This window comes from Candidatus Villigracilis sp. (assembly GCF_057083605.1).
On record NZ_JBXMTI010000100.1, the window covers coordinates 1 to 115343 of the forward strand.

109 protein-coding genes (1 of these 109 running past the window's edge) are annotated in these 115343 nt (G+C 48.3%); 29 read left to right on the forward strand and 80 right to left on the reverse strand.

Annotation, left to right across the window (positions count from 1 at the left end; translation table 11 throughout):
• Nucleotides 1–173: 173 nt before the first annotated feature.
• From AC14M5_RS14185 to rdgB, 7 genes are all read left to right on the forward strand, one after another.
• Nucleotides 174–1292, forward strand: coding sequence for an NBR1-Ig-like domain-containing protein (locus AC14M5_RS14185; protein WP_484030329.1), 1119 nt, complete (start codon nucleotides 174–176; stop codon nucleotides 1290–1292).
• Between the two features lie 97 nt (nucleotides 1293–1389).
• Nucleotides 1390–2340, forward strand: coding sequence for an NBR1-Ig-like domain-containing protein (locus AC14M5_RS14190; protein ID WP_484030330.1), 951 nt, complete (start codon nucleotides 1390–1392; stop codon nucleotides 2338–2340).
• Between the two features lie 109 nt (nucleotides 2341–2449).
• Nucleotides 2450–3679: an NBR1-Ig-like domain-containing protein gene (locus AC14M5_RS14195; protein ID WP_484030331.1), complete on the forward strand. Its 1230-nt coding sequence runs from the start codon at nucleotides 2450–2452 to the stop codon at nucleotides 3677–3679.
• A 41-nt stretch (nucleotides 3680–3720) separates the two neighbouring features.
• Nucleotides 3721–4440 (forward strand): NBR1-Ig-like domain-containing protein, encoded by a 720-nt coding sequence (locus AC14M5_RS14200; RefSeq protein ID WP_484030332.1) that lies wholly within the window; start codon nucleotides 3721–3723, stop codon nucleotides 4438–4440.
• A gap of 38 nt (nucleotides 4441–4478) precedes the next feature.
• Nucleotides 4479–5114, forward strand: a complete 636-nt coding sequence (locus tag AC14M5_RS14205; RefSeq protein ID WP_484030333.1) for an NBR1-Ig-like domain-containing protein — start codon at nucleotides 4479–4481, stop codon at nucleotides 5112–5114.
• A 4-nt stretch (nucleotides 5115–5118) separates the two neighbouring features.
• Nucleotides 5119–6180: a tRNA epoxyqueuosine(34) reductase QueG gene (gene queG / locus AC14M5_RS14210; RefSeq protein ID WP_484030334.1), complete on the forward strand. Its 1062-nt coding sequence runs from the start codon at nucleotides 5119–5121 to the stop codon at nucleotides 6178–6180.
• A 116-nt stretch (nucleotides 6181–6296) separates the two neighbouring features.
• Nucleotides 6297–6896 (forward strand): RdgB/HAM1 family non-canonical purine NTP pyrophosphatase, encoded by a 600-nt coding sequence (gene rdgB, locus AC14M5_RS14215; RefSeq protein WP_484030335.1) that lies wholly within the window; start codon nucleotides 6297–6299, stop codon nucleotides 6894–6896.
• A gap of 7 nt (nucleotides 6897–6903) precedes the next feature.
• Here the strand turns inward: rdgB and AC14M5_RS14220 are convergent, their stop codons facing one another.
• The 10 genes from AC14M5_RS14220 to AC14M5_RS14265 form a co-directional block, all read right to left on the reverse strand.
• Nucleotides 6904–7686: an alpha/beta fold hydrolase gene (locus AC14M5_RS14220; RefSeq protein WP_484030336.1), complete on the reverse strand. Its 783-nt coding sequence runs from the start codon at nucleotides 7684–7686 to the stop codon at nucleotides 6904–6906.
• Nucleotides 7686–9443 (reverse strand): GAF domain-containing sensor histidine kinase, encoded by a 1758-nt coding sequence (locus AC14M5_RS14225; protein ID WP_484030337.1) that lies wholly within the window; start codon nucleotides 9441–9443, stop codon nucleotides 7686–7688. The genes AC14M5_RS14220 and AC14M5_RS14225 overlap by 1 nt, the downstream gene beginning before the upstream one ends.
• 66 nt (nucleotides 9444–9509) lie before the next feature.
• Nucleotides 9510–10241 carry a sulfotransferase domain-containing protein gene (locus tag AC14M5_RS14230; RefSeq protein ID WP_484030338.1) on the reverse strand — a complete coding sequence of 244 codons (732 nt, stop codon included), beginning with the start codon at nucleotides 10239–10241 and terminating at the stop codon, nucleotides 9510–9512.
• Entirely contained in the window at nucleotides 10238–11725 is a 1488-nt protein-coding gene (locus AC14M5_RS14235; protein ID WP_484030339.1) for an O-antigen ligase family protein, read from the reverse strand. Before AC14M5_RS14235 ends, AC14M5_RS14230 begins: the two co-directional genes overlap by 4 nt.
• A gap of 17 nt (nucleotides 11726–11742) precedes the next feature.
• Complete coding sequence (locus AC14M5_RS14240; protein WP_484030340.1) at nucleotides 11743–12366, reverse strand: YveK family protein; 624 nt, start codon at nucleotides 12364–12366, stop codon at nucleotides 11743–11745.
• Nucleotides 12367–12432: 66 nt separating this feature from the next.
• A complete protein-coding gene (locus tag AC14M5_RS14245) occupies nucleotides 12433–13203 on the reverse strand; it encodes a glycosyltransferase family 2 protein (RefSeq protein ID WP_484030341.1) in 771 nt (256 codons plus the stop codon).
• 70 nt (nucleotides 13204–13273) lie between these two features.
• Nucleotides 13274–14197 (reverse strand): sulfotransferase, encoded by a 924-nt coding sequence (locus AC14M5_RS14250; protein ID WP_484030342.1) that lies wholly within the window; start codon nucleotides 14195–14197, stop codon nucleotides 13274–13276.
• The gene (locus tag AC14M5_RS14255; protein ID WP_484030343.1) at nucleotides 14187–15668 is read right to left on the reverse strand and encodes a DUF6056 family protein; all 1482 of its coding nucleotides are present in this window, start codon (nucleotides 15666–15668) and stop codon (nucleotides 14187–14189) included. The genes AC14M5_RS14250 and AC14M5_RS14255 overlap by 11 nt, the downstream gene beginning before the upstream one ends.
• A gap of 113 nt (nucleotides 15669–15781) precedes the next feature.
• Nucleotides 15782–17332 (reverse strand): sulfatase family protein, encoded by a 1551-nt coding sequence (locus AC14M5_RS14260; RefSeq protein WP_484030344.1) that lies wholly within the window; start codon nucleotides 17330–17332, stop codon nucleotides 15782–15784.
• Nucleotides 17333–17401: 69 nt separating this feature from the next.
• Complete coding sequence (locus tag AC14M5_RS14265) at nucleotides 17402–19012, reverse strand: ArnT family glycosyltransferase (protein ID WP_484030345.1); 1611 nt, start codon at nucleotides 19010–19012, stop codon at nucleotides 17402–17404.
• A 211-nt stretch (nucleotides 19013–19223) separates the two neighbouring features.
• Between AC14M5_RS14265 and AC14M5_RS14270 the strand changes: the two genes are divergently transcribed.
• The 9 genes from AC14M5_RS14270 to AC14M5_RS14310 all read left to right on the forward strand — a co-directional run bounded on the left by AC14M5_RS14270 (nucleotide 19224) and on the right by AC14M5_RS14310 (nucleotide 25156).
• On the forward strand, nucleotides 19224–20258 hold the full coding sequence (locus AC14M5_RS14270) for a hypothetical protein (RefSeq protein WP_484030346.1): 1035 nt from the start codon (nucleotides 19224–19226) through the stop codon (nucleotides 20256–20258).
• 131 nt (nucleotides 20259–20389) lie between these two features.
• Nucleotides 20390–20890, forward strand: coding sequence for a hypothetical protein (locus AC14M5_RS14275; protein WP_484030347.1), 501 nt, complete (start codon nucleotides 20390–20392; stop codon nucleotides 20888–20890).
• A 43-nt stretch (nucleotides 20891–20933) separates the two neighbouring features.
• On the forward strand, nucleotides 20934–21362 hold the full coding sequence (locus AC14M5_RS14280) for a DUF1801 domain-containing protein (protein ID WP_484030348.1): 429 nt from the start codon (nucleotides 20934–20936) through the stop codon (nucleotides 21360–21362).
• A gap of 118 nt (nucleotides 21363–21480) precedes the next feature.
• The gene (locus AC14M5_RS14285) at nucleotides 21481–22020 is read left to right on the forward strand and encodes a GNAT family N-acetyltransferase (RefSeq protein ID WP_484030349.1); all 540 of its coding nucleotides are present in this window, start codon (nucleotides 21481–21483) and stop codon (nucleotides 22018–22020) included.
• A gap of 80 nt (nucleotides 22021–22100) precedes the next feature.
• Nucleotides 22101–22730: a hypothetical protein gene (locus AC14M5_RS14290; protein ID WP_484030350.1), complete on the forward strand. Its 630-nt coding sequence runs from the start codon at nucleotides 22101–22103 to the stop codon at nucleotides 22728–22730.
• Nucleotides 22731–22756: 26 nt separating this feature from the next.
• On the forward strand, nucleotides 22757–23401 hold the full coding sequence (locus AC14M5_RS14295) for a M15 family metallopeptidase (RefSeq protein WP_484030351.1): 645 nt from the start codon (nucleotides 22757–22759) through the stop codon (nucleotides 23399–23401).
• A gap of 172 nt (nucleotides 23402–23573) precedes the next feature.
• Nucleotides 23574–24056, forward strand: coding sequence for a DUF5680 domain-containing protein (locus AC14M5_RS14300; protein ID WP_484030352.1), 483 nt, complete (start codon nucleotides 23574–23576; stop codon nucleotides 24054–24056).
• Nucleotides 24057–24084: 28 nt separating this feature from the next.
• Nucleotides 24085–24840 (forward strand): nucleotidyltransferase domain-containing protein, encoded by a 756-nt coding sequence (locus AC14M5_RS14305; RefSeq protein ID WP_484030353.1) that lies wholly within the window; start codon nucleotides 24085–24087, stop codon nucleotides 24838–24840.
• A gap of 22 nt (nucleotides 24841–24862) precedes the next feature.
• The gene (locus AC14M5_RS14310) at nucleotides 24863–25156 is read left to right on the forward strand and encodes a hypothetical protein (protein ID WP_484030354.1); all 294 of its coding nucleotides are present in this window, start codon (nucleotides 24863–24865) and stop codon (nucleotides 25154–25156) included.
• Between the two features lie 212 nt (nucleotides 25157–25368).
• On the opposite strand, the gene AC14M5_RS14315 is transcribed toward AC14M5_RS14310, so the two are convergent.
• From AC14M5_RS14315 to AC14M5_RS14400, 18 genes are all read right to left on the reverse strand, one after another.
• Nucleotides 25369–26334, reverse strand: coding sequence for a glycosyltransferase family 2 protein (locus tag AC14M5_RS14315; RefSeq protein ID WP_484030355.1), 966 nt, complete (start codon nucleotides 26332–26334; stop codon nucleotides 25369–25371).
• 38 nt (nucleotides 26335–26372) lie between these two features.
• A complete protein-coding gene (locus AC14M5_RS14320; protein WP_484030356.1) occupies nucleotides 26373–26792 on the reverse strand; it encodes a GxxExxY protein in 420 nt (139 codons plus the stop codon).
• Nucleotides 26793–26825: 33 nt separating this feature from the next.
• Nucleotides 26826–28382: an ArnT family glycosyltransferase gene (locus AC14M5_RS14325; RefSeq protein WP_484030357.1), complete on the reverse strand. Its 1557-nt coding sequence runs from the start codon at nucleotides 28380–28382 to the stop codon at nucleotides 26826–26828.
• A 38-nt stretch (nucleotides 28383–28420) separates the two neighbouring features.
• Entirely contained in the window at nucleotides 28421–29239 is an 819-nt protein-coding gene (locus AC14M5_RS14330; protein WP_484030358.1) for a 6-hydroxymethylpterin diphosphokinase MptE-like protein, read from the reverse strand.
• The gene (locus tag AC14M5_RS14335; RefSeq protein ID WP_484030359.1) at nucleotides 29236–29589 is read right to left on the reverse strand and encodes a hypothetical protein; all 354 of its coding nucleotides are present in this window, start codon (nucleotides 29587–29589) and stop codon (nucleotides 29236–29238) included. The genes AC14M5_RS14330 and AC14M5_RS14335 overlap by 4 nt, the downstream gene beginning before the upstream one ends.
• A 4-nt stretch (nucleotides 29590–29593) precedes the next feature.
• Nucleotides 29594–30349: an SDR family NAD(P)-dependent oxidoreductase gene (locus tag AC14M5_RS14340; RefSeq protein ID WP_484030360.1), complete on the reverse strand. Its 756-nt coding sequence runs from the start codon at nucleotides 30347–30349 to the stop codon at nucleotides 29594–29596.
• A 36-nt stretch (nucleotides 30350–30385) separates the two neighbouring features.
• Complete coding sequence (locus tag AC14M5_RS14345; RefSeq protein ID WP_484030361.1) at nucleotides 30386–31969, reverse strand: ArnT family glycosyltransferase; 1584 nt, start codon at nucleotides 31967–31969, stop codon at nucleotides 30386–30388.
• The gene (locus AC14M5_RS14350; RefSeq protein ID WP_484030362.1) at nucleotides 31959–32924 is read right to left on the reverse strand and encodes a phosphoglycerate dehydrogenase; all 966 of its coding nucleotides are present in this window, start codon (nucleotides 32922–32924) and stop codon (nucleotides 31959–31961) included. Before AC14M5_RS14350 ends, AC14M5_RS14345 begins: the two co-directional genes overlap by 11 nt.
• Entirely contained in the window at nucleotides 32925–34457 is a 1533-nt protein-coding gene (locus tag AC14M5_RS14355; RefSeq protein WP_484030363.1) for an alkaline phosphatase family protein, read from the reverse strand.
• 29 nt (nucleotides 34458–34486) lie between these two features.
• A complete protein-coding gene (locus AC14M5_RS14360; RefSeq protein ID WP_484030364.1) occupies nucleotides 34487–36496 on the reverse strand; it encodes a hypothetical protein in 2010 nt (669 codons plus the stop codon).
• A gap of 2 nt (nucleotides 36497–36498) precedes the next feature.
• Nucleotides 36499–37173: an acylneuraminate cytidylyltransferase family protein gene (locus AC14M5_RS14365; RefSeq protein ID WP_484030365.1), complete on the reverse strand. Its 675-nt coding sequence runs from the start codon at nucleotides 37171–37173 to the stop codon at nucleotides 36499–36501.
• An 80-nt stretch (nucleotides 37174–37253) separates the two neighbouring features.
• Complete coding sequence (locus tag AC14M5_RS14370; RefSeq protein ID WP_484030366.1) at nucleotides 37254–38081, reverse strand: GNAT family N-acetyltransferase; 828 nt, start codon at nucleotides 38079–38081, stop codon at nucleotides 37254–37256.
• Nucleotides 38082–38091: 10 nt separating this feature from the next.
• Nucleotides 38092–38556, reverse strand: coding sequence for a GNAT family N-acetyltransferase (locus tag AC14M5_RS14375; RefSeq protein WP_484030367.1), 465 nt, complete (start codon nucleotides 38554–38556; stop codon nucleotides 38092–38094).
• 63 nt (nucleotides 38557–38619) lie between these two features.
• On the reverse strand, nucleotides 38620–39390 hold the full coding sequence (locus AC14M5_RS14380) for an alpha/beta hydrolase (RefSeq protein WP_484030368.1): 771 nt from the start codon (nucleotides 39388–39390) through the stop codon (nucleotides 38620–38622).
• 43 nt (nucleotides 39391–39433) lie between these two features.
• Nucleotides 39434–40222 carry a DUF6602 domain-containing protein gene (locus tag AC14M5_RS14385; protein WP_484030369.1) on the reverse strand — a complete coding sequence of 263 codons (789 nt, stop codon included), beginning with the start codon at nucleotides 40220–40222 and terminating at the stop codon, nucleotides 39434–39436.
• Between the two features lies 1 nt (nucleotide 40223).
• The gene (locus tag AC14M5_RS14390; protein WP_484030370.1) at nucleotides 40224–41156 is read right to left on the reverse strand and encodes a glycosyltransferase family 2 protein; all 933 of its coding nucleotides are present in this window, start codon (nucleotides 41154–41156) and stop codon (nucleotides 40224–40226) included.
• Complete coding sequence (locus AC14M5_RS14395) at nucleotides 41153–42664, reverse strand: glycosyltransferase family 39 protein (protein ID WP_484030371.1); 1512 nt, start codon at nucleotides 42662–42664, stop codon at nucleotides 41153–41155. Before AC14M5_RS14395 ends, AC14M5_RS14390 begins: the two co-directional genes overlap by 4 nt.
• A 102-nt stretch (nucleotides 42665–42766) precedes the next feature.
• A complete protein-coding gene (locus tag AC14M5_RS14400; protein ID WP_484030372.1) occupies nucleotides 42767–43624 on the reverse strand; it encodes a sulfotransferase domain-containing protein in 858 nt (285 codons plus the stop codon).
• Between the two features lie 74 nt (nucleotides 43625–43698).
• Here AC14M5_RS14400 and AC14M5_RS14405 point away from each other — a divergent pair, with 74 nt between their 5' ends.
• The 3 genes from AC14M5_RS14405 to AC14M5_RS14415 all read left to right on the forward strand — a co-directional run bounded on the left by AC14M5_RS14405 (nucleotide 43699) and on the right by AC14M5_RS14415 (nucleotide 46679).
• Nucleotides 43699–44292, forward strand: coding sequence for a lysophospholipid acyltransferase family protein (locus AC14M5_RS14405; protein WP_484030373.1), 594 nt, complete (start codon nucleotides 43699–43701; stop codon nucleotides 44290–44292).
• Between the two features lie 114 nt (nucleotides 44293–44406).
• Nucleotides 44407–45267, forward strand: a complete 861-nt coding sequence (locus tag AC14M5_RS14410; RefSeq protein WP_484030374.1) for a hypothetical protein — start codon at nucleotides 44407–44409, stop codon at nucleotides 45265–45267.
• Between the two features lie 11 nt (nucleotides 45268–45278).
• Entirely contained in the window at nucleotides 45279–46679 is a 1401-nt protein-coding gene (locus AC14M5_RS14415) for a methyltransferase (protein ID WP_484030375.1), read from the forward strand.
• Here the strand turns inward: AC14M5_RS14415 and AC14M5_RS14420 are convergent.
• Nucleotides 46660–47226 carry a hypothetical protein gene (locus tag AC14M5_RS14420; protein WP_484030376.1) on the reverse strand — a complete coding sequence of 189 codons (567 nt, stop codon included), beginning with the start codon at nucleotides 47224–47226 and terminating at the stop codon, nucleotides 46660–46662. The genes AC14M5_RS14415 and AC14M5_RS14420 overlap by 20 nt on opposite strands.
• Between AC14M5_RS14420 and AC14M5_RS14425 the strand changes: the two genes are divergently transcribed.
• Entirely contained in the window at nucleotides 47225–47737 is a 513-nt protein-coding gene (locus tag AC14M5_RS14425) for a hypothetical protein (RefSeq protein ID WP_484030377.1), read from the forward strand. The two genes, AC14M5_RS14420 and AC14M5_RS14425, sit on opposite strands and share 2 nt — an antisense overlap.
• A 267-nt stretch (nucleotides 47738–48004) precedes the next feature.
• Nucleotides 48005–51631, forward strand: a complete 3627-nt coding sequence (locus AC14M5_RS14430; protein ID WP_484030378.1) for an NBR1-Ig-like domain-containing protein — start codon at nucleotides 48005–48007, stop codon at nucleotides 51629–51631.
• Between the two features lie 160 nt (nucleotides 51632–51791).
• On the opposite strand, the gene AC14M5_RS14435 is transcribed toward AC14M5_RS14430, so the two are convergent.
• On the reverse strand, nucleotides 51792–53414 hold the full coding sequence (locus tag AC14M5_RS14435) for a capsular polysaccharide export protein, LipB/KpsS family (protein WP_484030379.1): 1623 nt from the start codon (nucleotides 53412–53414) through the stop codon (nucleotides 51792–51794).
• An 87-nt stretch (nucleotides 53415–53501) separates the two neighbouring features.
• Between AC14M5_RS14435 and AC14M5_RS14440 the strand changes: the two genes are divergently transcribed.
• Nucleotides 53502–54263, forward strand: a complete 762-nt coding sequence (locus AC14M5_RS14440; RefSeq protein ID WP_484030380.1) for a hypothetical protein — start codon at nucleotides 53502–53504, stop codon at nucleotides 54261–54263.
• Nucleotides 54264–54600: 337 nt separating this feature from the next.
• Entirely contained in the window at nucleotides 54601–55098 is a 498-nt protein-coding gene (locus AC14M5_RS14445; RefSeq protein ID WP_484030381.1) for a hypothetical protein, read from the forward strand.
• 149 nt (nucleotides 55099–55247) lie between these two features.
• On the opposite strand, the gene AC14M5_RS14450 is transcribed toward AC14M5_RS14445, so the two are convergent.
• The 6 genes from AC14M5_RS14450 to AC14M5_RS14475 all read right to left on the reverse strand — a co-directional run bounded on the left by AC14M5_RS14450 (nucleotide 55248) and on the right by AC14M5_RS14475 (nucleotide 62639).
• Entirely contained in the window at nucleotides 55248–56114 is an 867-nt protein-coding gene (locus tag AC14M5_RS14450) for a sulfotransferase domain-containing protein (protein WP_484030382.1), read from the reverse strand.
• 77 nt (nucleotides 56115–56191) lie between these two features.
• Nucleotides 56192–57073, reverse strand: a complete 882-nt coding sequence (locus tag AC14M5_RS14455) for an N-acetylneuraminate synthase family protein (protein WP_484030383.1) — start codon at nucleotides 57071–57073, stop codon at nucleotides 56192–56194.
• Nucleotides 57074–57128: 55 nt separating this feature from the next.
• Nucleotides 57129–58349, reverse strand: a complete 1221-nt coding sequence (locus tag AC14M5_RS14460; RefSeq protein WP_484030384.1) for a cytidylyltransferase domain-containing protein — start codon at nucleotides 58347–58349, stop codon at nucleotides 57129–57131.
• A 76-nt stretch (nucleotides 58350–58425) separates the two neighbouring features.
• Nucleotides 58426–59253 carry an SDR family oxidoreductase gene (locus tag AC14M5_RS14465; RefSeq protein WP_484030385.1) on the reverse strand — a complete coding sequence of 276 codons (828 nt, stop codon included), beginning with the start codon at nucleotides 59251–59253 and terminating at the stop codon, nucleotides 58426–58428.
• A gap of 8 nt (nucleotides 59254–59261) precedes the next feature.
• Nucleotides 59262–60872 carry a phospholipid carrier-dependent glycosyltransferase gene (locus AC14M5_RS14470; protein ID WP_484030386.1) on the reverse strand — a complete coding sequence of 537 codons (1611 nt, stop codon included), beginning with the start codon at nucleotides 60870–60872 and terminating at the stop codon, nucleotides 59262–59264.
• A gap of 39 nt (nucleotides 60873–60911) precedes the next feature.
• On the reverse strand, nucleotides 60912–62639 hold the full coding sequence (locus AC14M5_RS14475) for a bifunctional sulfate adenylyltransferase/adenylylsulfate kinase (RefSeq protein WP_484030387.1): 1728 nt from the start codon (nucleotides 62637–62639) through the stop codon (nucleotides 60912–60914).
• Nucleotides 62640–62802: 163 nt separating this feature from the next.
• Here AC14M5_RS14475 and AC14M5_RS14480 point away from each other — a divergent pair, with 163 nt between their 5' ends.
• Entirely contained in the window at nucleotides 62803–64389 is a 1587-nt protein-coding gene (locus AC14M5_RS14480; protein ID WP_484030388.1) for a hypothetical protein, read from the forward strand.
• A 27-nt stretch (nucleotides 64390–64416) separates the two neighbouring features.
• Here the strand turns inward: AC14M5_RS14480 and AC14M5_RS14485 are convergent, their stop codons facing one another.
• The 10 genes from AC14M5_RS14485 to AC14M5_RS14530 all read right to left on the reverse strand — a co-directional run bounded on the left by AC14M5_RS14485 (nucleotide 64417) and on the right by AC14M5_RS14530 (nucleotide 73694).
• Nucleotides 64417–65448, reverse strand: coding sequence for a Gfo/Idh/MocA family protein (locus tag AC14M5_RS14485; RefSeq protein ID WP_484030389.1), 1032 nt, complete (start codon nucleotides 65446–65448; stop codon nucleotides 64417–64419).
• Between the two features lie 15 nt (nucleotides 65449–65463).
• Nucleotides 65464–66978 carry a sulfatase family protein gene (locus AC14M5_RS14490; protein WP_484030390.1) on the reverse strand — a complete coding sequence of 505 codons (1515 nt, stop codon included), beginning with the start codon at nucleotides 66976–66978 and terminating at the stop codon, nucleotides 65464–65466.
• A 24-nt stretch (nucleotides 66979–67002) separates the two neighbouring features.
• A complete protein-coding gene (locus tag AC14M5_RS14495) occupies nucleotides 67003–67536 on the reverse strand; it encodes a hypothetical protein (protein WP_484030391.1) in 534 nt (177 codons plus the stop codon).
• Nucleotides 67537–67674: 138 nt separating this feature from the next.
• Entirely contained in the window at nucleotides 67675–68712 is a 1038-nt protein-coding gene (locus AC14M5_RS14500; RefSeq protein ID WP_484030392.1) for a sulfotransferase family protein, read from the reverse strand.
• The gene (locus AC14M5_RS14505) at nucleotides 68709–69401 is read right to left on the reverse strand and encodes a hypothetical protein (protein ID WP_484030393.1); all 693 of its coding nucleotides are present in this window, start codon (nucleotides 69399–69401) and stop codon (nucleotides 68709–68711) included. The genes AC14M5_RS14500 and AC14M5_RS14505 overlap by 4 nt, the downstream gene beginning before the upstream one ends.
• The gene (locus AC14M5_RS14510; RefSeq protein WP_484030394.1) at nucleotides 69335–69784 is read right to left on the reverse strand and encodes a hypothetical protein; all 450 of its coding nucleotides are present in this window, start codon (nucleotides 69782–69784) and stop codon (nucleotides 69335–69337) included. Before AC14M5_RS14510 ends, AC14M5_RS14505 begins: the two co-directional genes overlap by 67 nt.
• 58 nt (nucleotides 69785–69842) lie before the next feature.
• A complete protein-coding gene (locus tag AC14M5_RS14515) occupies nucleotides 69843–70442 on the reverse strand; it encodes a hypothetical protein (RefSeq protein WP_484030395.1) in 600 nt (199 codons plus the stop codon).
• Between the two features lie 110 nt (nucleotides 70443–70552).
• Nucleotides 70553–72007, reverse strand: coding sequence for a hypothetical protein (locus AC14M5_RS14520; protein WP_484030396.1), 1455 nt, complete (start codon nucleotides 72005–72007; stop codon nucleotides 70553–70555).
• A 179-nt stretch (nucleotides 72008–72186) separates the two neighbouring features.
• Nucleotides 72187–73083, reverse strand: a complete 897-nt coding sequence (locus AC14M5_RS14525) for a bestrophin-like domain (RefSeq protein ID WP_484030397.1) — start codon at nucleotides 73081–73083, stop codon at nucleotides 72187–72189.
• Nucleotides 73083–73694 (reverse strand): hypothetical protein, encoded by a 612-nt coding sequence (locus AC14M5_RS14530; RefSeq protein WP_484030398.1) that lies wholly within the window; start codon nucleotides 73692–73694, stop codon nucleotides 73083–73085. Before AC14M5_RS14530 ends, AC14M5_RS14525 begins: the two co-directional genes overlap by 1 nt.
• A 324-nt stretch (nucleotides 73695–74018) precedes the next feature.
• Between AC14M5_RS14530 and AC14M5_RS14535 the strand changes: the two genes are divergently transcribed.
• The gene (locus tag AC14M5_RS14535) at nucleotides 74019–74690 is read left to right on the forward strand and encodes a GntR family transcriptional regulator (RefSeq protein WP_484030399.1); all 672 of its coding nucleotides are present in this window, start codon (nucleotides 74019–74021) and stop codon (nucleotides 74688–74690) included.
• A gap of 19 nt (nucleotides 74691–74709) precedes the next feature.
• Complete coding sequence (locus AC14M5_RS14540) at nucleotides 74710–76074, forward strand: serine hydroxymethyltransferase (protein ID WP_484030400.1); 1365 nt, start codon at nucleotides 74710–74712, stop codon at nucleotides 76072–76074.
• Between the two features lie 169 nt (nucleotides 76075–76243).
• Here the strand turns inward: AC14M5_RS14540 and AC14M5_RS14545 are convergent, their stop codons facing one another.
• The 21 genes from AC14M5_RS14545 to AC14M5_RS14645 form a co-directional block, all read right to left on the reverse strand.
• A complete protein-coding gene (locus AC14M5_RS14545; RefSeq protein WP_484030401.1) occupies nucleotides 76244–76813 on the reverse strand; it encodes a hypothetical protein in 570 nt (189 codons plus the stop codon).
• Nucleotides 76814–76904: 91 nt separating this feature from the next.
• The gene (locus AC14M5_RS14550) at nucleotides 76905–77621 is read right to left on the reverse strand and encodes a hypothetical protein (protein ID WP_484030402.1); all 717 of its coding nucleotides are present in this window, start codon (nucleotides 77619–77621) and stop codon (nucleotides 76905–76907) included.
• 171 nt (nucleotides 77622–77792) lie between these two features.
• Entirely contained in the window at nucleotides 77793–78746 is a 954-nt protein-coding gene (locus AC14M5_RS14555) for a glycosyltransferase family A protein (protein WP_484030403.1), read from the reverse strand.
• A 74-nt stretch (nucleotides 78747–78820) separates the two neighbouring features.
• Entirely contained in the window at nucleotides 78821–79732 is a 912-nt protein-coding gene (locus tag AC14M5_RS14560) for a glycosyltransferase family 2 protein (protein ID WP_484030404.1), read from the reverse strand.
• Between the two features lie 130 nt (nucleotides 79733–79862).
• On the reverse strand, nucleotides 79863–80681 hold the full coding sequence (locus AC14M5_RS14565) for a cytidylyltransferase domain-containing protein (RefSeq protein ID WP_484030405.1): 819 nt from the start codon (nucleotides 80679–80681) through the stop codon (nucleotides 79863–79865).
• Between the two features lie 9 nt (nucleotides 80682–80690).
• Nucleotides 80691–81008 (reverse strand): LapA family protein, encoded by a 318-nt coding sequence (locus tag AC14M5_RS14570; RefSeq protein ID WP_484030406.1) that lies wholly within the window; start codon nucleotides 81006–81008, stop codon nucleotides 80691–80693.
• A 34-nt stretch (nucleotides 81009–81042) separates the two neighbouring features.
• Nucleotides 81043–82368, reverse strand: a complete 1326-nt coding sequence (locus AC14M5_RS14575) for a DUF4910 domain-containing protein (protein WP_484030407.1) — start codon at nucleotides 82366–82368, stop codon at nucleotides 81043–81045.
• A 71-nt stretch (nucleotides 82369–82439) separates the two neighbouring features.
• Nucleotides 82440–83210 carry an AAC(3) family N-acetyltransferase gene (locus tag AC14M5_RS14580; protein WP_484030408.1) on the reverse strand — a complete coding sequence of 257 codons (771 nt, stop codon included), beginning with the start codon at nucleotides 83208–83210 and terminating at the stop codon, nucleotides 82440–82442.
• A 101-nt stretch (nucleotides 83211–83311) separates the two neighbouring features.
• Entirely contained in the window at nucleotides 83312–84415 is a 1104-nt protein-coding gene (locus AC14M5_RS14585; RefSeq protein ID WP_484030409.1) for a glycosyltransferase family 4 protein, read from the reverse strand.
• Nucleotides 84416–84484: 69 nt separating this feature from the next.
• Nucleotides 84485–85555: an N-acetylneuraminate synthase family protein gene (locus AC14M5_RS14590; protein WP_484030410.1), complete on the reverse strand. Its 1071-nt coding sequence runs from the start codon at nucleotides 85553–85555 to the stop codon at nucleotides 84485–84487.
• A gap of 137 nt (nucleotides 85556–85692) precedes the next feature.
• Nucleotides 85693–86613, reverse strand: a complete 921-nt coding sequence (locus AC14M5_RS14595; protein WP_484030411.1) for an SDR family oxidoreductase — start codon at nucleotides 86611–86613, stop codon at nucleotides 85693–85695.
• A gap of 3 nt (nucleotides 86614–86616) precedes the next feature.
• The gene (gene pseB / locus AC14M5_RS14600) at nucleotides 86617–87627 is read right to left on the reverse strand and encodes a UDP-N-acetylglucosamine 4,6-dehydratase (inverting) (RefSeq protein ID WP_484030412.1); all 1011 of its coding nucleotides are present in this window, start codon (nucleotides 87625–87627) and stop codon (nucleotides 86617–86619) included.
• A gap of 109 nt (nucleotides 87628–87736) precedes the next feature.
• Nucleotides 87737–88534 (reverse strand): class I SAM-dependent methyltransferase, encoded by a 798-nt coding sequence (locus tag AC14M5_RS14605; protein ID WP_484030413.1) that lies wholly within the window; start codon nucleotides 88532–88534, stop codon nucleotides 87737–87739.
• Nucleotide 88535: 1 nt separating this feature from the next.
• A complete protein-coding gene (locus tag AC14M5_RS14610; RefSeq protein ID WP_484030414.1) occupies nucleotides 88536–90566 on the reverse strand; it encodes a hypothetical protein in 2031 nt (676 codons plus the stop codon).
• A 1-nt stretch (nucleotide 90567) separates the two neighbouring features.
• Nucleotides 90568–91389, reverse strand: coding sequence for a class I SAM-dependent methyltransferase (locus AC14M5_RS14615; protein WP_484030415.1), 822 nt, complete (start codon nucleotides 91387–91389; stop codon nucleotides 90568–90570).
• A gap of 155 nt (nucleotides 91390–91544) precedes the next feature.
• The gene (locus AC14M5_RS14620; RefSeq protein ID WP_484030416.1) at nucleotides 91545–93146 is read right to left on the reverse strand and encodes a capsular polysaccharide export protein, LipB/KpsS family; all 1602 of its coding nucleotides are present in this window, start codon (nucleotides 93144–93146) and stop codon (nucleotides 91545–91547) included.
• An 85-nt stretch (nucleotides 93147–93231) separates the two neighbouring features.
• Entirely contained in the window at nucleotides 93232–94521 is a 1290-nt protein-coding gene (locus AC14M5_RS14625; protein ID WP_484030417.1) for an ABC transporter ATP-binding protein, read from the reverse strand.
• On the reverse strand, nucleotides 94521–95366 hold the full coding sequence (locus AC14M5_RS14630; RefSeq protein ID WP_484030418.1) for an ABC transporter permease: 846 nt from the start codon (nucleotides 95364–95366) through the stop codon (nucleotides 94521–94523). The genes AC14M5_RS14625 and AC14M5_RS14630 overlap by 1 nt, the downstream gene beginning before the upstream one ends.
• 1 nt (nucleotide 95367) lies before the next feature.
• Nucleotides 95368–96339, reverse strand: a complete 972-nt coding sequence (locus tag AC14M5_RS14635) for a GDP-L-fucose synthase family protein (RefSeq protein WP_484030419.1) — start codon at nucleotides 96337–96339, stop codon at nucleotides 95368–95370.
• An 82-nt stretch (nucleotides 96340–96421) separates the two neighbouring features.
• Nucleotides 96422–97432, reverse strand: coding sequence for an NAD-dependent epimerase/dehydratase family protein (locus AC14M5_RS14640; RefSeq protein WP_484030420.1), 1011 nt, complete (start codon nucleotides 97430–97432; stop codon nucleotides 96422–96424).
• A complete protein-coding gene (locus AC14M5_RS14645) occupies nucleotides 97429–97905 on the reverse strand; it encodes a winged helix-turn-helix transcriptional regulator (protein WP_484030422.1) in 477 nt (158 codons plus the stop codon). The genes AC14M5_RS14640 and AC14M5_RS14645 overlap by 4 nt, the downstream gene beginning before the upstream one ends.
• 122 nt (nucleotides 97906–98027) lie before the next feature.
• Here AC14M5_RS14645 and AC14M5_RS14650 point away from each other — a divergent pair, with 122 nt between their 5' ends.
• From AC14M5_RS14650 to AC14M5_RS14660, 3 genes are all read left to right on the forward strand, one after another.
• A complete protein-coding gene (locus AC14M5_RS14650) occupies nucleotides 98028–99461 on the forward strand; it encodes a glycosyltransferase (protein ID WP_484030423.1) in 1434 nt (477 codons plus the stop codon).
• A 52-nt stretch (nucleotides 99462–99513) separates the two neighbouring features.
• Complete coding sequence (locus AC14M5_RS14655) at nucleotides 99514–100167, forward strand: class I SAM-dependent methyltransferase (RefSeq protein ID WP_484030424.1); 654 nt, start codon at nucleotides 99514–99516, stop codon at nucleotides 100165–100167.
• 80 nt (nucleotides 100168–100247) lie between these two features.
• The gene (locus tag AC14M5_RS14660) at nucleotides 100248–100907 is read left to right on the forward strand and encodes a methyltransferase domain-containing protein (RefSeq protein WP_484030425.1); all 660 of its coding nucleotides are present in this window, start codon (nucleotides 100248–100250) and stop codon (nucleotides 100905–100907) included.
• Nucleotides 100908–100981: 74 nt separating this feature from the next.
• Here the strand turns inward: AC14M5_RS14660 and AC14M5_RS14665 are convergent, their stop codons facing one another.
• The 13 genes in view from AC14M5_RS14665 to AC14M5_RS14725 are tightly spaced (at most 20 nt apart) and all read right to left on the reverse strand, a layout consistent with a single transcriptional unit that may run on beyond the window.
• The gene (locus AC14M5_RS14665; RefSeq protein ID WP_484030426.1) at nucleotides 100982–102628 is read right to left on the reverse strand and encodes an ArnT family glycosyltransferase; all 1647 of its coding nucleotides are present in this window, start codon (nucleotides 102626–102628) and stop codon (nucleotides 100982–100984) included.
• Nucleotides 102629–102648: 20 nt separating this feature from the next.
• Nucleotides 102649–104742, reverse strand: coding sequence for a hypothetical protein (locus AC14M5_RS14670; protein ID WP_484030427.1), 2094 nt, complete (start codon nucleotides 104740–104742; stop codon nucleotides 102649–102651).
• On the reverse strand, nucleotides 104739–105881 hold the full coding sequence (locus AC14M5_RS14675; protein WP_484030428.1) for a glycosyltransferase family 4 protein: 1143 nt from the start codon (nucleotides 105879–105881) through the stop codon (nucleotides 104739–104741). Before AC14M5_RS14675 ends, AC14M5_RS14670 begins: the two co-directional genes overlap by 4 nt.
• A complete protein-coding gene (locus AC14M5_RS14680; protein ID WP_484030429.1) occupies nucleotides 105878–106972 on the reverse strand; it encodes a glycosyltransferase family 4 protein in 1095 nt (364 codons plus the stop codon). The genes AC14M5_RS14675 and AC14M5_RS14680 overlap by 4 nt, the downstream gene beginning before the upstream one ends.
• Complete coding sequence (locus tag AC14M5_RS14685) at nucleotides 106972–108096, reverse strand: N-acetyl sugar amidotransferase (protein WP_484030430.1); 1125 nt, start codon at nucleotides 108094–108096, stop codon at nucleotides 106972–106974. The genes AC14M5_RS14680 and AC14M5_RS14685 overlap by 1 nt, the downstream gene beginning before the upstream one ends.
• A gap of 8 nt (nucleotides 108097–108104) precedes the next feature.
• Nucleotides 108105–108866, reverse strand: coding sequence for an AglZ/HisF2 family acetamidino modification protein (locus AC14M5_RS14690; protein WP_484030431.1), 762 nt, complete (start codon nucleotides 108864–108866; stop codon nucleotides 108105–108107).
• Nucleotides 108863–109483, reverse strand: a complete 621-nt coding sequence (hisH, locus tag AC14M5_RS14695) for an imidazole glycerol phosphate synthase subunit HisH (protein WP_484030432.1) — start codon at nucleotides 109481–109483, stop codon at nucleotides 108863–108865. Before hisH ends, AC14M5_RS14690 begins: the two co-directional genes overlap by 4 nt.
• Nucleotides 109480–111366, reverse strand: a complete 1887-nt coding sequence (asnB, locus tag AC14M5_RS14700; RefSeq protein ID WP_484030433.1) for an asparagine synthase (glutamine-hydrolyzing) — start codon at nucleotides 111364–111366, stop codon at nucleotides 109480–109482. Before asnB ends, hisH begins: the two co-directional genes overlap by 4 nt.
• A 4-nt stretch (nucleotides 111367–111370) precedes the next feature.
• Nucleotides 111371–112612 carry a glycosyltransferase gene (locus AC14M5_RS14705; protein WP_484030434.1) on the reverse strand — a complete coding sequence of 414 codons (1242 nt, stop codon included), beginning with the start codon at nucleotides 112610–112612 and terminating at the stop codon, nucleotides 111371–111373.
• Between the two features lie 11 nt (nucleotides 112613–112623).
• Nucleotides 112624–113340: a nucleotidyltransferase family protein gene (locus AC14M5_RS14710; RefSeq protein ID WP_484030435.1), complete on the reverse strand. Its 717-nt coding sequence runs from the start codon at nucleotides 113338–113340 to the stop codon at nucleotides 112624–112626.
• 5 nt (nucleotides 113341–113345) lie between these two features.
• Entirely contained in the window at nucleotides 113346–114335 is a 990-nt protein-coding gene (locus AC14M5_RS14715) for an SDR family NAD(P)-dependent oxidoreductase (protein ID WP_484030436.1), read from the reverse strand.
• Nucleotides 114332–115255: a GDP-mannose 4,6-dehydratase gene (locus AC14M5_RS14720; RefSeq protein ID WP_484030437.1), complete on the reverse strand. Its 924-nt coding sequence runs from the start codon at nucleotides 115253–115255 to the stop codon at nucleotides 114332–114334. The genes AC14M5_RS14715 and AC14M5_RS14720 overlap by 4 nt, the downstream gene beginning before the upstream one ends.
• Nucleotides 115252–115343 carry the final stretch of a glycosyltransferase family 2 protein gene (locus tag AC14M5_RS14725; protein WP_484030438.1) on the reverse strand. The gene runs 814 nt beyond the window's last position, so only the last 92 of its 906 coding nucleotides appear in the window; its start codon lies off the right edge, out of view — the gene reads right to left on this strand; the stop codon is at nucleotides 115252–115254. Before AC14M5_RS14725 ends, AC14M5_RS14720 begins: the two co-directional genes overlap by 4 nt.

The window sequence follows — 115343 nt, forward strand, 5'->3', positions numbered from 1 at the left end:
AAGTCGCCAAGGCGCAAAGATTCTATTGTTTTTTCCCCTTGCAACTCTACGTCTTTGCGTTAAAACTTACGAAAATTCCACAAGGTAGCAACTTGGATTAAGTAGGAAACATGGCAGGTAGGGTCAAACATGTTCTTGCGGTAAAATATTCCAGTATTAAGGAGAAAAGAATCATGAACAACAAAAAACGCCTGTTCAACCTGCTGATCATTGCTACCTTGTTTCTGGGTGCATGTAACCTGCCCTCAGATTCTCAAGGCGAAGGATTAAGCCTCACTGCTGCCGCGCAAACTGTAGAAGCATTATTGAGCGCTACCCCGGCCATAACAAATACGAATACACCACTGCCAGCCCTGGCTACGCTTACACCCATCCCCCTGCCTGTTCTTACAAACACGCCGGTGGCAAGTGCTACATCAAATTGCAATGTGGCCCAATTCGTCACAGATGTCACCATTCCAGATGGGACGGTCATGACACCCGGACAGGCGTTTACAAAAAAATGGCGAATCAAGAACATTGGCTCCTGCGCCTGGAATGGTTACTCCCTCGTATTTGACAACGGCGACTCGATGGGTGGCCCCGCCTCCAAACCAATTGCAGCACTCAACCCCGGGCAGGAGGTAGACCTTGAAGTCAACCTGACAGCGCCCGGTTCAGCCGGTGATTATCGCGGGTACTGGCGCATCACCACAAACGGAAATGTGCTGGTGCCAGTAGTAAATGGCTATCAGGGTAAATCCTTCTATGTGGACATCAAAGTACAAGTCGTGGCACCGTTGCCTCCAGCCATCGCCCAGGTTGTTCTGACCAATATATATGCCGAGGGTGGGCAAGCCCGCTCTGATGGAACGGTTCTTGGCCCGCCAAATGCTGGTGATACAGAATCGAATGTAGTAGCAGAAGCATTTGTCAGCTTTGATATGACCGGCATCCCTGGCGGTGCAAGCATCGTCAAGGTTGTTGTGGATTTCAGCAGTGGGTACGACACTCTCGGCAATCCGTGGTCACTTGCAGATGGTTGTTTACGTGCATATTCTCAAAATTACGGCACACTGGATGCCGGGGATTTCGTAGGCGGTGATCCACTTGGCGCACTGGTTAAATGGTGTGGCACTGGAGAACTCAGTTCATCTTTTGAAAGCACTGATATGAAGAGCGCAGTGCAAAGTGCTGTTGGAAGTTCCCGCTTGCAATTGCGCGTCCAATTCCGCGCCCCAACCACCAACAACAACGGAGTTGCAGATATGGTTCGCCTCGGCACAATGAAATTGATCGTAACTTATCAATAAATTTTTACTCTCATAAAAAATTAACAAAAGAGCATCCGGAGTTAATCCGGGTGCTCTTTTAACAGTATAATAATTTCCTGTATATGAAAGGAAAAAAATGTTCAAATCAATACAATACTTGCTCTTCACTATAATCGTCACTTTATCTCTGCTCATCACAGCCTGCGGCGCAGATACAACACAGGAGTCCGTCATCCAAACTTCTGTTGCGCAGACTGTTGCTGCACAAAATACGGTTGAAGTCCCAAATACCGAAACACTCTCTGCACCCGTCGCCCCTACCAAGACACCTTTCCAATTATTGACACCGCTCGCACCGCTTGCATCCGCTACACCGGCACTGCCTGCCAGTTCAGCTAAACTTGAATGTGCAAAAGCAAGCCTGGTCAGTGAAACGATTGTGGATGGCACAATCTTCAAACCCGGCGAACAATTCACAAAGACTTGGGAGGTCACTAATACCAGCACCTGCGTTTGGGACACATCCTACAAGATCGTCTTTTGGGATGGTGACATCATGGGGGGTGGTTATGTATACAACCTTCCACAGGTGACCGGTCCCGGTCAGACCGTGCCGATTTCGCTGGTATTAACAGCCCCCACAACAGATGGAACCTACCGCTCCGAGTGGAAACTCCAGACACCGGATAAAATTAATTATGGCGTTGGCTATTTAAATGCAGCATTCTATACGGAGATCGAAGTTTCCTCCTCTGATAAACCAAATTACGGGGTGACAAAAGTGGAAATAAATATAGACCGTGAACCGGATTTCGGCTGCGCACCGGCGAACATGGTTTATACGGCATACGCCACTTTTACAACTAATGGCCCATATGAATTCCAATACAAATGGCTTCAACAGGATGGACACAACTCCAATCCGGTAACGATCGAAATGAAGGAGGCTGGAACCAAAACAATTTCACGTGTATGGAAATTAGGGCGCGCCGCATCACAAAATGATAATCGCTGGTTCGCCATCGTGATCGTAGATCCCGTTTATAAAGAATACCCTCCAGTAGGTTTCGGTTTCCATTGTCCGTAACTCGATAACAAAAAGGGAGGCCAGTGATCACTGGCCTCCCTTTTTGTTTGGGAACTATTTCCATCGTTCATTCGTCTTTAACTTTCGAAAAAGATTAAACGGAGGAACCATGTTGTCAAAAAAATCACCCATCATCCTTTCAATTATCATACTATGGATTGCCCAGTTTGCCTGCAACGCGTCGGGGAATTCGGCAACACCAGATACATTCGCCACGTTAAATGGGCTATACACCGCCTCAGCCCAGACTCTTGAAGCATCAGGCTTTACCGTCACTCCCGGCCTACCGCTGCCAACCTCCACGGGCGGGTCGGCCTCAGGCACGAATACGCCCATTCCGCAGGCACCAGCTCCGGCGTCCAGATGTGATGCGGCGCAATTCCTGGCTGATGTCACCTACCCGGATGGAAGCTTGGTGGCGCGCAATAGCACCTTCGTCAAGATATGGCGCATCAAAAATGTGGGAACCTGCTCATGGACAACATCCTACTCAATCGTTTTTAACAGCGGCGATTCCTTGAGCGGACCTTCATCCGTTGCACTTGCCGGGAGTGTGAACCCTGGACAATATATCGAAATCCCGGTCACGCTGACCGCGCCCAACAAAGATGGAAGTTATCGCGGCTATTGGAAACTACGTAACGCCTCCGGGGCTTTATTCGGCATCGGTGCGCAGGCTGATACCGCTTTTTGGGTGGATATTAGAGTTAAAGGGCCATCCTACGTTGCCTATGATTTTGCTGGAAACTACTGCAAGGCAGATTGGGAAAATGCAGGTAATGCGCTTCCCTGCCCGGGAAATGAAGGCGCCGCAAAAGGTTTTGTGATCAAACTAAATGCTCCCAAAATGGAAGATGGCTCAACCGAGGATGAACCCGGCCTGCTCACCGTACCGCAGGATAAGGATAATGGAATCATCAGTGGGCAATACCCTGCCTTCACTGTGCAAGCTGGTGACCGCTTTCGTACACTCGTGAATTGCCAGTTCAATGCCAAAAAATGTAACGTGATCTTCCGCCTTGATTACAGAAATAATGGGCAAGTTAAAACTCTGGCAAGCTGGCATGAGGTGTACGAGGGCAAGTTCTATCCTGTTGACCTGGATTTGAGCGGCCTCGCAGGCCAAACAGTAAAATTCATACTTGTCGTGAGCGCGAATGGTGAAAATAATGAAGATTATGCCATCTGGCTAAACCCGCATATTATTCGTCAGGGCGTATTGCCTCCCACGCAAACTCCATCCATAACTCCAACTTTTACTTTAACCCCGACTGCAACTTTTACACCCACAGCTACATTTACAGAGACGCCCACACCGACCAATACGGCCACTCCGTAGGTGCGTTATAATAAAGTTAACCATTTTCGGAGGTTATACACATGAAATTTCGTAAGTTAATTTGGCTGGCAGGTACAACTTTACTGGCCATCCTACTGAGCGCCTGCAATTTGGGCGCAACCCCTGCTGCGACTGAAGATCCAGGTGCGATCCAGACGCAGGCTTATAACATTGTGAGCACACAAGCCGCATCCCAGCAGACACAGACAGCGCAAGCAGCTCCACCTACATCATCACCAACCAATACACCTCTCACCACCCCCACCGTGGGAGGACTTCCTACGTTCGTGTCCGTTGGCGGTACAAATACTCCCTTTGCTTTCAACACACAACAACCCGGATTGACTCCGCTGGCTTCTGCCATTCCAACAGTAGGGATAGCCGCCACCATTACCACAAAGAACGGGTGTAATGATGGCCGATATATGGGCGAAACAGGATATGTAGATGGAACAGCCATCGAGGCAGGTAAAGAAATCAAAAAAGCCTGGACAATCGACAACATTGGAGAATGCACCTGGGATGAAGGTTATGCTTTTGTATTCCTGAAGGAACTTTCCACTCCCGGGCTCAATGGCTATAATATAGTCTTACCGAAGAACAAACCTGAGGATTATACAAAGCCCGGCTACGGCCAGACATTCGTCATAAAATTTGCCGCGCCAAAGGAACCAGGTGAATATAAAGGATATTGGAAATTGAGGGACGATGCTGGTAACTACTTTGGCCCCCTCGTATGGATGACTGTCCTCGTCAAATAATGATGGAAGAAAGGCGACACATAGCAAGGAGATATCCCATGAAAACGAAACTGCCAATGATTCTGTTAACCAGCGTCCTCATTTTGGCCGCTTGCGCGCCCGCCACACCCGTTGAACCTACAGCAGATGTCAATGCGATCCGCACCTCTGCGGCAAAGACAGTAGTGGCGGAATTCACGCTGACAGCGGCAGCCTTCACCCCAACACAGCAGCCGCCGACAGAGACGCCCACGCCGGGAACTCCGACAGAAACCCCAACCACTGCTTTTGCCATAGACCCCACTCAAATAGCACTTGGCACACCCGCCGCATTGTGTGACGATTACGATTGGAATATAAACACCCTGGACGTTACCATCATAGATGGCACTGTGATGACACCCGGCCAGGAGTTTGTTAAAACCTGGAAAATCAGAAACACCGGCATTTGCACCTGGGATGATGGATATCAAGTGATCTTTTCATATGGGTCTCCGACCAATGAAGACATGGATGGCGAACCCATTCCGCTCAGTTCCCTCGTCGCGCCGGGGCAGGAAGTGGATGTGTCTGTTAATCTTAAAGCCCCCACGCTGCCGGGAGAATATACCGCCTATTGGCAGATGGTAAATTCAAAAGGCATTCCTTTTGGTAAAAAAGACTTCATCATGTCCGTAAAAATTGTCGTCCAATAAAGTTTTGAACGAAAACCTTAAACAAGCCATCAAAGAAAAAGCACGCCAGCTGGGATTCATCCTGGCTGGCGTTACTTCTTCTGAGCCGCCTGCGCACTACAATATCTTTGAAAAATGGCTCAACCAAAACATGCACGGCACAATGGATTATCTTGCGGAAGAACGGAGCCGCGTCCGCCGCGCCGACCCAAAACAAATTCTTCCTGAATGTAAATCAATTCTTGTACTGGCAATTCCATATAGTTCCCCTCTACCTAAGGGAGAAGAGATGGTGAGAGTTGCATCCTATGCACTTGGTGATGATTACCACAACATCCTCCCTCAAAAATTAAAAGCCATAGTTACATTTATCGAAGAACAACTGGGCCATTCAATTCCCAATCGATATTACACAGACACTGGCCCCATCCTTGAGCGCGAACTCGCTCAACGCGCGGGCCTGGGTTGGGTTGGCAAAAACTCCATGCTGATCAACCCGAAGGCGGGTTCCACTTTTTTTCTGGCAGAGATCCTGCTTGGCATCGATCTTGAGCCTGACGAACCATTCGCAACCGACCACTGCGGCACATGCACGCGCTGCATCACAGCTTGCCCCACCCACTGCATTCTGCCAGATCGCATCGTTGATGCACGCCGCTGCATTTCCTATCTCACCATCGAAAAAAAGGATGACATCCCCGAAGACTTGCGCCCGCAAATGGGCAACTGGATTTTCGGATGCGACGTCTGCCAAAAGGTCTGCCCGTGGAATCGATTCTCACAACCAACTGACCCAGCCTTTGAGCCGAAAATCCCGCTTCCTGTTCTGACCGAAGACCTGCTCCTGTCATCCGTTGAGTTTAATCAACGCTTCAAGAAAAGCCCCATCAAGCGCGCCAAGCGGCGAGGCTACTTGCGGAACTTATCAGTCGCTATTGGAAATAATGGCGACGAAAAAGATATTCCCATTCTTGAACAAGCAGCACAAGATGAAGAGCCTTTGATCAAAGCCCATGCAAAGTGGGCAATCCAAAAAATCCATGACACCCCTACGGGGTTGAAAACACATACATCTGATAATCTATAATCATTTCACTCCTTCGGAGTTTTCATTCAAAAATTCTCCACAGTCAATCCCAGAGAGATGGTAGGATTATAGAATTGAAAGAATCTAAAACAAATCCCGAAGGGATGAAATAGAACTTGACCAAACTTCTCATTGCCACCAATAACCATGGAAAAGTTGAAGAATTACAGGAGCTGTTGAAAGATTTGGGGATTGTTATCGTCACACCCTCACAGATCAATTTAGACCTTGAAGTAGAGGAAGATGGCAAAAATTACGCAGAGAACGCCAGCAAGAAAGCCATCGCCTTCGCCCAAGCCAGCGGATTGATCTCCCTCGCAGATGACTCTGGCCTCGAAGTCGATGTACTTGATGGCGCGCCCGGCCTACACTCTGCACGTTATTCACCGATCCCTGGTGCAAAGGACACAAATCGCCGTGAATTTCTGCTACAGAATTTAAAAGACAAACCCCGCCCATGGAAGGCTCATTTCCATGCCACGATTGCGATTACAAGACCGTCTGGTGAAATAGAGTTGGCCGAGGGCAATTGCTTCGGTGAGATCATCCCCGAAGAACGCGGCAGCGGCGGCTTTGGTTATGACCCGATATTTTTCATCCCTGAATTAAACAAAACCATGGCTGAATTGGACATGGAACAAAAGAACCGCCTTAGCCATCGCGCGCTGGCGGTGATGAATGCAACGCCAATCTTGAAGAAAATGTTTGGGATATAGAAGCAGGCTAGGGCGTGGAACGAAGCGGTAATTCATCCACAAATTTTTTAAACAGTTTTGCGACCACGTCAGGCTGTTCAAGCATGATCATGTGTCCCACATTTTCCACTACAAGGAGATGGGAATTGGCAATACCCTCATGCAAAGATTGTGAATATTTTTGGGGCATCATCTTATCCTCTGTACCGCAAAGGATAAGCGTGGGAATATTTATTTTCTCCAGTTGATCGGTTACATCAAATTCATTACAGGCAAGGAAGTCGCCCAGCAAAACAGGCGGGCGTATTTTCATCATATTTTGTTTTGAAAGCTGAACCAGACTTTGCGGAGCATCTGCGCTGAAGCAATTCGCATTGATCATTTCCACGGTGGATTCAAATGTGTTTGAATCCCCTGCCGTTTCAAGGATATTGGAAGCCACACGCATTTTTGAGCCGCCACTCAGCAGAGCCAGCCCAATAATTTTTTTCGGATATTTCAAAGCAAGCGTAAGCGCGATGGCACTGCCCATTGAAATACCCGCCATCACTGCCGCATGAATATTTAGTTCCTTCATAAAAGAAAGTACATTCTCTGCATACTCATGGATCGTCTGCCTGCCAGCCCCTTCAGATTGCCCATGACCGGGCAGATCGAGTGCATATACTTTTTCACCAGCCAGCCGCCTGATCTGCGGAGGCCAGGTTAAATAATTACCGCCCGCTCCGTGAATCAGGATCACGGGCGGGCGTTTGGGATCTTGGTCTTTTGCCTCATGGGCAAAATAATGTAACCCTGCGGCAGTGGGCATTATTTAACTTTTTTACGCGGATGATGTATACGATCTGCTGCATCCTCAGTGAGAGGAATATATACCTGAACTTTTGTGCCCTGCCCCGGAGTGGAATCGACTTGCAGGAGACCGTTCACAAGTTCGGCGCGCTCGCGCAGGTTGACCATGCCAAGGCTGCTGTTGACGCGTTTATCATAAGCCTTAGACATGGTTTCCACATCAAAACCCACGCCGTTATCGAGGATTTCCAAAAGCGCAATACCTGTCTCCATTTGCCGCAGACGCACCGAAATGGACTCAGCCGAGGCATGTTTGCGCGCATTATTGACCGCTTCTTCAATGATGTAAAAGATCACGCCCTGCTTCCCCATCTCCAGTTGAGTTGTGACTCGTTCGTCGATGTTCACTACCACTTTTTGGGTATAGGTTTCCATCATCTTATCCGCCATGGCCTGTACTGCCGCAGCCAGCCCCTGAGACTCAAGAATGAGCGGGCGCAGGGTGAAAAGCATATGGCGGATTTCCTTGGTTGTGCGGTGCGCCAACTCTTCCAATTTATCTATCTCTTCCGATGCAGATTTGACATCTTTCGTCATCATACGCTTTGTGATATTCAACCGCATCGCCATAGCCGCAATGGATTGGGTGGGGCCATCGTGCAGGTCGCGCGCCAGTTTCTTGCGCGCCTCTTCATGCACCTCAACCATGCGTTCCTTTTCTTCCACAAGGTCCTGATACAAACGCGCATTTTGAATGGCGATCACTGCCTGCCTGCCAATGATATCGAGCAGCTTCAAGCGTTCTGGATTAAAGTAATCGGGTTCGGGGTGGGCAAATAACAAAACACCATAAACATTGAACCCGCTTCGCAAAGGGAAACAATATCCACTGACGCAGTTCCTGAGCGCGATCACGTGCCCAAGTTCGGGGTCATACCCAATATCCTTGAAAGTGATTGGCTCGCCTTCATCCAGTGCTTTTTTCAATACGCCTTCTGCGCCGTCAAAGACTGCACGCATATCTGCGCTTGTAAATCGCCGCGCAGAACCGATCCGCAATTTGCCGCCGTTAAATAACAGCACAGCACCCACAAGCGGATCACTGATCAATTGTTCAGGGTCAGGGTTCAGGGCAGTCGCACTCATATCCAAAGCGGAATCAAGCACACGCTTGTAACTGAGCGTGGATGACAGAGTCGACGTCAGCTCATAAATCGCACGCATCCGCTCGTTTTGAATGGCGCGTTTCTTTTCTTCGGCATCCGTCCACAGGGCACGGTTTTTCCTCATGTGCATCATCATGCGGCGCCCGAGCAAACCAAATAGAAGGCTCAACGCGGCCATGATCCCTATGATAAGCAGTGTGAGAGAGAAATCTTCCTGGGTTTGGATGCCTGTATAAAATACAAGGCTGGAGATAAGAAAAGCAGTGATGACCGCCCCCCAAAGTTCAAAGTAGATCGAGCCCGTCAGGATCGGCAACAAACCTGTCCAAAAAGCGGGGCCGCGCATACCGCCTTGAACCAGGAAGAACGCGCCTGCCAAAATCAGATCTACTAAAATGCTGATTCTACGATGATAGGTTATACGCACGTTCAAACTTGCAAGCGCGGTCATCGCGAGATTCCAAATGATCATAATACCTAAAGGCCACATGGAAACAACGTCAATTTTTTGAGCCAGCCCAAGTGATACGATCAGACCCACCAGCATGATCCAGCGTAATGAAATGGCAAACCAATCTGCCATGTAGGGGGTGTCAAATTTTCGCATCATATCTTGCCTATCATATCGAAGAATCCAAAGGACGGCAACTCAAGGACGTTACAGCTAGATTACATCTTATTCAACATCGTATCCCATGCGGGGCAGATAGCTGGCTAAATTCTCTTTCAAGACCTGCTTTTGCGCGTCATTATAAACTTCGCGGAATCTACCGATCTTGCCCTTGAAGAAATGCAGACCTTGCTGCCCATCATTTGCACCTGGACGATATTGCTCGATCACTGTACGGACCTCGGGCCTGCTCCCGTCTAATTTGAGATAGTTCGCCAGCCTGGCAGATTCCTCATCATAATTCGTCAACAGGTCTTCGTAGCGGGCGGTGAGTACTTTTTTCTCGTTCATCCACTTTTCCCAAATGTGGACGTATTGCATCATGAATTCCACACATTTTTCAAAATCAGAAAGATATGAAAAAGCATTAGGCTGTCCCTTTGCAAGCGCGCGTTGACCAAAATCATATGCGGAGAGCATGGCGTCGCGCGGGTCACGGTAAATGTATGTGATGCGCAGCAGGCCCAAAGTCGAAAGAAGGCGCGAGGCGGTTGTCGGCCCGGCATGAGCTTTGATAACGAAAGTATTGCCCATCAAGGCAGGCAGGGTCACCATCCCAAGCCTGCGCACAGACAACACACCGATATTGCAATTGACTTCGGTGAGTATATTTTGCAGGCGATACTTCTCGCGGATGTCTTGCGCATCGGCACAGCCTGTTGTTTTCATCAGATCATGGATGAGATTATAGTGCCAGCCCGAACCTGCGCGCGGCATACCAACGGAGAGAACGATCATTTAATTTCCTTATGCAATGAAGTAGCAGATAGCCCAACCAGTATGCCTGAGACCAGCCAGATATTTGGCGTCGTGAGCGAATCCTGGGTGAAATTATAAAAGGTGATTGCCAGCCATGCAAATACTCCGGCGGTGGCGGCAAAATGCGCCCAGGGTTCGTTGCGGCGCAAAAGAGACAGCATATCACCCAACACATTGAACTGAAAGGCAACGAACAAAAAGAATCCGATCAAACCTGTTTCGGCCAGCAGACGTATATAAAGATTTTTCGGGTTGGGATACAAATTACTTTCAGGGTTCAATTGCCGCGCAATCTCTGGCACAGTGGTCAATGACCAATCTGGTAAATTCTGATAAATATAAAATCCGCTTGAGCCCAGGCCCACGCCAGTAAGCGGGTATTTTTCAAAGGCTGCAAATGCCGCGGTTGAATATGCGCCGCGTGCACCCACGCTGATATTCACCATGTATTCGCTCAAGTTTTCTGCGTCAAATTCCCACAAGCGGCTGAAATACTCTTTTTGATTTAGGAAAAGAAATGCACCAACTAAAACGCCGAGGATAGTAGCAACCATACCAATACGAAACAGAATATTGAAAACACCTCGACGAAAGCCATTGATAAACCAAGTCCACATTGAGTGAATGATGTTACGCCCTAGAAATAAGAATGTTAATCCTGCCGCGGCAACTGTGGTCAATAGCCCACCGCGTGAATAGGTGGCTAAAAGCACCAGCAGAGATAATGTCAATAGAACGGGCTCCAGCCACTTCATGCGCGTGAGGCGAAAATTCGTGACCACTGCGGCAAATAAAAATGGGATGAAGATGGTGGCAAGCTGCCCCGCCAGCCACGCAGGCTCATACGCCAGCCCGGAGATGCGATTGGTGCGCACCAGTTCGCGCATCGAAAATGCAAGCTGCCAGTGCGTCACCATTTCTTTTTCAAGCAGGTTGGTGTAGAACGTAACTGCTTGCAGACCACTCCATACAAGGTCGAGACATAAACCAGCTAATATCCATTTGACGGTAAAACGAAAATCGGTTTCATCTTTATTCATCCACGCCGCGCTGACAAAGAATGCAAGCCCGATGAAAAGAGTCGCCAGCGCGCGGATCGTCCGCCCGAAATATGTTTGCCCGCGCAGAGGGATCGGGTCGATCACAACCCCAAAGCTGGTTGCAAAAACTACAAAGAGGATAAATGCCCCAAGCGCAATGAATGCGCCTGCCCAATATAGATTTATCTTTTTACGAAATGCTTGAATTAACAAAAGCGGCAGAAGCAATGCCAGCGGATACAACGCCAGCGGGCGGACAAGTGCGCTTTCACCCAAAAATGGAAACCAGCGAAAACTAGTGACGGGTAAAGTTAGCAGAGCCGCAGCCCAAAGAAAGCGAATGAATTTATTTATGGAGTCCGAAGTCTTATCATCCCCTTTGGGGGCCGGACTTCGGTTTTTCAAGTGGGGTTTAGCTTCCATAAAATTCCACTCCAACGTCAGGAGACGTTGGAGTCCTTCGACCTTACAAATAACAAAATAAAAACAGCAAGCGTGAGAAAGCCAACTGAGCCTGCGAGTAAATATGCGCTCAAAGGTGTGCGGCGCCCTGTGGGCAGGTCGGCAGATTGAGTCACTTCAAGTTTTATGAATTCGTTGAAATTCCCTGCTTCTATTTCGGCCTGCGTTCTCTCAACAAATGCATTGGCCCAAGCAGAAGCAAGAGCCTCGGCGACTTTGGGATCATCGTCATCCGCATAAAAGTGCCAGCCTGCTTCGGCGGGTTGACTAAGCTGAAGCTTGCCTCCCCTCAACTCTTCAACTGGAATCGCATACAGCAATGATAACGGGCTAATGATCTCATCATGCCAGGCAAGCTCTTCCAACTTACGGGCTTCGCGTTCGAGATAATAGAACTGCTGGCGGTCTGTATCCTGCGGCCAAGCTTGTTCGAGGTTGAAATCTACATTGACAGTGGCGCGCGCGCGATACGGAGGCGGGGCAATAAAATAAAGCGCCACGCCGATCAATCCGCCAAGCACTGCACCCAGAACCCAAAAACGCCATGCGCGGAGTAGGCGGATGAGGTCATCGAGGGAGGGGGACGAGAGGAGGAATTTCATGGTTGAGTTCTTCTTGATCCGTGATCCGTGATGCGTAAGTGCAGATTATGAATCACGTGCTACGCATTACGGATTTCGTATCCGCCATTTCCAAAGCGGGCCGATGATTTTTCTAAGATAGTATTTTGCCACAATCAAAGAGAAAGGACTACCACCATCGCGATAATGCACACGCAGCATTTCCTGCCAGCCGCGCTCGTCCCCAACATTGGTCTTGCTGGTGGTATGAATGCGAAAATTCGCCCAGACTTTCCCAGCTAAATATTTGATAGGCGCGTGTGCGGCGATGCGAGTCCACAAATCGTAATCCATGGCGAAATAAAAGGATGGGTCAAGTGGGCCCAGTTCCTGCCAGTATTTGGCGCGGAAGAACATAGTCTGCTGCGGGATGTGGACATAGCCTTGGCGTAGGCGGCGATAATCTGTTTGCGCGGCGTTGAACTTGCCTATCACCCTCCCCTCTTCATTGATGAAATTACAGTCCGCATACACCATCCCAGCTTCTGGATTTTCGACCAGGTATTTTGCCGCCTCGCCAACCGCACTTGGGTTGTAGGTATCGTCCGAATTGATCCATGCAAGGATATTCCCTTTTGCGCGATTGAATCCTTTATTGATCGCATCGGTCTGACCCTTATCCTGTTCGCTGACCCACCAGGCGACTTTACCCGCATATTTTTTAATGACATCCACACTGCCGTCGGTCGAGCCGCCATCCACAATGATGTATTCAATATGCGGATAATCCTGCCCGAGTACAGATTGAATCGTCTGCTCAAGGAATTGGGCCTGATTAAAGGACGGAGTGATGATGGAGACGAGGGGTAGAGAAGTCATTAGTTATCAGTAGATGCCCTTCGACTATGCCGCAAAGAACACGCGGCTTCGCTCAGGGCGAAGGGCAACTTTACCATTCGTTATCTGAGTAGAAGAGAGACGAAACCGATTCAGTGATCTTGCGGATGCGTGTTACTTCTTCTGCCGTAAGTATTCTCTTCCAGTTATCGAGGCTGGCGCGGCTATCGAGTTTCACGGAATAGGTCTTGTTCTTTGCAAGCTTGGCTGGGTTTTCGGAACTGCTGGAATTGAGAATTATTTTTTTGATTCTTTCGTTAAAGGTTAAGCCGAGAGAGTCATACAATGTTTTATATCCCGCAATAGGGTCGAGAGAAAGGCCTTCGTGGCGGACAATGTTGAAGTGCGGGAACAGGTTTCGGGCGGAATGAACGAAGCGAAATATCATCCGCCAGAGCAATGCGGCCTGGCCGATGATGTCATCGGGTTGAATCGCTTCCATGTCGGCGCGGTCGGCTTCCAAATGATCACGCATGAGCAGGGGTTGATCGAGCAGATCATGAAATTTAAAGGGCCAATTCAAACGTTTGAGGCTGCTGGCAAACGCGGCAGGATGACGAACCGTGATCACAACTTGACAATTCAACTTTTGCGCAAACCAGGGGGCCGAAAAAACTGCGAATGGATCTTTGAGCAGAACGCGCTGCCCGTGCATGCTGCCAATGAAGAAGGTGTGAAAGTCACGCCCCATGCGGAGAAAATCCTTACGCGAGCGAATGGATTTAATTTCAAGCAAAGTATGATATTGAAAATTGAGCAGTTCACGAAATGCAAGGAGATATTCTGCTTCGTTCTCCTCATTGATATAGGTGTACCAATGCTTGACAGGGACGCGAAAGACGCCGGGACGATGCAAGACATTCAGCGGCTCGCTGATATAAGCGGTATCGGCATCGGCGGCCAGCATTTTGCCAACCCAGGTTGTGCCGCTGCGATGCGCACCTGTGACAAGGATGGGACTGAAATCAGTTGCCATAATATTCCTCGATTGCGTCAGCACCGTGCATGGTGACCGCGCTGATGGAATTAACCCCATAATACCTTGCAGCACAGCGATTTACCCAATGCATGGGGTTGTTGTCCAATTCCTTTATGCCGTATACACCGTCAAACTGAGGAACGATCAAATCGGTTTGGCCCTGTGCACGCAGTTTGTAGATGTGTGCATCTCGCCTGTCCCAGGCTTGTTCGCGAGCGCTGTACGAAGGGACTTCTTGAATGACCCGCAAACCTGCCCTAAAAGGATAGATAGCCAGCAAAAGCAAGATCAAGACGGGCATGTATGAAAAGTAAAGATTATCAAATAATTTCCACTTGATCTGTGAAAGCCAGATCCCTAGTAGCACACCTTCGAATACAAGCATGATCGTCATCAAGTAATGAGCGAAAAAACGAGCACGTTCCACAGGAAAGGTTTGACCATAAGCACTGGTGGAAAATCCAGCTGCGATGAGGAGGATTAACATCAACGGCAATATCAGTGCAAGGTTACGGTTGGTCAGTAGATTGACATTAATCGAATCTCCCCTTTCACGATAGATCACAAAGACCAGTATGGCGGGGCAAACGATGCTGAGTAGGATCGGGAGCGGCAATGTCTTAAAAGTATCAATCATGAAAAAATGAGTGTATTGCACTGTTTTTTGGATCCACTCAACAAAGGATGTTGCGTCATCACCTAGTTTCGATACGGCAGGAGAGAGGGCCATTACTGCCAGCGCAGAAACTGCCCCAGCCAGGATAGAACCCGTCAACAAAAGCAGGGAGTGGCGTAGTTTATTATTCTTCACAAAAAACCAGCTATAGGTAAAACCCAAACCTGAGCCAACGATCATCACTGTCACAGGTGGTTCGGAAAATCCACCGATCATGAATGATGCAAAAAATAACATAATGGTGAACCATATAGGTGGCGACGTTTCGCGGCTTGAACGGATCATGGAAAACATGGAGGCAACGACGAAATTAAGAAAGACCAAAGGTGTGAAGTGAGTATCCATACTAGATCGCCAATAAAAAGTCTGATAACGATTGGGAGCCTCTAGTATAGAGATGAAAGCCAGCGTAGTTCCCAAAAAAATATCCATCAGAATATGCCACTCAATGCCTGCCACCCGGCGAACTTGCCGCACGAGATGAACAAGGCCAATTGTCCAGAGTATTATCAATGCAGCCGGCACGATCTCGATATTTCGTGAACCCAGTAGGGACTCCATCAAACCTACAAAAAGAAGGTTGGAGTAGCGGTTTGCGGCGCGCCAACTCCCTTCTTCATAACGGTTGATGACAGCCCCCAACGGCGAATAAGTTTGGGTAATATAAGATTCGCAATAGTCATCTGATATATAGCGGGTAAAGGTCCCAAGATAGGCAATTGCAGCCAAAAAGGCAAGCGACCCAACAATATACAAAAGAGCTATAAGTTGAAATGGTCTTTTCGGATTCATTTATGTTTACGATTCGTTTCTTTTTGAGCATGCCCAAAACAAGTGATAATCATTCAAGCTGCCTTCTTCGAGATAATTATTTACGCACTGTAGATGAGGTAACCTATTTCATATTAAGGTATTGTGTTCAACAATTTTTCTTCCACTCTCAGGCAATCTTTTCCACTGCACAAGGCAAGCTCATGCGACCATGTTGATAACCACTCAAGAATAGCCGGGTCTACAGAAGAAGCGAGATTTTCCAATTGATAGGGATCTATCGTCATATCATAAAGCTCTATAAAACCATCATGCTCAATATACGTATATTGAGCGGTTCGAAGCCCAATTGAACTTTGGGAAATTTTCTGAGCAGGCGACAGCTCAAAGACGGAATTAATAATCCTGCCCAGCAATGGGGCTTCAGTTGAATCTTCATTGATCGAAAAGCCATAAGTTTCGAGAAATAAAACCTGACGCCAATTGGTTTCAGGGATGGATTCACCAGCCAAAACCCCTGCCAGGGATCTCCCTTCCACAAACTCAGGAGGCGTTACGCCCGCCCATTCAGCAAAGGTAGGTGCAATATCCACATTTCCTGCAAACAAATCTGATATTTCACTACCTTCAGGAATTCCGGGACCCCTCACTATGAATGGAACTGCAATGTCCTCTTCATAAAAGGTACTTTTTCCATAATACAACCTGTGCTGCCCCAAGTGATATCCTTGATCAGATGTAAAAACAATATAGGTATTTTCAAGTTCACCCGTTTGCTCAAGGGTTGTTATCAGATCTAAAAGCATTTCATCAACTGCCTGCATGGATAAAACGCGTTGACGATACATCTCATCAATTTTTGATCCTTGCTCTTCAGTGAGCAATGGGTTGAAAGGCATATCTCCGGGCTTATCACTTACATCATCTTCATTGAATGACGGCGTACGAGGAGCAGTGATGGATGGAAATAGATCCAAATGACGTCTCGCAGCTGTTGCGGGTTCATGTGGTGCAAAAGGAGCGAGATAAAGAAAAAATGGAGTTTCATCCTGTGCAGCGCGCTCGATAAACTCAACTGCCTTACGATTCATCACATCTGTAAAGTAATTCTCTTCATCTGGGGAATATGGCACCAAAGCTCCATTTTCATTCAATACATAATCATAGCCGTCATATGCATTTTTTTGAGCAGGGCTGGCCCATTCCGACCAGCCCGCGGGGACGTAAGTACGGTCATCTCGAGATGGATATTCATTAAAGTATTTGCCAATAAGCGAGGTACGATATCCAGCCACCTGCAGCCAGACGGCTATTGTGGATCCTTCATTGCCTGTTTTATAGAATTTGGAAAACCCTCCATACGGCGCCTCGTTGTTATAAACTTGATGGCTATGTGTATATTGTCCTCGCAGAATGCTTGCACGCGAAGTGCAGCACATGGGGGTTGTCACAAAAAAATCGTTCAGGGTTGTTCCACGAGACACCAACAGCTCCTGCAGATTCCGCATATAGTCTATTGTCCCAAGTTTTAGATCCAGATCATCCGCGATGATAATTATGATATTGGGTCGTTTCTCTTTTGGCAGTACAACAACATCAACTTTGTCATTAGTGGCACCGCAGCCCACAACAAAAATATTCACGATCAATAGAGTAAATGCGACACGCGCAACGGAATACTTCACAGACAGACCTTCCTTTCAAAGTGACGCCCCCGCATCATAACGAAACATGGATCAAGGGACATGTTGCAATCACCGGCGAAGGTCGTAGATCACGTAGCCGTCGCCTTCTGCGAAAATGGGATACTCATCCAATTTTTGCTTGAGTAAGGGCTGGCGATTCAAGTCGTTGAAATCGGTGACTACGAAGAGGTCCTTCTTCGATGCGATCTCCGCGAATTGTTCCTCGAAATCCATTTGCGCGCCGCGCAGGTCGTCGTGATAGATCAAGTCGCCATAGGTGGGCCAGGAGGTGATATTGCGCCAGCCCCAATAGGCCATGCGCGAGCCGTAGTCCTGCGTGAGGCCTGCAAGATTATACCCGTCAACTTTTTGGCTGATCTCAGCCCACATCTCCGCTTCGGGGCGATAGTCTATGGCGTTCATTTGGTTGCGAGTGTTCCAGAGCGATGCAGACAAACCAGAAAGCAGAAGGCAGTAAGCCGCCACGCGGAGGGAGCGAGTTGCGGTGAGTTTTGTCAGTTGTGTGAAAAACATTTCTGCCAAAGGCGCGAGCGATAATGCCACGATGGGGATCAAGGGCAGGGAGTAGTAATCGTGGGTGGAGATGTGATAGTTAAAGTAAAGGCCGAAGAGGGCGTACCCAGCCCAAAGCGCGAACATGAAGCGACGTCTTTCATCATCAAAGAAAAACAATCCCAGCAATGCGATCATCAAAGGGATACTGCCGATGACCAGGTTAAGCATGCCGACCCAGCCAAGATAATAAGATGGACTCAGAAAATAGGAGGGGATGAAACGTCCGCCAAACTGTTGACCGAGATAACCCGCGATGAAGACGCCGTAGATGAAGTAGGCCGCGCCTGGCAGGATGCCCAAAACGCTCATGACGTAAACCTGAGGCTGCTTCAAAACATCAATCAGTGACCTGCGCCCGAGCAGCAGCGCACCCACCCCGCCGCCAATGACAAAGAAGGCTGCGACGAATTTTATGTAGATGGCAAAACCGCCGAAGAGACCTGCGAGGATGGCGAAAGCCCAACTTCTTTTTGAACCGCGAAGAGCGCTAAGATCGCTAAGGTTTACATCTTTTGAACTCTTCGCGACATCTCTGGCACCGCCCACCAGGGCAGGTGTAGCGAGCCTGGCGGTAAATAGTTCATCAGACCAATGATAAACCGCCCACCAAAAAATGATGATGAGCATGACCATCAATGGGTCGGGTTGGAAGCTGCGGCTGGCAGTGACTGCGTATGGGAGGAAAAGATAAAAGGCGGTGGTGACGAGCGCGCCGTCGGTTGAGGTTAATCTGCGCGCAAGCAAAAAGAGGAAGACCGCGCCGATGATCCAAAAGGCGGAGGAATACACGCGTGGAACCCAAAGCTCTTCGCCTGTGAATTGATAAGTGTATGCCACCACGCGTTCAAGGAATTCAGGCTCCACCGAAGCGCGGAACTTCCACTGCTGAATGGCAAACGCCCGTTCTTCGGCGGGAGCGTCGGTAAGGGTCTGATAATACATACCCCGCGCCTTCAGCGCCGAGAGCATCTGGCGTGTAGGATGAAAATCCAGCGGCAGGTCGGTGAGGTCATAAAGGCGAATCGCAAAGCCAAGCAAAAGAATGATAATCAATGCTGTGACCCATGCCCTTTGGGATGCAAAAAATGAGGGATTTTCTTTCATAGGGAGAGCTTATTGTAACGTAAAAGCATGGGGCTCGCTTGTGTACGCGAGGGCAGGGGCGTATAATCTGAATATCTGGATATAAGGTGCATATACAGCAAAATTGCTGTAAAGTCCCCTTGCGGGATAACACCCTAAATCGGGTGTTTATACAGCGTGCCGTATAAACCATAGTTAGGCGCTCATCACTCAATAATATTGTGGATTTGCGATGAATTCATCAGCAGTTGTATTCGGGCTAAATCATGAAAGATATCCGTATGTTTTCGATCGTTCGCGACTAAGATTAGGAGCAATGGTCTATGTAAGATTTAACAACGCAAATGCGCCAGAAGATTTTTATCCAGAATTTAGGCCGTCATGTAGTCCTTATTTTGTGATGTGGATTGCTCCATCAGAATGGTTTGTTCTTCTACAAGACAAATTCGACCTTGATAATTCTTTTCAAGAAAGGCTAATAAAAACTGTTGAAGGTTATCTTGACAAAGAAACTGTAATCAAAGCACTAAACATAGCGGCCAAAGATATTCGTCCTGAATATATGTTCAAAACTAGCGAACTGGACAGCAGTAGACTTGCCGTAATTTCTACGGTCGTAGAACGCCTAGACTTATGTTCAAAATTGACTCAAAAAACAACTGCAGAGCAATTATTTCATCACTATAGACCTTTAGTTGTCTATCTTCTGCTCACATGTTTCGACAGATTAGGACAACCAGCAGATTGGTTAGATTTTGGAAGTTGGCTAAATTCAAGCAGCAAAAAGCAAGAAAGAGAGAATGCCATAAATTGGGAAATCGAAGATCAAGTTGACATCGCGCTGGGATACTACAATGCATACAATAGAATATATGGCGTTAGCAGTTCATTTTATAGATTTCTTCATGAGATTATTCCTTCCCAAATTTATCAGGAATTGCTCGATAGCATACGATTTGAAATACTCGATAACCCACCCAATATCGGAAATCATAGAAGTAGTGACAACAGCACAAAAGAGAAATATTTATTTAGTTTACGAAACGATTACACACATAAAGCAAAGTTTGTCCCTGGAGTAACAAAGGATATATGGCCCGAGGGAGTAATCGGTAAAGACACTTGGGAAATGTTCCAACAATCTATTGAACAATCAACATGGAAAACCATTTCTGTAAGGAGTTGGCCCGAAATACTTGAAAAGGTTGTGAGAGTCGGGTTGGCCGTGTACATAAAAAGAATAATTCTAAGATCGACAAGCGCCTAACACAGCGTGCACTCTGTCTCGCTTCGCTCGCGGAGCGTGGCTTCGAGTTTTTCATGTTCCCAAGCAGAGTCCACACCCACCCCAGCTCCACAATGCCCAAGGGCAGTCCATCCAGCAAAATTAGAACGATAATGGTCAAACGTATCGGTATATTATTTTTGTTTTCAATTGTTGGAGCTAGTGTCATGTGGCTTTATTATTCCGCCTATTTAAATGGTATGTTTGTCAAATGGGAGCCAAGGGGATATCCGCCAAACAAGGTACACAAATTAATTGGACTTGGCTACATACAGACAGAAACAGGGGATGTTTATCAGTACACAACTACCCCCAATTGCACAGAAAACTGTTGGATTAAGTCTAACACTCCTGATCTCCATAATCAATTTCAAATTCCATTAGATGAGTGTGCCCACATGTTGCCACTGTTAAATAACTACATCGATTCGGTTGCAGTTTGTGAAATATGGGGTAACGGCAGTTCATTAACTATTGATGCCATTGATGCAGACGGTAAAGTCTACTCGTGGAAGCACAACTATATGGGAGGGCTTATTGATCCATTACTGCCTTATATTGGAGCAATAATTGGTTTATTGATGGGTGTTGTTTTTTCCAAATCAATAAGATAAGGTTATTTTGAAGGCGGATGATCATTAGAATCTGGAGGATGACATGGCAAAGAAGGTTGAATTAAAGACGAAGGTTAATGATGCAAGCGTGGAAGGTTTTCTCAATTCTGTTGCAGATGAACAACAGCGCGAAGATTGTTTTGAGATCCTCAAATTAATGAAACAAGTTACAAAAGAAACGCCCAAGATGTGGGGTTCAAGCATTGTCGGCTTTGGAAGCTACCACTACAAAGGCGCCAGCGGGCGCGAAGGTGACTGGATGTTGACAGGCTTCTCCCCTCGCAAACAAAACCTGACGCTATACATCATGGGAGGGTTTAATTTACATACAGATTTGCTGAAGAAGCTCGGCAAACATAAAACAAGCGTGGGATGTTTATATATCAAAAAACTGGATGATGTGGATAGAAAAGTTTTGAAAGAACTGGTGGCTGAGTCTGTAAGAACGATGAAGAAACTTCAAAGTAAATAAACTTTGTAAAGAGATCCTGAAGGCTCAGATTCATTTCCGTTTGGCGCATGCTCTTATCTGAAACATTTTAGAAGTAGAATTCCTTTAAACTTTCCAGTTCATAAGGAGTAGACCAGTCATGACGAATGAGACATTAACACATAGGCTTGCCCGACGTGATGACCTCGAAGCGCTTAAGGCATTGATGGATGCAGCAATATCTGAAAATCAGAAATCCTTTCTCGATGAAAGTCAGATTGCATCAAGTAGAGCGATTATGGGGTTGGATACTCAACTCATTGACGATAGAACGTATTTCATTATTGAAGCTAGCGGTCAATTGGCAGGCTGTGGTGGATGGAGTCGTCGTGCTACTATGTATGGCGGAGATCAAACGCCAGGACGAAGCTCTGCTCTCCTTGACCCGACGAAAGATGCAGCACGTATTCGCGCCATGTACACTCATCCCAATCACACTCGCAAAGGAATAGGTCGGCTGATCATCTCGTTGTGTGAAGAGGCTGCCAAAGCTGAAGGATTCACGAAGATGGAATTGGTTGCAACATTGTCAGGAGAACTACTGTACCGCGCCTGCGGATTTGAACCTTATGAAAAAATCGTTGATGATCGTGGCGGTGCAGGAGTTCCACTTTTACGAATGAGAAAAGTGTTAGCATAAATGCCGCCCAACACGATGTGCGGCAGCGGCGGTGCAAGTGTCTTGCGATATTATTGGTAAAAGTTATCAGGAGTATGAATATGGCTAAAACGACGGCGGTAAAAGATACCCCGCAATATGCCCTGCAATCTGCTGAACTGGAGCAGGTTCAACTGCAGAATGAAAAGCTGAGGCTTGAACTGGAAGGATTGAAGAGGAGGAAGCCCTGGTATGGCAGCCTGGTCCAGGTGGTGCCGATCATCACCACGCTTGTCGCGATCGCCGGGTTCTTGTGGGGCGTAATTCAATATCGCGACCAGCAAATCAAAAACCGAATTGCACAGGAGCAGCAGTCCCTCCGCGAAGAGGAGACGGCAGAGCGGGAATTCATGAAGCCCTGGCTGGAAAACCAGCGAAAAATCTATTTAGGAGCCTTATCCGCTGCCGCAACAATAGCGAACTCTGATGACCCTGAAAAGGTGAAGCAGGCCACGGAAGAGTTCTGGCAGTTGTATCAGGGGCAGATGATCCTAGTTGAAACGAAGAGTGTGTCGGGTGCCATGGTTCACTTCGGAGATTGCCTTGATGGTACTGAGACGTGCAGCAAAGCTGAGCTAAACTCCCGCTCTCGCGCCCTCGGGACAGCGATGGCAGAGTCTATGGCGGCTACAGCAAAGATGACCTACAAGGAATTTGCGGCCAATCAATTTCGATACACCTCTGGCCCCTAAATGATCGAACAGGAGATACATCATTGATGACAGAAAACAAGTTGCCCGAAAAACATGATGAAGCCTATTGGCTAGCCAAAGAAGAAGCCATCCTTCCTTTATTGGTGGGCCTGGCCGATTACGGCTTTGTGATCGATCATGACTGCCATCTCCAGGGCTGGACGGATGATCCACGCGTTCTTATCCGCCCGGCTTTGGCCGAGAGACTCCAGCAGGCACGTGACAAGCTCCAACCCGGGCAGAACTTTAGGGTATTGGATGGATGGCGGCCGTGGCCGGTACAGAAAGCTGCCGCGGAGGATGCCAGACGCCAAATCGTTGAAGCGCATCCGGGCTGGACTACGGAACAAGTTGATTCGCAGCTTCAAGTCATGGCGCCTCCCGCGAGAATCGTGCCGCTCTTTGGAAGTCACCGTTACGGCGGCGCATTCGATCTGACGATCATTGGCTCTGACGGTAATGACCTCGAAATGGGCGTGCCAGTGAATTATGTGATCGGACCCGAGGCGGCCCTACTCCACTATGAATTCCGCGAGGACCTGACAGAGCAGGAAAGATTGGGCAGTCAGAATCGCCGCATCCTCATCCGTGCCATGGAAGCCGCAGGGTTTGACCCCTACCTCCCTGAGTTCTGGCACTGGAGCTACACCGGCGATATCTCAGTGAGATAATGCAATTTGCTACCTGGATACAAAGAAAGCGTGTCACCCTGAGGGAGCGCGTTTTCCGCGACCGAAGGGTCTGGATTCATAGTGTCAGAGATGCTTCGGGGCAATGTGCGCCCCTCAGCAAGACACATCGAGAGTATGGTAGCAACTTGAGTTAATATAGGATGGAGCGCCAATGGAATTACCAGTCCCGCACGAGGCCTTTATCACTTTTCTGCTAAACGCCAAACGACATACTTATGCTACCCAGGGGGATGATGCAACGGTTCCGCCTCTGTTGCCGAATTCGCGTCAATTGGAATATCAAGATGGGACACTGCTTTATCGCGACATCTATTTTGGTCTAAGCCGTTTTGCGGGCCAGGAGGTTATCTTCCATGACTCTTCACCCATATGGGCCATGTCGTATAGTGGCGGGGTCGTTCCATCAACGTCTGCCTCTCTCAACATGACGCAGATCTATGCGTTTCTTCGAACGGCACTGTCCCTGGTGGAGCCAGAGCGTCCTTATCGTGGTCCAAATTTTTTTCAGGAAAAGGCCTACATTTATACAGACAAAAGTGAGGGCGATGTCGAATCCTTTTTTGGAATGGAGGCCATTGCTTACGATAACCGCCAGGTCTATGAACTTCACTATAATGGCGGCTTCATAAGTTGATGAGTAAACGTATGAGCCAGGTATCAATATGTTCAGCGTAAAAGACCGCGATAGCATTCGTGACCATGTTCTGGGACTGGCTGCATCTGACGCGCGAGTGGTGGCTGGCGCTGTGGTTGGTTCGCTCGCGCTCGGAGATGAGGATCGCTGGTCAGACCTTGACCTGACCTTCGCCGTCGCCGATGACTTCCCCATGCTTGACGTGCTTGAAGACTGGACCCGTGACATCGTCAAGGAATTCGATGCGACACAACTGTTTGACCTGCCAAGCGGCGCATCCATTTATCGCGTGTTCTTGCTCCCGGGCTGCCTGCAATTCGATCTCTCGTTCACACCCGCCTCCAAATTTGGGGCTACCGGCCCGAAGTTTAAATTACTCTTTGGCAGTTCCGTCGAAAAACCTTACCCGCAGCCAGCGTCCGCGCAGGGACTTTTTGGCTATGCAGTCCATCACGCGCTGCGTGCGCGCTTTTGCATCGAACATGGCCGCTACTGGCAGGCCGAGTATTGGATCAGCGGTGTTCGCGACTACACCCTTAGCCTAGCCTGTCGCCGCCGCGGACTTCCTACAAATCATGGAAGAGGCTTTGACGATCTTCCCCCCGAAGTTCGAGATGTTTTTAGGGGTGCATTGGTAGCTTCGCTAGAACGAGACGAACTACTGCGCGCGCTTGACCGTGTCATTGATGGATTATTACAGGAGGCAGGTCAGGTTCAGGAGTTAGCAAACAAAGTTGAGCCGCAGTTGCGTGAGTTAACTGTTGCATGGGATAGCCACCGCTGAAAGATTATTCCGGGAAGCAACTATGGATCAGGATGAATTTGTTATTTTTGCCGAGTTGGATCGAAAAAACTTTGAGCCAATCCTGGAAAAGTTGATGGGGCATTTTCAGAGTGTTCAATTTGGCAGGCAGGGGGATGATTGGATCTGGGTCAACTTCTCGAATGGAAAGATCGAGATCGATACTTTTTCTTCAATGAACTTGGAAGTCAAGGGTAGACGCAGTCAATATACAGTTTCTAGAGAAATTTTGAAGATAATGGAAAAGAAATGGATTATCGAAGAATTTGATCCGCCCAAGGTGGATTTGACCAGATAAATCTAATTGACTCAAGTTCTCACCATCGTCGTATCGTGTCATGCTGAGGGCGTTCTTCCCGAAGCATCTCTGTGCAGAATTTTCGTAAGTTTTAACGCAAAGACGTAGAGTCGCAAGAAAAAACAATAGAATCTTTGCGCCTTGGCGACTTTGCGTTAAGAACCTCGATTAAAATCAGATCAAGAAGTAAAGATAGCAACTCACGCTAAATATCACTTCTTATATCGCGCTTCTCTGCCTTTCAAGATTGCATCCCTTAATTTCCCCAACCCCAACAAGCTCAAAATAGCGGAAACAAAAATATTTATCCGTGCCAATGCAGTAAGAGGATGAATGAATAACGCTCGCATCCATGCAGAGAGGGCTTTTGCTGGCTGGCCGCCATCGAGAAGGTAACGCGAATCCACGCGGTGGGCGGAGGCGCGGGCACGGCGATTTACCTTGGCGAGGATGGGCGCAAGATAATCATCTTGCGCTACGACTTCCAGGATACGGAAGGCTTCGTGACCAAACTCGGTAGCTTTGGCGCGGTTCTTGGCTTCGGCATGGTATCGCGCGGCAGACCAGGTTTGGTCCACGTGTAGGATTTTTCCGCGTTTGGCGATTTGTATCCACAAGAGATGGTCGAGTAGAAAGTGGAAAGTAGTGTTGAGTCCCTCTGTTTTTTGCAGAGCAGAACGGCGCATGAACACGGCTGGCTGACCGATGATCTGAAAGCACAACAAATCTTCCAAGGTCAATTGTTTGTAATTCAAGGTGTTGAAAGTCTTGCCGTGTTCGTCCACGGCGAGCATGTTCCCATATACCAGCACCACATCAGGATTCTCTTCAAAGACTTTCACCGCCGCGCTGATTGTGCGTTGCAAATAATAATCATCAGAGTTGAGCCAGGCAATGATGTCTCCTGTCGCACGGGCAAATCCCTTATTGATCGCATCCGCCTGTCCGCGATCTTTTTCTGAAACCCAGTAATTAATGGCGTGATTACCAAAACCCGATAGCAAGCTGTCGGACTCCAGAGTATATTTTTTTATTATCTCCACACTGCCATCTGTGGATGCGCCATCCACAACGATATATTCGATGCGCGGATAGTCCTGATTCAAAACAGACAGGATCGTCTGCTCGAGGTAGGCTGCCTGATTGTAGGAGGGGGTGATGATTGAAACGAGGGTCATATTAATGGGACGCGGATAAACGCGGAATACGCGGATTTTTATTTCTGCTCCCACGTGGGAGTCTTGCGGAAGTTATCGTAGGCTTTACGACGAAAGTCAGGCTTCGGGCCAAAATTTAATAAAAGCCCCACCTCGTACGGCGTCGCACGTAAATAATTTAACAATTGCGCTTCGTGCTCATTCAAAAGACGAGAGACTGCTTTCAGTTCAACAATCACGAGATCATTGATTAATAAATCAGCAAAATACTCGCCAACAACCTGCCCCTGAAAATGGACAACGATCTTCACCTGTTGTTGCACTTTGAGTCCCAAAGCAGTCAACGCAATGAACATTGAATTTTCGTAAACTTTTTCCAAAAATCCATACCCCAATTGCGGATAAACAATCTTGAAAAAAGCATGCAAAATCTTATCGGTTATATTTCTGTGCTTGAGTTCAACCTGGCTATTTAACAACAATCCTCCGCGTCATCCGCGCTCGTCCGCGTCCTATTTAATTTTTAGGTCATACAACACATACCCATCGCCTTCAGCAGTAATGGGATATGTATCCAGAATATTTTTCAGATCGGGCTGCTTATCCAGTTGGCCAAACGCGGTCACCAGAAAATAATCCATGCCATCGGTCAGCTCTGCAAATTGCTCGGCATTATTTTTATCGGGGTTGCGCGCCTCGCTCAGGCCTGTCGCCAGCGGCCACAGGCTTACCCTGCGCCAGCCATACATCATCAAACGATAGCCATAATCCTGGGTCAGCGCCATCACATTTCCATCGGATGGAATCGCCTCGCCCACTTCACCCCAAAATGCAGGCTCATGACGAAAATCTTCGGCGACTAAAACGGAGCGTGCTACATAAGCTTGATACCCGATGACAGCCACAATCAAGGCGATGAAACCCACGCGTCCTACTCCGCCGGTAACTGCCACACTTTCAACCAGCGGATTCAACACGACGGCCAATCCCAGCGCAATGATGGGAATCAGTTGAATATGATAATAACTATGCGTATACATTTGAAAAGGCAGCGTAAGTCCGTACAATAGATAACCGATCCACAAGCTAACCAATAACCATCTCATACGCGGACTGGCGATCAACGCGCCCGCCATGCTCAGGAAGATGATCGTCAGTCCGAAGATGGTTCCGAGGAAAGCCAGCCACTTGGTATAAAAATCTGTGCTGGTGATGAGGTTGATGAGAGCCACTGTCCACGAGAAGAAATATTCCGTGGAGCGGCTTTGGTTGAGGAAAACATAATAAATCAGCGCAGGAACGACCATAATGGCCGCCATCACCCACACCTGTTTTGATTTCCAGAAATCCTTTTTGAGGGTGAACAACACCATCGCAATTGCGGCTGAACCCACGAAGAAGGCAATGACGATCTTTACAAAGGTTGCGATCCCGAGAAAGACGCCAGCCAGAATGGCCCACTTCCATGTCTTTTTTCTGGAGTCGGACAGCTTGCTGTCCGATGCAGGAGCAAGCTCCTGCACTCCAGAGTCTTCGCTCCAACGATAAAAAAAATAAACACCGATCACAAAAGCGGAGGTCATCAATGGGTCGGGCTGGAAGGAACGGCTGGCCTGCACCGAAAACGGGAGTACGAGGTAATATGCCAGTGCGATCAACGCAGCCCAGGGAGAGGTTGCACAGCGCATCAAGTCAAACAAGGCCATGCCTGCTGCAAGCCAGAAAAGAGTCAACCACACTCGCGCCACAGCAATATTCTCGCCTGTGATGAGATAGGTATACGCCACAATAGACTCGATAACGGGCGGCTCGTACTTCCCAACCGAGCGGGCGAAGGATGCTGCCAGTTCACGTTGTTCAGTGGTTGCTGAAGGAAGGATGGAATAATAAATATCCCGCGCAACCAATGAGTTGCGAAGTTGGCGCGAAGGGTGAAAATCCAATGGAGGATCAGTGATATCGAGCAGACGGAGGAGTCCACCCAGGGCGAGGAGAATGATGAGGACGATGAACCAGTTGCGAGATTGGGGAGGAAGCGACATGGAGGAAGGTTGAAGGTTAAAAGTCAAAAGTCGAAGATCAATCGCAAATCAAAAATCGTTAATCGTTAATCAAAGAGGGAATTGTAGTCGACTTTAGGGAAGACAGTTAATTTGCCGTCGATGGTTGCATCCACGATTTCACGGCCTGCTTTGCGATAAGCTTCGCGCGCCATGATGTAACCAATCTCGGACGTATCAAGGTCAGGCAGTTGCCATCTGACGCCCTTGCCAAAATAATTGGGCGAAACATGATTAGGATCGTCGCCCTCGGAGACCACAACTTTATTGGCATCGCCTTTCGATGTGAAATTATGATCCACACCGATTAGGATGATCTTTTCAAAGCCCATGTGAAAGGCAAGCTGAAGCGCAAAGGTTGTGACGGTAGCTCCCTCCCAAACACGGCCTGTTACATCCTGAGCAAAACGTGGGCCGGTGTAGGAGGTGTAGATGAAAGTTGGAATGTTTGAAAGTTGTAAGGTTGGCGGGAAATGACGAGCCGAGCGCCATGCTAAAAATTTCGGCATGGGTAATGCGAGGATATCGTTTGCGAATTGTTCGATAACGAGATCGTTGATGGAACAAAAATAGGTTGTGGTAAAACCGAGCTCAGGGAAAAGCAAATAAATGCGATTCATGCCAAACGTAAATTCATTTCTTAGTTTGGAGAGGTCAGTTTGTTTAAGGCTGGGACCATTCCCAATGATGAAGGCACGCTTGCCCTTGTGAATGTCTCTGAGTGCCGCAAGGCGGCGAATACTCTCGCGCCGCCAGGGATGCAGGTATGCATCAGGCAGTTCGGGAATACGTTTGATCGAGTCGTAGGTGTTGCGGGTGAATTGCCAAACAGGCTGGGGGAAAATCTTTTTGAGGGTTTGTTTCATGCGGGGAGGAATTCCTTGCGCGCGATGAAGAGGACGATCAAGGCGGTTAGATTGAGAAGCACGAAGAGCAGATCAGCAAAACCGAACTGGTCAAAGATCGTCGAGAGAATATTGATCGCAAGGACGATGACGGCAAGCCTGAATATTTTCAGTTTTCTACGCTGCAATTGAAAAGCGCAAAATAATACGACTGCGCCATCCACAAACATCAAAAATGCATAGAAGGCATATAGGCCAGCCTGGCCTGGGTTATCACCAATGCGCGTGAATGAACCAATTCCAAAAATGACCAGGACTGCGGCCAACAGCAAAAATAAATAACGTGAAAGTTGAGAAGGGGATGCTTTCATGTCATTACTCCGTGCTTAATCTGGCAGTTGCACCGCCATCCACGATCATGGCCTGACCAGTCATAAAGGATGATTGCTCATTATCAGCAAGGAAATAAATGGCGCGTGCGATTTCTTCCGGCGTACCCACCCGCCCGTTGACAGTTTTCCGCGCGAGGTTATCCAACCGTTCCTGCATGTCACCCTGCCCAACGTGCCCGCGTCCCAAACCCGCGCGAAGCATAGGTGTATCCACTGCACCCGGCAGAATGGCATTGACACGGATGTTATCAGGCGCGAACTCGATTGCCATGGCGCGAGTCAACGCAAGCAAACCGCCTTTGGATGCGGCATATGCGGCGATGTTCGCAGAGGTCTGCACAGCATGGACAGAGGACACGTTCACCACTGCGCCACCCTTATCGGCTTTCAAAAGAGGGTATGCCAGTTTTACCCCCAGAAACGCTGAGCGCAGATTTGCGGCCATGACCGCATCCCACTCTTCCACTGTTGTTTGGATCAACGGCTTGGCAACCTGCAAGGCCGCATTATTGACCACCGCATCCAGTGAAGTTGTGAAGGCATGGGCTTTTTCAAAGATGGCTTCCATATCTTCGGCGCGCGAAACATCAGCCTGGATGAAGAGGCCATTTTTTGGGAATGTGTCGCCAAATTCAGCCCTGTCCACGCCGATGACGTGCCAGCCTTTTTCAGTGAAGAGTTTTACGGTTGCGCGGCCAATTCCACCCGCCGCGCCAGTGATGAGGATTGTTTTTGTCATAGGGTTATCTTTTTTGTACACGGAATGACACGGATTTCATGGAGCATTCAAACGAAATACAAGACAGTCTTCAACAGTAGTTTCAGTGTGATAGTTTTCAGATACAAAGGAAAATATTTGTTCCATGCCGGGTTGGATGTACATTTTACGTTTGAGACCAGGCGTTGAATACTGTTCTTCACGAGTAACGGAGTCTAATGAAGGGATGGCGTCCACTGAGCGGGAGCAATCCAAGATCAACTTCGGGCGATTGGAAGTCAAGTCTGTGATGTACGATGATTCGATTTCTTCAGTTAACGAATCCTCAAGGAAGAGCGGATAATACAAATACTTGACGGGTGACCTCCGCCCTGCTATGAAACTAATACCCATATCGGGGTACCATGTCAGAACAAGATCATCAGGCTGGGTATTTTCTTGAACATAGGCTGAGAGCGGGTCAACATATTCCATTTCATGTGCGCCATCGAATAATTGACCGATGGTTTCTCCGTAGCGTGCCCCTGAAGATGGGAAGACGACAAATAACATAACAATGAACCCCAACGAAACAAACTCGCCTAGCCAGTCACTCCACCCCTCCAGGGAGGGTATCTTGAACGTAACCTGCCAGAACTCTGCAAAGACAAATGCACAATAGACCGCAACAGCTAAAGTCCAACTGATGTAATAATGTGTGAAACCCCTGCCTGAGAGGTTGCTCAACAGGATTTCAATCGGGAACCAGATGAGCAGGAAGGATTCCAAGACCGACAATTTCCTCTGCATAAAACTGATTAACGCGCGAAAGACAAGGATGAACCACGCGAACAATGTAAACCAGCCATACCAGGACATTCCATAACGGCCGAAACCGCCGAATAAATCCAACCATTCCCTGTCCTTTGCGGAAGCATAGGAGAAATTGAAGATGAGGGAGGCATAGATCATGTCTCCTGCTGCACCAAACAGTGCGAAGTAAATGATCCACAACAAAAGCGGAACTGCAAATCCAGCCAGAGTTGCAAGAACAGTCTTTATTGCTTGCGCAAAATTTCTTTTGAACGCATCAAATAGGAAGACTGCGATCAATATCGCAAACAACCCGCCGATGTTATTGGCGCGAAATGTAAAGCTCAACCCAAACAGCGCGCCGATCCAAAAATATTTCCAATAATTTCTTTCGGCATCCACCATCGAAAGGAAGAGATACAGTCCCGCCGCATTAAAAAGAAGCGCAAACTCTTCGGTGTAATTTCCGTACCCCAACGCCACGCGCAGACCAAGTGCAGCCATGGTCATGCCGAACAAAGCCGCGCCCAGCCCCCATCGCTTTGACAGAGTGCGATATAAAAGCAGTAGCGTTCCAAAGACGCAAATAAACTCTACGATCCAAACTCCCCAGCGCGCCCCGCCGCCCAGCCATAATCCCAGGGCGTTGATATAGAAAATTGCAGGGCCTTTTGAGTCCCAAAAATCCTGATAGGGAATTTTCCCATCTAATATCTGGCTGCCAGCATACAGAAAAAATCCGCCGTCGCGGGCAGGTTTATCGAACAGCGGATTCGCCAAGTCCAGCACAAGTGCCGCCAGAACCAACAAAAAAATATATGGAAGCGCAGAACGAATTTTAAATATCATGTTTCAAATCTTTTGAATCGATCCCCAGCCCATCCAGCAAATTCCTAATCGTGTTCCAATGGATGCGCTCCCAGGCAGTGGGGCTGGAATTTGAGTTATGCGGAGCTAGCATGACCTTATCCATTTTCAACAATGGACTATCTTTTGGAAGCGGCTCAAACTCAAAGACATCCAAAGCCGCGCCTCCCACCTGACCTGAGCTGAGTGCGGCGACAAGGGCCTTTTCCTCCACGATTGGCCCGCGGGCAGTGTTAATAAGGAGGGCGGATGGTTTCATCATTGCAAGGGTTTTGGAGTTAATAAGATGATGCGAAGTTGGATTTAAATCACAATGGATCGAGATGAAGTCGGAGTTGGAAAGAAGAAAGTGGAGGTCAGTCATTTCGATTCCAGACTCAGTAATGAATACGTGGTCAATATCTATAATGTCTGTGCCAAAAACTTTCATACCGAAGGCACGCGCGCGGCGGGTCACAGCTTTTCCGATGTTGCCAACGCCTATCACGCCCAACACACATTCGCTTAACGCTTTGCCTGGAATTTTTTCCCACTTTCCACTTTTCATCTCTCTATCCATCCACGGGCCTCTTCTTGCGAATGCAAGCATGTAGCCAAGGACAGTATCCGCGACGGGAGTGGTGAAGGCATTTGGCGTTCGGGCGAGAATGATATCGAAACGGGAGCAGGCTGAGGCGTCGATTGAATCGATCCCCGTCCCCCATTTGGAAATAACTTTCAAACGCGGAGAACAAGCTTCCAGCACGCGCGCTGTGTAACGGTCATCCCCGCAGATCGCACCATCAAATTGACCCGCATATTTAAGCAAGTCATCTTCTTCCATTCTTTCCTGCACATCAGGCAAGATCAGGTCGAGTTCATACTTCGCGAAGATGGGTTGGAAACGTTCCAGGATCGGAAGCATGTAAGGAGCAGTGAGAAGGACTGTGTATTTCATTTAGTTATTTGGGGCATTGCAAGGATACGGCATCTTTGAAAAATCATACAAATTGGGAACAGGCGAGAAATAACTTACATCTTCGAGCATATCATAATTCCCGCCGAAATATGTATTGAACACGAGCCGAAAAATATTAACAGGTGAAATAGTTGAATAAACTTTATCTTTATTGCCAGGGAAGTAAATGGCAGTAAAAATCCGCATCCTTTTATCTTTAGGCTGTAACCAGGGGCCGTGGTCACCTTGAACAATGATGATCGGCGGCGTTTCGGAATTCGCCACGATGGTATCAATAGCATCCAGCATTTTCTTGTTCAAGAATTGCAATTGATTCAAATAACCCTTCTGATACAAATTGGCTGGGTATTGACGCTGGTCATTCCAAAAATCTGGCGGATAGGTCGGGTTGCCCTCAGGGTCAAATACGAATGGTGGATGCGGCGAAATGAGATGGATGTATGAATAAGTGGGCTGCTGTATTTTGGCAACGTCGTCAATATGATCAAATATATTATTGAAGCGATCACGAAAACCAACTCCCAGAAGATAATCGGGGTCCACCCAGCCCAGATCCTGCACATAACGCGCAAGAGTCGTTCGCAGGAACAACCCTTCAAACTCGGTCATCCCCGAGGAAACGGGCGGCGGGCTTATGAAATGATCGGAATCATTAATATCAAGCCATGCAAAGCCTGTTGCGAAATTCACCGTTTCATAGCCCATGCTTTCAAAGTTATAACGCACGGCGCTATGCTTCAATGAATCCCATAATAAACGGCGCGCTGTACTGTCTGGTGCATAGGTATCACTGAGTTCCTGCAAGTATTGCATGTTAAGCGACGAGCCAAGTGAAATCTCGGTCCTCACGTAATTGCTTTGGCTGCACTTGGCTACAAAAAAATCACGCGACTCTAATTCATTGACGAATTCGCTGTTATCAAATCCATAAGCCTGTTTGAGTAGATCGGCACGGCCATATGAATCCAAAAGGAAGAAATATACATCTGGCGGACTTTCTGGAACCACGAGATCTGAATCAACAGGAGCATTCTCCAACGCCAAAGCATGGACGCTGCGCGGCCCATCCGCGAGGCTGATCTGCCCCAAAGACATGATCAATAGCGCTAGGGCAATCGTATTGAAGGTAGAAGTTGAAGCGGCAAAGGTCGATCTCGAACGCAGCATCCAGAGCAGTGCAAGGATAAATAAGACGATCCACCCGATGGCAAGCCAAAGCGTGTAATTTGCATCAGGGTATTTTTCATCAATGGCGATATAGGCATGACCGAAAGTAAAAAATAATGCCAGCCACAGCGTTGTAAGAAAAGCGGATTTGTATACCTGCCGCAGAAAGACCCAAATCAGAAAATATAATATCCCGCCGAAGAGGACAGAAACGAGCAGCGGACGAACTACTGCCGAAAGTTGAACCTGCCCTGTATTAGCAGAGAGTAGAGCCAGCACAGGATAAGCGCTGATCGCAATTGGGTACCAGGGGGTATTAAAAATATTTGTAAATACCTTTTTCATAAAAAACTTTGTTCCTTATTTTTAAAATGTCACTCACAAATTTTCTTCTCGATAAAATCATCAACCGCGGCATCCAACGATTCTTTATTCATGAAGTCCGTCATGATGCCGCAGGCCTGCAAGCGTAGGAACTTATCTGAAATAATCAACTTGGTGGTTGAGCGCATTTTCTCCACATCGCCTTCCACGGCGCTTGCTTGCAGAAAGGGCATCCACTCCAAACCATCTTCGGGATAATAGCCTTTATCCAAAGCTTCTTTCAATAAAGCGGAGATCTGTTCCCAGTCGCCGCGCTGGCGTGCAAGGTCAGCTTTTTGATAATAGTAGCACCAGCCTTGCTCAGGCTCCTCACCAAAAACCTCGGCAGGTGGGGTGTGAAGCTCCCCTTCTGTGACTACATTCTCAAGATGTGAATATGGGGCAACCAGTAATAATCTCTGCTGATCGTATGGGGATAACTCAGGCACATCGCCATTCATAAATCGCACACAGCTATTGGAAGAGGTCTGGATCATCACCAACACATTTCCAAAATCACGCTCCAAATAATTACCTCGGCGCAGCGGCGTTTCCATCGCACCGTCCGTGATGATCTTTAAGACAACTTCATCCGCCAAAACTGCGGCGGGCAATCTCACCCTCAATGGAGTTGTGTTTTGCGGTTCAGGATAATAGATCAGGTTTGCGGGGCCCCAAATAAAATAATCCTCACTCAATGAGCTGCCAGGATAAGAAGCAATCAAAGTGGTGCTTTCTTTAATTTGCGGCGCACGCCAGGCCACCTGCCACCAAAAATTGCGCGTGGCTTCCGTCTCATTTGCAAGCGGGACGGAAGTTCCATAATGCGTCAACACGGCGATCATTACAAAGAAACCTGTTACTGCGATCTTCAAAGAACGCAAAGAGATATGGTCAATGACGACGGAAAAAAGAATTGCAACACCAGCCGAGGCCGCCAATGTATAACGTGAATAATCAGGCAGGATCACATGTCGGTTGACCAGGATAGCGGGAACCAGACTCGCAAAGATGGTGACCAGCGCCACCCAAACCTGCTCGCGCATCACACCAGGACTGTTACCTGCTCCTGTTTCATCTTCATGATCCACGCCCCAGCGAAACCCAGCCGCCACGACCAGCACCGCCAGTATAGCGAGGCCAAAGCCAATATAAGTCTCTCCTAAGCGCAATGAAAAAGCGAAATTATTCAACGGCACAGCCCAAGCCACAATCACAACCTTGAAAAAGTCCTGTATCAAATAATTCAACCACCACAAACCAGTCAACGGAGAGGTGAACAAGGAGGAAAGTTGCAGGCTTACATCAGTTGCCTTTCGCTCGGCTTCAAAGAAAAATATTCGCCAGACTAAAAAACCAGCCACGCTCGCCATAAAAGGGATATATGCTTTTAGGGCAGAAGAAAGCCGCGCAGAAATTGTCTTTTCAGGATCACGCCAGAAAAGCACAGCGACTGAAATTAACCGAAGGGCTTCAAAGCCGATGAAGTATTCCACCAGACCCAGATATAACCACCCCAGCAAAATGGACAATATCGTATATCCCCAACGCTCCACAGGTTTTTCTGCGCGAATGGCTTTTATGGTCAATGCTACTGAAAACATGCCACAGGCCAGGCTGAAAATTTGAGATTGATAATCAATGGGATTGAATTGCGAAAGGAAACCAGGGTAGATCAGAAACAGGATTGCGATCAAAAGATTATTGCCCTCGCGCTTCGGCCAGAGTTGATTGCACAACCATAACAACCCAACTCCGCTTAACACGCGAAAGACGAAGGCGCTCAAGTGGTAGTTAAGGGGATTCATACCAAAAAGCGAAAAAGCCGCTTGCATCAAATATCCGCGCATGGGACGGTCTACGCTGAAGACTTGGTGGAAGAAATCCGCGCCGCCTACATAGCCATCGTACATCAAGTACCAGTCATCATTAACGTAGCCAATTTTTGAGACCAGAGGCAAATATGCAATGGCCGCGATCAATACAAGCGCCAACACACCCAACCAATTCTTTTTCTGCATTCCTATTTCTCCGTTGAGTGCTTGCGCTTCATCAAAAAATCTGTGATCTCAAAATCAAGTTCTTCGTCTATATCCCAGGCTTCGTCTGATTCAATCTCGAACATCAGGGGGCTATCGCCAATGCGGTGACGCTTGCGCGCCAAATTTTCGCGGGTGAAAAGATACATGCAGGAATTCTCTTCATACACGGGCGGCAGATCCTGAGTCTGTATCAGTTCAAGAGGATTGTGGTTGATGGCACGCCCATCTTGAAAATACAATCGGGTTTGCAAACGGGTGACTGAAAATAAAGAATCGTATTTGGGGTATTCAGTAAAAAAACTTTTAATGCCTCGTGAAATGGTTTCCGCCTTCAACAATGGATTGGTGCTGTGCGTTTGCAAATAAAATTCTGCGTCCACCTGTGCGGTATCATGCAGGAGAATGTCGTTCATGGGCACATCGTCAGCGCGGAGAGGCTCGGGGCGTTCGATCAGCTTCACGCTAGGAAAGAAGCGGCGCACTCCATCCATCACAGGCTCGGAATCGGTATCCACCATCACCGTTTCAATTTCTGGCACGGCAAGCAGAGTCTCGATGATGTGATGAAAAAGGGGTTTGCCCGCGAGCGGACGATAATTTTTGCCAGGCACACGCTGGCTATGATGGCGCATGGGGACAAGGGCGGCGAGTTTCATGCCCCAATTTTACTCGTAAGTCGGATTGCCAACACCTGCATGATTTGCTAAGCAAATCACGTGCGGCGCAAGTGTCCGACTTACAGTGCAAGCGACATTTGCCATTGCGAAATCTCTTCGCGCCGCATACCCACCTGCTCAAAGATGACGCCCATCTCTTCCGGGAAGATGGCGGGGACGTGCCACACTTTATTTGGGAAGCGGGCAAACACCGCGCGCATCAACACGGGACTTAGACCTGCTCCACGTGAACGGGCTTTTACCAACACTGACCAGATTATCACATCCGTAGCCTCGGGGTTGCTGATAAGGCAATAGGCATCGTTCAAACGAAAAGCGCGCGAGGGCGGCGTGTGATGCATAATGCTCGTGCCAGAAAGCTGCCAGGGTAAATCTTTAAGGCCATGATATGTGACCAGCCGCGCAAGTTCGCGGATGTCGATTTCCTGCAACTCTTCTTCTGACTCAATCTGTGGGTTTTCAAGTATATATCCCACCAATCTTCTGATCGTTTTGAAGCCGACCTTTTTATATAACTTCACGCCCGCCGTATTTTGTTCGATCACTTCCAACAGCATTTCCTTGTCGCCACGTGCACGCGCCTCTTCAATGAGACGTTCCATGGCCCAGGTACCTGCGCCGCCACTCCTTGCATTGGACACAATGCCCATCGCTGCGAGTCGGCTGGTCCAGCCGCGGCGTGCGATCATGGCTGCGCCAATTGTCTCGCCATCTTTGATAAGCACGCGGCTGGCAGTGAGGTCAACGCCATCACGGCGCAGCATGGTTAATAGCGCGGCTTCATTAATATTAATGGGGACAAAATAACCTTCGAAGCCGCGTGTAAGCAGATCGGCAACTTGGGGGATGGGATATTCTGAGGCAGGCTTGAGTTCAAATGATGGCATGAGGATATCTTTACAAAACCTTTTTCATATTCAGACTTGTGATTTCATAACCAACGGATTCATATAAATTCCGCGCGGCTTGATTTGAACCAAACACATGCAATCCAATGGACTCCAAGCCCAGCTCGCGCGCTTTTTCTTCGATCAGCAGCATGGCATGTTTTCCGTAGCCTTTGCCGCGATATTTTTCATCCACATATAGTTCAGAGATAAAGCCGTCTTTCGTGAGGCTTTCCTGATTTGCAGAAAGCCAGATCAACCCGACTGCTTGATCATCATCGAATAAAGTATAGAGATATTGGTTTTTGGTCTGCAGGCCGTGAGGCAGGTCATCCAAAAACTCCTTGCGTGATCTTTCCAAGGCTTCAGAGTCAGCCCATTGCCCCGCGCGAACTTTATCCCCTGCATATTCAGGAATTGTGCGCTCAAGAAAAACTTCGTATTCGGTTTGGGTCATAGGAATCAGTTTGGGCATGGGGTGATTATACCGAATAAAAAAGTTGACAGTCGCTTTGGATATGACTGTCAACTCGTTAGACTATTCTATGGTTCCGAACCATTCCAAACAATAATCTGCAACCTCTTCCCAGCCTCTGGAGCCAATCAGGAAATGGTCACGGCCTGCAAATTCCTTGAAATCGGTGACGGAGGGAAGTTTATATTTCCTATGATTTGATCGATTCAACGAGGCAGGAATAATGTGATCTTTTTCGCCGGCCGTGATCAAAAGCGGACGATGCAACCTGCCGAAATCCACCTTGCCTGCGGAGCCAAGCGAGGAAGTGGGCACGCCTCGAGACTCAGGGACAACATAACGGTCATATGCGGCACGTTGTTCATCCAATAGAAGGGTATTGACAAAGGCATATTGAAAATGCTCAAAGGTCATTTGCACTGGCTGGCTCAACAAAAACGGATTGATGGCAGGAAAATTCGATTTCACAAAAGACCATTCGGTTGTAAAGACACCTGCTGGAGGCGCGGGGTCAATGGCAACGCCCGCCACAGCTAGGTCACGTTGAAGTAATAACTGCACAACCAACCCGCCCATGGAATGGCCGATGATGGCAGGTTTTTCATGCAAACCTTTGATGAAGGCTTCCATGTGGTCAACGATGTGATTCAATTTTAGTTTCGCGAGTTCAGGATCTGGGTGTGCCGCGCGTAGTTCTTCCACAGGCTTGTCACGTCCAGGCCAGGCAGGCGCAATGGGATGATAGCCTTTGGATTCATAATAAGGAATCCACTTCTCCCAGCAAAGCGGATTCATAAACATACCATGTATAAGGACGATGGTTTTGGATTTCATGTTTGGCTCCTAATACTATAGTAGTTGTCTTGCAAAAAGAAGTCTAAGTTTTTAGAGAGTCATCAACTAATCTTTGTAAATCTTCAGGCCAAGGAACAAGAGACTGTATCTCTGGCAATTTTCGCCACCATGACGCTAACCACCACGGCAAATCTGGAAGTTTACTGATACCTGTACTCCAAATTTCAACCATGAGTGTTAAAAGAGCTTCGCCTTCAGTAATTCCTTTATTTGAGATTTTAAAGACTCTAAAAGGCGCTGTCTCACGCCGCCCATCTATATTCTTTAAGAGAAGATATTTTGATCGTACGTAAATGGCACTAGGCAAATTATGCAAATTATCCAATGGTGATTCTCTTATATAATTCCAAATTACAGAAAGAGATTTATTTAAGCTAAGCCCATTCCACGCAAATAATCCTACAAATCTGGAACTACCAATTTGCTTATAAAAGCTAGCTAGTTTTCTATAAACATTTAAGAAATCTTTTTGTTTATTTAATACTGTTTTCACTTCTAAGGTAGCAGCAACAGCATTGAAATCTACAACTACACAATCGCCGGCTTGAAAAAGATAAGGGTAGTCTAGTCTGTCATAAACTATGATATCTTGTTGGCTCGAAACCCATTTGTTTGAAGCAATAAATCCTGTTCCAATCCCAGCTGAACCAGGCAGAAATCGCTCTATAACAGCGCGCAAATAAGTTTCATGTGCTCTACCTATTTCGCCAGAATGTTGTGCAAAATAGTTCAATGTGCGAAATTGAGCTGATAGCTCATCCGCGTATCGGTCTGCAAGTTGAAGCATTGGATTCGATTCTCTGTCGTTCATATTACTCATTATACCGAATCGGCTCAACATCTCTCTTTCCATCCTCTTTCTTCTTTCTTTCCCTCGCATAATAAAAGGTCTCGCGCAGTTGCGGGGTGATGAGGCTGGTCTCGCGGTGGCCCATGCGGGTGCCGTGGAATTGCATAATGCGGAACCAGAAGATGGATGAAATATTTTTCAACAAGACTCGTTCACGCGCGGCATGCCACAGGTCACTCAAAATGTTGGTGGTGGTCAGGCGTAAGAAATCGTAAAAATTGAAATGCGCTTCGGGATATATCTTCCGCAAGGCCATGGCTTCACGGCGATAGCGGTTGTACACTCCGCGCGGCGTCTCGTTGTGGACGTGAACAATCTCGGCCTCGGCCACATACGTGATGGCACGTCCCTGCTCTTTGGCCCACTTGGCCCAGGCCAGATCCTCCAGGCCCGTCAGCGTTTCATCGTAATTATTTTTCTTCCACAAACTTTTTCTGATCGCGGCATTGGCATTATTGCAAAAGGCGGTCTCCTGTTTCGGCTTGCTCGCGTCGGAATACCATTGATGAAATATTTGTTGTTCGGAATATTTGGCAGAGTCAGGTCCACGCTGTTTGCCGTAGGCGAGTGCAACACTGTCATCCTGAAATGGACGAAGCAAAGTCTCCAGCCAATCAGGATAGACGGGATAAACATGCGCGCTAGCGATGACGACGAACTCGCGCTTCGCTTCTTTAATCCCGTAGTTGAGTGAGCGTCCGAAAGTGAATTCTTCGGGAGGGATGTGAACAATCCGCACGCCAAAGGATTCAGCAACAGAAACAGTTCCATCGGTCGAGCCTGAATCGACGAGAATTACATCCACATCTTTGATGGTCTGCTGTTTGATGCCTTCGAGCAAACGCCCGATATGTTGAGCTTCGTTATAGGCGCGGATGACAATTGAACAATTCATGAATAACGTTTTATCTTTTTCCAGATTTCACCCCAGGGTAAACGCGCCTTTTGGCAGACATAAATGGCGGACGGATCTGCCAGGTCATTGTCAATGCCATACGAGTTTATGGTTGTTCCTGCCAGGGTGCATTGCTCAAAAAATTGACTGAGATAGGAACGATCAAGCCCCACTGTGATCAAAATCTCAGGCGGTGGATTCCCATAACCGCGCAGCCAGAATGTATCTGAGCCACTGATGGCTTTGGGCAATCCATATTCACTGCCGTAAAGATTGAGTGCGGCGGCTTCATCGTTCTCACCCGCCAAAATGCCAGCCCGCGCTTTTTCTTCGTCAGGCAAACCCGCGTAAATATCCCCAACCGTTTTGACCATTTCATGCCAGCCAATCTGCTCGGTGAAAATGTCATGAACTTCGCTGGTAATATCCCAAAGCGGAGAATTGATCGGTGCAATGGGCAGAGACAACGCGCCGCCAACCAGCGCGCCAATGGTTATGAAAACCCACGTTGTTGCGAAGGCAATTCGAGCCTTTTGCGTTGACAGTCTTTCCAGCCAGCCCTGCCATGCAACCGCGCCCGCCGCAAACAACATGGGGTAAGCAGACGCGAGATAATATGAACGTCCTTGCGTGAACAAATAAATCAGGAACGGGATGACGTACATCCAGCCGATCATGCGATAATGCTTGCCATGCTGGTTTGCGAAATAATAGATCAACCCCGCGATCCAAAGCGGAATAACGAAAGGGTTTGACGACAATAAGAACTGCTCCAGCACATATCCTTCGGTGCGGCCAATCGCCACATCGCGCGCATGGATGCTTGAAAGGAAATCCAATGAAACGAAATCATGCCGTATTTGCCAGATCAAATTAGGCAGGAATATCAATATGGATAATGCGACTCCGCCCCACAGCCACCGACTCTTCAAATAGCGGCGCGCATCCGTCAATATTACGCCTCCGACCACGCCCGAGGCGAAGAATACCATCGTGTACTTGGTCATCATCCCCAGGCCGATGGTTGCACCAATTGCAAGCCACCAGCGCGGGTCCTCTGATCTCAACAAACGGATGACAAAATAAGCGGTTAAAACACTCCAGAGAAAATCAAAAGTGACATACTGAATTTGCGATCCTAGGATTAAAGCAAATGGAGCTATCGCTGCGGCAACCGCCGCTACAATTTGTGTGCGCCTGTTTCCGCCGAGCTCGCGCGCCATCAAACCAGTCAATACCAGGATGAGCCCGTGCACTAACGCGGCAAACATCCGCGCGCTGACGAGTGATAGACCAAATAGGCTCAGCGAGATGCGCGCCAGGAATGGCGTGATGGGAGGATATTCTACATACCCCCAATCCAAATTATATGCGTTGTCCAGCACCACCATTTCATCCTGGTGAAATCCGTATTGATGGTTGGTGAACATATGGAGAAGGAACAGAGCCAAACCCAATAACAATAAAATATTATCAGTAAAGAATGCTGCAAACTGATTCTTTTTCATGGCAACCTCCTGTCTGCATCCATTATACGGCGGGGATGGCAGTGAAACAATTCGTATGTATCGTTCGTAGGGGCGCAGTAGGGGCGCAGCAATGCTGCGCCCCTACCAGTTATTATCTTTCTCATATCCCAACCTAATCAACAAATCACCCGCCACATTTTTGAATATCTTTTTATGTTCCTCGGTGAAATATTTTTTCCACTCACCCGTTTTGCCAGAGCGGAAGGTCGGGGACTTGGTCGGGTTGATGGAGGCTTCGAGGGCATTTAGAATCAACTGTCGGCTAGTGGGGAGCGGGGAGCGGGTGAGGAAATGCTCCATGATGCGAGTCAATGTGGCGGCGCGGTCTAATATCAAATCCTCAAAATGAATCGTCATCACCTCAGGCTGATCGAGCCAATTGAGATAGGGCGCAAAGCGATCTGCAATGTCTGGAAACTCCAAATCTGAATCAGGCCTCCCTAGAATACTGACCTTGAGCCGCGCATTGAAATCGGGAAGCGATTGATAATAATCGTGATGAACGTGGCGCGCTTCCATATCAGTGACATAAAACACGTGCGAGACGACCACATCACGCGGGTCACGGAAGATGAAATAGGGGGTAAATTTTGATGAGCACATGCGTTTGATTGCATCAGGCCTCGCAAACAAATGAGCGGAGGCAATATCGCATGGGCGGAGCGAATCGAGCCATGCGAGGGCTTGCTCTGCTGTGCGCTTGCGTCCGCTTTCACCTTCGTATTCTGCATAAAATGAATGCAGTCGTTTTGAGAACGGTGCGACGTTTGAAAAACCCAGCAGGATTTGGTCAAGAAGATGCGTGCCGCTCTTGGGAAAGGAAATGCCAAGCAGAGTCGGCCAATCGGATTGCGGTTTGGGTACTGCCGCAAAGCGGATATTTTGTATCTGTTTTTCAATTTGATAGATAATAGAGCGAATGGATGATTTCAAAGCCATGTAAGTATTTAACCACAAATTTATCATGGATAGAGACGCAAACGAGATTTCAGGGTTATATAGTTGAGGAAAAATTGAAAACTACCATATTCAACACCCCAATTCTCAGTGCAATTTTACGCATTCTCGCAAATCTGATCCTCCGCCTGGCTGGCTGGCGAGTGGATGGAAAATTACCCGACCTGCCAAAATATATTTTGATCGGCGCGCCTCACACTTCGAACTGGGACTTTGTGCTGTTCCTTGGAATTATTTTCCACCTGAAAGCGAACGTCCACTTTATGGGCAAAGCGGAGCTGTTCCGCAACCCATTCGGTTGGTTCTTCTACTGGTGTGGCGGCGTTCCCGTGGATCGCAAGAAGCCACAGGGACTGGTCGAGCAGATGACAGTTGCCTTCAATAAATCTGACAGATTCATTTTGACCATTGCCCCTGAAGGAACGAGGCATTACGTCAGCGAGTGGAAGATGGGCTTTTATCACATCGCCAAAAGCGCGGGGATTCCCCTCGTGATGGCCGTTGTAGATGGCGGAAATAAGACCGTTCATGTGGGGCAGGTTTTTCATCTCACCGAAAATATGGCTGCGGATATAAAAACCATCAAGGGATTCTTTTCGGGAGTGGTGGGGATCAACCCGAGGAAGAAGTATATAACACTCGCGGACTAACAAACTCATTCCATTCTTCCGTATGGGTCAGACGGCCTATTGTAATTGCCCTTCGCAGCTCATATAATCATGGACGATGGGCATTTTTTGCTTTATGAAGCAAGGCTGGTAAATATGAGTCGCGGTCTTAAACTTCTGCTATTCCCGATGGTTATCTTTGCATTAGGCATTGTGTCGCTGCCCCAGTCAAGTGCTCATGCACAGACTTGTTTTGATGAAAATAAAAAACCAATCGAGTGTCCTGTGAAGGAACCACCTCCGCCGGACTCCGACGATCCGCCCTCGGAGGATAAATCCAGGAATAACCATAACCAAGGTTCAGCGAATACCATCATCCTGCCTACATCCACCCTGACACCCACCACTACATCCACATCAACGAACACTCCGCAGGCGACCGATACGAAGGTACCCACAGCGACTGCGACCAAGCCTGCCGTTTGCAACTGCACAAATGCAAACTCATTGACCACAGGCCCACAGGATGCACCGATCCCAGCACCGCCACCGGAGTCGGGGCCGGCACCAGCGCCATTTACGCCGTGGCTGGCGGGTTTTGCCGGCATACTTATCGGGTTGATATTGGGAGCACTAGCGGGTCCGGCCATCTTTGGCGGAAGTTTGTTTCCACGCGGTGCCCCTTCCAGCCCCGCACCAGCTGGAACAGGCGGATCGCTTATTGACACCGATGAATCCACGCCCTTTATCAAACTCACTCATGATGGCCTGGTTGATTTCGAACCACACCTGAGCACTGCCAATCAAGTATCGGAAGTCCATGTTAAAGCATATGACCCGGAGCATAAAAAGGAAATTGTTGGTTCTGCGAGGCCTCAATCTTCCGCACTGGGCGACCTGCCGCCAAATTTAACTCACCAAAAGGCTGACATGCACATAAAACAGGATGAAGACAAAATTGCTACAGTAGAGGCTGAGATTTATGAGGAAGATGTCTCCACCAAGTTTGACAAGTAGAAATTGATCATATGCAAAATTTGATACCAACAGGCGGACAGTCTCCTGAAGTACTGTCCACCTCTTCCATGCCCGCCATAAGATCGGCCACCCTGAGAGCCTTCCGCGAACTATTACTGCACGGTGGCTATGCCAGCACCAATGCATCAGAAGAAAACATACAACTCAGGACCCTAAAAAGAATATTTGCACGCGGGGAAACGGTAGACTTGGAAGAAGCTGGCCGAACCATTGGGATCAGCTTGCTGAACGAGTTGATCGAATCAAATCTATTGGTTGAACACGACAATTTACTGCGCGCCCGCTTTCAGGTCCAAGCCGAGGCGGGAATGTTTTTTCTATCCGACTTTATGCTGTGCGATAACCCGGCCGACCTTGTCCTGCCCATCGGCCCATCCGGGCGGCACCTGGCGTGTATTACGATCCGCAAAAAAATTAGATCCGCCCTGGATCTGGGCTGCGGATGCGGCATCCAGTCCCTGCTGGCGGCGCGTCACGCGGACCTGGTTACCGCCACGGATATCAATCCGCGCGCGCTGGCGCTGACCAAACTCAATGCTGAATTGAATGGAATATCGAACATGGAAATTTTGGAGGGGAGTTATTTTGAACCGGTCCTCGGAAGAAAGTTCGATCTGATCGTCGCCAATCTGCCGTACGTGATCACGCCGCAAAAAAAATACGTTTACCGGGACCCCGATCAGCCGGGGGATGAATCGGTGCGAAAAATGATGCTTGAAGCCCCCGAATATTTGAACGAGGGCGCCTTCGCGCAGGTCATGATCAGCTGGATCGAGCGCGAAGGCCAACCCTGGTGGGCGCTCGTGAGTGAAATGCTGCAATCGAGGCATATCGACAGCTGGCTGAATCATAACAGCTCCAAATCAGCGGAAGAATACGCCAAAATGTGGATCCACACGAATGCAAAGAAGGAACCCGAGAAGTATGCGAGGGAAAAGGCGGAGTGGACGAATTGGTACCAGTCCCAGGGCTTTCATCAATTCGGGCTGGGCATGATGACCCTGCGGCGGCGGTCGGCCAAAAAGAACTGGGGTGCAGCCGTTGAAGTAAAAAAATTCCTGAGTGACTCGCTGGGCGAAGAACTGGCCCTGTTATTCGAAAATCAGGATGAGCTTGAAAACCAGCCCGACCTTTTGAAAGCAAAATTTATCGTCCGTAATCTTGAAATTGATGCAACGAAACAAATGGTGCGTACGCAGAAGGGGTTCCTATTTCAAACGAAGCTGTCAGTGGATACAACCAAAGTGTTGAAAGAATTAAGAAATGGGGTTACGCTCCAAGAGGCGATCAAACGAGTAGCAGGGAAGAAAAGTTCCATAGATCAACCACAAACAGTGCTCGAGATCACGCAATTAATGAATTTTGGCATGCTCAGGGTGGACAAGTCGTAAATCTCACAATGCAACCATTTATCCCATAGTACTTCCCTTGCCAGACCGGTATCATAAGGGGATGAAAAGTTGAGGTGACCATGAAAAACCGCACGATCATAACCGTCGTCATTTTCGGAGCAATGCTTACCCTCGCTGTTGCATTTTTAATTCCAGCGCTGGTATCGGCCCAGGGTGGCTGCTTTGACCCCGCTGGCGCCCCGGTCGCCTGCCCTGAACCTGAAAAGGAAAAAGAAGAGAAGAAGTCCACTCGAACTCCAGTGCCGCCAGCCAGAACAGCCACCCCCACCTTTACCTCCACTCCTACAAGTACACCTACAGCAACTCCGCCTTGTTCATTGGGAAGTGGTTCCGGCATGGCGACTCGGCCAGAATGTACCCCAACACCTCCGCCTTGTTTAACAGGAAGTGGTTCCGGCATGGCAACCCGGCCAGAATGTACCCCAACACCTCCACCTTGTTTAACAGGAAGTGGTTCCGGCATGGCAACCCGACCAGAATGTACACCGACTCCCCCGCCTTGTTCATCTAAAAGTGGGTCTGGCATGGCAATCCCGCCGGAGTGCACTGCGACACCTCTGGCAAATACCGGAAGCGGAACAGGGCCAAATAACGCCAATAGCCTGCTCACCGATGGGCAGGATCCGGATCAGGGTTCTTCACCCTTTAATTCTCCCGGTGCGCTGGGGATGATTATCATCGTTTGTATTGGGGGAGGCCTGTTGCTTCTTCGTTGGTACAGGGAATCTCCAACCATACCTCCCGGGCCCCCAATCAAACCCAGCGAAGACGCCTTCATAAAACTTGACTCATCTCAACTTCCTGAGTCACTGATGCAGCCTCCCGGACCTCCAGTCAAACCCGGCGAAGACGCTTTCATAAAACTTGATTCATCCCAACTTCCTGAGTCACTCATGCAGCCTCCCGGGCCTCCAACCATACATCCTGGACCTCCGGTCAAACCCAGCGAGAATGCCTTTTCTAAATGGGATCGGTCCGCAGACTTGCATCCGGACGAACTTCCTCCGCCTGATGGTGATTTGCCGGCAGTTCAATAATGTTCGGGCAATGCACACAGGCACGGTCATCAGTAAAAGGGCAACCGCTTGGCGGTCGCCCTTTTGTTTCCCGAGAATACTTAAAATATTGAATCGAATTTGTCAGGGTTGATGTCTATGCATTTAATGTATAGTACTAGTGTAATGGGTACTAGGATGGATTGTAGAGTGCCCCAATAGGTATTAAGATGGATATGTATTGACGTAAGAGATTCGCTGACATTGAGGAACAACTGTTTTCCACGGGCGAATTAGCAGGAGCGTCCAATGTTTAGACGGGTTTTCCTTAGTAGTCTCATCTTAACGGGGTTTTTGATGACACAAGCCATCCCGCGCGCGATGGCAGCAGACCAATGTGATTCAGCGCAGTTCATATCTGATTTAACCATTCCAGATGGAACCGCATTCGCACCCGGCGCAACATTTACCAAGACCTGGCGATTAACCAATAACGGCACGTGTACATGGACCACATCCTACAATTTGGTATGGGTTGGAGGCGATTCTCTCGGCACACCGCCCTCGGTGCCATTACCCGTCAATGTGCCGCCTGGCGGAGCGGTGGATCTTTCTGTCAACTTAACAGCACCGATGACCAGTGGTCACTATAAAGGTTTGTGGAAGATCAGCAACGCCTCCGGGGTTCAATTCGGCGTCGGCGACTCGGCCACCGATGCGTTTTGGGCGGATATCAATGTGATCGAGACCAGCGCGGTCATCTTTGATTTCGTAGCCAACGCGCCCTACGCTCAATGGAAAAGCGGAGCAGGAGTATTGCCGTACCCAGGCACGAGCGGAGACAGCCGCGGTTATTCCTATCAAGTCAATAACCCGCATCTCGAAGATGACTCATTCGATTCATTACCAGGTTTATTAACTGTCCCGCAAAATAAATTCAACGGCTATATCCAGGCAACCTATCCTGAAATCCAAGTTCAGCAGGGAGATCAACTGCAAACACTCGTCAATTGTGAGTTCGGCGCGAAGAACTGTTACGTCACCTTCCGCATCGATTACCTCACATCAACGGGAGTCCAAAAAACATTGTGGTCATGGAAGGAAGCCTCTGAAGGGCTCTTCTATCGCGCCAATATTGATTTAAGTCCGCTGGCAGGGCAAAAGGTTAAATTCATCCTCTTGCTGCTCTCAAGCGGATTCGCCAGCGGTGACCGCGCCATATGGGGATCGCCACGCATTGTTCGCAGCGGGACGCAGCAACCACCCGCGCCTCCACCTACCCTTACCCTGCTCCCGCCACTGACGCCGACTGCTACGCCGTTCACGTCTCCACCTACCATTGCGCCCACTGGTTGTAATAAAGCGTCCTTCGTGGCGGATGTCACCGTGCCAGATGGGACCATCTTTTCACCGGGCGCAGGCTTCACAAAAACCTGGCGGCTTAGAAATGCAGGCCGCTGCGCGTGGACGACTTCATACAAATTCCTCTTCTACAGCGGGGAACAGATGGGTGGGCCGACATCGATCAACATCCCACAATATGTGGCGCCGGGGGCAACAGTTGATCTGACCGTCAACATGATTTCCCCCGCCTCTACTGGAAAGTATCGCGGTCATTGGATCTTAAGCGATGGCCTCGGCACATTCTTTGGTATTGGTGCAAACGCCGCCGTACCGGTATGGGTGGAGATAAATGTAGCAGGCGATTCGCCGCTTGGCATGGCATATGACTTTACATCCAACGTTTGCTCGGCACAATGGAAGAGTGGTGCAGGAATCCTGCCATGTCCGGGCGCAGATGGCGACGCGAATGGCTTTGTCATTAAATCTGATTCACCAACACTTGAAGATGGCACCACATCCAGCGGCCCAGGTTTGTTGACCTTCCCCCAGAATAGATATAACGGCTACATACAAGGCTTCTATCCCACCATCACAGTTCAACCGGGTGACCGATTCCAATCCACCATTGGCTGTGAATATGGAGCCAGTTGTTATGTGACGTATCGGCTCGATTACATGACAGCCAACGGCTGGATCGGCACACTTTGGTCGTGGCGTGAACAAAACGAACGCAGTTATTACAACGCCGATATTGACCTGAGTCCATTGGCTGGAAGAAGTGTACGCTTCATCCTCACTATTCTTGCAACAGGATATGCAACCAATGACCGCGCGCTATGGGGAGCGCCACGCATTATTCACGCAAGCGGCCCAACCCCTGTCCCAAGCTTTACCCCAACTCCAACGCCAACACCAGCATCAAACACCACCAATTGGTTACCATACACCAACTCGTATTACGGTTTCAGCTTCAAATATCCACAACAGGCACAGGTCGTCAGCCAGCAAAACAATTATGCACGGATCAACCTGCCCATTACGACAGGCACAAATCTGGGTGAAAAATATCTGGAAGTCATCGTTGCGGAGAACGCCAACCCCTGTCAAAGTCCGCTGGCAACGCAATCCCTTCTTCAATCGTCTGCGACGATCATGATAAACGGTATCTCTTTCCTGAAACAAACCGGAGCAGATGCTGGAGCGGGCCAATTCTATCAATGGGTTGCGTATTCCACGGTCAGGAATAATGCTTGCGTCAGCCTGGACTTTATCCTGCACTCTAGCAACCCGGGTAATTTCGCCACTCCACCCCCAGTCTTCAACGAAGCGGTTGAAACCGCAGTCTTTAGCGACATGGTTTCAACATTCTCGTGGTTGACTTCCACACCCACACCGGCTCCCAATACCAATGACTGGTTAACGTACAACAACTTATATTACGGCTTCCAGTTCAAGTACCCGCCTCGGCTTGAGGACCTCCCCAGCCAGGAGAATAATTATGCACGGATTGATCTGCCCTTCGCACAAGGCACGAACCTAAGGGAGAAATACCTGGAGGTGAGGGTGCTCGAGAACTCAATTCCGTGTCAAAGCCCGCTGGCTTCGCAATCCATCCCTGGAAGTTCTGAGACGATAATGATCAACGGCATCTCCTTCCTCAAACAAACTGGTGGAGATGGCGGCGCGGGGCACTTGCATCAATGGACTGCCTATTCGGCTCTAAAAAATAATGCCTGTGCGAGCATGAACTTTATCTTACATTCTCTCAACGCAGGCAACTTCGATCCGCCCATACCGGTCTTTGATCAAGCGGCAGAGTCGGCTGTGTTCTCGCAAATGATGTCAACATTCACATGGCTGGCCCCAACTGCTACACCGACACCCACAACTGCCCTGGCGCTCGTGCAAAGCGTGGATATTCAAATCGTAGAATCACAGCTGCTGGGAGTCAATGCGATTGTTCGCGGTCAACTTCCCGACATGGGTTGCACGAAGATTTCCTCAGTCACCCAGGTACGCGACGGAAAAACGTTCCGCCTTAATCTGACAACTGCCACTGATCCGTTAGCTTCGTGTACCCTTACGCCTACTGCTTTTGAGCAGGTGATCGCATTGGATGTCAGCAACCTGCCGTCAGATGTGTATACGGTCAATGCCAACGGGGTCGAACAAGCCTTTGAACTGGTCACACGCGATCTCACAAAATTCGGACAAGTGCTGGTTGATGCCTTGAACGCGCGTAATTACGAAGTATTGAAAATCCTAATGGACCAGTCCTTCGTCTTTGCTTTCTGGCAATCGCAGGGAACATCCTACACACCAGACCTTGCCACCCAACAATTACAGTTGAATTACCTCAGCACAAGCACACATCTCACTCCCGACCCAGCCAAGGATTTAACTACCCTGTTGGGTGGCTTTGACCCGTATTCTATTATGGGACTAGACCCTTCCAAATCGCAGGCGCTGTTTGTCTCTGGCTGGGGCCTGGACAGCAATAGCGAAGCCATCCTTTACATGACGCGCCTACCAGATGGCAGCCTGTACTGGGATAAAGTCCTTATCGCGATAGGCGGTTTTACAAATCCTTGATATTGAAAATCTTAAGACCTGACATGTCTCAGCGAAAGCTCGATTAAACAGAACTCTCATCCACACAATCGACTCGGTTAACCACGGCGCGGATGAGACATGTCAGGTCTGCCTCATTTTTGGGCGGAAGGGTTTTTTGATTTTTGGAAAAACCAAGACCTTATTCCCTCAACAAAAAATCCCCACCATCCAACACCCCCTCGGTAATCACCTGTACCGACTCCGATCTCACCAACTCCTCCAACTCAAAGGACTTCAGCCTTGTCTGCGTCACCCTCACAGATGGCTCAAGAAAATCTCCAAACGGCAGGGAGGTTCTGAACAATTGATAGTACAAGAACTTGCGCGCGTTGTGTTTGAACTCAGGCGGGACGTCAATCGAATCAGCCTCTAAAAATTCTTTCATCTTTCTTCTTACTTCCTCGATTGTCTGCGAAAAAAACACAGTGGGATATTGCGTAAACCTGGCCTTGCCCCCACACAACACAGGCACGCCCATGATCGAAGCCTCCAGGCCGATGGTCGAGTTGTAGACCATCACGAACTTCGACTTCAAGATCAATTCGTACGAACTGAGTGTTTCCGTTGGTGAGACGAAAACCACATTAGGCAATTCCGTTACATGGCGCGCTTCGACCCAGCCCGCCACGGTCTCGCGGCTGGCCTTGCGCACACGGGTTTCATCGGGGTGCGCGCGGATCACGAACAAGGTCTCAGGGTGTGAGCGAATTTCCTCCAATACCAGATCCAGCCAATCGAACATATCTTCAAAGACCGTGTTGGCGTGAGGCTGGCTCGTATCGAAGATGACGTTGGTAAAGACAGGCACGATCTGTTTAAAGCCCGCGGCCTTCTTCAAAAACGATTCGTCCAGCCCCTTCATATCTGCCCAAAACTTTATGCCCGCCATTGTGAAGTCACCCTGAAAGCGCTTTGCAAGATACGCATCCAGTTTTGCATTTTGTTTGTCATTCATCTCAAAATCATCGGGGATGCGAATCGGGTAGGCCGTGGCTTCACCTTCGGTGAAATATGCCGTCGCAGGCTCCAACCCCACTTCATGTGTGATCACGCGAATGCCGCGCTTCAGGGCCATGTAGCGCGCAGTCGCTTCGGGGAAGAACTGCCCATTGAAAACCAGAACAGCCCTCGGCTGAGTCTGATCGAGTAATGTGTCAAATTTCTGCGCCACATTCCACGCCGATAAAATATATTCCCTGAAAAGATAACGAGTCGATTCATCATCATTCAGATGGTGGACTCTCAGGATCCATCTCAGCCCGGGCAGGCACAACGCTCCGAGTGGAATCCCATCCCAAACGAAGCGCATCAATTCTTCAACCGACAGACCTGCCACAGTTTTCGAAAGCTTTTCATCACGCTGATAGTTGAACCAATTCACGTTCGATGTTTGAACGTTTGCAGGTTTGAACGTTTGAACATTTTTATAAAGAGTCCTCGATTGATACACACAAGATTTACATGGCGGTTCTTTTTGCACGTGATCGCGATTTGTACCGAGCACACAATGACTCATGCCCGAGTGACATGCAAAGTAAACAACAGGGATACCCTGCAAGCGGAATGCCCATGAAGCCAATAAATGGAATCCGCTGTTCCATGAAAGGTCATCGATGCCCGTGGATGCTTTGAAGAAGACCACAGGTGCGCCCTTAGACTGCGGCTCTTTGCGGGCCATCTCCCGTGCCACAGATGCGATCTTAAGATTATTGAGCCTGCGGACGAGTCCACGTTTGATGCGTTGAGTGAAGAACTCTTTCATGAAATTTCCTAAACAGGACTTTTGTCACTTACCTTTGCCATCCGTCCACAGTATTATATGGGCAATTCATCATTAAGGAGTGGAAATATGAAACTAAAAAACACAGTCCCATTTGTTCTAATAATTGTCGTGCTCGTTCTAAACGCCTGTTCCTTTAGTGCGGCGCCCGCACCCACAGCTACTCCTGCGTCCACCAACACGCCAACCGCTACCAGCACCAATACTCCCACCCCGACAAAAACCCCATTACCTACTAAAACGCCGAATTTGGCCGCCACTCAGCAATATGACGAATGGAATGCTGAAATTCAGCAGTACTTTGAAAAAGGCTATATTGGCACCGCAGACGGCGAGATCAAAAAACTGGATGATTTCTCAGAGGCGTGGGCGCAGATCGATTGGTATTCGACCTGGTACCTGGATGAAACCGTTGAGAATTTTGTTTGGAGTGCACATCTCAAATGGGCGAGTGCAAGCAAAACTCCCAATCCATCTGGGTGTGGGTTTGTATATGCAATTCGAGATGATGGAAGCGATTACTCGGTCTTTCTTGATCAATCGCAAATCCTTTACCTGCGTTCAGAGTACCAGCACGGTTATCGTGTTGGAAAAACCCGCGGAACCGGATTAGTGAAAATTGGCGAACCCAGCGAGGCTGATTTCACATTGATCGTTTACGATTACTACTCTTACGTAATCGTGGATGGTGAAGTTATCGCAGAATATACCCTGCCGCAAAGCGATCTTATCGAGGGCGACCTTGGCATATCCATTCTGTCCGGCACAAATAAGGGATATGGCACACTCTGTACAGCCTCCAATATGCGCCTGTGGACTCCGCAAGACTAGCGGTTGCAAACAATTACAGCCATCTCATGGCAGACCTCACTTTCGTGAGGTCTGCCTTTGTTTGCAGGTCTTAAATCTCAAGCATTGGACCGTCACTGCAAATCTTCAGATTATTGAGCCTGCAGATACGTCCGCGTTTGATACGTTGGGTGAAGAATTCAGAGAAGAGAGAAAGCATTAACTTTTATCCAAATGATTTTAGCGTATTATTGATTTCAGCGGGATTTTGGTCTATACTTCGAACAAAAGCGTGTTTGTTTAAACGTCAAATATTATACGGCATAAAAAGCGGGCCTATCATCACGAGCAAATCAAGATTGCGATAGGAAGTGTATCTATGCAACCACAGGTTAGAAAAAAAACCAGAAAAAGAGTTTGGGAAGAAATGTTAACTGCGGATTGGAATTGCCGATATTGGGGTTACCTCTACCAGCGATATGATAACTATGAGCGTAATTCAAAAATATTTCTGGCCATCACCTCTTCGTCAACTGTCGCAAGCTGGACTTTTTGGACTCAGACTGATTGGCTTTGGAAAGGCTTATCAGCACTTTCTGCTCTGCTTGCCATCACTGTTCCATATATGAATTGGCAAAACTCAATGGAAAAGACCTTGGAATTAAGAACTGGCTGGTTGGAAGCAAAGTATGCATATGAAAAGTTGTGGAGAAGAATTGAAACTGGTGTAATTAATCAAGATGGAATTGAAAATACAATAGATGAGATTATAGAGAAAGTAAGACCTCTTGACAAAAAGGCATCAAGTTTTTCAAACAACAAAGCGCTATCGAAAAAATGCCAGCAAGAGACACTAGAAAGTAAGAATCTTGCGTGAGATGGAATACCTAAATGATCAAAATTAGATTAGCTCAAGATCCAAAACCACGCCCTGAACCTCCAGATCCTTGGCCCGACCCTCCCCCAAAACCTCGCCCAGGATAAGTCAGATATTTTATGCCAATAATTGCTTACTAAATATTCCTTTCACGTAGTATTTGACCAATTGTTCCCCTTCTCATACCCTAGCCTCACCAACAAATCACCTGCGACATCATTAAACAACTTCTTATGCTCATCTGTGAAGTGCTCCCTCCAGCCGCCGGTCTTTCCCGAGCGGAAGGTATGACTTTTCTTCGGCTGGATCGCTTCCTCTAAAGTGGATAAAGCTTTCTTGCGCGAAGTCGGAATCTTGTAACCTGTCTTTTCCACTTCATCCAGCATGGCGTTCAATGTGACATCGCGGTGATTGATCAAATCCTCAAAGCGAATGCACATCACATTCTTTTGTTCCAGCCACTGGAAGACGCCTTCATACCTCTGCTTCACGCTGACCATTTTCAAGCCGTCTTTATCAATGCCAGTGATGGCAACATTTAATCTCGCGCCAAAATCTGGAAGCGATTTGTAATAGGCGTGCATCCCATGCTCTTCGTGCATGTCAGTCGCGAAGAAGACCTGTGAGACGAGCATATCCCTCGGGTCACGATAAATGAAATAGTTCACGCGCCCAGCCTCGGTCAAGAAAGAGGCGTTTTCCTTTGTCGCATCCAAATAACCCCAGCCAATTACACCATCAGGCACGCGCTTTAATTCATCCAGTATTTCTTCTTTCGTCTTTCTTCTTCCATCTTTTTCAATTGTTCTTATCGGGTCTGCATTCACATAGCGATAGGGCATGATCTTCGTAAAGCCATTAAGAATTTGCAGCAGCAAATGTGACCCACTCTTTGGTTTGGAATTTCCAAACATGGGTGGGGCTTCATCAAAAGAAAACCGCTTCCATCGCAAAATGGCTTGAGCGGTTTTCCCCGCAGGGCGCAAGGTGCGGCGGAGGTTTTGAATAATTCCCATATTATTTATTTATTGTAGAGGCACAGCGGGTTTGTTAAAAACGATAACTATTGATTGTTTTGCTGTGCCCCTACGCTTTATTCATTCACAACGCGGCGGAGTTTCTTCATCGAACCCATTTCGGATTCGTAAACTTTCTTCACGCCATCGCCCAGTGCAGCCTGCGTAACACGAATATATTTTACGAGTGTTGCGAATCCGTGTGGTTCCACCGAAGCAGCCTGGTCACTACCCCACATGGCGCGGTCAAGTGTGATATGGCGTTCAATTGAAGTTGCGCCAAGTGCAACGGCAACCGCCGATGGCACAAGCCCAACTTCGTGACCAGAATAACCGATGGGAGTATTCGGAAATTCCCTGCGAAGGGTTTCGATCATTTTGAGATTCAATTCTTCAGGCTCGCAGGGGTAGGTGCTGGTGCAGTGCATGATCACAAGATTATCCTCACCAACCGCATTTACACCTTTATGAATTTGCTGCATGGTGGACATACCTGTTGAGATGATGACAGGCTTGCCTGTCTTGCGAACATGCTTCATCAGGTTATGGTCAGTGAGCGAAGCCGAAGGAACTTTATACGCAGGCGTATCAAACTTCTCCATGAAGTCAACCGAGGGTTCATCCCATACAGAGACCATCCAGTCAATTTTCTTTTCCTTGCAATAACGGTCGATCTCGCGATATTGCTGCTCATTGAATTCAACTTTGTAACGATAATCCAAGTAAGTGATATAGCCCCACGGCGTTTCGCGCATTTGTGTTTGTTGTTCAGGCGGTGTGGAAACTTCGGGGGTGCGCTTTTGGAATTTCACCGCATCTGCACCTGCATGCACAGCCGCATCAATAATTTTTTTTGCGATCTCCATATCACCATTATGATTGATGCCCACCTCCGCGATAATATATGTGGGATGCCCATCACCCATCATTCGATTTCCAAATTTTATCTCACGAGCCATATTTTCTCCTTAAATTTTTACGCATTACGGATGACGTAATACGTGATTCGTAATATTATTTCATGCGCGACAGAACGATCTCACACAATTCACGAATCGCCCCCTGCCCGCCGTTCTTCGTCAATACATGATCAGCGGCGCGAATAACTTCGGGATACGCATCTGCCACCGCCACAGACCAACCCGCGATCTCAAAGCACGGGAGGTCATTGAGGTCATTACCAACATAGATGACATTCTCCGCTTTGACATTTTTCTGCTCGAGGACCTCACGCATCACACGCCCCTTATCCTGCATCCCCACATTGTGAATTGCCTCCACCCCCATCTTTTTCGCACGCGCCATCACAACCGGATTCGGCTCCGAGGAAATGATCATTACTTCCACGCCTTTTTCACGCAGGGCCTTGATGTGCATACTATCACTGCGTGAAGCTGATACAGTCTCTTTGCCATTTTCATCTGTCAATACGTGATTATCAGTGACCACGCCGTCAAAATCACAAATGATCATTTTTATGGTCCTGGGTATCACGCGGCGTGATTTTCCCGGTGTGACTATCTCCAGGCCGCTATAAACAACTGCTTCATATTTTGCCCAATCAGAGAGCGTATCAATGTCTACCGTATATTTCGGGTCGATCAACAATGGATAGATTACATCGCCTGTCAATGACTTTTTTTGCGTGATGGTTGAAATACGGATCGCATCAATATGGCCCGTTTGCCAGTACACTGGCGGCAAAATTTGACGCGGCGCGTTATAGGGTTCGTCAATTCCGTCAATTTCAAGCAATGGGTTTATTGGTTTTTCTTCGCCACTGAATCTCCACATCTTGAAAGGGTTTTGCGCGGCAGGCACAACGCCACGCACGCAGTCTGCATCCTTATGATTCAACAGGATATGAATGGAGTCGTCCACCATGGTTGTTGGGCGGATGGGCGATGTGGGACGCAGTTGAACCACTACTTCAGGTCGATACGCCTCCACTTCCTCCAGCCATTTCAACACGTGTTCAAAAACTGGAAGATCAGCGGTTTTATCCTGTGCTAATTCACTCGGACGTAAGAAGGGAATCTCGGCCCCCCATTCACGTGCGACTGCTGCTATCTCTTCATCATCAGTGGAGACGATGACACGAGTCACCATTGCAGATCGCTTTGCTGCGGCAATGCTCCATGCAATGAGCGGATAGCCCGCAAAACTGCGGATATTCTTGCGCGGAATTCCTTTTGAGCCGCCGCGTGCGGGGATGAGGGCAAGTATTTCAGTCATTATTGTTTACCGTAGGGGCACAGCGAATTGGATAAAGATTTTGACGATTGATCGTCTCGCTGTGCCCTTACCTTAATCACCATGCCGTCCAGCCGCCATCTACAATCACATTGTTGCCTGTCATGTAGGAGGAGGCTTCAGATGCCAGGAACAACAAGGCACCGTTCATTTCGTCCTTCTTTGCCATGCGTCCGAGGATGGTTTTGGCAGAATAATTCTTAACGAAATATTCTTCGTGGTCGTTAAACACGCCGCCTGGCGTAAGCGCATTCACGCGGATCTCTGTCTCTGCATAATAGGCGGCGAGGTATTTTGTAAAACCCATCACACCAGCCTTGGTGGTGCTGTAGTAGACAGGTTTATACGCCACGCGTTTGCCATCTTTGATATAGATTCTTTGGTCGGGGCCATTCAACCCATAGGTGGAGCAGATGTTGATGATACTTCCCTTTTTGCCTTGCGCAATCATCTGTTTAACACAAGCCTGCGTAACAAGAAACATTCCAGTGAGATTTACGTTCAACGCCGCATTCCACTGGTCAAGCGGATAATCTTCGAAGGCACCGGGAGCAATTCCTTTTGCAACGGCGTCGGGATCAAACTTTGGGTCGAGAGCAGCGGAGTTGACGAGAACATCCAGGCGGCCAAACTGTTTGACGGTTTCAGCGACCAGTTCACGGGTCGATTCGAGGCGGGTTACGTCAAGTGGAAAAGCGATTGCAGAGTAGCCATCATCCGCAAGGCGGGAGGCTGTCTTTGATGCAAGTTCCATATTCAAATCGGCGGCAACGACAGCCGCACCTGCTTCGGCCAGGGTTTTGCAAAATTCAAAACCTAATTGTCCACCGCCGCCAGTAACAACTGCAACGCGGTCTTTCAAATTGAATTTATCTAGTATGGTCATGGTTTCCTTTATGGATGGGCGGTATAGATTTTATCGCCGCGAGTATCGTGCGCGAGAAATAAACCTTCGGAGAGATTAAGGTAAATGGATTGCACATCTTCTGATTCGGAGCCGAATTTGAACAAGGCGAGGACCGCATCGCCTGATAGCACATCGTTATGAAGAGCAGCAACGCCTTCTTCATATCCTTCACGCGGCAAACCGGTAACAGGGTCTACAAGGTCAGGCAGAACATAGCCCGGGCGGCCGGTGTAAAGGTAAACGGGGCCGACCTGATTGCTATAGATGCGCGTACCTGCGGGAAGCTGTCTTAAGAATTCCATGGCTTGCGAATCAAACCACTGGAAGGATGCATATCCCTGCCCGCCTTTGCGGAGTTGCGCTACGGCATTGGATATATCATAAACTGAAAGGGTAAGAATGAATATTGCAATGATAGCGGTCAGAGTCCGCCAGTAAACGGCGCGCTTTTGCCATAGCCAATATCCAAACCAAACCAGCATGACCAGCAAGCCAACGTAGATTGGCGAGACGATCCGCAGTTTGAATTTTGTGCTGGCATCGAACAATAACATGGATGAAACAATGGAAGCCAGATAACCGAAAATATACAAGGCATTTGTGAACGATAAAATTTCGGGTGCTTCTGTAGAGGGCTGGAGAAATTTTTTCAAGCCTTTGGGTATAACCCACATAAGCAATACCAAAGCGATAATGCCGAGGGCAATAATAAATAAATTGGGAATAGCGATCAGAGCGCGCCGCCATGTTTCCACGGGAACCAGGAAGACGGAGAAATTGTAAATTCCAGATCCGATATTTTCGGCAGTGAGTGGATGATAGACCAATATGCGGTTGGTGGCATTATCTGCAGCGAGTACGTTGCGTATACTCCAGGCCAGGGCAAAGGGGATAAAACTAGCGAGAAAGATGCCCGTGCTGATTAATCTCTTGCGCCAGGTTTCATGAAGAAGGATCAATGCAACGATAAACGTGGCGAGTAAAGCCAGGCCGGCATAACGTGTGAGGTAGGTAAAAGCGGTCAAAACGCCTGTGGCTGCCAGCCATATTCTGGAGTCAGACAACTTGCTGTCTGGTGTAGGAGCAAGCTCCTGCACTCCAGAGTAGGAAAAAGTTAGTAATGCTGCAAGACTAAAAAAGATATATAACGGCTCGCTCATTGCGGTTGTATGGACTCGAAACATGGATGCGTTGAGCACAAACAACAAAGCCAGCGTAATGCCCGCGATTTGAGATTTGGTCATACGCCAGCCGATGAGGCCAAGCAGAAATGTATTTGCGCCAAATAGCAGTGAGTTGATGAAGCGTGTGCCACGCAAGGGGTCCAACCCGCTGAGGCCGACGAGCGCAAGCACGGATGAAAAACCTGGAGGGAAGTGTGTAACGGGTTTATTGGAGGCAAGCCAGACAGCACGGTAACCGTCCCCGCTTAAGATACTGCGCGCGCCTGCTATGTATGCAATTGAATCATCCGAGAGACTCAGCCCTTGCGGAGTCGCATAAAGGACGAAAAATGTCGCTAGTGCGGCGAGCAGGCTGAGGATTAAGAATGAAGCGAGAGGGAGCTTGCGTAAGTCCATTAGAAAGTTGTTACGCATTACGTATTATGAAATACGTAATGCGTAACGAGTCTGAACTTATTTCTGGGGCAGGAGGAATCCCTGATCCTCAAGATACTTAACAATTTCGCGGGCGTTGTCTTCAGGGGATGCGCCAAAACCCTTGAGGGTGAGCTCGGGGTTGATCGGCTGTTCGTAGGGATCATCCACGCCGGTGAAACCCATGGGCTTGCCATCTATCATGGCTTGGCGGGCCTTCGCATACAGACCTTTCACATCTCGCTGTTCACAGACTTCAACAGGAGTATCCATGAAGATTTCGATGAAGTTCTCACCGACCATCTTGCGTGCTTCTTCGCGCGTGGCACGGTAGGGACTGATGGCCGCACAAACAACTGCGCCGCCCGCATGGACGATTTCACCAGCTACAAAACCAATGCGAATGATATTAGTGTCGCGGTCTTCCTTGCTGAAGCCAAGGCCTTTGGAAAGATGTGTGCGAACAACATCACCATCCAGGATGGCAGTTTCACGTCCGCGTTCGAGCAGCAGGCTGGTGAGCACCTGTGTAGTGGCGCTCTTGCCTGAACCGCTCAAGCCAGTGAACCAAATCGCAAAGCCTTGTTTGTGGCGTGCAGGATACATTTCGCGTAAAATCTCAGCAGTTTCGGGGCGGGTGAACCATTCGGGGAGCAGCTTGCCTTTGGCAAGAAAATCATCACGGACTTGTGTGCCAGAAATGTTGGCAACTTTCGCGCCCTTGGGCACATCCTTTTCTTCCACGTAACGATCTTCATCGGGAAGATAGACGAGCATCTCAAATGGAACCATCTTGACGCCGATTTCGGCTTCGTACTGCTTCATAATCTCCTGCGCATCATACGGACCGTAGAACGGTTTGCCGCTCGAGTCGTTTCCCGGGCCTGCGTGATCGCGCCCAACGACAAAATGATTCGCGCCGTGATTGCGGCGAATGATGGCGTGAAGCAAAGCTTCCTTGGGGCCGGCCATGCGCATGGCAAGGGGAAGCAGGCTAAGCATGGTATTTTTCTTGTCATAATGATTATCAACCAATGCCTTGTAGGTGCGGACGCGGGTGTAGTGATCCACGTCGCCGGGTTTGGTCATACCGACCGTGGGGTGAACAAGCAGAGAGCCTTTTACTTCGGCAGCGGCACGTTTGGTAAGTTCTTCATGAATACGATGCAATGGATTGCGAGTTTGGAATGCAACGACATTATCATGCCCCATTTCTTCGAGCCTGGCACGCACCTGAGCAGGTGTGAAGCGCAAATTCACAAAGTCATAGTACTTGGGAAGATTCACAACTTTCATTGGGCCAGAAATACAGACCTTGCCCCAGCGTCCCATTTCGGAAACCATCGGATGCTTCGGATCAGTTGAGCCGTATGCGAGCGTGGCTTCGGTCTCTGCATCCCAATGATAGATCTCTTCAAGGGTCATCACAGCGATCAATTCAAAGTTCGCGTTGCGCAGGGCCAGCTCTTCGCCAACGGTCGGCAATTCTTTGGAATCAGCTGTCAGGGTGATCGGAAGCGGGAAGAGGGTTCCATCCGCGAGGCGCATTTCCTTGAGCACGCGTTCATAATCTGCCTTGCCCATAAAAGTGCTGAGAGGTGAAAAACCGCCCGTAGCGATCAGTTCAAGGTCACACAGGTTGCGCATGGTGATCTTGATCGAAGGAAGCTGCCCGGCGCGGGTAAGCAATTCATCGCGCTCTTTTCCTTCAACAAGCAGATTCACCAGTTTTCCACCATAAGGTGGGATCAGTTTTGCTTTTGCCATTTGGTTACTCCATTTTGTTGATTTTAAAGTAGGGGCACAGCGAACCTATCAAAGCCCTGGCTTTTATTCGCCTAGCTGTGCCCCTACAAATTTACGCAAGGGCAAATTATACTCCAAAATTCAGTCAATGAATTTTGGAACCCTACGATATAATCCCAAAGCTATGAACTCCAAAACTGTATGTAATTCACTCTTTGCGCTGCTTATGTTTGGTTATATTTACTATTGTTACCGTTATATCTCGGCGACCAGTTTTGTCATCGAAGAAAAAACCTATTACGTGCTCTTCGATGACGCGATGATCTCCATGCGCTACGCCTATAATCTCGCGCACGGACTTGGCCCCGTTTGGAACGCGGGCGAACGAGTGGAGGGTTTCACCAATCCGCTTTGGGTCGGGATTATGGCCCTCATACATCTTTTGCCGATTGGATTGAACGAAACGGGACTCTACATCCAAATCCTCGGCGCCTCCCTCCTGACCTTGAACCTGTTCCTCGTCAAAAGCATTATCGAACACTTTACAGATGAGCCCCTCGCCATGCTCTCCGCTGTAGCATTGACCGCCTTCTATGCGCCGCTCAACTCCTTCGGCTTGCTCGGTATGGAAGTGAGCCTGCTAACCTTGATGTTAAGCACGGCCGTCTGGCTGGCCTTGAAAAGCGGAGAGAAGTTCAATATTTGGCTCTACGTTTTGCTGGCTGTATCAACCTTAGTCCGCTTTGACATGGCGGTGCCATATGTGGTCATCTTGGCAGTTTTATATTTCACGCAAAAAGAAAATCGCAAACGACATCTTATTTGGGGACTTGGGCTTTTAGTTGTATTTCTCGGTGCCCAAACCCTTGCGCGTTATCTATATTACGGCGAACTACTCCCCAATACTTACTACCTCAAAGTGGAAGGTTGGAATACCACCCTAAGAATCCTGCGCGGATTATATGCTCTTGTTCAATTTATCTATCATTCGAATTGGGTACTGATTTTCATCCCCTTCTCCATTTTTATCTTCCGCCGAGATTGGAAAGCGATCTTGCTGGCCCTCGTTGTCGCAGGGCAAATGACCTATTCCGTTTATGTGGGCGGCGACGCCTGGGAAAATCATGGCGGAGCGAATCGCTATATTGTCATAGCAATGCCTCTATTCTTAATCGCCTTCAGTTGGTCAGTGGCGGAACTGCTCAAGAAAGCCGCGAGCAGTTTCACGGTCAGGGTTGCGGCGGAGGTTGGGTGGAGAATCGTCTTCGTGGTGCTTTTCGTTTTCTCCATCCTCAACTTCAACACCCTGCTCGGCGATTGGAAAGCCATTGAACGTTGGAATCTGGCACGCAGGCCCGACTACGTGGCCGGCGGCGACCGCAACTTGCAGATCGCGCTTGCGCTGGAAAACATCACCCAGCCCGGTGCATCCATCGCGGTGGTCGGTGCTGGGACTATTCCATACTTATTGCCAGATCGTTACGCGATAGACATTCTCGGAAAAGCGGACCCCTATATCGCGCATCAAAATGTCCGCACATCAATGGGCATCCCTGATATCCCTAACATGCGCCCCGGTCATATGAAATGGGATTACGCCCACACCTTCGGCGAGCTCAAACCTGATGTCATCATCTCCCTTTGGGAAGACACTGCCGAGGAAGCTGCACCTTATCTGGAAAATTATGTATATGTATCAATCGCCAAAGGCATAAAGGTCTTTTTACGAAAAGATTCAACAAAAATACTGTGGAATGAAGTGTACAAATAAGCGTATCCTTAGTGTGCGGCGCATTTTTTACAATGCGACCAGCCGCCCCGTGTTTTGTGATTCATGCACCGCAGAGATCAACTTCATCACGCGCACCCCGTCTTCCAAAGAGCAGGATGGTGTAGCTCTGCCATGCACAACATCCACAAAATGCTTCATCTGCTCCATGAACATGACGTTCCGCTCCCACCCCGCCGGTAGCGGATACACTTCCCAATCGCCCTCACCCCTTGCCTCTCTCCCCGAGGAAGATGGGTTGGGGTGAGGGGAAGCCCGATAGGTGGATGTCGCACCGTCTGGGAGATTCCACTTGAGTGTTCCTTTGGTACCAATGATCGTGAAATAATGCTCCGGTGGTTGTTGGTTGAAATCCAAATGCAGGCTTCCCAATGCACCGCCTTCAAAACGCAGACCGATTTTGGCGGTATCCTCCACATCCACTTCGAGATCACTTAATTTGGCAGTAAATCCCCAGGCTGATTCAACCTTCCCCACCAGCCACGGAAGATAATCCAGCGAGTGACATTGAGTCCCGATCACGCCACCGCCCATGTCTGCGCGGGCTGCGTATCCCTTGCGATAATCCTCCCATGGATGCCAGGCGGGCAGATATTCACCAAAATGAACATGGGCCGAAATGACACGTCCGATCTCGCCATCAGAAATCAATTGCTTGGCCCGTACCAAGCCCGGATGAAAACGGAATTGAAAAGCGACCAGAACTTTCGATCCACTTTTCTTCACGGCGTTTTGCAGCACATCCAATCTATCCATCGAATGTGAGATCGGCTTCTCAAGCAGAATATGGCAACCCGCTTGCGCGGCAAGAATGGCAACATCCAGATGCATGGCCGTTGGGTTGGAGACGATGACCGCATCAGGCTTATGCTTTTTCAACGCTTCCTGCAGATCAGTTTCCTGCGGGAAACCTGCCAGATCCTCTTCGGGCATGGTGCTTCTGCCTGTGCGATATAAAACAATATCCTTTTCACCCAATGCCACAAGATTGCGCATGTGACGTCGTCCGATAGAGCCAAGGCCTGCGATTAAATATTTCATTCAACATCCTTTATCTTATTTCACGTATGGCTTGTTTGCATCCGAGAGAGAATCAAGCAACTCTTCCTTCATGATATCTAGAATTGCAGGCTGTGCAGGATAGAGATCATTCATTTCCTCAATATCCGCTTCGACATCATACAACTCAAAAGCATCCCCAGCCTCATAACCTGTATAGTATATAAGTTTATGGGTGCCTTTCCTTAAGGCTACCGTAGCTATGTTCAGGGGGCCAAAGGATGAGTTCCTTTGCGCCTCAACAGTAAAACTGCCCCTCTCATAATCCTCCACGCCGCCAAGCTCTGGCAAGGGGACACCTTCTGCCCAGTCAGGAATGGGGTTGCCCGTCAATTGTGCGATGGTTGGCAGAACATCCACAGCATTGGTAGGGGCATACACATCGCGGCGGGTATTTTGCCCTGGAGTGGAAATCAGCAGCGGAATTTGTGCAACCGGGGCGTAGAGTAAAGGAGTTATATGACCAACTTCTCCACGTTCAAACATCTCCCCATGGTCGGCAGTCACGATCACATAGCTATTCTCAAAAACGCCCTCTTTTTCAAATGTATCGAAAAGATTCCCGATTTCCCAATCAATCGAAGCGACATACTCATCATAAGCCTTGCGTGCCGAGGCGAGCCGGGTATTAGTCGAATGGCTTGAGAGCCGATGAACAGGCTTTTTAATGGGGCGAAAATTATCGTTAAACTCGTTGTAAAATCTGCTGGCCGCGCGGTACGGGGCATGAGGCGGATATAGATGAATGTATGCGAATGTTGACTGTAAACCTGGCACAAGAGAAGCCAGGCCGTCAAATAAATCCTCGAGCTTGAAATATAGGGGATAATTTTCGTTGTTTGGCAATCCCCTAGGGTAGCCTTCCTTAGAGAGACGAGCCGCATCCCTGTAATACATTGCGCTTAGCAAGGGAGCCAGGAAGAGAGAAGCCTGCTCATGCTCTTTAAATACAAAATCATCCAGCGCTCGAGTTGCCATGTTGGTATCGTTTGGAAGCATTTCACCTTTCATGTAATCCAAGGAGCCATATAAGCTGGAAGGCAAAAGCGTGTCAATATCCTCTACAAATTGCGAGACTATGAGATCCGCCCAGGCGTTTTGCGGAAAAGCCAGGCGTTGATAATCCGTTCCCACGGCGCGGAAAATATTTTTATCCACCATGCTTTGCTGTACCATGCCGCGATGATTAATGGCCCGATGCGTCCATGGATATGTACCTGTCAACAAGGAAGCTGTCGCAGGAATAGTAAAATTCCCGCCCCCGGAGTGGGAATGATAAACAATAGCGTGTTCGGCAAATCGCTCCAAATTTGGAGTAGTGGGGCGTGGATATCCATAGACTGAGAGATTTCGAGCGCTCATCGCATCGAACAAAAGGATGATCACATTCGGCTTGGATGCATCGGACTGCCCAAGGGTTTTCCCAGCCCAGGAGGCGACCTGTGGAAAAAAAATGGCTGGAGCTGCGCCCCCAGCTATTTTCAAAAAACTGCGACGGCTTATTTTAGACATGACTTTACCTTTTCCATCCATTCATCAAAAAATATTTCTAATGAGCACTACAACAAGAGCAATGGCGCTGAGAGGAAGAGAGATCAGGAGAAACACTTCAAATTGTTCAGCAGCCCGCTCCAGGAATTTTGTTACGAATTTTATGCGGGCCAGGAGAAAAACTAAAGCAAGGATCAAGACAAATACGAGAGGCGCCCATTTGAACAATGGGTAGGGAAAATCCTCCTCTGTGTTGATATGGCTGGAGATATATCCTGCATAGCCAAGCCCCAGCGAAACCAGCAAAACGCCCTTTGCAACAAACTGCTCAAAAAACCATTTCCCCGGCAGAATCATACTCAACACAACCGGCACAGAAACGATCATCAGGCTTTCAATGAGGTTTACCACTACCATATAGGAGAAGATGACTCCAACCTGCCCGATTGTTGAATAATTAATCAAACTCGGAACTCGCCAGAAAAACTTCAGCATGGAAAACCCATAAATAACCACCACAATAACCGAATAAACTGGCGTTAATTGTTTTAGTGAAGGAAAACGGCTTGCAATGTTCACAATTACCTCACCTAAATCTTTTCTCAAAAGTTATACGTACCCATAGTATGTGCGGCCTACACAATTGATTGTTTTCAGCAAAAAGCTTGCAGGCGGCTGGATTATATCTTGTTTGTTTTTGTAGAAAATTTAAGGGTTTCACCAATTCATCTCCTTCTCGTATTTCCACCTCACCAGCATCTCACCCGCGACTTCCTTGAAAATGGATTTGTCTTTTGGTGTGAACAAACGTGACCAGTTCCCAGCTTGCCCTTTTGGGAGAAAGGATGCGATTCCTTCATTACGTTTGGCCTGCCACTCCTCATCGGGGTTGGATGTCATTTCAGCTTTTATCTCCTTTTCAAGAGACTTGCTGATTCTTTTCACACCAAGGAATTTCCAGAGTTTGCTCATTTCATCAAACGGTTGGGTTAATAAGTCTTCATAACGTATTCCAAAATAATTTTTACCAAGCAATCTGCGCGCTTCGTCTTCGGTTTCTTTCAGGTTTTTTACCCATCCTTGAGCCACGCGGCGGATGAAGGTTTCGGTGAAGATCGAGCGGCGTCCATCTGAAAATGGAGCAGGATCAACTTGCAGGTCCGCAACGATGCGTTTGTCTTCCGCGCTCAAAAATTTGGATTCTTCCACAAAGTTACGAAAACGCTCCGAGATCAAAACATCCCGCCCATCGCGAACTATGTAAACCAGTTTCGCGTCAGGGTAGACCGCGTGCAAGTCACGCACAGCCTGCCCATGAATGGTGGATGAGGGACTCTTATCCCCAACGATCATCTTACCTTCACGAGCCGCATCACGCTCCATGATGAAATCCGCTGTTGCACGCAAAACCAAGGGCGAGAGGTCGCGTCCCTGATTCCAGCGATTGGACTTGCGCGTTAACCACTCCTCCGCTTCGGGCGTATTCACAAGGGATTTTAGCAACGGCTGGCGCGTGAAGAAGTGCGCCTGATAATTGCAGTGCACTTCGGGATGCAAACGCGCAAGACGCATGAGGAGCGTCGTTCCTGAGCGGGCATGACCGAAGATAAAGAACTTCTCGCGCGGGAAGAATTGCTTGATCTCCGCTACTTCCTCAGGCGTGATGGCAGGAATGGGGTTGCGCTGTTTGTTTTTAGGATCGCCCTTGAGGAGGATGCGGGCGGCGGAACGGAGGCGATATAATAACTCCATCATTTCTCCACACTCGGTTTAAACAGACTATTCCATCTAAGGAGTGTTACTTTTGCTTCCTCTTTTGTTCTCGACGAATAAATCGCATCATTATCTAGCCAAGATATGTAGTCACTATCGATTATCTTTTCGCAAGGTGACATTTCCCAAAACTGTCTCAATTCTTGCTTCACGAATGGCGCGGCTTGATATACGATGTTAATCTCAATCCAGTGTCCATTATGAGCAGATGCAGGATAACATTCAACTTGTGCGAACTTCGCGCCATCAGGGGCAGGTTCTTGCTGTACGATTATCCGACCTACTTTTTCTTCAATAAGTTTATTTGTAATTAAGAACGCTGATGCGGAAATCAGTAGAACAATTGACAAAATAAACGGGATACCAAACAATAACGATGGGACATAAAAAATAGCGTCAACCCACCTGCTGAACGCCGTAACCTTTTTCTTGAAGATCAAGATCGTTATTCCAATAACACCAACAGCAGGAGGAAAGACCAGGTTAGCCCACGCGTTGTTCCAAGAATATCCAGTTAACAGTCCAAAGCATAACAACAATCCTAGCACCAAATCAACTACAAGGATTATTTTCCATTTGGCATTATTTATTTGTAATGCCATAATTACCTCTTCCAATTCAACATGACCAACCCAGCCAGGCAAACAAATATCCCCATGATATTTACCCATGAAATTTTATCTTTGAAAAAGAAAATCGCTATGGGAAGCAGGATCAACGACGCCACCACGTTGGTCAGGACTGCGGCAATTCCCAAATTCCAGCCTGAGCGATAAACCAATAAAAAGCCAAATTCAATGCCAACGACGGCGATGGCAAGCCCGATACTGGCCCAGTTGAGTTGTTTGAGTTCGGTTAAGATGCCATTTGTCGCGGGGAAGAAAAAGAATCCGAGCAGGGTGACGACAAAGGCAACCGCATATGTTACCAATAAAGAAATCGTGAAGTTCACATTTGACGGTGTGCTTTTCGCAACAAAATGATAGAGAGCGCTGGAACAGATCGCGAGGGTAATGGAAAAGTAAAAGAGGAACATGGGGTGTTTTTCAATCATGTCAGTTTGTCATAAAAGCGATCCGCTCCAGAAAATGCAAGCGGAAAGGCTCTCAAAATTATTCAAAATTGATCGTTTCTTTCGTGATCAGGATGTGATAGGTAAGGTTGGCATCGGTCAGACATAAAATATCACTTCCTGTCTTTGCCACGGAGGGTTCGGAGCCTGTGATCCAGGCCCAGCCCCAATAGCAGCCCACCAAGACCTTGGCGGAAGTCACATTCCCCTTACCGCTACCAAGTGTGTATGAATACGTGACACATTCTTTCTCATCATTTGGGGCACTCATTCCAAACGACAAGTTGACACTTCCCTCTGATACATTCTTAAACTCAACGTTTACCAGTGTTCCTTTTGGCTCAAAATCAGGAGCTTGATTGCAAAGGTCAGCTGTTGGCCCGGCAGCCACAGTAGTGGACGCAAGGGTCGGAAGTGGAGGCAAAGTCGGCGGAAGAGTTAATATGGGTGCAAGTGTTGATGTAGGTGGTGCAACAGTAGCAGTGGGCATTGCAGCTTGTGTCTGGGTAATGGAAATCCACGCATCTGCCATGGCTGTATTTGCGATGTCTTCAGCACTCATGGTCGGCTCGGCACTGCCACACGCTGATATGAGAGTGGTAATAAGTATCAAAAGGATGGTTAGATATTTCTTTTTCATTTGTTCTCCAAGACCCTATTTTTACCACAAAGGCCACGAAGAGACACAAAGGTTCTTAACCGCTAAGAGTGCCAAGGTCGCGAAGTTTTAAAGGTTTTTTCTTGGCGCTCTTAGCGGTTCATTTTCTCTAGAATTTTCAAAATAAATTCTGCGGTTCTCTTGCCAGACATTCCATCAGTAAACGTGATTTCATCTTCGACGAATTTCCGCCTCTGTTCCGCGTCGACAGTTGGATCCGTTAAATAGAGATTCAGCGCATCCCGAAGTTGATTCTCGTTTTCCGCCACACGTCCCGCTTTCGCATCACGGAATCTTTTATGCGTGGGCCAATCGCCGATTTCTTTCAAAGATAAAGAGAATTTCTTTGGCTTGTTCCATCCACCAGGAACATCAATCGTCGCAGCGATCATAGGGGTATCATGCGCTGCTGTTTCTACTAACATGGTCGAATAGACAGTGACCACCACATCCGAATATGCCATCATGGACGATTTCTCGTCCATGTCTTCGCCGCCATAATAGCCGAGTGACCCGCCCAGCGCCACAGGCTGGACGACATGTACATGCGGATATTTCTTCTCCAACTCAAACACGCGCGCACGTTCTTCGGCGAAGATCTTCGGCTTGTCTTGAAAGTGACTTGGGTGCAAGCGGATCAACAATTGCGAAGGTTCCGCCAGCGAATCGGACGAAACCAGTTTTGCCAACGCTTCGATGTTCGGATAGTTCGGCGCGAAATGGACAAAACTGCTGGCGTATGAGATCAACTTACGTTTGGGGTCGAGTCCATGAAGTTTGAAATAGTCATCACGCGGCATGAGCCACTGCTTGCGGAAATATCCGTCATACGAGGGAATGCCGCCCACATGAACATGTTCAGGATTCCAATCTGAACCTTTGATGAGTTCTTCCTTTTGCAATTCAGACCAACAGGTCGCCCACTGCACATCTGCGCCTGAGACGTTGTATGAGGATGAATTATCCCAGCCAACGATGACGGTCATGTTCAGGATTCCGCGTTTGGCGGATTCACGCAGGAGGTAACGGTCCATGCGCCAGCCTGGGGTCGAAGCGATGACCATGTCAGGTTGATATTTGTCAAAGAGGTCAGTATACAGGCCCGGGGTCGGAGTGAAGCTGTTCTGCATCCGCACTAAAAGTTTGCGGGCGAAGGAAAAATTCCGCAGGAGAAGAATCATCAGCGCGGAGGGAATCCAAATACCCAAACGGAATTTCCAGCCGTTCTCCGCCCAGACTTCCCAGATGTGGCTGTCCATGGCTTCGGTGTTGATGTGGCGCGAGCCGCCGACGCGGCGCAGGTAGGCTAGCAGCCATTGAAGGCGTGGTTGCATTTTTTTTGCGTACTCATTGGCTTGCTTTAAGCGTAAACCTTCAAAGACGAGTCCGTTCTGCTTAAAACGTGAGGCGATCTTTTCCCTGGTATCGTCGTCGGTGAGGACGATAATCTCAACGCCCGCAGCGAGCAGAGTCGGGACGATGTCGCTTTGCAGGAAGTAGATGATTGCCATGCCGTGGTCGGCGGAGATGAAGATTCGTTTGGTCACTGAGCTGATTTCGATTCTTTCTTAACTGGAGTTTGATTCTGTTTCGAGGAGTATTTTTACAACGTCAGTTCTGAAAACTAGACAGAAAAGTTCGCTTTCCCCAATAGAAGCGGTCATAGATTTAGTAATAAAGCATCTCTTAATATGTTATTCGCAAATTACTAAATTGTAATGCTCGCCTATAAGATCTTTTTTTGTCGATTCTTATTAGATTTCTTTTGCTTATAACTCAACGAAAGTACAGGTTCTTGCATATCTATATTCATAAGTACCCGATTCCAAGACTCAGGATCTATTTTCCAAACACCTCCAAAAGGCTCGTCAAAATCCTCAATAATAAGATAAATAAAAATCACTAATAAAGTTACACCTAGTATTAAAATACTACTCAAAAGACTCGCTTGAGATGCAAAACCTATAATATAAAATGGAGTTATAAATATTATAGAAGCAAGAAGTGCAACAAGTCGCAAACTCTCAAATAATCTCTGACTGGCTAAGTCAATCCGATTAGCGCGGATATCTACAAGCTCTCTTATCTCATAGTATATTTCCGATTCAATGAGCCCCAGATCAGATGAACCTTCCTTTTTTGACAACAAAAACGATTGATGCAACCTTCTAATATCCTCAAGAATTTTGTCGCCTTCTATTCTTGCATTATCTGATCCTTGCACATTATTTGACCCCTTAACTTCACTTGAATAATGGTTAATGACATGTACAACATAATCACGTAATAACTGAGCTATTTCTCTTCCAACAGAACCATTACTAATTTGCAAATAACGAACATCCTCATAAAGCAACCTTACTGCGTTTGCTTCCTTATCAAATTCTCTATCAATCTTGTCAAGTTGTTCCCAAACACGAATCAATATTAATGGCAAAAGCACTCCATAGAGAACGCCAAACCATCCAATAAAATTTGACACAAAAACATATGTTTCGGAATTTAGTAATTCATTATTAGGCTGATCAAAATAAACAACCAAAATTCTAACTAGAAAGATTGAAATCAGAAAATAATACACATAATTGAAAGAAAATTGTTTTCTAAATTTTGGAGTTTTCATCAACGTGCTCCTTTATTCAAAAATGTAGCCACGAAATTTGAAAGATATGATATAGCAACAATAAGCAATAAGATGACAGTAGCTACCAAGTACCAATTGATATCAACGATTTTTCTTCTGTGAAAAACCCCCGCGCCTCTCACGTCAACATTGCAATTTCTAATTTCATTATTTAGAGTCGTAATTACAATAATCAAATCATGACCACTATTAATATATTCTGGAATAACACGACAATAATTTATTCTTCGGCTGCTTGTAGGTATTTTTATTTTGTCATCTGTCAAAAATCTAGAATTAATCTGAACATCATATATCCTTGCTTTTGCATCAAAAGAAATGTCAATTTCAGGCTCTTCTATCTCATCTAAACCAACATTCTTTATAAAGATAGTATGTTTGTATGCACTTGTGAGTGCGAGATTTGAACGCCCAACTTTTGTGAAAACGGGAACCAGATTAGAGATTTCAGGATTAATTAATTCAGTCTGAAGGATTCTGGTTTCAATAACCTTTCCCCGTTTTTTAATCCAAAACTGAAATAAGATAGAGAGAATAAGAGCTAATATCCCTCCTCCAATAAAGATTTGAAATAAGGCATCTTCTGGCATACACTGTCCTCTTTACTGAGCCTTTGTTTTCACATGAACTAATAAATCATCTAGCAATTATATACTATGAATAATACCAACCGAAAATCTTGTTATACACCGCCAGCAACATCTTCTTGATTACAGGTGGTGCTCGATATACCTTCGGCTACTCGACCACCGAGGCACTCTAGGAATAATACCAGCAAAAAATCTTGTTATACACCACCAGAAAAATTTTCTTGACGAAGTCCAACTTCCAGCGTTTGACATCAATCACCAAAAACCTTGACTCAAATCGTATACGATATTACAATCTTTACATAATCGTATACGATTTGATTTATGGCTTCTCTCACCCCTTCTCCAAACCCTACTCTTGTTATTGCAAAAGAATCAATTGCAGACTCCCTGCGCGCTGATATTTTGCGCGGCAATTTAAAAAGCGGGCAGGCTCTTAAACAGGATGAAATCGCCGCTCAATTTGGTGTGAGCAAAATTCCTGTTAGAGAGGCTTTGGTTCAATTAAAAGCAGAGGGACTTGTCAACTTTTATCCCAATCGAGGGGCGTTCGTCTCAGAATTATCAGCTGCTGAGGCGGATGAAATCTATGTGATGCGAATTGCGTTGGAAACCGCTGTCCTGGCGCGAGCGATTCCCAACCTGACCGTTGCTCAGTTGAAACGTGCCGACGAAATTCTTGACGCAATCGATCAAGAGGAAAATATTGCAAAGTGGGGCGAACTGAATTGGGAGTTTCATGCAACATTGTATGCCCCTGCTTCGTTACCGCGCCTCATGGACACAATCAAAGCATTGCATGTGAATATCGCCCGCTATTTGGTTCTCTATCTGGCGGGAATGGCTTATCAAAAAAAATCCCAAAAGGAACATCGCGCAATTCTCGCGGCATGTCGGCATGGAGAGACAGAGAAAGCCGTTACAGTTCTTGAAGTTCATCTTCGCGGTGCAGCCGAGCATTTGGTTGCATATCTGAACAAACAGGAAAGTTTATAAGTAAAGAAGGAGATAAGCCATGAAGGAAATCGATACCACTCAATTTGAAGTCCATGATCGGGATGTGTTGGCAAATGCCAGGTCCATTATGAGCGCGACAGAATCTCCAAGGATGTGGGCACAGGCTGTCATCGATGCGGTCAAACGGAATGAAGAATGGCGCGGCGAGCGTTGTCTCAATTTACTGGCGCCTGAAGCGCCAACCAGCCCAATGGTACGTGCTTTGCTTTCCTCCGAAATTGGGACGCGCGCGGCTGAGGGGCACATTGGCAGAGTCAACCGCTGGTTTGCTGGAACCCAATATATCGATGAAGTTGAATCGCTCTGTGTTGAATTATTGAAGACCGCGTTTCGTTGCAATTATGCCGACCATCGTTTGATGGGCAGTATGCTCGGAAACATGACGGTCTATCATGCGTTTACCCAACCAGGCGATATCATTATGTCTGCGCCGCAGCCTTTTGGCGGACACTCCAGCAATCGTTATGACGGACCCGCAGGAACACGGGGCGTCAAGATTTTCGATGTCCCTTTCAACATGGACGAACTCGAAGTTGATATCGATGGCTTCGCAAAGCTTGCCCGTCAGCACAAACCGAAACTCGTCGTTATGGGCATGTCTATGACGCTCTTCCCCCTGCCTGTACGCGAGATGAGTCAAATTATTTCAGAATGGGGCGGGAAATTTATTTTCGATGGCGCACATCAGGCGGGCTTGATCGCGGGTGGACAATTCCAGGATCCTTTGAATGAAGGAGCTGTTATCCTGACTGGTTCGGCTGGAAAAACTTTCAGCGGACCGCAAAGCGGCATGATCCTGTGGAACGACCCGCAACTTACCAAGCCGATCACTGATACTATTTTCCCAGCCTTAGCCGCCACCCATCAGGTCAACCGCGTTGCAGCGCTCGCAGTTTCCGCGGCGGAGATGATCGAGTTCGGTAAATTCTACATGGCGCAAATTGTGAAAAATTCAAAAGCCCTTGGCAAAGCACTCGATGAGCGCGGGATTCCCATCCTTTGCGCGCACAAAGGCTACAGCCAGAGTCATCAGGTAATTGCCCGCGTCAAACAATTCGGCGGTGGACTCGAAGTCGCACATCGTCTCGCACAGGCCAACATCATCACGAACAAAAACCTTGTCCCGGAAGACAAACCTGAAGATTGGGATCGTCCAAGCGGCCTCCGCATCGGCACGATCGAAGCCACTCGCCTAGGAATGAATGAAAAAGACATGGAAACCATCGCAGGCTTTATCGCACGTGTACTCGTAGAAAAGGAAAACCCAGACGAAGTTGGCAAAGATGTTGTGGATTTCCGTCTACCGAAACAAACCCTATATTACAATTTCGACCACGAATACCCTGCATGGGCACAGGTATAAACGAATGAAGAAGACGGATGCAATTGCATCCGTCTTCTTCATGTAGATGATTGCCATGCCGTGGTCGGCGGAGATGAAGATTCGTTTGGTCACTGAATTGATTTCGCTTCTTTCTGAATTTTGGGTTGATTTTGTTTCGATAGATTTTATCTTCCCTAGGAATTTTGCTCTATTCCATTCCAATCAGACCTAATCCAGATGAAGAGCCAGTTACAAGATAAAAATCCCCATCAGTTTTTTCGTTTACTTGGAATTTGAAATTAAACACTTGAGCCCAAGGAAAACTTTGGCTTTGGTCGAGCAAATGCAGATTATTTTTCCAAAGCGTCATCACCTTGTTCACAACCATCCATGGTTGTACTGACAGCAATCTCTTTTTGTTGATTTCAATAATTTCGATTGGGTGTTCAACTTCGTGATGGTGAAATATCCAATCAGGAAATGTCTTTTTACCATGCTCTAGTTGCCTTGGCATACCCTGATGAAGAATCCCATGCCGCATTATATCCCAAAATATTTTGGCTGTTTTTTCATCTACTTCAAAATCATTGGAAATTTGTTTTATTCGGCTTTTAGAGTCTGCTTTTACTCCTTTAGTTTCAAGTATAGCAATAATGTATCTCTCATAAAGAAATAAGGCAGTTGCAAGAGCAACAAAACTTCCATCCTTATTCGGAATGGCTTGAAGCCATTGTATTGGAGTAACAAACCAATGATTAAAAGATTCTTCTGAGTTCATGACATCTTCCTTTTATGCGAATAGCTTAAGAAACCAACGAATCTGGCTAACAAACTCATAAACTCTAACTGGCGACTCTAATAGAGCTTGATCATCTATTGCACTTGGTAACGAGTCGAAATTCATCAAAAGCTTTTTCCCACTCAGGATCCACAGTATTATAGTGATCACGGTAAACATAATTAAAAGTCTCAAAGCTGTATTTGGACATCGGGTAAAAAACTATGCATATTTTGCTAGTAGATGTTATTTGTGCCGCTGGATAAAAGCCACATTCATATTCAGCAGTTGAAGAAGCTACTTGCCCGGGTATTTCAAAGTGGTATTCGGATAGGTCATAACCGGGAACTTGCGGGAAATCATCAAAAAAGTGAAGATCGGGTTTCGGTCCATATTGACAAAAGTCATCAGAACCATAATAAAATGGGTCTTCAAGTTTCTGGTTACTGCGAGTATAAAAATTGGGATTGTCTCCTATAACTATCTTGGCCACTTGGATTGACCACAGACTATTATTTTTCACACTGATGGGTAAAGTTTTCACAAGTGAAGCATCAGATGTAATCACAGCATTGGTCACAGTTATAAATGAAGAAATATCACTAATTGTTAAATTGTAGCTGTCTAAATCTCGAATTGTTTCAGTTGGTATAGATGTCTGGGCTGATCTCGGAAGGATGTTTTGACGAAAAAGCACAAAAATCGCCAAGAATAAGCAAGATGCAAAAATTGCTAAAACAACAATAGAAAAAACCATCACTTTCGATTGTTTTCCATTCCGATCTAGTTTAGTCATTTCTTTGTTCATACCTTAGCTCTCACTGAACTTTGTAGAACTCTAGTTCCCAAACCACCAGCAGATTTTAGCATCACAGAATCGAGCTCAACTACGAATAATACCAACTAAAAATCCTGTTACACACAGGTGGTTTCGATACGGGTGGGAAAAGCATCCATCCTACTCAACCACCGAGTTTGCCTACGAATAATACCAACTGAATATCTTGTTATACAGCGCCAGCAAAACCTTCTTGATAAATCCAATCTCCAACACACGGCGTGCAAGCCCTTTTCCCTTTTTACTTTTTACTGTATCTTTCCCCAACTCCCCACGCAAATACCCCAGCGTATTGGACATATTCATCGCCAGTGGATCAGAGACCATCAGGCGCAACAAGCCTGCGTCGTTCATGCGCTTATCCAACTGGCGGACCTGGCCCATCGGTTTGTCCATGTCAAAGGGCAGGAATTGCTGAAGTGTGGATTTATATGCCGTGAACTGCCAGTGTGAGGCTCCCGCCATTGCGGTCACATCTTTATAAGTCAGTCTCCAGTCTCTAGTCTCTGCATAAACCTTTTTATTCTCCTCCTCAGTCTGCCCAAGCGAGAGATTGAATTCGAGGAAGGTCTCCCACGGAATGAATTGACCTTCATCGATGGTCGCATTCTTCTTCGCCCACTCCAGCGTTGATGTGTACAACTCAGGCGGTGTGCGGAAGGGACGCGCGGTCACCATGCCGACGTTTGGGAAGGTTTCGAGAATTTCCACAGAACGCGAAAGCCAGTTCGGGGAAAATAAAACGTCCGCGTCTGTGTAGGCGATGATCTCACCTGGTGCGCCGGTCAACATCACATTCCATGCGCCGCCTTTACCCATGTTTTTTTCGGAGAGGATCAAATATTGAATGCGCCCTTCTTCCTTTTCGTTCACGAGATGCTCGCGTACTTCGGGGCACGAGCCATTATCGAAGACCATCAAGTCGAACGGTAATCCCGCGTCCTTGCGCATGGATTCGAGCGAGACTTTTAAAACATCCAATGTCTCAGCGTAAAAGCCGCTCAAAAATGGAATGTAATTTAATAATGCAACTGTCACCCGCTCGGGACGGGCGACATCTTTGACGAACTTGGCAGGGTTTTGACCTTTACGCATATTTGATTCCTGGTAGGGGCACAGCGGACGGGTTGACGATCAAAATCCTGAATCGTCCCGCTGTGCCCCTACGGTTATTTGAATAATTTCTTAAATCGTTTCTGCCATCTCTTTGGTCTTGCCACGCTCTCGATCATGTCTTCTGGCAAAAAGAAAAATATTGCCCGCAAAAACAATTCGAGCTTACGCATAAAACGCAGCGACGTCATCTTCGGGCGGGTAAGTTTACCATCCACAAGTTGATGGGTTGAATCTAATATCGTGTAACGGATATTTGCCTGTCCGCCCGCGAGGCGAATATTTTCGTTCGTGTCGGGATGCTCATAGTGCGATTTGCCATCAGGCAGGTGACTGTAATCGTGGTTCTGATGCACGATCATGACCGATGGCGTGCAATCAATGACCGGCCATTTTTCTGCGCGGGCTTTGTAGATCATCCAGTTGTCCCAACCTGCGCGGCCAATGGTGAAATTGGGAACGTCTGCGTAACAGGATTTGGGGAAGAGAAAGAAGTCGCTTCCTGCGGGACGGTGGAGGGTACCTGATGCGTAAACCGTATTACGTAATTTTTCCTGCCAACCTTCGGTGAAGTCCATAGGTTGAGTTACATCTAAATCCCAGCGTTGACTTAGCAAAACAAATTTCTTATCCAGCAGCAAGCTGCTGGACTCCAGAGCTGCTTCGAGAAAGTCTGGCATTAAGATCATGTCCGCGTTGATGATGCAGAGTAATTCACTATTGGAATTTTCCTGCGCCAATTGAAACATCGACGAGATCAGCGGCGTGCCAGATTCGTTAAGCGCCACATTGGGGATGTGCTTCACACCAAGCTCACGCGCCGCTTCGGCAAGACCATGCTCCTCGCCGAGCAAAATGACCTCGACGGCGGGGAGCAGACTCCACGATTTGATTGCGTTGCGTTGAATCATCGCGATGTGCGGATCGGTAAACGGTTTGGGAGCGGAGAATAAAGTGATGAGAGGCATATGATTCCAACGTGTCACCCTGAGCCGCTTTTCGGCGAAGGGTCTCTGATTTCACGAAAGAGACTCTCACCTGCACCGAACGCAGGTACGGTGTCGGTCGCGAAGAACGCTCCCTCAGAGCGACACAGTTTTATTTTTTCTTTAACGCCCTCTTATCAATATCTTTGAGCGTCTTATGCTGCACTTCCGCGTTGATCTCCATCAACTTGGGCTCGTTGTGAACCAAATCCAAAACTTCCTTCCAGGTGAAATCATCACGCCCATCGAAGCGACTGTAAACCTGGCGGATGAATTCAAGGTCTTCGGGCGTGTCCACTGTCCAGCGGTAGTCGCCGAAGTCGGTGGTGTGATGGAGCAGGGCAACGTTATATCCGCGTGGGGAAAGGCCAGTTTGCAGTTGGCGGTTTACTGTGGTCAGTTCGACGCCTTCATAAAAATACGGCATGGCATGTTCACGGTGCTGAGGTTCTTTGGCGTCCTTCCATGCTTGCTTCAAGACTTTGAAGGTGCAGGCTTCGACATCCAGGCCAATGGGATAGGTACGAGTCCATGGCGGGGGGAGACGATTGCAGACGAAGTCATACTCATCTTCGATCAAAGTATTGACCACGTCATCAATCAACTCGGGATCAATAACGGGGCAATCCGCGGTGATACGGACAACAACGTCTGCTTTGGCTTGCAACGCGGCTTGATAATAACGATCAAGCACATCAAACAAACTGCCTCGGGTGTAGGGAATGCCGCTAAAGTCGCAGTACTCAGCTACGGGGTCGTCAGAGGCGTCTGTCGTCGTGGCGAAAATAGTTTCGGTAACGGTAGCAGCCCGCGAGGTCCGCACGAAGACGCGAGTCAACATCGGCTGACCCGCAATGTCTGCGAGGATCTTCCCAGGCAAACGGGATGAGGACATGCGTCCCTGAATGATGGCAATGACACGCGGCTTCATGGATTTGTTCTAGGGCATCTCATCGTAATCGGATTCAGGCGTTCTTTTTTCGCCCGAGGCGGGTTTGCGTGACCCAAGCCCGGCTTCCAGGTCCGCCAGTTTCTTTCGGTTTCGAGAATTGGCCAGCCCACTTTTGATGCGGCCGGGCAGCATCACCAAGACTCCGATCAGGAAGCCGACCCCAAGACCGATCAGGACGAACATAGCCAGCGATGCATCCACTGCGTAGCCAAAGAAATTCGCAGAGACCAGGGTGGGATTCTGTAAAGCAAAGAACGCGGCAGCAAATGCCAGGGCAAAAGCAAGAATAAAAGTAATGACCATCATCGTTTCTCCTTTGGTGGATACTTATATTGGAATTTTATGATATTTGAGCTTCCGAAGGAATTGATTTCGCAATCACGAATCCCTTCGCGCGGAATTTCTCAACATATTCACGTACCATCCAGTAATCGAGGCCGACCTGCTCTGCAATATCGAAGACCGTATGCTGGCCTTCAAAACGCATCATGATCTTTTCGATGGCGCGGTTGAGCGCCCAATTATCACGCCAGTCTACCCACAGGCCGTTGCCGCTGAGAAACACGGGGCCGTGGAAGGTGCGTTGAGGGACATAGTTGCTGGCGTAAATGCGAATGACCTGCTCGGCGACATCCGCTGCGCCAAGCAGCATATCATCGTGAATGATATCAAGGTTATCGTCGGTGGTGTGATATTCATCATAAGGCCAGCGGTTGATGGAGATACACGGCACGTTGACACCAGGTCCGTTGATGACCCGTTCGTCGTTGGCGGGGGCAGAAGCGAAGTCACGTTCGGCGTGTTCAGCCTCGCGTAAAACGTGATGTGCGATGCGGTCAAGAAGGTGATCGTGCTGACGGGTATGATGCCATGCGATCTTATTTTGATTACCTGTCATCTCCATAAAAATGCCGCCCCGCAGATTGGGAATCAGGTTTTCGTTGTGCGCAAGATATGCAATCGTGCCTATCGTCTCGGGCCCAAACCAAAAGCGGATGCTCATCGAGCCAGCCGGAAGCGGATGCTCATCGAGCCGCCGCGCCAACTCGATCGTGCTGACCACGCCCGCGCCATCGTCATTGGCCTGCATGGGGTGACAGGTATGTGCCTGCACAATGAATTCACCCGCTTCGGGGCTCGCCCCGCCTTCGGGGTGGGCAACTGCAGTGGCAACTTTGAATCCCTGCGCGGGGTCGGTGATGAATTCGGATTTGATCACGGCGTGATATTTTTTGTCGCGAGGGAGCTTGTCAAAAGTATTTTTCGGAAGGCAGAAACCCCAATCGCGTTCATAGTATTTGAAGATCCACGGAATTGCGTGCGGACGTTTCTCATTGAAATACAAATGCGGCTGGAGCTCTTCAAAACTCAAGACCTTATCAATTGGCAATGAGTATGAAACGATGTGAAGTGGATTGTCCTTGAAGTCCACGACGCGCTCGCCGCCTTCGATCTCGAGGTATGCTTCATGCACAACGTAGCGCTCAGGAACCTGCCACGTCCACACTTTGGTAAGAGGCGCGTATGTCTCAATGGTGTAATTGGATGAATCAGGCATGTACGAACCGACGATCTCCAACGTTTTGTCGTGGTCATCGGAGGCGAGGGTGCGATGCAGGGGAAAGAATTCCGCGAGGATGGATTTGAGGGAGGTGTAAGGTTTCATAATCGTTTCACGTAGGGCGAGGTCTTCTCGCCCTGTTATTGAATAATGTCTATCTGGGCGGGGTGACCCCGCTAGAACTTCCTGTACTTCGGCTCTTCAATATAGTGCAATTTCTCGGGGTGCTCACGCACGATGACAGACATGTTATCGTAAAAATCATTCGCCGTGGCAAAGTGGATCTTCGCCGCGCCGACCTGAATTTCTTTAATAACGCCCGCTGCCAGCAGCTCATTCATGCCAGGGTTGATATAGGTTTTCACAGTGTCATCATTACGAACGAACATGGAATAGGTCTTGATACGCGGCAGGCGGTCATAACCGACATAGATACCCGAAAACTCCTTGATGCGGCGATAATCACAGCCCACGTTATACTCAATATAATGATGCATCGAAAACGTACTGTTGAAGTCCAGGCCAATGCTCAGGATCGTCCCGTTTATTTTATGGAATAATGCAAAGGCCGAGTTTGGTCCATAGGCTTCAACATCTTCAGTCTTTGAAAATTCATCCGCCCGTGCGCCCCAAACGGAGAAACTGTAGATCGGATGCGGGGTCCGCTTTACATCAGGCCTGAGGCGTGCAGTCTCGGTGATCGCACCCATCTTCGAAGGCGTCTCCAAAACATCCCAGTAATGCGTCTCCGTCCACGATTGGAAGTTGAAGGCGGGGAACATCACGGTGCCGTCCTTCCCCACCAGCTCGCGCATCACATCGATCACCGTATCCGCGCCGCCCTCCACGCCACCCAGCGATTTATACGACGTATGCACAATGATCGTCTCGCCATTTTTGATATTTGTTTTTGAAAAGCCATCCAGCAGATCTTTGTGTGTCAGCATATTATCCTTCCATGTCATTGCGAGCCGTTTTTTGGCGAAGCAATCCCCAAATGATTAGGAGATTGCTTCGTCGGGAAGTTCTCCGTCCTCGCAACGACATATCAAATTAAACTTCGATAGACATTCATCAACACTTCGGCATTCTTTTTCCAATCCGCGCGCCTCTCTGCGGACCTGCGGGCTGCGCGGCCGATCTCGGGCATTTTCTCACGCTGATTCATCGCCGCCAGAATCTTTTCGGCTAAGTGATCCACATCCCCATCACGAAACAACCAGCCGTTTTCATTTTCCACGACCCACTCCCTGTTGGCAGGAATATCCGAAACAAGGCATGGCAGGCCGCAAGCCAGCGCCTCCATCAACGAGACTGACGAGCCGTCCACATGTGAAGGTGAGATATATAAATCCGCCATATGATACCAGCGCGGCAATTCCGTTTGTGAGATCTGTCCACCGAAAGTGACACGGTCCAGCACACCGCCACTTTGCAATATCCTGCGGATGTTTGCGCTTTGTGAGCCGCCGCTCAGCAATATCAGATCCACATTTTCACTTTGCTGCGCCACTATGACAAACGCGCGGGTAAGCACGTCCACGCCATAGCGGGTTTCCCAGGAGCGGTTGCAAAACAATGTGACCGCAGACGATGGACGATCGACGATGGTCGATAGTCTATAGTCTGTGGTCGGCGCAAAGTGCTCGAGGTCAACACCCCACGGAAAGACCACCGTTTTGTCAGGATTCATCCCATAGGCTACAGCCTTATCGCGCGTGACCATTGCATCACTGGTAAAGAACGTGGAATGTTTCAACACGTAACGCGTAACGATTTCCCACCATTTGCCGCGATGGACATCATCCATCAAGTCAAATCCCCAGGACATGGTGAGTACCGGGCGAAATCCGCTCAATATCGCGATGAACGCACAGGTTTGAATGGGGCCAGCGTGGATGAGGTCTGGTTTGATCTCACGAGTCAAACGTCGAAAGTCGAAAGTCAAAGCGGGCAGGTCATGCCATTGAAACGGCTTCCTCCCACCCCTCCAAATGACTTGAGTCACATTTTCAGGCACAGAACGACTCTCCACCTGCCGCTGATTTCCCTCCAACTGAACAAAGAAGGCATCATGTCCGCCATCAGAAATGGCCTTTAGAAAACGATAATCGTGTGTGGAGTAGCCGAGGGAGAAATAAATAATTCGCATGTCGATATTCGATATTCGATACTCGGGCATCATGATCCGATTATCGAATATCGATTCCCGAATATCTTTTTACGCGCCTAAATCTGTCCAGCGCAATTCCTTGCCGAGGGGCATGTCAGTCAACGCTTTTGTACCAATGACGTTTTGAATCTGGTCGGGCTTGATCGCACCGGGTGTGGCGGGGCGCAGCACGTCGATCATGTCACGGGTGAACGTCTCACCCGCTTTAATGTCCCGCGCCGCTCGCAGACAGCGACGTTGCACAATCTGTGTTTCCTGTTCGTTGTCGGCGATGAATTTGTCGGGGCTTCCAAGCGAGCGTTCCAACAAGCGAGTCTCTTCGACCATCTTCGCCCAATTTTCAGGGTTCATCGCAAACTTGTGGTCGGGGCCTTCGCGGTCATTACTGTCTGTAAAGTGACGTTCGATTACACGCGCACCCAAAGTCACCGCGCCAAGAACAGGTGCGACTGAATGTGTATGATCAGACAATCCCAAAATCACATCAGGAAACATGGTGGCATAGGTTTTCAAAACATTTACGTGGAGATGATCGTAGTTATTGGGGCTGGCCGTGTAATTGGTATTGCATTGCATCAAAACTAGTTGCGTATTGATTTTCAAAATCGCATGAACTGCCTTCTGCACTTCACCAATGGTGGATGCGCCCGTGGCCACGAAGAATGGTTTGCCCTTGCTTGCCATTCGCTCCAGCGCTTCGATCCAGTCAATTTCACCTGAACCTGCTTTGTAAACTTCCACATATTGGTCGAGGAAATCTATCGCCTCAAAATCATAGGGTGAGGAAAAATAGTCTATGCCAACTTCTTTGCACTCCTCCACCAGCGTCATGGACCAATCAAAAGGGATGGAAGCGCCTTTGTACACCTCGAACACAGATTTCTTCCAGGTTGCCTGATGTGAAACCTGTCCGCCATTCATGGATTTGAAGCCATAGTCTGAGACGATCTTCGGCGCGTCAAAATTCTGAAACTTGGCTGCGTCCGCGCCTGCTTCCTTTGCGAGGCGGATAAGCAATTTAGCGCGCTCCATGTCGCCATCATGGTTGGCGGCGATGTCGGCGATGAAATAAGTAGGATGATTTAATCCAATTGTACGGTTTCCGAATTTTATGTCCATAACTCCTCCAAAATTGTGGATAGTGAAGTGATTCCTGTGGATAAGGATGGGTAAAGCCTGTGGGTAAGTGGGGTTAAACTGTGGATAGCGAGTGTATCCTGTGGGTAACTTTGGGTAAGGCGGATTGCCAATCCGCCCTACGCCTGTTGATAACTACGGATTTTCTGTGGATAACCCTGCTGGTATTGTGTGTAAAACTCGTTCAAACCTGTGGAAAACTCGGGCAAAACCAGGCCCAAATCTGTGGTCAGCTTGTGGGTAGAAAGCCATAAATTGTGGGAACGGCGGGCAGAAAGGCTCGAGGAATGAATGGATTTCGGAGAAATCTCGCTCTCGGGCAGCTTGAACTTGCGGGCGATCTCCACGCCGAATTGATACTTGCTCATGGCATGCGGCCCTACCAGGTGATACAAACCGCTCAAGCCGCGCTGCAACATTTTTACTAAAATACGGGCAGTATCGTTCACCAGCATTGGGCAAAAGATGACATCCGTAAAACCGCTCATGCTTTTGTTATTGTTTAGGTTGTTTAGAAAAAATTCTGCCAGGCTGCGTTTGCCGCCCAGGCTCCAACCGTAGAAATTGACGCGCGCCACGATGGCTTTTTGATAAGTGGATAAAACCGCATTCTCCCCCTCAAATTTGGTTTGCGCATACACGCCCAGCGGATTGGGTGAATCCTTTTCTGTGTATTGCCCATCTTTTTCACCGTCAAAAACTGCATCGGTTGAAATGTGGGCGAAGGCAACGCCGCGTGTTTTGCAGGCCTTTGCCATTTGCGCGGGCAGGTCAATGTTGAGACGGCGGGCAAGGTCTGGGTTTTCTTCGCAGGCTTCCAGGTCCGCTAGAGCCGCGCAGTTGATCAGCCATTCGGGTCGCGCAGAGTCAAGGATGGAATCCACTGCGCCAGAGTCCAGCAAATCTGCATTCAAAATTTTAAAAGGCGCATTCATTAATTTGCCGCGATCCACGCCAATAATTTCATGCTTGGTCATGGTCTCTTGCGAAAAATTAATGCCGAGCAATCCGCTGATACCGGTGATCAGGATACGTGGCATGGGTTAGCCTTCAAGCTTGCCTTGCACAAACAACTCTTCAAACGGAGCAATATATTTTTTGATGCCGTCAACATCCAGCCATTCAGTGTTGTTATCGCTTGAATAATAAAAACCTTCATTCAGCGTTTTGCCTTTGTCCTTCCATGAATAACCAAACCATGTGGCTTCGGCAGGCTGCACGACAAACATGGTATCAAGTTCAATCGTGTGCCGCGCTTCATCCTCCGAGATAAGCATCTCGTGCAGTTTCTCGCCAGGGCGAATGCCGATGATATTAATTTCCGCTTTGGGCGCGATGGCTTTGGCAAGATCGACAACTTTTGTGCTGGGAATTTTTGGAATGAAAACTTCGCCGCCTTCCATTTGCTCGATGCAATGGATCACAAAACGGACACCCTGATCCAGCGAAAGCCAGAAGCGGGTCATGCGATCATCGGTGATGGTTATCTTTCCGTTCGAACGTTGATTTAGAAACAGCGGAACCACCGAGCCGCGCGAGCCGACGACGTTCCCGTATCGGACGCAGGAAAATCTGGTTGCTGAACCTCCGGCATAAGCATTACTCTGAATCGTTAACTTCTCTGCTGCGAGTTTTGTGGCTCCATAAAGATTCGCGGGGCTGACAGCTTTATCCGTGCTGACCGTCAACACTTTCGTTACGCCCGCATCAAGCGCCGCTTCGACAACATTTGCCGTGCCCATGATATTGGTCTTGATGGCTTCCATCGGATTGTATTCACAAGCAGGGACCTGCTTCAGCGCCGCCGCATGGACAACGACATCCACCCCATGCATGGCACGGACGAGGCGCTCACGGTCACGCACGTCGCCTATGAAATAACGCAGCGCAGGATGGTTGTAACCGCCCACCTGCATTTCGTGCTGCTTCAATTCATCGCGGCTGAAGATGATGACCTTCTTCGGCTGATGTTCTTCGAGCAGAATTTTCGTAAATTTCTTCCCAAACGAGCCTGTTCCGCCCGTGATCAGTACAACTTGATTTTTCCAGTCCATACGTTCTCCTAGTGATCTGTCATTGCGAGGAGGCGCTCTCCCGCCGACGAAGCAATCTACTTGCATAAGTGGAGATTGCTTCGGGCTAGCGCCCTCGCAATGACGTGAACTACTTTACGGCTTTGAACAAGCCCGAGTCTTTTGAAATAAAAACCCTGCCGTTTTCTTTTAATTCTTTTTCAAGGTCGAGTTTAACTCTGGCAAGTTCGGCCTCCGATACTTCCGAAACACGGAAACCAGAACGAATATAAGCCATAATCGGTTCGACTTCTGTTACATGCAAATTATCCAGGTAGCGGGAAATTGTCACTTGCGCGAAAACTTGATTCAATTGTGCTAAGCCGCTTTCTAGGGTGAAAGGATTGATAAATGACTCAAAAGATTTTCCACTGACCTGCCGTAACCAATCCGTTATTTCTTTTAAGTGATGCTCGCCCACTGTTGTGGCGATTAAACATCCGCCTTTTTTCAATACCCGTTTTATTTCAGCCAGCGCTTTTGGGCGATCAGGCACATGGTACAACATATGATTGGCTATGACGATGTCAAAGGTCTCATCGTCATATGGAATGGACTGTGCATCCACTTTTTCGAACCTGAAATTGCGCCCCAGCGGAACCAGGTTGCGCCAGGCCGCATCCAACATGCCATCGGAAAGGTCGGTCAGCGTGATCGTCCAGCCAGCAGGGATTCTATCCGCACATTCCTGCCACATCGTACCCGCGCCGCAACCCAGCTCCAAAACATTTGCCTGCGCAGGCAGTTGGGCAAGTGTATCAAAGACCCAATGGAACCAGCCTTGCGGATTTGTGCTAAAGCGTTTGTGGATCTCGATGCGTGCATTGAGGTTGCTTGAGTCTTTGTACTGATGTTGTGTAAGATAGTTCTGGTCGGTGAATTTTGACATATTATTCCGGTGCCGATTTGCAATAGTCCACAGCAATTACCTGCGTCACTTCAGGCAATAAGGGTTCTCGAATTGCACTCAACATATCACAAGCTTGTATTCGGAGAGACCTATCTCCAATGATCCGCTTGGCGGTTTGTTCCAATCGACCTGCATTGCCAGTGATCGCGTATGCCTTCAAGAACGGCAGCCACTCTGAATGGTCTTCAGGACTGAGTTCCAGGCCGATGGCTTCTTCGCCGAGTGCGATTGCACTCTTCCAATTGCCCAATTGTGAAGCCAGCTCCGCTTTTTCAAAGTAATAACACCAATTATGTTCAGGCTCTTCCCAAAATATATATTCGGGCGGAGTGACGGGGCTGGCCTCAACGATTACATTCTCTATCTTAGACGACGGCGCGACGAAGGTTACATTGACCGGATCATAGGTGGATGTCAAAGGTTCGCTTCCATCGATCACATGCACACACGAACCCAAAGTCGGTTGGCTAAGGACGAGCAGGTTTCCATAATCAAAGTCGACGGCATGGCTGCGATACTGAGTCTGATTATAGCGTTCGCCGTTCAAAATATCCGGCAGCGTCTCGCTGTTAAGCGTCAGCCCGGCAATGGGATACTTCACGATCGGTTCTCCGGTTGGTTCAGGGAAATAGATAATATTTGCCGCTTCCATCAGTCCATATCCGCCATCTCCCATACCGGGCAGCGGGTAGTTGACCACCAGCGTTGTGCCAGATCGGAGCATGGGAACGCGCCAACTCACCTGCCACCAGAATTTTTGAAGTGCAGTTTCTTCTATTACCGCATTGACCGAGATCCCATAATGCGCGAGAGCCGCAGCTGCAATGACCGCATACAACAGCACCGAACGCGCACGCTGTACCGACAGGGATTCGATAAACCCCGCCATGAAGACTGCCGCCGCCAGCGAAGCAGGCAGGCCATAATGCGAAAACCCTGTGATATTGACGTAACGATTCGCCATGATGACCGGCAAGACCCCGAAGACCATCCCCACGCCGCCCAGCAGAAGCGCTTCGTACTTGACCTGATCCTGCCCGCCATCCCCAGCATTTGATTCCGCCGATCGCTTGATCATCTTCTCCGCCACCACAACCAGGAAAATGGTGAGCGCCGCGATCAACAAGCCAAATGCCATATCGCGCAGACGAAGTCCCTGCAAAAAAGTTGGGAACTGATTGATCCATGCCAGAACGGCAAGATTTAACAAGCTATTATAGAGTTGAAAGAACCAATCCAGGATTGTAGCAATGGGGTAATTTAGAAAGACGCTCAATTGTCCGCCAATATCCGTTGCTGCACGCTGATTCTGGAAGATCAGAGTCCGCCAAAGGGAGAATCCGATCGGGATGAGCAGGTTCCAGCCCAGGGCGCGGAGAGAGGCGAAAGCCTTCCTCCAGAAAAAATCCTGTGATGTTCGGTTGACAAACAAATAGACACACAGGAAGCGGAAGACTTCCATCCCAATCGCATAATCCACAAGAGCAATATAGACCCAGCCTGTCAGAATCGCACCGATCAGATAGGCAATTTTTGAAACCGGGTTTGAAGACCCAATTGACTTCAACGTGAATGCGATCGAAAACACCTGCAATGCCAGGCTGGCGATCATGGGTTGATATTCAATGGCGCTGATCCACCAAAAGTAGCCTGGATAAATGGCAAACAGTAAGGTGGCAAGAAATGCGAATTTTCTTTCCTTGGGCCAGAGGATGTTGAATATCCATAACACGCCAACAGCGCTTAGACCGCGCCAAAAGAATGCGCCAAGATGATACGGAAGTGGGTTTGGGCCAAATAATGAAAAATATAATTCAAAGAAAAAACCGCGCGCAGGGCGGTCAATGCGGAACATCTCATGGAAGACCTTCGCACCCCCGATCATGCCATCGTAGATGTAATACCAGTCATCCTTGAAATAAGTTAATTTGCCGAGGTTGGGGAGATACACCACGGCACAAACAAGCAAAAGAAATAAGATTTCAGGGAACGGCTTTTTCTTCAGGATCATTCTATTTTTTGACCACGATCAACGGATACTGTCCATTCTCGGCAAAGAACTTCGGAAAGACGCCCTCCAACCAGAATACGAATCTCAAGAATGTTCGTCCGCCGAAGGGACGAACGAACCAGCGCAGGACGCGCGTGCTCACACTGCGCCAGGGCTTGATCTCAATGATCATCTTTGAGCCGATCTCGCGTTTGAGCCATTCGGGGGTCATCTTTTGGACGAAGGTTCCTGAGGGGTCTTCCTCGCTTAACCACTCCTTCTTCTTTTTCGCCGAGCGGCCAGAGAGTTTTCGCATAAGACCAATCAAGGGTTCCGCCATACGGCTCAGGAAAGGTTCATGCCACCCGTTGACAATGGCCGCAGTCCGCCCGCTTGCAAGCACGCGGTGAATTTCGCTGTAGGCGCGTGGATGTTCTGTCAGCGCGAGGTGATGAATGGCATGCATGGAAACTGCTCCATCAAAAGATTCCTGTTTGAAAGGCAGATTCGCCAGGTCACCAACAACGAATAAGCCGTGATCACCAATTCGTTCACGAGCTTCGCGCAGGGCTTGAATGGAAATATCCAGGCAAACCCGTTTCTGATATCCCTGCGAATAGACTTTATATTCCTCATATTGAACGGGACCGGAACCCGCATCCAAAAGGAATCTACCCGTGGGGAGGAGTCCGTTCATCACGCGCAGCCGCGTCTTGTGAATGTACTCGCGCGAAACCGGGCGCAGGTCTTCGTAACGGGCGTTTTGATAATTCCCGTCATCCTCCTGCTGCCAGCCGATCTCGTCATAAAACTCGCGTACTTTTTGTTTTGTGTCGTTGGTCATGTATTTATCTCATAACTCGTTGGTCGAGTAGTTCCGAGCGACAGCGAGGAACGTATCGAGACCAACAGTAATTGCCAAACATAAAATTGCTTCAATTATAGGTAGTCTCGATACGGCGGCGAAGGACATGCCGCCTACTCGACCACCGAGTATCTCTACTTCCACGTAAATGGTTCATTAACCAAGAAATCAAACGTGTCTTTAAATTGCGCCAAGCCTTCTTCGCTTAACACTTTTTCCAAAGGCCAAACTTCGAGGTCATCCCAGAAATTCATCAGGCGCCAGGGAAAGGCGCGCGGGTATTCAAAAAAGAATCGATAGGCATAATTCCAGGCAAATTCAACTTGTTTCTCGTTCAATTGATGGGCAGGGATATCCGCCAAAACTTTATCGAGGGTGGCGTAATATTCATTCCATGAATTTGGATCCAATGTGAAGCCTCGGCTGCGATAATGGGTTTGTCCGCAGGAAATGACGGGGCGACCATTCATAGCGGTTTCGAGCCCGACCGTGGTGGTATATGCCAAACCGACATCGGCGATTTCTATCAGGTCATAAGTGTTAATGTTATCCAACGCGCCAATGATATGAATATTGCCCGGGAGCTCAGGCAATGCATCACGCACAACCGTTCCCATGGATTTGGCCTGCGGTACAAGTTTCTCACCAGGGTGAACGCGAATGACCAATTGCACATCGGTCCGCTTTGCAAAATATTGAACGGTCTTCGTGATCCATTCCGTCATTGAGGCGGCGAAGATGTCACGGCCGAGGGTGAGGCTGTCACCCAACACGTTCGCAGCGAGCATCACTACGGGACGATTGTCCAAACCGAGCAGTTTGCGAGTCTCCTGCGCGCCTTGCGAAGAGACATATTGCCATAACCGTTTGGATTTCCCCCAAACGCGTGCACCGCGGCGGGCATTTTCAAGATCCGCCACGCGCTCGAACATTTCATCGGTGATCGGCAGGTGACAGCGCGCTTCCACGATGTAATCGGTATCCTGCTGCATGATGGACGAGTTTTGCGCCAGCCAGATCTGTTCACGCTGGTCGTTGAATTCGTAGGTAACAGCGTTGATGTTCAAATAGCGTGCCACGCGGAAGACGATTCCCATTTCAAGGATTAATCCGTTTGGGATCAAAACCACATCGGGCCTTTTTGTCTGCATCCATTCGAGCGCAGCCTTTGCGGCGAATGTATTTCGTTGAACCCGCAAGTCATACAATGCGCGATCTTCGGGATCATCCATGTTCACTTCTTCGCGCATCAGGGTGTACTGTGTATCCCACAGCGAGATCTCTTTTACGTCAGCCTGGATTCTCTCTGGGAGAACAGAGGCAGGCTTGAGGTCCAGCATGGAGGCGTGTTCAATTAATGGGGATAAGGTCGAAAGAGCATCCTTTGTATGAAGCACACGCTGTCGCTGTGTGAAGTTATCCTTTTGCTTGTGCCACTCGGCATAGGGCAGGGTTAATAAGGTGACCTTATGTCCAAGTCCAGCCAGGGCTAGGCCCAGATATGCAGATTGCTCGATCCAATAATGAAGTGTCGCAAAAAATAAAACATTCTTACCGGGCCTTACATCCCTGGCAATGGGCTCAACGACAGTGCGCGCTGCCGGCAAAGACATTTGCAGACGATCTAAATTGTAATGATCCTTGCGCGGACGATTCTTTGATCGAAGCATCCAATCGATTTCGGCAGTGAAGGGCAGGTCGCCAAGAATATTTTTGAGGTTAGTTTTCTTTAGCATCAAAATCTCTTACCACAGAGCACACAAAGAACACGGAGATCTAAAAAAGGCTTCTCTGCGGACTGTGTGATCTCTGTGGTGAAAATCAATCCAATTTCTCGATATCCCAATTCAAACGAGGGCGGATGGGACCCACGCGCGGCTCGGGCCAATGCGTGCCGGGCGCGCCGGTAATATCCACGTTGAACGCGATCGCGTTTTCATCCATGAAATAACGGCGCACGCCAAACGAGCTGGCATTCACGCCAATGGTGTAGCGGCCTTCATTGAAAATATCGGCGGGGATTTCAGCACGGCTGATGTAGCGGCCTGCATTGCGCGAATCGAATTTCTCAAATAGATTCGGCGCATCGGTATCGAACGAGGTGAGCACATACTCGCCCCGCATGGTGCTGAGATAAAAACCAACACGCAGGCCCGTGACGGGCGCATCCAGTTGATATTCAAACTCAACGGTGACTGGCTCTGTGGAACGGACAGTGTCAACAACCTTCCCGCTTCGACTCTTAATCTTCAAGCTGATCGGCTGAAATGGCGCACTCGCCGCTGGGATTTCATCCGCCTCCCAAACCCGCTGACCCGCCTGCGCCTGACCCGATGACAGATAAAAGTCAACGGCTTCCTGCGTGGGTCCGCGCATGAGCATTTGGCCTTTGTTTAAAACAATGGCTTCCTCTGTAAGGCGAAGAATGGCAGACATGTTATGGCTGACGAACAAGACTGTACGGCCTTGCTGCGCCACATCGCCCATTTTGCCGAGACATTTCTTTTGAAATTCTGCATCACCCACCGCCAGCACTTCGTCAACAACCAGAATTTCAGGCTCAAGATGTGCGGCCACTGCAAAAGCCAAACGCAAATACATTCCAGATGAATAACGTTTGACGGGTGTATCAATGTATTGAGTGACTTCAGAGAAATCAACGATCTCATCAAATTTGGAATCAATCTCAGTACGCCGCATGCCGAGGATGGCACCGTTCATATAAATGTTTTCGCGGCCAGTCAATTCTGGGTGAAAGCCTGTTCCTACTTCGAGCAGCGAACCAACACGCCCGCGCACGGAGACTGTGCCCACGGTTGGCTCTGTGACGCGGGAGAGAATCTTGAGCAAGGTGCTTTTGCCCGCGCCGTTGCGCCCTACGATACCAAGGACTCTGCCTTCCTCAAGGTCAAAGGAAACATCCTTCAACGCCCAGACGTAATTCTGGTTCTGTCTGCGGTCTGATCTGCCGATCATTGCCTTCGCCAACCGCAACGGCGCAGAGACAGTATCCACGATCACGTCGCGCAGCATGTTGTAACGGAATTTCGATTCTGCCGCGCCGATCTTATATTGCTTGCCGATGTTTTTTACCGAAATCGCAGTTGCCATTAAATCGTATCCGCAAAAGTCTTTTCCATGCTTCTAAAATAGAAAAGGCCCGAAATGAAAATCAAAATTGAAATACCGACCGAAACCCAAAGAGTGATGTCAGGTCCATTACCGATGCCAAGCAATGACCAGCGAAATCCGTTGACCACACCAGCCATTGGGTTCAGGAAGTATAGGACTTGCCATTTTTCAGAGATCACAGAGGCGGAATAGGCTACAGGTGTGGCAAACAGCCAAAACTGAGTCAGGAACGGAAGAGCTTGATTTACATCGCGGTACTGAACATTAATCGCCGAAAGCCAAAGAGCAACGCCAAGTGCAGTCACAATGGCAAGCAGGAGGAAAAGCGGAAGCGTCCAGAGCAAATTCCATGCCGGTGTCACTTGATAGTAAAACATCAAAATGATTAGAATAAAGAAGGCGATCAAAAAATCCACCAGCCCGGCAAAGACCGATGACATGGGCAGGATCAGACGCGGGAAGTAGATCTTCGTCACCATATTGTTGTGCGCCACGAGTGAACGGCTTCCCTGATTGAGCGCAACGACAAACAAGCCCCACGGCAGCAAGGCTGTGAATGAAAAAACAGGGTAGGGAATTCCTTCCGTTGGCAGTTTTGCCACTCGATCAAATAGAAAGGTAAATACCAACATAGTCATCACAGGTTGGATCACCGCCCATGCCATGCCCAAAAGAGTTTGTTTATATTTCACTTTCACATCGCGCCAGACCATGAAGAAGATCAATTCACGGTAGACCCAAAGATCTCGCAAGTTTAATGCCGCAAGACCTTTGGATGGTTTGATGTAAACAGTGTGAGGCTCGTGCTTTGTGAGTTCGGTCATTTTACTTAATTTTGTCGCGATTGGATTTGAACCATTCAATCGTTTGTTTCATGCCTTCCTCAAAGGAGACCTGCGCGCTCCAGCCAAAGAGTTCCTTTGCGCGGGAGACATCCAATCCGCGGCGGGGTTGGCCGTTGGGTTTATCGGTCTGCCACGCAAGTTTGCCATCGAAACCCGTCATCTTCACGATCATTTCAGTCAGATCTTTGATCGAGATCTCATAACCAGAACCAAGGTTCACTGGCAGATCACCATTGTATTTTTCCGCGGCGGTTAAGATCCCATCAGCGGCATCTTCTACATATAAAAATTCACGTGTCGGAGAACCATCACCCCAGACGGGCAATTCCTTGTCGCCGCGTTCACTTGCTTCAACAGCCTTGCGGATCAGCGCTGGGATGACATGCGATGTCGCCAGATTGAAATTATCACGTGGACCATATAGATTCACGGGCAAAAGGAAAATGGCATTGAAACCATATTGCTGGCGATACGCTTGTGCCTGCACAAGCATCATCTTCTTGGCCAGGCCGTATGGTGCATTGGTTTCTTCGGGATAACCGATCCACAGGTCATCTTCCTTGAATGGGACGGGCGTAAACTTGGGATATGCACAAACTGTCCCAGTTGCAACGAACTTTCCAATTCCGCGCTTCCAAGCCTGGTGCATTAATTCCACGCCCATCATTAGGTTGTCATAGAAAAATTCCGCAGGATGTTCGCGGTTGGCCCCAATGCCACCCACATTCGCAGCCAGGTGAATGACGATCACATTTTTAGGATCAACGCCCTTTAAGGTGTCATTATACAAACGGTCAATTCCACTGCGCTCGGTCAGGTCATAATCTTTTTTGCGGGGAATGAATATATCCGTCGCGCCGCGTTCTTTCAATTTTTCAATGACAAATGAGCCAAGGAATCCCCCACCGCCTGTCACAATGACTCTTTTATTTTGCCAAAAATTTTCAGCCATGTTTTCTCCTATTTGGACTCCAACATCTCCAGATGTTGGAATAGTAATCCGAAGTCAGGAGACTTCGGACTCCGCCTGTATTCTATTGAACTATAAACTGCGCATTTCTATATCGGTCATCAGTCGGGTTTTTGATCAAGCCCGTCTTCAACGCAAACAAAACTTCGCGCACGCCATCGTCCACGGTCAAGGTCGTTTCAAAGCCGAGCACGCGTTTGATCTTCTCAAACGAAACGGTAATGTCGCGCATATCGCCGCCGAAAGTCAGATCTTTATATTCCACCACTGTCTCAGGCATGCGTTTAAGAATTAAGTTCACGATCTCATTTTTGGAATAATTTCCATTCTCAGTGCCAAGGTTGAAAACCTGTCCATTTACCTTGTCTTTTTCGGCTTCCAATCCCATGATCACACCGCGCACCACATCACGAATGTGTACGAACGAGCGCGAATATCCGCGTTGATAAATAATGAGAAAGCGCTTCATGAATGCATCCAGCACAAATTGATTGACGATCAGGTCAAAGCGTGTGCGCGGGGAAATTCCATACAAGGTTGCAAAACGGAACAGCAAAGGCGCACAGGTCACATCTTTTTGTGAAAGCAAATATTCTTCCGATGCGATCTTTGTCTCTGCATACAAGGATTGTGGATTTAGCGCGGTCTCTTCCGTCACAGGTTTGCCATCGGGTGATAAGCCGTAGTTGCTGTAAGTGGATGCAAACACGAATCTTTCCACGCCCAATTCTGCTGACTGCTCGAAGACCAGTTTCGTGGCTTCAACGTTATACTTCCAGGCTACCTGCCGTCCCACCGCTTGGCAGGCGGGGAATCCCACGATGCCCGCAAGGTGAATAACGGCATTGGGAACCTGCCAATCCTTTTTGACCGCGTCACGCACGGCCCGAGGCTCGGTCACATCGGCTTTGATGAAGTGGAAGTTGGGGTGATTCAGAAACGGGACAATGCTCTCGCCGCCGAACAGTAAGCTGTCCAGGACGGTGACCCTGTAATTGGCGCGCAGCAGCTCCGAGGTCAGAATGGAACCGATATATCCCGCGCCGCCCGTGATCAATACATGTCGATCCGTCATTCCAATCCCTCCAACTTGATCTTGTATCCATCCAGAACCAGAGCTGGCACAGATTTATCATTCACAACCGCTATGCCCTGTTCAAGGCAGGTGAGTTTGCAAATATCGGCAACATCGCCAGAACCAACGATGCGCACACGGTCATACCCCGCATGGCGGATTTTTGAAACATGGTCCTTCACACGTTGGCGTGTGCGGCGGTAAACAGAGAAGGAGCGCTCCACATAATCCACCGCGAGGCGGGCCCGCAGGGCAATACCTTCAGGCGTGATGATGTAGCGCAGCTTCTTACGCTCGGCGCGCGAGACCTTAACTGCACCCTTCGCGATGAGTCGCTTTAAATGCCAATTAACCGTTCCAACCGCCACACCCAACTGGGTGGCAAGCGTGGACTGGTTCACATCAGGGTCACTCTCGATTTGTTCGAGCAGGGAGAGTTCGCGGAGTTCTTCGTTTGTTGATTCCATATTCATGCTTTATAATTCCAAAATTCAGTGGCTGAATTATAACCCAATTTCTGAGCATACAATCTCGGTGTATCCAACCAATAGCCCCACGCTACCAAATAAAATACTCAAGGTAAAATCATCCCGCTATGGACATAAAACCACTATTCGACGAAGCCGGCAAATCCTATCAACAATCCCGCATGGCACACTGGGACGAAGTCGCAATAAAACGGGATAATTGGCGCGGCATGGGGCGCTGGTATCATCGCCGCTTAATTGAAGTCTACAAATTTCTCGTGAGTCCCAACCAACGCGTGCTCGAGATCGGGTGCGGTATGGGCGAGCTCATCGCACACCTGCAGCCATCACACGGCGTCGGTGTGGATTTCTCCGCTGAAATGATCGCGCGCGCCCGGCAGCGCCATCCCGAAATCGAATACCACCAGCTTGATGCGCACGACCTCTCCAGCCTCGAAGGCAAGTTTGATGTGATCATCCTTTCAGATACCGTCAACGACCTGTGGGATGTACAACGCGCGCTAGAGCAGACAAAAAAATTCTGCACACCAGGCACTCGACTCATTCTAAATCTCTACAGCCACCTCTGGCAGTTACCTCTCACCATTGCGCAAAGTTTAAATCTCGCCGCACCCATGCTCAGTCAAAACTGGCTGACCATTGAAGATATCGACAACATACTGCATCTCGCGGGGTTTGAAACCATACGCACCACATGCGAATTTCTTTGGCCTCTGCCGCTCGGCCGGCTTGCAAATCGCTACCTTGTAAAGCTCTGGCCATTCAATGCATTTGCGCTATCTAATATTGTCATCGCCCGTCCCACGCCCCAACCGATAAAAGAACCGAGCGTCTCTGTTGTAGTCGCGGCGCGAAATGAAGCTGGCAACATCAAAAATATTTTCGAACGCCTGCCCAAGATGGGATCAAAAACCGAACTCATCTTCGTGGAAGGGCATTCGCGCGATAATACTTACCAAACTATACAGGATGAAATTCCGCTTCACCCTTCGACCCCCAGCCTGGTCTTCAAACAAACAGGCATTGGCAAAGCTGACGCCATTCGCCTCGGATTCGAGAAAGCATCCTGTGATATTCTCATGATCCTCGATGCAGATTTAACCGTCCCGCCTGAAGACCTGCCCCGTTTCTATGAAGCCATTGCAACAGGTAAAGGGGAATTTATCAACGGTGTGCGCCTGGTCTATCCCATGGAAAAGGAAGCAATGCGCCCTCTGAATTTTATCGGCAATAAGCTGTTCAGCATGGCCTTCTCATGGATGCTGGGACAACCCATCAAAGACACTCTCTGCGGCACGAAAGTGATGTGGCGCGCAGACTATGAAAAGATCGCGGCCAACCGTTCCTACTTTGGGGATTTCGACCCCTTCGGCGATTTCGATCTGATCTTTGGCGCGGCAAAACTCAACCGCAAGATCGTTGATATGCCCATCCGCTACCGCGAGCGGACCTACGGCACTACAAATATATCCCGCTGGAAACACGGTTTGCTGTTATTCCGTATGGTCGCTTTTGCGGCGAGACGAGTCAAGTTTGTATAGTTGAACACAAAATATCCGATAATTCCGAACATGTCATTACCAAAGGAAAAAAATGGTAAACAAGCTTCGTTTATTAAACTATAAAGAATATAAGGGTGTGCAAAAAATCTACTCCGTTATTTTCTATTATCTGCCGATTTTCGGCGCTTTGTACCGCCGCCGTGTGGAATTGTGCCTGGCTGAGTGTAAAGGAGGGGAAAGCATCCTCGAAGTCGGCTTTGGAAGCGGCCTGACCTTTCTTAATTTGAATGGCCTCTACAAGAAGATTTACGGAATCGACCTGACCTGCGATGTAGACAGCGTCAAGGAAGTATTCGCATCACACGGCATTCACCCCGACCTTCGCAATGGCGATGTTTTACGCATGCCCTATGCAGATAATCAATTCGATACCGTTCTATTGATCAGCATATTGGAGCACCTCAAACCCAACGAGCTGTCTCAGGCGTTTTATGAAATTCGCCGCGTGCTTAAGCCGGATGGGCAGGTTGTTTATGGGGTGCCAGTGGAGCGTCCATTCATGGTTTTTATGTTCCGTCTGCTTGGGTACGATATCCGCAAGCATCATTTTTCCACTGAAAAGCAGGTCATGCAGGAAGCTGAAAAGTTATTCAACAAGGTTTCACTGATCGCGATGAAGGCCCTTCCTTCCTTTCTTGGAGAAGTTTACGAAATTGGGCACTTCACCAAGCCGGCAGAGCAATGATGGGCATTGATCTACACAGACAGCTGATCGATAAAAACAGCAAGCTTTGGCATCGCAAGCCGTTACTGCGCAGGGTATACATGGATCTTTACCGAATCATGGATCAACATCGCAGTGACCGGGCCGGTAAAACCATGGAACTCGGATCGGGCATGGGTAGTATCCGTGAAGTCATACCCGATTGCATCCGCACGGACCTGTTCCCATACCCGTGGCTTGACCGGATCGAAAATGCCTACCACCTTACCTTTGAGGATGAATCTATTTCCAATCTGTTGATGGTGGATGTATTTCACCACCTGCGCTATCCAGGGACGGCCCTTTTGGAATTCCTAAGGGTTCTCGCTCCGGGTGGACGTGTAATTATGATGGAACCCGGGCTAAGCGCACTTGGATACCTGGTATACGGATTTTTACATGTGGAGCCTATTGGCAGGTCGAAGGAGAGCTCATGGTTTGCGCCGGAAGGTTGGGACATTGATAATATGGATTATTACGCTGCTCAAGGGAATGCCACTCGAATTTTTGCGCAAAAGAATTTTGCTGATCGATTGGCAGAGTGGAATATCGTGAAAGTGGAAAGGATTGCGGCGTTGGCTTACGCTGCATCCGGTGGATACTCAGGGCCACAACTTTACCCGGCAGGGGCATATCCCCTCGTAAAATTTGTGGAAAAGTTTCTGCGACCTTTCCCTTCATTGTTCGCCACACGCCTCCTGGTTGTACTGGAAAAAAAATAGAGCGCGTCGGACCCCTAATAAACAAGGAATCTGGAAAAAGAGTTTATTCGTTCAAATTATATGAGGGTGTTTTCTTAACGAACTCGCTCAAAAATGAGAATATCGGGATTCACTGCAGAAACGGACACCTGTGGCAGATAGGGCGGCAAATCATAGCTAAATTCCTTTAGCAGTCGAAAGTTTTCGACCTCACCCTGTAACAGCCGTTTGAAAAAATCACACTCCACTGGAGTTGTCATGCATATGGATTCGGTATAAAAACGGTCATAGGTGAAACTATCCACAACAAAAAAATCCGTATCCCGATCCAACAAGCCTTGTTCGCCCTGGTTAAACTCAAAACGTCCGCCCGTTGGCACTGTATCATCCGCCCATTCCACAAAATAAATCGGATAATTATGTGCCCGCTCAAAACGTCGCCTCTCAATTGCAGGCGGATACAACGTGTATTCAATACTTGTTTGATATCCACGAATAGACGCAATATATTCACTGGCCGCAATGCGAGAATCGTTCAGGAACAAGAGTGAAATGCTGACCAGCCGAAGCATGGAATGTGCAACCCCGATCATCACTACTACAATGACCATAGGCTGCACGAAGTTCCAGCCTTTTCCCTTTGTAAATACAATTACTTCCTCAATGAAAAGTGCGCCAAGGATCGCCAAGAACGAGACGGTGGGAATAAAGTACCGCTCGATATAGTTGATGGAGATCATGAATGGGAGATCAAAAATAAGCGCCGTCAGAAGAAGGATGCCGACAGCCTGCGCCCGTTGTCTGCTTTCAAATGAGGATCTCCCCATACGCCATGCCAGCCAGCGGATTGCGAACCAAAAGAAGGCAAGCACGAAAAGGTAGTAGGCAAACGCCCCCACCGCATTCTTAAGAACCCCCCATTGACCGAACAATCCAATGGGGGTACCAGAATTAAACCCATAATCCGTAAGGTTCTGCAGAGCGGGTATCACATTCAAGAAATAATGCACAGGTGTAAACAGGGATTGTGGCGTGCCGAGCCCATAGGCCAGATAAGAGATCACCCCTCCTAAGAACAACCTGCCGGTTATGGGAAGCCAGCGGGTAAGAACTCCATCCCAGTTTGAAATAATAAAGGAAAGAATAGGCAAAAGGATCAAACTTCCACCCGTGTACTTGCTTGAAGCCGCAAGCCCAACAGCAAAGAAGGAGGCGTACAACCAGCGGACTATGTGCGTATATTGATATTTGATAACACAATACACACATAAGATCGTAAAAAACTGCAGATACAGGTCATTGTGTGCAAAGCGCCCATTGGCTGCCGCTACACCACTTACGATATAAAGCAGGCCGGCCAGCATGGAGACATATTTATTTGCACCAATCAAGCGCGCAAGGTAATAGATCAGCACCCCGCCCAATGCCCCCAAAAGCGCAGAGAACACGCGCGCCGCAACAATAAAAGCGAACGACGAGCGCCCCATGCCATAAGTGAGTGCCCCAATGGCATACATCACGTACTTCGGCAGGGAGGGATAATTGAAATCCGGTTCGGTTACATCGAACTGCATGTTGCCAGCCAGGGCCATATCTACACGCCAAACCAATTCATCCGGGTTCCATAGCGCAGGCGCTCCCCAACTCACGCCTGGCAAAGAAACAGCAAGGAAGAGAAGGAAAATTAAAAGCGGAAGAAGCTTTTCATTTTTATTGATGTACTCGGTTAATTTTTGTCTCAAGGCAAATTCTCCGTTAAGCCCTAAGGTAACTTACAATCCGCTGGTTTTTCCTTTGGCACAAACAATTGGACACCAACGTCCTTTAGCGTGTTTTTTTCCTGATAATAGCAAAGGAGTGGGCTGGCAACCCAGGTGACCCACGCATTATTCTCCTCGCCAAATTCAAAGGAACTATCCTTGATTGGCGTGAACAGCCTCTCACTGATAATCAATGAAAATCTGCCCGCAGCAAGGTCTTCATAAAATGGTTGGAAGTATTCCGCGTTTGCGCTCAACGCCTCGTTCATTAATACTTTCTTTTCATATTCAGGAACCAATGGAACATCCGTCACATACCCAAACGTCAGCAATTGACGCTGGTCCAAGAAAAGCACCTCGCCCTTTTCTTTGGCAACAGCCACTTCATCCTGGATTTTTTCCAGGGATCGTTTCACTTTTTCATCGGAGGGTAGCAAATCGAGGGATTTTTCATCAGCCGCGTCTGCCAACACCACAAGCGTGGTTGCCTCTTCCCCAAACTGATGGGAACGCAACTGCTGCCACGGAACCATAGCGGGCAATACCAGAGATGTGATGATTACGATCTTTATCCAGGTAGGCAGTGTATTGGGATTCAAAATAGTTTCCCTGCCACCGTTATACCAGGCAATGACAGCCGTGAACGCGAGGCCGATCAAAAACATATCCATATTGTGTAAGTCACCGCCGCCGCCAATCTTGGTGCTTGCGATCAAACCGACAACAAGGAATGCCAGTAATGGCGCAACGATGGCAAGTTTTTGCCACAAGTTCAACTGCCATTTTTTTGTAACAGAAAGCCAAACCAGCAGAATAATAGCTGGAGCGACTGCGATTACAAGCCCAAGCAAAACTCCCGTGCCATATGTTGAATTGGGAAACAGACGATACCACAAGAGTGGTTGATCGGAGACAGCGTTTTCAACAAACTCCGAACTTATTCCACTGTTGGCAATCTGTTCTCCAATGTTTGTCATATCCATTGCCGGGCTGTTGAAGAGAGGTAAAAGTTTTGGAAGCAGGTATCCGCCAAAGACGCCGGAAGCGCCTAAAGCGATTGCGCGAACCCAATGGGTTCGACCCAGTTTCCCGTTAAGTAACGAGGCGCCTGCCAGTTCCAGCATCCCGATCCATAAGCCGGGGGCGAACAGCCAGGTAAAGCGACTCATTTGAGCGAAGTATCCAGCATAAATAATTAAAGGAATCGAAATCCACAGGCTTCTTCCCCAAATCAAAATTGTTAAAGCAGCGCATATGACCAATGGAGCATGGATCGGCCCTTGTTTCAGGAAAAGGAAAATCCAAAGGATCATGAAGGGCCAAACACGATTGGTTTCGTTTAGAGAACGAAACGCAGCGATCCCTATCAGGAAATAAGGGATGACCAACGTCAGCCCAACCCAAAGCCTTGCCATTTGAATCGTTAAACCCGGGATGAGAAATGGAAGCCCGCCGATCAACAGCCTGCCGCCATCCATTAACGAAACCTCAATATTCTGGTCGGCTGGATAATCGTACAGGGATTTTCCGAAGAGCGTGGAATAATCCCATAAGCGATTCCCCTCAGACCAGCCAAGTGAGAATGGATAATCTGAAACTCCCTGCAATGAAACAGCGATTGAAAAAACACTGGCTGTAAGAACGAACCCACCTAAGATTTCCTTCCAGCCTATCAGGGCATTGCCCTGGCTGGCGAGAACCGCAAAAACAAATACGGCCGCAATCCAAATCAACGCACGGATGAATATTCCATCAAACACAATTCCCCACATCGTATATTGCAAAAACCAGACAGGGAACATAAGTACAAGGATGGCAATCACCCAGCGTGAAAATTTCATTTTATTGCGATATGAAATCAGCCTCATTGAAGCTGATGAAAGTCTCCCACGCTGCCCCCCCATCAGACCAACAATCAAAGCAAGGCAAAGTAAAACAAAAACAGAAAACAACACAAACCACATCAGGGAAAAATCGCCGATTGCAACTCCTGTACCTGATGCAACATGAAAGAACTCCACACTTGAACCAATTAATAAAATGGCTGTAATGAGGAAAACGAGGGCATCCTTAATTTGTTTATCTGTACAATTCATTTATTCAGACATCCTACCATGAGTTCAAGATATTGCTCGCACATACGGTCAACCGTATAGAATTTGGAAACATGCAACCTGGCCGCTGCCCCCATTCTATTGCGGGCTGCAGAATCGCGCAGTAATTGTAATATAGCTATAGCCAGCGCACTGGGGTCATCAACTGGCACCACCAATCCATGCTTGCCTTCCACAAGCACTTCTTCTACACCCTCCACTCGGGTGGCAATACACGGCAAGCCCGCGCTCATCGCCTCCAACAGCGCAATGGGCAATCCCTCCGAGCGTGAAGGAAGAACAAAGACATCTGCGCTCGATAGGTAAAGGGGAACATGATCCGATTGACCCAACAGCTTTACCGAATTCGATAAACCGAGTTGTTCGATCTGAACCTGCAAATCCTTTCGCAGCACACCATCGCCGCAAATTCCAACCTTTGCAGTTGGAAACTCTTTCAGCACAGTGGGCATACATGCGATAAGGACTTCATGCGCTTTTGCATAAACAAGGCGGCCGACTGATAACAGCGCAAGGTCATTTGCCTCCATCCCCGCCTCTTTACGGACCTCGAGCCTGTTACGGTTTTCTATGGGCAGGGGCACAACCCCATTCTGGATTATCACTACCCGCTCCGCACGGATACCTTCCCGTAGTGCAGCCTGATACATTTTTTTGGAGACGGTCACAAATTTATTGGCAATATTATGGTTTACCATCCACGAATGAATGAGTTCACGCCAGCGTGAAAATCCCTCGATCACACCATGATGGGTGGCAATCCGCACAGGGACGCGCGCCAGCCATGCAACGGGAAGGGCAACCATATTGCTATCGTGCGTGAACGTTTCAACAACGTCGATTTTTTCGCGGCGCAGGAAACTCCAAAGGGACAGCAATCCTTTTGTAAGAGAAAAGAGATTCCTTATACCCTTGCCATGCCCATGGAATGCTTTTAAGTTGATGATCGGAACGGGTGTGATGGCCTGCCATTTTTCATGCAAGCCTTCCTTGTCATATAAAAAAATGACCGTTACTTTATGCCTATGCTCATGGAACCAGCGCGCCTGGTCGAGCAGGACCCTTTGCGCGCCGCCCGTCGCCATTTGTGTGCCAACAAGCAGGATGGAAATTGGCTTCATAGGTGCTCTCGATCCGCAAGGATTTTCTCGAAGAATGCCAGCCGCCTTTCCTCTTTTTTGCGCTGATCCAGATACGGAGCAATGGGATTGAAATCCACTCGATGGCCAATCATGTCATAGGCGAATTTGCGAATACGTTCTGCATTTTGGACAACATTATCTTCGGTATTGGGAATCCGCAGGATTGTATCAAGGATAACATCGTGCAAATCGGTGTCATGAAAAGCAATGATGACTGGCAATCCGTAGGCGAGTGCTTCACGCACTTTTAACACAGATGCTTCTTCCATCTTATTACGATGAAGCGCAAGACTTCCACAGGCTACATCGGTATCTTGTAAAACATCACGCACTTGTTGCTTATTGAGAAAACCATACAAATGCAGGTTGGATAGAATGGGTGTATCAATATCTTTTTGAGAATAACCCACAATGTTTACTTTAATATCGGGGCATAATTCTGCGAGCTTGATCAACTTATCCACGCCGTGCCACTTCATACCAGGCGAACCAACAAGGGTAATAACAGGTTTTGTGTGAGCTGTGGCGGGCAGGGGTTCCACATCCTTCAAATCTATTCCGTTGGAAATGACAACCACGGGTTTATCACGCTTCGGCAGAAGCACGTCGACCAACTCATGGGATGGGGTAATGATTCCGCAGGCAGGAACAAATGTCAGATTACGCGTGAGGCGGTTCATCCAGTAAAAAAATGCCCCACGTTTGCGATATTCCTGAACGTCATCTGAATTCGTTTCCAAAACCACGGGCGCGATCTTGAAAATGTGGTGCAGGGGATAGGAATACAACCCATAGCGCAAGTAAATAATATCGGGTTGGTATTGATGAATGGATACAAACATCTGCTTTAGGATTAATGCGCGGTTGATTTCACGGCGCAGCAAGTTGCCCCGTGATTCAAAAATAAATTGATGATCGTCAGGAAACGGAATCTCTGCCGGCGTCAAACTGAACAAGACAGCTTCATGCCCATGCTCACGCCAGATACGTATTTGGTTTTTTATTTTTTGACCCACGCCGGCCCGCATGATCTCTGGCGCAACGTGGATGGTGACGTAAGCAATGCGCATTATTTGAGCCAACTCATCGCTTTCTTTACCACAGGTACCAGGCTTTGCACGAATGGCTGTTTCATGAACCTGCCGTAGGATGGATAATCCCAATAACTCTTTTTGGGGGCTTTCATAATCACTGAAAATTCCTCTTCTGACAGGCCCAGTTTCTTTACAACATATTCACGGTCTTCCTCCTGCATGGAGGGCGCATAGGTTGGAACTTTTAATTCTTCCAGTGCCTGCTCACGAGTCATTTCTCTTGAGCAAACCAAACTCGAAAGATGCGAACGACGTTTATCGAAGCCGAATTTTTCAGGGAGAATATAGCCCTGATAAAAGCGTGTATAAATGGATTCGTAATGTTTTCCACCATAGTAACGCCAGCCGAGATCATTCTCTAAAACGCGCAAAGCTTCCTTTTTGTTGTAGCCGATGTAATTCAGAATTTCAACCCGCTTTTGTATCAACATGCGGCGGTAGAATGTGAAAAAATTAAAGTGAGGGAAAGTGTTCAGGGGATGAGCACCAAATTTTTTATGCAGCTCACGTATATACTTCCAATCGAAATGTCCCTGTGACCAGGCGCGAGGCAGGTGTGTTTCCGTGCGTACATTATGACCAACGATCACATATTTGACGCCGACCTTCTCGGCCATGTTGCTTAATAAGGCAGTAATGGCATGGTCTGTGGGAATCTCCGAATCAGGTGTGGATGCTTTTAGAAAAGCAACCTGTAAGTCCTTGAATTCCTCCCAGTCCAGCACTTCGGTATATAGGTCAATATCAAGCCGTTTGAGAGTTTCTTCGATATTCTTTACGGCAAGTTCTGAGTCCCAGCCATTATCAAGGTGCACAGCAAGCGGACGCAGGCCGAGTTCCTTCACACGGAAAGCCACATAGGTGCTATCCACACCGCCGCTGACGCCGATCACACAATCGTAATTTTTGCCCTTTCCATCCTTGCGAATCTTTTCGGCAAGTTGTTCCAACTGACGCAAGCCTTCCTCGCCGTCAACCACATATTCACGAACCATGCGATCATAGGTATGGCAATGGTTACAGACACCATTTTCATCAAAAATAATTTCAGGGTCCGTTGTATCCATGACACAACGGGTACACATTCTGTATTCGGTCATTCATACTCCTACGAAATAAATTGTTCCAGTTCCCTGGGTGCGGGGTAATTGATCAGCACTCCACGTAACGGGCCCTGGAAGACGAACATGCTTCCTGCTGCCGCGGCAGAGGCGTGTCCCTGTTTGATGGCTTCAGCAACGTGAGTCAAATTCCCTGCGCCGCCACATGCTACCACGGGAACATTGACAGCATCCGCGACTTTTCTAATTAATTCAAGGTCATAACCCTGCATCATGCCGTCGCGGTCAATCGAATTGATAATGATCTCACCTGCACCCTTCTTTTCCATTTCAATGGCATGTTGCACAGGGTCAAGGCCGGTCTTTTTCTGCCCACAGTGGGTGAGGACTTCGTACTTGCCAAGAAAATTTTTCTTCACATCAATCGAGATGACCACTGCCTGGCTGCCTGCATGATCTGCTATTTCGCGCACGAGTGAAGGGTTCTCAACAGAAGATGTATTCATGATCAACTTTTCAATGCCGATGCTCAACAGCTTTCGGACATCCTCCATATTGCGAATCCCGCCGCCATATGCCAGGGGGATAAAAGCTTCACTGGCGATGCCCTTCAGTACGTCAAATTGTGGACCGCGGTTCTCTGGGGTGGCGGTGATGTCCAAAAGGGCAAGCTCATCCACTTCCTTGTCATTAAAGATACGGACAATATTGATCGGATCTCCAAGATATTTAGGCTCTTTGAATTTGACTGTTTTGACCAGGCCTTGTCCCTTCAATAACAATATGGGAATTACACGTGGGCGGATCATTGTATGTTCTCCGCGAAGTTTTTGAGCAGGCGCATTCCGTATCTGTGGCTTTTCTCCGGGTGAAACTGCACACCCATGATGTTACCCCTGCCTAGAATCGAATGGATGATCACGCCATATTCGGTTTCCGCAAGCACTGCACTCAAATCCTTCGCAACCACATGAAAGGAATGAACAAAATAAAAACGCGACTCTTCATCCCAATCTGCAACCAATGGATGGTCACGGCGGACTTGTACCGAATTCCAACCCATGTGCGGGACTTTAAGATGAGCATGTTCGGCTTCGAACTTAAAGCGGATCGTTTCCGCATCAAACCACCCGAGGCCTGGCAACTGACCCTCTTCACTTCCCTTCGTCATGAGTTGGAGTCCCACACACAAGCCAAGCACGGGGATTTTTTTCTCCAGCACCAGCTCACCAACCACGGGCACAAGCCCTGTCTCATGAAATTTTCGCATCGCCGCATCGAACGCGCCGACGCCGGGCAGGATCAATTTTTCTGCATCTTGAATCACAGCTGGGTCGGAGGAGGCCGCAGCCTTCACGCCAACCTTTTTAAACATGTTGACGATTGAACCAAGGTTACCAACGCCATAATCCACAACAACAATCATGTGCTTTGTATCCTTTCGTTTTTCTCACGGAACATCTGCATCAGCGATTGCGCCTGAATGAGCTTCCAAGCCTGGTAGATGCGCACCCTGTCATGGTTTTGGAAGGCAGGCTCAAGGTCAGAAATGACGCGGGTTCCATCCCAAAAAGGAGAGGCTTTGAAATCTGAAGTTGAAATCGAATCGCGAATGAATTGATGTCCGCGTGGGGAATTCCAGCCTTCATCCAGATTGGGAAAGCCCAGTTTTTTCTTGCGGGTGCGGATCGCTTCGGGCAGAATGCCTTTCATCGAATCACGCAAAATACGTTTAGTGTATCTTGCGCCAATTTTATGTTCAGAGGGGATTGAGAAGGCGAATGTGACCAAACGCCAGTCCATGAACGGCGAGCGGACTTCTACTCCATGCGCCATCGAAAGACGGTCAAAGTCGCGCAGGTTCATCGGCAGGTGAGTGAAATGGAAATCAGTGTAAAGTGTTTTGAAGAGTTCATCACGCCCGTCAAGGCGCGGCATATCCTGCTCCATCGCGGGGTTGGTGAAAGGCTGGGGTTGTAGATTCAACCACGAGGTCCCGTTCGATGCGGCTTTTTTTCCAACCAATCGTTTTTTTACAGCGTTCACATACGTTCCAAAGCTATTCGTCAGACTCATACTGTTGCGAATCAAAGCCAGGTCTGCATAGCGGATTGGATTCGCATCTCTCATCGCCGCGAAGACATGCCAGGTGTAGCCGCCCAACGCCTCATCCCCGCCGTGGCCGTCGATGGTCACGACCACGCCGTTCTCACGCTGCATCTTATGCACGAACCACGGCCCAAGATGAATATCTGACAGTTCCTCATATTGGTAGAGGATGTCGTTGAAGTGATCGAGATACATATCCGCGTTCATCTCGCAGTAGATGGGCTGGACACCGGTATGCCTGATGACCTCGTCCGCATAATGACGCTCGTCGATGATCCTGCCAGGGTAGGTTCCGATGAATGCCTTCTGCCATTCGTGCGCCATACGCATCGTGGCATCGCCAGATTTGCGGATATAACTCATTGAAGAAAGCACAGAACTCGAATCCAAACCGCCGCTCAATGCGGTGCCAATTGGCACATCGCTGCGCATACGAATGCGACAGGCATCTAAAAACAATTCGCGATATTGTTGAACTTGATCTTCATAACGTTCAGGTACATCTTGAAGATGATCGAGGGTATTCCACCAACGACGGATTTTCAAATTGCCGTTTACAGTGAGGGTAAGGCAGTGCCCCCCCAGCACACGCTTGAGTCCTTGAAGCAAACATTCTTCCGTACCTTCCACGAGCGAGGCATCTTCGAGAGAGTTGGCGAGCACAGTTGGGTTATATTCTGCACGGAAACCATCAAGAGCGAGAAAGGCTTTCATCTCAGAGGCAAAGGCAAAACGTTTGCCGTCAAAGAAATAGATCATCGGCTTCACACCGAAGCGGTCACGCGAAATAAAGAGTTTGCGCTCGCGGCTATCCCAGATTGCCGTTGCCCACATGCCGTTCAACTTGAACTGGCAATCTTCGCCCCATTTATCGTATGCGGCAAGGACAACTTCGGTATCCGAGTCAGTCTTGAATTGATAGCCAAGAGATTCGAGTTCCTTACGCAATTCAACAAAGTTATAAATTTCGCCGTTGAAGACGATCCAGTAACGACCATCCGCAAAAGACATGGGTTGGTCACCTGTATTCAAGTCGATGATGGCGAGGCGGCGGTGACCAAAGCCCAATACGGCAGATTCGTCCACATGGATGTTCCAGCCGTCAGGGCCGCGATGAGCGAGTTGATTCGTAAAGCGAATCAACTCATCGTGGGAGACGGGTCCGCCATCCAGATTCCAAAATCCAGTAATTCCACACATTATTTCAGTTTCTCCTGATCGCCGCCAAACGCTCGGCGAAAGATTCGAAATTTTTTACTTCGTTATAGCGTTCCTGCCAGACGCGCCGACTGCCTTGTCTTTTTTCCTGCATCAATTGGGGGTTATCCAAAACCTTTAACAATGCATCGGCAATTTCATCGGCGGTTGGGTTGGGCTTCAGCAAAAAGCCATTTTTTTCTGAAACAATTTCGGTATTCCCCCCCACAGCCGTCGCAAGGATCGGGATGCCGCAACTCGCCGCTTCCATGATCGAAACGGGTGTTCCCTCGGTCTCGCTGACATTTACAAAAATATCCACAGGGTTATTGAGATAATTTTGTATCAAATCCGTTAGGGTCGAATAACCGGGGAAATAACCCGCAGCATTCGGCGGAAATTCGCTTGCCACTCTTTTTATATATTCTTCACGAGCAGGGCCATCACCAAAATGCCGCCACTCGATCTTTTGTCCACTTCGCTTACACGCTGCCGAAACAATCCCATCAAAAAGCAGGTCAATTCTCTTTATAGAGTTGATCATGGAACACGATATGACCCGGAGAACTCCATCCTGTGATGGTTTTGACACTGTGCCAGGGTCAGGCACGCCAAGTAATGCCGTGCTATATTTTTCACTGAACTCAGGGTATTTTTCATGAAGATATTTTTCACCAACATGCGATGCTGCGTATATCCCATCAAGCAAAAATATAGCCTTTTGACGACAAGGCCAGATGCCATACAGCTCTTCATAAAGATCATAGCCATGTGTTCTCGAAATCACGCGTAAACCAGGGTATCTCTCTTTCGCCATACCAATTCCCATGGCTGTTTCATCAAACCAATAGGTGTAAAAAACAGTGGAATTATCAGATAAGTTTTGAACTCTTAACCAATTTTCTACCCATGATCGGGTTAGCGCTGCGCCAGCTAAAAACGAGAACAATTTTCGTATATAAGAAATGGATATGGATTTCGGCCACTGTCTTTTTATATCCTGATAAAAATCAGCAGAAAATAATGATAAAAATCCAGCGATCAACCTTTTGGGCAGGGAAAATTCCTTTGCAAAGCTTGTATCTACTTCCACGCCGCCTGGGAGGGGTAGCCTGTTTCCGTTGGCCGTCTTTGGAATCAAGATAACACGCTCGAACTTTCTGGCAAGGTATTTTACCTCCTCGCTGAGAAAGGTCTGTTCGGTGGCTACATCATAAGGATATGATGTAGAGAACAAAAGAAGGACCAAGTCAATTTCCTTTATAAGCCATCTTCGGGGAGAAATTCGCGGCGATGAGCGGCAAACTCTTCAATGGCGCGCTCATAATCATCGTGACGTCCGATATCCAGCCAGTAGCCATCGAAATGATAGGCATTGACGCGCTGGCCGTTTTTCATCAGCGCAAGCACCAGTTGAGGCAGATCAAGGTGTTGATTCGGCTTGATGTATTCCAGGATCGCAGGCTCAAAGATATAAATTCCCATGCTCACCGAATAATGATAGGTGGGCTTTTCAATGTAATTTGCAACCCAATTATCTTCATCGGTTTCTATCACACCCAGATCAATTTTCACATCGCGTTGATAACAGGCCACCGTGGCAAGGGCTCTACGTTCACGGTGATACCTTAACATGGCGCTGTAATCAATTGTTGTAAGCAGGTCGCCATTCATCACTAAAAAGGTGTCGTTCAAATTCGGCACGAGCGAAATTGGACCAGCCGTGCCGAGCGGCTCTTCTTCGCGGGAGTAACCAAGTTTCACATTGAACTTGCTTCCATCCCCGCAATATGCCATCAACAATTCCGCAAGATAACCCACAGCCAGAGTGAGATCATCAAAGCCATGTTGTTGTAGTTGACGAATGACGATCTCCAGAATCGGCATTTCACCGATTGGCATAAGGGGCTTGGGTAAAACCGTTGTATATGGGGCAAGGCGTGTGCCCTTGCCGCCTGCGAGGATAATAGCGCGCATCCTGGTTACACCGTATATTCGTCAGGTCGGTAGAGATCGATATGAGATGAGATCCACTCAATGGTGGCTCGCAAGCCTTCGTCAAGAGAGATGCGGGGTTCCCATCCGATCATTTTTCTGGCTTTCTCATTCGAAGCCCATAACTTCATCACCTCACTTTTGCCGGGACGAATCCGCTGTGCGTCTGTCACCAGTTTTGGATGTTTGCCGATGATCCCAAAAATTTTCTCAGCCAGGTCGCCAATACGGATCGTATTGTCATTGCCTAGATTGATTTCCTCGCCAAGAACATTTTCAGCTTCAGCAACTTTCATAAATCCGTTGGCGGTGTCATGCACGAACGTAAAATCGCGTGACGGGTCGAGGCTGCCGAGTTTGACTTCCTCGCGAGTCAGAGCCTGCGTAATGATGGTCGGAACCACAGCACGTGTGGACTGGCGCGGGCCATAAGTATTGAACGGGCGAAGCGTGACAACAGGAACTTCGAATGAACGATAAAAGCTCTCCGCGATTCGATCTGCGCCGATTTTGCTGGCCGAATATGGCGACTGTCCCTGCAAGGAATGTTTCTCATCGATCGGCACATATTGGGCCGTGCCATACACTTCACTCGTGGATGTATGCACCATGCGGCGCACGCCAAGATCACGTGCCGCCATCAGCACATTAAGCGTGCCCATGATATTCACATCGATCACTTCGCGAGGGTTAACATACGAATATGGAATCGCGATCAACGCGCCAAGATGAAAGATCGTATCCACACCTTTGGCGGCATTACGCACCGCTTCGTTATCGCGCAAATCACCAAACATAACCTCGATCTGCGCAAACACATCGGATGGAATCAACTTCAACATCCCAACATCATTGCGCGAGTTATAGCGAACGAAAGCACGCACCTGCGCCCCTTCTCTAACCAAGCGTTCCACCAGATGGCTGGCAATGAATCCACCAGCACCAGTGACCAAAACCTTTTTACCGTTCCAATTCATTTTGACTCCACTTCTTTAACTCGCTCACGCCAATCACTTAATAAATCAGATAACGACTCACGCAGTGAAATTTTCGGACTCCATCCCGTAGCCTTATGCAGTTTTTGATAACTGCCCACCTGCACGGGAACATCGTTCTTCTGGACACGATCCGCATCCACCCTGGCCGACAACTGCTTCGTCGACATGGATATCATCTCACCCAGGCATTTTTGAATCGCCACCGCGCGCCCCGAGCAGACATTATAAACCTGTCTAGCCTCGCCTTTCTCTGTAATCATTTCAAACGCACGGACAGCATCGCGCACATCCACAAAGTCACGGCGCGCACTCAAATTGCCAGTGACAATCTCAACCTGATCATTCAATTCTGCCAGCGCGATCTGACGAGCAAATGCCGAACAAGCCAGATCAGGTGATTGGCCAGGCCCCAACAAATTGAACATCCGCACGATAAAGACTGGCAGCCCAAATGCATAATGATACCGTAAAGCTGCGGTCTCCTGCGCCGCCTTGCTAATGGCATATTCTGTCACTGGATGCAAGCTTGAGCGTTCGGTAATCGGCTTTGAACCAGAGGTCAATCCGTAGACCGCGCTGGAACTGGCGACAACCACCGAAGGGCGAATATCGGATTGCATGATTGCGTCAATCAAATTCAATGTACCGAATAGATTAGATCTGTAATACATTTCAATTTCATCAGACTTGATCACACCGGCAAGATGAAAGACAACATTTGGCTTACTCTCCCTTATTGCACGTGAAAGAGCTGCACGGTCAGTCAAATCGCCGACGAAAACATCTTCCATTCCCGGGCGAATATCAAAACCAAAGACCTGCCAACCCTGATTCGTCAAATAGCGTTGTAGATGCCTGCCAACAAATCCAGAAATACCAGTGATGAGTGCGCGCGTCATTTGCCAAAGACCTTCTTCATACCACTAAATGTACCTTTCAATCCTTTCAAGCTGTGAAAATTAGAGACGAGCAGGCCGACCATTGCCC

Excerpts from the sequence above, each read along its gene's own strand:
- AC14M5_RS14605 (WP_484030413.1), bottom strand. The coding sequence starts at position 88,534 with ATGTCAAAATTCACCGACCAGAACTATCTTACACAACATCAGTACAAA.
- AC14M5_RS14515 (WP_484030395.1), bottom strand. The coding sequence starts at position 70,442 with ATGAAAAAGAAATATCTAACCATCCTTTTGATACTTATTACCACTCTC.
- asnB (WP_484030433.1), bottom strand. The coding sequence starts at position 111,366 with ATGTGTGGAATTACTGGATTTTGGAATCTGGATGGCGGACCCGTCTCC.
- AC14M5_RS14350 (WP_484030362.1), bottom strand. The coding sequence starts at position 32,924 with ATGAAATACACAGTCCTTCTCACTGCTCCTTACATGCTTCCGATCCTG.
- AC14M5_RS14545 (WP_484030401.1), bottom strand. The coding sequence starts at position 76,813 with ATGAACTCAGAAGAATCTTTTAATCATTGGTTTGTTACTCCAATACAA.
- AC14M5_RS14300 (WP_484030352.1), top strand. The coding sequence starts at position 23,574 with ATGGAATTACCAGTCCCGCACGAGGCCTTTATCACTTTTCTGCTAAAC.
- AC14M5_RS14185 (WP_484030329.1), top strand. The coding sequence starts at position 174 with ATGAACAACAAAAAACGCCTGTTCAACCTGCTGATCATTGCTACCTTG.
- AC14M5_RS14445 (WP_484030381.1), top strand. The coding sequence starts at position 54,601 with ATGCAACCACAGGTTAGAAAAAAAACCAGAAAAAGAGTTTGGGAAGAA.
- AC14M5_RS14580 (WP_484030408.1), bottom strand. The coding sequence starts at position 83,210 with ATGCTGACACACAAAGATCTGCTGGATGGCTTTTCAAAAACAAATATC.
- pseB (WP_484030412.1), bottom strand. The coding sequence starts at position 87,627 with ATGGACTGGAAAAATCAAGTTGTACTGATCACGGGCGGAACAGGCTCG.
- AC14M5_RS14490 (WP_484030390.1), bottom strand. The coding sequence starts at position 66,978 with ATGTCTAAAATAAGCCGTCGCAGTTTTTTGAAAATAGCTGGGGGCGCA.
- AC14M5_RS14555 (WP_484030403.1), bottom strand. The coding sequence starts at position 78,746 with ATGCGTAAAGGTCAAAACCCTGCCAAGTTCGTCAAAGATGTCGCCCGT.
- AC14M5_RS14480 (WP_484030388.1), top strand. The coding sequence starts at position 62,803 with ATGAACTCCAAAACTGTATGTAATTCACTCTTTGCGCTGCTTATGTTT.
- AC14M5_RS14410 (WP_484030374.1), top strand. The coding sequence starts at position 44,407 with ATGAGTCGCGGTCTTAAACTTCTGCTATTCCCGATGGTTATCTTTGCA.
- AC14M5_RS14690 (WP_484030431.1), bottom strand. The coding sequence starts at position 108,866 with ATGATCCGCCCACGTGTAATTCCCATATTGTTATTGAAGGGACAAGGC.
- AC14M5_RS14560 (WP_484030404.1), bottom strand. The coding sequence starts at position 79,732 with ATGCCTCTCATCACTTTATTCTCCGCTCCCAAACCGTTTACCGATCCG.
- AC14M5_RS14485 (WP_484030389.1), bottom strand. The coding sequence starts at position 65,448 with ATGAAATATTTAATCGCAGGCCTTGGCTCTATCGGACGACGTCACATG.
- AC14M5_RS14190 (WP_484030330.1), top strand. The coding sequence starts at position 1,390 with ATGTTCAAATCAATACAATACTTGCTCTTCACTATAATCGTCACTTTA.
- AC14M5_RS14265 (WP_484030345.1), bottom strand. The coding sequence starts at position 19,012 with ATGAAAGAAAATCCCTCATTTTTTGCATCCCAAAGGGCATGGGTCACA.
- AC14M5_RS14660 (WP_484030425.1), top strand. The coding sequence starts at position 100,248 with ATGGATCTTTACCGAATCATGGATCAACATCGCAGTGACCGGGCCGGT.
- AC14M5_RS14595 (WP_484030411.1), bottom strand. The coding sequence starts at position 86,613 with ATGCCACGTATCCTGATCACCGGTATCAGCGGATTGCTCGGCATTAAT.
- AC14M5_RS14275 (WP_484030347.1), top strand. The coding sequence starts at position 20,390 with ATGGTCAAACGTATCGGTATATTATTTTTGTTTTCAATTGTTGGAGCT.
- AC14M5_RS14380 (WP_484030368.1), bottom strand. The coding sequence starts at position 39,390 with ATGAAATCCAAAACCATCGTCCTTATACATGGTATGTTTATGAATCCG.
- AC14M5_RS14440 (WP_484030380.1), top strand. The coding sequence starts at position 53,502 with ATGAAACTAAAAAACACAGTCCCATTTGTTCTAATAATTGTCGTGCTC.
- AC14M5_RS14395 (WP_484030371.1), bottom strand. The coding sequence starts at position 42,664 with ATGAAAAAGAATCAGTTTGCAGCATTCTTTACTGATAATATTTTATTG.
- AC14M5_RS14335 (WP_484030359.1), bottom strand. The coding sequence starts at position 29,589 with ATGAAAGCATCCCCTTCTCAACTTTCACGTTATTTATTTTTGCTGTTG.
- AC14M5_RS14315 (WP_484030355.1), bottom strand. The coding sequence starts at position 26,334 with ATGACCCTCGTTTCAATCATCACCCCCTCCTACAATCAGGCAGCCTAC.
- AC14M5_RS14330 (WP_484030358.1), bottom strand. The coding sequence starts at position 29,239 with ATGAAACAAACCCTCAAAAAGATTTTCCCCCAGCCTGTTTGGCAATTC.
- AC14M5_RS14295 (WP_484030351.1), top strand. The coding sequence starts at position 22,757 with ATGACAGAAAACAAGTTGCCCGAAAAACATGATGAAGCCTATTGGCTA.
- AC14M5_RS14390 (WP_484030370.1), bottom strand. The coding sequence starts at position 41,156 with ATGAATTGTTCAATTGTCATCCGCGCCTATAACGAAGCTCAACATATC.
- AC14M5_RS14500 (WP_484030392.1), bottom strand. The coding sequence starts at position 68,712 with ATGATGGAGTTATTATATCGCCTCCGTTCCGCCGCCCGCATCCTCCTC.
- AC14M5_RS14460 (WP_484030384.1), bottom strand. The coding sequence starts at position 58,349 with ATGACTGAAATACTTGCCCTCATCCCCGCACGCGGCGGCTCAAAAGGA.
- hisH (WP_484030432.1), bottom strand. The coding sequence starts at position 109,483 with ATGATTGTTGTTGTGGATTATGGCGTTGGTAACCTTGGTTCAATCGTC.
- AC14M5_RS14250 (WP_484030342.1), bottom strand. The coding sequence starts at position 14,197 with ATGGCAACTGATTTCAGTCCCATCCTTGTCACAGGTGCGCATCGCAGC.
- AC14M5_RS14620 (WP_484030416.1), bottom strand. The coding sequence starts at position 93,146 with ATGCTAAAGAAAACTAACCTCAAAAATATTCTTGGCGACCTGCCCTTC.
- AC14M5_RS14680 (WP_484030429.1), bottom strand. The coding sequence starts at position 106,972 with ATGCGCATTGCTTACGTCACCATCCACGTTGCGCCAGAGATCATGCGG.
- AC14M5_RS14450 (WP_484030382.1), bottom strand. The coding sequence starts at position 56,114 with ATGGGAATTATTCAAAACCTCCGCCGCACCTTGCGCCCTGCGGGGAAA.
- AC14M5_RS14550 (WP_484030402.1), bottom strand. The coding sequence starts at position 77,621 with ATGAACAAAGAAATGACTAAACTAGATCGGAATGGAAAACAATCGAAA.
- AC14M5_RS14470 (WP_484030386.1), bottom strand. The coding sequence starts at position 60,872 with ATGCGTAACAACTTTCTAATGGACTTACGCAAGCTCCCTCTCGCTTCA.
- AC14M5_RS14510 (WP_484030394.1), bottom strand. The coding sequence starts at position 69,784 with ATGATTGAAAAACACCCCATGTTCCTCTTTTACTTTTCCATTACCCTC.
- AC14M5_RS14205 (WP_484030333.1), top strand. The coding sequence starts at position 4,479 with ATGAAAACGAAACTGCCAATGATTCTGTTAACCAGCGTCCTCATTTTG.
- AC14M5_RS14435 (WP_484030379.1), bottom strand. The coding sequence starts at position 53,414 with ATGAAAGAGTTCTTCACTCAACGCATCAAACGTGGACTCGTCCGCAGG.
- AC14M5_RS14670 (WP_484030427.1), bottom strand. The coding sequence starts at position 104,742 with ATGAATTGTACAGATAAACAAATTAAGGATGCCCTCGTTTTCCTCATT.
- AC14M5_RS14615 (WP_484030415.1), bottom strand. The coding sequence starts at position 91,389 with ATGACCAACGACACAAAACAAAAAGTACGCGAGTTTTATGACGAGATC.
- AC14M5_RS14420 (WP_484030376.1), bottom strand. The coding sequence starts at position 47,226 with ATGCCAGACCCACTTTTAGATGAACAAGGCGGGGGAGTCGGTGTACAT.
- AC14M5_RS14245 (WP_484030341.1), bottom strand. The coding sequence starts at position 13,203 with ATGACTTCTCTACCCCTCGTCTCCATCATCACTCCGTCCTTTAATCAG.
- AC14M5_RS14290 (WP_484030350.1), top strand. The coding sequence starts at position 22,101 with ATGGCTAAAACGACGGCGGTAAAAGATACCCCGCAATATGCCCTGCAA.
- AC14M5_RS14650 (WP_484030423.1), top strand. The coding sequence starts at position 98,028 with ATGGACATAAAACCACTATTCGACGAAGCCGGCAAATCCTATCAACAA.
- AC14M5_RS14255 (WP_484030343.1), bottom strand. The coding sequence starts at position 15,668 with ATGAATCCGAAAAGACCATTTCAACTTATAGCTCTTTTGTATATTGTT.
- AC14M5_RS14565 (WP_484030405.1), bottom strand. The coding sequence starts at position 80,681 with ATGAAGCCGCGTGTCATTGCCATCATTCAGGGACGCATGTCCTCATCC.
- AC14M5_RS14540 (WP_484030400.1), top strand. The coding sequence starts at position 74,710 with ATGAAGGAAATCGATACCACTCAATTTGAAGTCCATGATCGGGATGTG.
- AC14M5_RS14610 (WP_484030414.1), bottom strand. The coding sequence starts at position 90,566 with ATGATCCTGAAGAAAAAGCCGTTCCCTGAAATCTTATTTCTTTTGCTT.
- AC14M5_RS14365 (WP_484030365.1), bottom strand. The coding sequence starts at position 37,173 with ATGAAACTCGCCGCCCTTGTCCCCATGCGCCATCATAGCCAGCGTGTG.
- AC14M5_RS14715 (WP_484030436.1), bottom strand. The coding sequence starts at position 114,335 with ATGAATTGGAACGGTAAAAAGGTTTTGGTCACTGGTGCTGGTGGATTC.
- AC14M5_RS14640 (WP_484030420.1), bottom strand. The coding sequence starts at position 97,432 with ATGACGGATCGACATGTATTGATCACGGGCGGCGCGGGATATATCGGT.
- AC14M5_RS14720 (WP_484030437.1), bottom strand. The coding sequence starts at position 115,255 with ATGACGCGCGCACTCATCACTGGTATTTCTGGATTTGTTGGCAGGCAT.
- AC14M5_RS14230 (WP_484030338.1), bottom strand. The coding sequence starts at position 10,241 with ATGATCGTTCTCTCCGTTGGTATGCCGCGCGCAGGTTCGGGCTGGCAC.
- AC14M5_RS14685 (WP_484030430.1), bottom strand. The coding sequence starts at position 108,096 with ATGACCGAATACAGAATGTGTACCCGTTGTGTCATGGATACAACGGAC.
- AC14M5_RS14305 (WP_484030353.1), top strand. The coding sequence starts at position 24,085 with ATGTTCAGCGTAAAAGACCGCGATAGCATTCGTGACCATGTTCTGGGA.
- AC14M5_RS14340 (WP_484030360.1), bottom strand. The coding sequence starts at position 30,349 with ATGACAAAAACAATCCTCATCACTGGCGCGGCGGGTGGAATTGGCCGC.
- AC14M5_RS14355 (WP_484030363.1), bottom strand. The coding sequence starts at position 34,457 with ATGAAAAAGGTATTTACAAATATTTTTAATACCCCCTGGTACCCAATT.
- AC14M5_RS14630 (WP_484030418.1), bottom strand. The coding sequence starts at position 95,366 with ATGACCGAACTCACAAAGCACGAGCCTCACACTGTTTACATCAAACCA.
- AC14M5_RS14360 (WP_484030364.1), bottom strand. The coding sequence starts at position 36,496 with ATGCAGAAAAAGAATTGGTTGGGTGTGTTGGCGCTTGTATTGATCGCG.
- AC14M5_RS14430 (WP_484030378.1), top strand. The coding sequence starts at position 48,005 with ATGTTTAGACGGGTTTTCCTTAGTAGTCTCATCTTAACGGGGTTTTTG.
- AC14M5_RS14375 (WP_484030367.1), bottom strand. The coding sequence starts at position 38,556 with ATGCCCAAACTGATTCCTATGACCCAAACCGAATACGAAGTTTTTCTT.
- AC14M5_RS14635 (WP_484030419.1), bottom strand. The coding sequence starts at position 96,339 with ATGGCTGAAAATTTTTGGCAAAATAAAAGAGTCATTGTGACAGGCGGT.
- AC14M5_RS14225 (WP_484030337.1), bottom strand. The coding sequence starts at position 9,443 with ATGATGCGAAAATTTGACACCCCCTACATGGCAGATTGGTTTGCCATT.
- AC14M5_RS14525 (WP_484030397.1), bottom strand. The coding sequence starts at position 73,083 with ATGAAAACTCCAAAATTTAGAAAACAATTTTCTTTCAATTATGTGTAT.
- AC14M5_RS14240 (WP_484030340.1), bottom strand. The coding sequence starts at position 12,366 with ATGAAATTCCTCCTCTCGTCCCCCTCCCTCGATGACCTCATCCGCCTA.
- AC14M5_RS14505 (WP_484030393.1), bottom strand. The coding sequence starts at position 69,401 with ATGGGTAAATATCATGGGGATATTTGTTTGCCTGGCTGGGTTGGTCAT.
- AC14M5_RS14535 (WP_484030399.1), top strand. The coding sequence starts at position 74,019 with ATGGCTTCTCTCACCCCTTCTCCAAACCCTACTCTTGTTATTGCAAAA.
- AC14M5_RS14465 (WP_484030385.1), bottom strand. The coding sequence starts at position 59,253 with ATGACCATACTAGATAAATTCAATTTGAAAGACCGCGTTGCAGTTGTT.
- AC14M5_RS14285 (WP_484030349.1), top strand. The coding sequence starts at position 21,481 with ATGACGAATGAGACATTAACACATAGGCTTGCCCGACGTGATGACCTC.
- AC14M5_RS14280 (WP_484030348.1), top strand. The coding sequence starts at position 20,934 with ATGGCAAAGAAGGTTGAATTAAAGACGAAGGTTAATGATGCAAGCGTG.
- AC14M5_RS14220 (WP_484030336.1), bottom strand. The coding sequence starts at position 7,686 with ATGCCCACTGCCGCAGGGTTACATTATTTTGCCCATGAGGCAAAAGAC.
- AC14M5_RS14675 (WP_484030428.1), bottom strand. The coding sequence starts at position 105,881 with ATGAAGCCAATTTCCATCCTGCTTGTTGGCACACAAATGGCGACGGGC.
- AC14M5_RS14710 (WP_484030435.1), bottom strand. The coding sequence starts at position 113,340 with ATGCGCGCTATTATCCTCGCAGGCGGCAAGGGCACACGCCTTGCCCCA.
- AC14M5_RS14270 (WP_484030346.1), top strand. The coding sequence starts at position 19,224 with ATGAATTCATCAGCAGTTGTATTCGGGCTAAATCATGAAAGATATCCG.
- AC14M5_RS14385 (WP_484030369.1), bottom strand. The coding sequence starts at position 40,222 with ATGAACGACAGAGAATCGAATCCAATGCTTCAACTTGCAGACCGATAC.
- AC14M5_RS14345 (WP_484030361.1), bottom strand. The coding sequence starts at position 31,969 with ATGATATTTAAAATTCGTTCTGCGCTTCCATATATTTTTTTGTTGGTT.
- AC14M5_RS14195 (WP_484030331.1), top strand. The coding sequence starts at position 2,450 with ATGTTGTCAAAAAAATCACCCATCATCCTTTCAATTATCATACTATGG.
- AC14M5_RS14645 (WP_484030422.1), bottom strand. The coding sequence starts at position 97,905 with ATGAATATGGAATCAACAAACGAAGAACTCCGCGAACTCTCCCTGCTC.
- AC14M5_RS14455 (WP_484030383.1), bottom strand. The coding sequence starts at position 57,073 with ATGGCTCGTGAGATAAAATTTGGAAATCGAATGATGGGTGATGGGCAT.
- AC14M5_RS14655 (WP_484030424.1), top strand. The coding sequence starts at position 99,514 with ATGGTAAACAAGCTTCGTTTATTAAACTATAAAGAATATAAGGGTGTG.
- AC14M5_RS14400 (WP_484030372.1), bottom strand. The coding sequence starts at position 43,624 with ATGGCTTTGAAATCATCCATTCGCTCTATTATCTATCAAATTGAAAAA.
- AC14M5_RS14415 (WP_484030375.1), top strand. The coding sequence starts at position 45,279 with ATGCAAAATTTGATACCAACAGGCGGACAGTCTCCTGAAGTACTGTCC.
- AC14M5_RS14370 (WP_484030366.1), bottom strand. The coding sequence starts at position 38,081 with ATGCCATCATTTGAACTCAAGCCTGCCTCAGAATATCCCATCCCCCAA.
- AC14M5_RS14585 (WP_484030409.1), bottom strand. The coding sequence starts at position 84,415 with ATGCGAATTATTTATTTCTCCCTCGGCTACTCCACACACGATTATCGT.
- AC14M5_RS14235 (WP_484030339.1), bottom strand. The coding sequence starts at position 11,725 with ATGGAAGCTAAACCCCACTTGAAAAACCGAAGTCCGGCCCCCAAAGGG.
- AC14M5_RS14475 (WP_484030387.1), bottom strand. The coding sequence starts at position 62,639 with ATGGCAAAAGCAAAACTGATCCCACCTTATGGTGGAAAACTGGTGAAT.
- AC14M5_RS14425 (WP_484030377.1), top strand. The coding sequence starts at position 47,225 with ATGGCAATCCCGCCGGAGTGCACTGCGACACCTCTGGCAAATACCGGA.
- AC14M5_RS14590 (WP_484030410.1), bottom strand. The coding sequence starts at position 85,555 with ATGGACATAAAATTCGGAAACCGTACAATTGGATTAAATCATCCTACT.
- AC14M5_RS14625 (WP_484030417.1), bottom strand. The coding sequence starts at position 94,521 with ATGGCAACTGCGATTTCGGTAAAAAACATCGGCAAGCAATATAAGATC.
- AC14M5_RS14530 (WP_484030398.1), bottom strand. The coding sequence starts at position 73,694 with ATGCCAGAAGATGCCTTATTTCAAATCTTTATTGGAGGAGGGATATTA.
- AC14M5_RS14200 (WP_484030332.1), top strand. The coding sequence starts at position 3,721 with ATGAAATTTCGTAAGTTAATTTGGCTGGCAGGTACAACTTTACTGGCC.
- AC14M5_RS14575 (WP_484030407.1), bottom strand. The coding sequence starts at position 82,368 with ATGAAACCTTACACCTCCCTCAAATCCATCCTCGCGGAATTCTTTCCC.
- AC14M5_RS14310 (WP_484030354.1), top strand. The coding sequence starts at position 24,863 with ATGGATCAGGATGAATTTGTTATTTTTGCCGAGTTGGATCGAAAAAAC.
- AC14M5_RS14570 (WP_484030406.1), bottom strand. The coding sequence starts at position 81,008 with ATGATGGTCATTACTTTTATTCTTGCTTTTGCCCTGGCATTTGCTGCC.